Consider the following 108944-nt stretch of genomic DNA (forward strand, 5'->3'; position numbering starts at 1 on the left):
ATCGGCATCTGCTTCCCGGCGGACGAGCCGGTCGGCGCGGGTGACCGGTTCATCTCGGCCGAGATGGCCGAGCTGAAGGCCACCGTCATCGCCGTGGTCACCAAGGTCGACCTGGTCGACCCGGCGACGCTGGCGCAGCGGCTGCTGGACGTCAGCAAGCTCTACGAATTCGCCGACATCGTGCCGGTCAGCTCCGTGTCCGGCCACCAGGTGGACACCCTGGTCGACGTGATCGTCAAGCACCTGCCCGAGTCCCCGCCGCTGTACCCGGACGACGTGCTGACCGAGGAGCCCGAGCAGGTGCTCATCGGCGAGCTGATCCGCGAGGCCGCGCTGGAGGGCGTCCGCGACGAGCTGCCGCACTCGATCGCCGTGCTGGTGGAGGAGATGGTGGTCGAGGGGCGGTCCACCAAGATCTACGCGAATCTGTACGTGGAGCGGGACAGCCAGAAGTCGATCGTGATCGGGACCAAGGGCGCCCGGCTCAAGGATGTCGGCACCAAGGCCCGGGCCGAGATCGAACAGTTGCTGGGCCGCAAGATCTATTTGGATTTGCACGTGCGTATCGCCAAGGAATGGCAGCGCGACCCCAAGCAACTCCGTCGATTGGGCTTTTAAAGAGGTTTGTGGGGCATCTCACGGATGCCGGTTTCGGTTTGCTTTGTGGGCTTTGTTTCGATAGCCATGGAAGCTATGCGGAATCGGTACCTGGACCTGTTGCGTGCCATCGCCATCGTCCGGGTGGTCGTCTACCACAGCACCGGCTGGGTCGCGCTGACCATCGCCTTTCCCGCCATGTCGGTGATGTTCGCGCTGGCCGGCTCGCTGATGGCGGCCTCGCTGGACAGGTCCGGGCCGATGGCCGTGGAGCGCCGGCTGCGCCGCCTGCTGCCGTCGCTGTGGGCGATGTCCGCGATCGCCGTGCCCGCGATGCTGCTCACCGGCCTCGCCTGGGACTGGAAGATCCTGTACTGGGCCTTCCCGGTGCAGGATCCGCCGGCCAACGGCTGGGGCTCGATGGCCCTGAGCGCCACCTGGTACCTGCGGGACTTCCTGTGGTTCGTGCTGCTCTCGCCGCTCGCCCTGCCGGTCTTCCGCCGCTTGCCGAGACTGGCGATCGCGACGCCGTACGCGGCACTGGTGGTCATCACCCTGTTCGGCCTCACGCCGCACGCCATCGTGCGGGACATGGCCCTCTACGGCGGCGCGTGGCTGCTCGGCTTCGCCCACCACGACGGGATGCTGCGCCGGCTCACCCGGCGCCGGCTGGCCGGCTGGGCCGCCGGGCTGGCGACGCTGGGCGCGGCCTGGGTGCTCACCCACCCCGGAGCGCGGGGGTACGACCTCAACGACATCCCGCTCGGCAACGCGCTCTGGTCGGCCGCGTTCATCCTGGTCGCGCTCGGCCTGGCCCCGGCCGTGTCGACGACCCGCCCCTCCCGCCTGGTCACCGTCCTGAACGCCCGGGCGCTGACCATCTACCTCTGGCACGTGCCGATCATCGTGGCCGTCACCCGGATCGGGGAGGCGCACGGCCTGCCGGTCCGCGGCGCGGCCGGGATCGGGTGGCGGTTCGGAGTGATCGTCGCGCTGGTGGCGGTCGCCGTCGCGCTCTTCGGCTGGGTCGAGGACTTCGCCGCCGGCCGCCGGCCCGCGCTGGTGCCCGGGGCGCGCCGACGCCGGCCGGTCGCCGCGCCGGTGTCCCCCGCCGTCGGACAGATTGCTGAGACCGTGCACACCTGACCATGACCGCCGCGCACGGTCGCCGGACGTAGTGCATCTCGGCCTTGGCGACACCTGTCCTTCGACCCGCCGAGGGCCTCGATCGGCGTGGTCGCGGCCCGGCCCGCGCTGGGCCGGGCCACGCCTGAGCCGCTCCGGTCAGCTCTCGCAGCCCCCGCGGCCGTGCGCGCGGAAGTACTTGGTGACCTCCGCCGGCACGCCCTTGCAGAAGCCGCCGCTGCCACCGACGAACGTGTGCCAGGCGCCGCCGGCGTAGCGGAAGGTCTGCACCTCGGTGTCGGCGCCAGGGTCGGCGGCGCGCCGGGTCGAGATCGCGAAGTTCCGGTAACACGTGATCTCGGTCAGTTCCTGCTCGCCCCAGCCGGGGTGTTCCTTCTTGACGGCCGCCAGCAGGGTCGCCGCGCTCACCGGGCAGTTCGCCGCCGCGCCCCCGCCCGGTGCCGGCTGGCCGGACGTCTTCCCCCCGGCGGGCGCGGACGAGGTGGCGCTGACCCCCGGCGCCGCGGTTGTGGTGGCGCTGACGGCCGGCGCCGCCGACGGCGGGGCGACCGGCGCCTTGGCCGCGGTGTCGCCGGCGCCGCTTTCGCAGGCGGCCAGGCCCGCGAGCAGGAGAGCACCCAGGGCAAGGAACGGACCAGAACGTGTGAACATCGGCAATCTCCCCCGTGCGTTTACTTGTCGCTGGGGAGCCTAAGCGCCCGGCCGATCCCTCCTGCTCCCGTGTTCGTGCCACCATCCACAGTGCATGATCGGCTAGCTCCCGGGCAGGGCGGTGATGGTCGCGTTCCCGCTGCCGGTCTGCACCTCGATGACGTTCTTGGCCGCCGGGTCGCTGACCAGGCCGATCACCTCGGCGTCGCCGGAACCGTGGTGGGTCGTCACCCGGTAGGCGCCGTCCGGCACCATCAGCTCGACGTTCCCGCTGCCGGTGCGGGCGGTCACCGAGGCAGCCCGGGTCAGCTCGGCGGTGACCTCGCCGGAGCCGGTCTGGACCCGGACCGCCTGGCCGCCGCTGAGACCGTGCGCCTCGATATTGCCCGAGCCCGTCACCAGCGTCACCGGGCCACGCAGGTCGTTCGCCTCGACCTCGCCCGAGCCGGCCTTCAGCGACACCGCGCCGGCGGCCCCGTTGATCAGGGCGTTGCCGGAACCGACGGTGACGTCGGCCGTGCCGATGTCGCTCAGCGTGAGGTTGCCCGAGCCGAGCTTGCCGCGTACCGCCACCCCGGCCGGGGCCTGGATCTCGTACGAGACCCGGCACCGCTGGCCGCAGCTGGTGTCCAGGCTCAGCACCGTGCCCGCCAGCTGGTACGAGGCCCGCGGGTCGTCGGAGCCGTCGGTGCGCACGAGGCGCTTGATCCGGGTCTCCGCGATCGCGGCCGTGGTCACGGTGACGTCACCGCTGCCGCCCGTCAGGACGATCTCGGAGACCTTCACCTTCTCGGTGTCGTCGTAGGTCAGCCGGGCGCCCATCCCGCCGCCGCAGCCGGCCAGGGCGGTCGCGGCCGCGGCGATCAGGGTGACGGCGCCGGCGCGCCGGGCGAGAGTCGGGGTCATGCCCTTGACGCTAGGGCGCGCCCGTACCGGGGCACCATCGGTCCTCCCACTGAGGCGGCCCCGAGAAGACCCTGAGATCCGGGTCAGGGTCTGTCGTACCCACCAGGCAGAATGGCCTGTGTGCCCGCCGGATACCGACGCCAGCTCTACCGCGACGACGCGGTGGTGCTGCGTGTGCAGAAGCTGGGCGAGAGCGACCGGATCATCACCCTGCTGACCCGCCGGCACGGCCGGCTGCGTGCGGTCGCCCGCGGGGTACGCCGCACCAGCAGCAAGTTCGGCGCCCGGCTGGAGCCGTTCGGCCACATCGATCTCCAGCTCGCCGGGTCGCCCGAGGGCGTCGGCAGCAGCCTGCACTCGGTCAGCCAGGTCGAGGCCCTGACGCTGTACGGGAAGAAGTTCCTCACCGACTACCCCCGCTACACCGCGGCCAGCGCCATCGCGGAGACCGCCGAGCGGCTGTCCCCGGTCGAGCGGGAGCCGTCCCTGCGGTTGTTCCAGCTCACCCTGGGCGCGCTCAAGGCGCTGGCCGCCGGGGAGCACGCGAGCAGCCTGGTCCTGGACGCGTACCTGCTGCGCGGCATGAACTTCGCCGGCTGGGCGCCCGCCCTGGGCGAGTGCGCGGTCTGCGGCACCCCGGGGCAGCACGGCGCCTTCTCGGTGCCGGCCGGCGGCGCGGTCTGCCCCGACTGCCGGCCGCCCGGCGCGGCCCACCCGGCCCCGGCCACGGTCGCCCTGATGCAGGCCCTGACCAGCGGCGACTGGCTGCTCGCGGACGCCACCGAACAACCGGTACGCCGCGAGTGCAGCGGACTGGTGGCAGCACACCTGCAGTGGCACATGGAGCGCAACCTGCGCGCCCTGCCGCTGGTCGACCGACGGGAGAGCACTTCGTGACACGTCCGCCCACCCCGCACAGCTCCGGCGCCCGGCCGCCGGCCCTGCCCGCCGCGGCGGTGCCCAAGCACGTGGCGGTGGTGATGGACGGCAACGGCCGCTGGGCCAAGGAGCGCGGCCTGTCCCGCACCAAGGGCCACGAGCAGGGGGAGTACTCGCTCTTCGACACCATCGAGGGCGCGATCGAGCTGGGCATCCCGTACCTGTCGGCGTACGCCTTCTCCACGGAGAACTGGAAGCGCTCGCCGGAGGAGGTCCGCTTCCTGATGGGCTTCAACCGCGACGTCATCCGCCGCCGCCGCGACCAGCTGGTGGAGCTCGGCGTCCGGGTGGTCTGGTCGGGCCGCCCCGGCCGGCTGTGGAAGAGCGTGATCTCCGAGCTGCAGACCGCCGAGGAGATGTCGAAGGACAACAAGACGCTCACCCTGCAGTTCTGCGTCAACTACGGCGGCCACGCCGAGATCGCGGACGCGACGGCGGCGATCGCCCGGGACGTGGCGGCGGGCAAGCTCAGGGCCGACCGGGTCAACGAGAAGACCCTGCGGAAATACCTGTACCACCCGGAGATCCCGGACGTGGACATGTTCCTGCGCCCGTCCGGCGAGGAGCGCACCTCCAACTTCCTGCTCTGGCAGTCGGCGTACGCGGAGCTGGTGTTCCTGGACACCCTGTGGCCGGATTTCGACCGCCGCCACCTCTGGTACGCCTGCGAGCTCTACGCCCGGCGCGACCGCCGCTTCGGCGGGGCGATCCCCAACCCGGTCGCCCCGAAGTGAGCCGCGGCCGCCTCAGGCCGTGATGACGGCGACGGCGGCGTCCACGTCCGACAGGTCGGGCAGCACCGCGTGGGCGCCGGCCAGCACCAGCTCGGCCATGCTCGCGGAGCCGGTCGCCACCGCCACCGCGAGGGCGTCGTTGGCCAGCGCGGCCGACACGTCGTGGGCCGTGTCGCCGATGACGACGGGGCGGAAGCGTTCGCCGTACTTCGCCTCGGCCCGTTGCCGGCAGCGCCGCACCAGCGTGGCCCGCACGCTGTCGTCGGTGCCGTAGCCGCCGATCTCCGCGTCGAAGGCGCCGGTCAGCCCGAACGCGGCGACCTTGGCCGCGGCCACCTGCGGCACGTTGCCGGTGACCAGCGTCTGCACCACGTCGGTCCGGGCGTCCAGCGCGTCCAGCACGGCCCGGACCCCGGGCAGCAGCGTGCCCTGCTCGGCGAACAGGTGTCGGGAGCCGTGCACCTGCTCGACGTAGCGGGCGAAGAACCGTTCCGGCGTGCAGTCGGTGACGCCGTGCGTGGCGAAGACCTCGGCGCAGATGTCCAGGTCGGTGCGCCCGCTGAAGTTCGGCGTGACCCGCCAGGCCACCCCGGTCAGCTCGGTGAAGGCCGCCTTCCAGGCCTGCGCGGCGACCCCGCCGCCGCGCAGCAGCGTGTGGTCGACGTCCCACATGACCAGGCGCCTCACTGTTCGGCCAGCCGCCGTTCGATGTGCGCGACCTTGCCGTGCAGGGCGTCGGTGACCCCCGGCCGGATGTCGGCCTTGAGCGAGACGGTGACCCGCGGCGCGTGGGCGGCAACGGCGTCGACGGCCTGCTTGATGACGGCCATGACCTCGTCCCACTCGCCCTCGACGGTGGTGAACATGGCGTCGGTGCGGTTGGGCAGCCCGGACGCCCGGACCACCCGTACGGCCTCGGCGACCAGGTCACCGACGGAGTCACCGGCGCCGAGCGGGGTGACGGAGAAAGCAACCAGCATGGCCCCATCCTGACAGGTGCCCCGGTCGCGGTGACCGGACTGTGCTCAGCCCCGGCGGGCGCGGGCCGCGGCGGGCGGGCGGATGCGGTCGAGCAGGCCGGTGACCCGCGGGTCGGACAGCGCGGACGGCTGATGGACCACGTGGTAGGTGACCGCCGGCAGGCCGGTGACCGGCCGGGCGACCAGGCCGGGCGGGGCCGGCACGCAGCCGTTGACGATCGCCGGCCCGACCCCGAGGACGACGAACTGCGTGATCAACGGCCAGCCCTCGGCCTCCACGGCTACCGACCAGTCCACGTCCGCGGCGCGCAGGGCCTGCTCCAGCCGTACCCGGTGGGGTCGGTGCCGGGGCGGCACGACCAGGCGCTCGCCCGCCAGGTCGGGCAGCGTCACCGTGCGGCGCCGGGCCAGCCGGTGCGCCGCCGGCACGAACAGCACCTGCGGGAACGTGGCCAGCTCGACGGCGGTCAGGTCGTCGGGCAGCACGTCGAGCACGCCGACCCCGAGGTGGGCCTGCCCGGTGCGGACCGCGGCGAGCATCTGCCGGTGGTCGCAGTTGATCAGGCGGAGCCGGGTGGTTTCCTCGGCCAGCACGGCCCGGATCGTGTCGCCGAGCAGGTAGAGATAGGCGCCCTGGCCCGCCGCCAGGACCACCGGCCGGCCGGGCACCACCCCGGCGAACTCGGCCAGGAAGTCGGCAAGGCGTTCGTCGTGCGCGCGGGCGAAGCGGGCGACCGCCTCGCCGTCCACGGTCAGCACCAGCCGCCGGCCGCTGCGGTGGTAGAGCGGCCGGCCCAGGGCCTGCGCCAGCTTGCGGATCTTCACGTGCAGGGCGGGCTGGGAGATGCGCAGCTGCGCGGCGGCCCGGGTGAAGTTGAGGTGCTCGGCGAAGACGGCGAACGAGGCCAGGGCCTCCGCCGGGACCGCCCGCTCATCCATAACGGCAGACTATAGCTGCGCCTTCATCGATAGTTCTGCTTTAGCCCCGGCGCCGTCACGCTGAGCGGCATGAACACAACGAACATGCGCCTCGGGGTCGACATCGGCCGGGTCATCATCGGCGGCAGCACGGTCCCCGGCGGCAGCGACACCCAGTTCTTCAGCGGCGACACCGCTCGGATGCTGGCGACGCCGGCCGTGCCCGGCGCGTTCGACACCCTGGCCCGCCTGGCGCCGCGCTTCGACCAGGTGTGGCTGATCTCCAAGTGCGGCGAGCGGGTGCAACGCCACACCCGGCAGTGGCTCGACCACCACGACTTCGCCGCCCGTACCGGCATCCCGCGCGACCACCTCCGCTTCTGCCTGCGCCGGCCCGACAAGGCCGGGCACTGCGCGCAGCTGGGGATCACCCACTTCATCGACGACAAACTCGACGTCCACCAGGCGCTGCGCGGGGTGGTCGCGCACCGGTACCTGTTCGGGCCGCAACGCACCCCACCACCGGCCTGGGTGCGGCACACCGGGACATGGCGGGAGGTGGAGGCCGCGATCGGGCGCGATATCGTCGCCGGATGCCCGCGCTGATCGCTCCCACCGCCCGCTTGCACGCGGCCTGGCTCGAGGCGCACGCGGAGTGGGGTCCCGGCCGCCACGAGGACGGTTTCGGGCTGAGCCCGGCCGACGACGTGGCGCGCCGGCGCGGGCTGGCCACCTGGGCGATGAGCCGCATGCTCGACGAGGCGCGGGCGCTGGGGATGCGGCGGGTGCTGGCGGTCTGCGCGCCCGGCAACGCCGCGTCGGCGCGGACCATCGAGCGGTGCGGCGGGGTCCTGGAGGGCGTGGGGGAGACCGGGCACGGCGGCGCCGCGCGGTACTGGATCGACCTCTGACCGAGCGCTTGACGACGTCGGCTGCACTGGCGGCAGGAGCGACGTCAGGAGACGCGATGGACCACGCGCCGGACAGAGCGAACGACATCGAGATCCTCAAGCTGGTGCATTCCCACTTCGATCAGGACCTGCGCCAGTTCTGGGTACGGTCCAACATGTACCTGATCCTGACGGGCGTGCTGGTGTCCGCGTACGCGGCTACCGCGCCCAAGGGTGACTACTCGCTGGTCGTCGGTGTCTTCGGCCTGGTGGTCAGCGTCTTCTGGTTCGCGGTGGCCCGGGCGAGCTACCTGTGGATCTGCGCGTGGCGCGCCGAGCTGTGCCGCCTCGACGAGGAGATCGACCGGTTCCGGGCGATCGCGCGGACGGAACGCCTCCCGCTGCGGCCGCTCGCCTCGGCCACCGGGGTGACCCGATGGTTTCCGCTGGTGGTCGCCGCCGGCTGGACGACCCTGCTGCTGGCCACCGTCACGCACTGACCGGCGTTCCCCGGCGACCCGCTGAGCCTCAGTGGGCGGCGCAGCAGGGCGTCGGATTCCGGGTCTCGAACGGCACCAGCCGCCCACCCGCCGCCGGTGTCGTCGTCAGCGTGAGCACCCCGGCCCGCCACTGCGGCCGGACGAAGCCGCCCGTGTCGATCAGCGTCGCCGGGTCCGCCGCGCCGCCGCCCAGCACCTCGACCCGTTCGATCGCGCTCAGCGCCAGCACCTCGGCCACGGTCAGCGTGCCGACCAGCAGCTCGGCCCCCGGGTACAGCACCGCGCGACCCGACCGCCCGTGCTCGGCGACCGCCGCCGGGCTCGGCGCGCCCAGCTCGGCCGGCGCCTCCCCGGCGAAGACCAGGCTCAGCGCCACGTGCGGCCGGGGCGAGCGGACCAGGTGGGTGCAGGCCAGCACCGGCGCCGGGGACAGCGAGGCCAGCCAGTGTTCCGCCGCGGCCGGGTCCGGATGGTCCCGGGAGACCCCGATGACCACGGCCGCGGCGGAGTGGCCGGTCACCTCGGCAGGACCCAGATCGGGTTGGTGTAGAACCACAGGTCGCCCCACGGGTCGGCGTCGCCGATCACGTCGAGCTTCGGGCCCGCCGGGTCGGCCGCCGCGCCCATCAGGCCGGGCTGGGAGCGCTTGCCGTCGGTGCCACGCAGGCGCAGGTAGAACGGCTGGTCCAGGCGGCCCAGCGGGTAGGTCACGGACAGTCGCCGGGCGCCGGGCGAGACCTCGTAGGACTGCACGACCCGGGTGTCCGGCGCGGTGAAGGTGTCACCGGAGGCGACCGGGCCGGTCACCGAGCCGACGATCACGTCGACCCGGGCCAGCACCGGGATGAACTGCGCCCAGTTCGGCCGGTCCTGCAGGTCGATCTCGACGGTCAGCTCGGTCGCGGTGCCCCGCCTGACGTGCAGGACGCCGCCCAGCGGCGTACCCGTGGCGGCCCGGCGGTCGCCGGCCACCCGGACCCGCGCGTCCAGGCCCTTGATCAGGCGGCCGTGGTCGACCCAGACCCGGCCGGCCCGCAGGCCGTCCATGACCGCCCGGTACGAGAACGACGTCGCGCCGACATTGGTCCGCCCGTAGTAGCCCGGCCAGAAGTCACCGGCCGTGGTGTTGACCTTGCCGGTGTACACCGGGTCCGGGTAGCGGCCGTCGGCCTCGAAGGCGCCGCCCGGCCCCCGCTCGGACTGGTCCAGGTAGTTGACGTGGCTGTCGGAGTTGACCGTGACCCACCAGGCCCGCCCCTCCGACAGCAGGCTGTCCCAGAGGCCGCCGACCGTCGCGGTCATCCAGTCGAAGCCGCCCCAGGTGCGGTAGCTCTCCAGCGGGTAGCCGGCGAACGAGGCCGCCGACGGGCTGTTGTCGTACAGCCCGCGCGCGCCGCCGCGCCCGTTCGGCGCCGGAATGCCGGCGGCCTGGTGGCCGGGGGCGCCCTCCATGCCGATCGCGACCGTCGGGTCGGCGTCGCGCCAGTTGCGGATCTCGTGCGGCGAGTCGATGCCGCGCCGGGCCGGGTGGTTGGCCAGGAACAGCGCCCCGTCGACCTTGCGCCGGCGGACCTGCTCGCCGAGGAACTTGATGCCGGCGATCGCGGTGGCCTCGTTCTGCGCCTCGGTGTTGGTGGCCGGCAGCTGCGAGCCGTCGAAGGTCTGCTCGAACTGCTGGAGCACCGCCACCTCGTGCCGGCCCGGGTGCACGAACACGGTGGCGTGCTCGGCCGCCGGGATGTTCCACTCCAGCCCCTGGAAGGTGAGCAGGTCGGGCAGCTCCCGGCGGGTGGCGAGGATGTCCGGGTTGACCTTGGCCACGCCGATCTTGGCGTGCGCGTTGCTGCCGTGGTCGGTGATCACGACCCAGTCCAGGCCGAACGCGCGCCCGTGGCCGGCCTGGTCGATCACCCGGTACTGGCCGTCGGAGCTGTGCTGGGTGTGGATGTGGTGGTCGCCGGCCAGCCAGCGGAACCCGCCCCGGGCGGTGCCGCCGCCGGCCGGGCCGTGCGAGTGCGGCAGCCCGGCGGCCACGGCGGCCGACGGCGTGGCGAGCACCGAAGCGGCCGCGCCGGCGCCGAGCAGGCCGGCGCCGCGCAGGAAACCCCGGCGCGAGACGTCCGAGGGCGACAGCTCGCCGTCCGGGACGCCCAGGTCAAGAGCCGGGGGTACGTCGCCGGCGGCGCCGTTTCCGGGCGAGTGATCGTGGTGGTGGTGGCCGTGACCCATGTCCCATGGCTCCCGAAGATCGACAAGGATGACCAGGTCAATCTCGCGGGCGCAGCGCAACACCGCGTGGCGCCGGGATGACGGCCCGGCGAACAGGTGGCGGTTTCGGTGGACCGACCGGGTCCGGCCCGACATCCCCGCGTCCCAAGGCCGGCGGGGTGAGCCGCGCCGGCCGCCGTTCGGCCCGGGCGGCGTCAACCGATGATCGGCCGGAACACTCCCAGCAGCACACTCGTGGTCAGCGCGGCGGTCGACAGCAGCATCGCGCCGACCATGAGGGCCACGTCGGCCCGGCCGAGGACCTGCCGGCGGGCGTACGTGCGCGGCGTCCCCGCGTCGAAGCCCCGCGCGTCCATCGCCACCGCCAGCCGCCCGCCGCGCCGCAGCGCGCCGACCAGCAGCGCGAACGCCGTCGAGCCGAACAGCCGCAGCTTGGCCAGCGGGTTGCGCCCGGCGTCGATGCCGCGGGCCCGGCGGGCCAGGCTGAGCATCTGCCACTCCTGGCCGAGCAGCGGCACCAGCCGGAAGGCCGCCAGGGCGCCGATCGCGAACCGGGCCGGCGCGCGGACGTTCTGCACCAGGGCGTCGGCGAGGTCGGTCGGGTCCGTGGTGGCGAACACCATGATGCCCGGCAGCGCGATCGCGAAGATCCGCAGCACCATGCCGAGCGCGGTGACCAGCACGCCGGTCGTCACCGCGAACGGCCCGAGCGTCGCCACCGTCGCCCCGGTCCGCTCGGCGGCGAACAGCACGAGGGTGACCACGATCCCGGCGGCGGCCAGGGCCAGCGGCCAGGCCCGCCGGAACAGCGCGCCGTAGCTCATCCCGAACAGCGGCAGCACCGCCAGCTCGACGGCCAGGGCGAGGGTCGGGGTCAGCGGGTCCAGCGTGGCGATCAGCGGGGCGCTGAACAGCAGGGCGGCGGCGAGCTTGGCCACCGGGTTGCGCCGGGCGAGCAGCGCGGTGCCGGCCTCGAACGTCGGCAGGGTGAGCGTCATGCGGCGCGGGCCAGCCGGTGCACCGAGTCGGCCAGGGCCGCCACGAAGTCCTCGTCGTGGGTGACCGCGACGATGCCGTGGCCGTCGTCGCGCAGCCGGGCCAGCAGGTCGATCAGCTCGATCCAGGTGCGCCGGTCCTGGCCGAAGGTGGGCTCGTCGAGCACCAGCAGCCGGGGCGCGGTGGCCAGGGCCGTCGCGACGCTCAGCCGGCGGGCCTCCCCGCCGGAGAGCGTGTGCGGGTTCGCGCCGGCCAGCTTGGCCAGCCGCAGCCGGTCCAGCAGGTCGTCGACGGTCCGGCCGACCTCGGCCTCGGGGCGGCCCAGCCGGCGCGGGCCCAGCGCCAGCTCGTCGGCGACGCGGTGGGTGACGAACTGGTGCTCCGGGTCCTGGAAGACCGAGCCGATCCGGGCGGTCAGGTCGGCGGCCCGCCACCGGTGCGGCGACCCGCCGGGGGCGGCCTCGATCGTGCCGGACGTGGGTTTCAGCAGCCCGCCCAGCAGCAGGGCCAGGGTGGACTTGCCGGCGCCGTTGGGGCCGGTCACCGCCAGGGCCTCGCCCGCGCGGGCGGTCAGCGTGGCCGGGCCGAGGCGGTCCCTGAGGGTGACGGCGGTGGCGCGTACCAGGGTCTCGCCCGGACCGGTGCGGGCCTGGCGGGGGGCGACCGGGTGACCCGGCACCCACACCCCCTCGTCGGCCAGGCGGTCGCCGTGCGCGGCGAAGACCGCGCCGGGCGGGCCGTCGGCGCGGACCCCGCCCCCCGGCTCCAGCACGACCACCCGGTCGACCAGGGTGAGCGCCTCGGCGACCCGGTGCTCCACGATGATCAGCGTGGTGTCGTCGCCGAGCGCCCGGGTGACCGCGCCACGGATCAGCGCGGCCCCGGCCGGGTCGAGGTTCGCGGTCGGCTCGTCGAGCAGCAGCAGGCCGGGGCGCAGCGCGAGCGTCCCGGCCAGGGCCAGGCGCTGCTGCTCGCCGCCGGACAGCGCGCCGGTGGGCCGGTCCCGGCCGTAGCCGAAGCCGACCCGGTGCAGCGCCTCGTCGACGCGGGGCCAGATCTCGCCGGCCGGTACGCCGCGGTTCTCCAGCCCGAACGCCACGTCGTCGCCGCTGCGCGACATGACCAGCTGGGTCTCGGGGTCCTGGAAGACGATGCCGACGCGCTCACGGGCCTTGCGCGGGTCGAGCCCGTCGATCTCGACCGTGCCCTCGGCCTCGCCGGAGTCCTCGGGCAGCAGGCCCGCCAGCGCCGCCAGCAGTGTGGACTTGCCGGCCCCGGAGGGACCGAGCAGCAGCACCCGCTCGCCGTGCGCGATGCGCAGGTCGACCCCGCGCACCGCCCACGCCTTGCGCCCGGCGTGCCGCCACCCGAACCCCCGCAGGGCCACCTCGCCCATGCTGGGCCTCCTTTGTCATGCCCTCATGGCCTCGCGGTCCTGGCCGCCGCCCGCCGCCGGCGCGCGACGCTCGGGGCAACCGGTCATGACTAGACGGCGGCGCGTTCGCGGCCCGAGGCGAACCGGTCCAGCACCCCGGTCTGGGCCAGCGCCCGGACCAGCAGGATGCTGCCCAGCCCGGCCACCAGCACGGAACTGACCGCGGTGATGCCGATGTAGGGCAGCCGCAGCGTCGCCCAGGACGTCCCGCCGTACCAGACGAAGGCGTCGTAGACGGACGCGGCGATCCCGGCGGCGGCCGCCGCCAGCAGCGCGACCGGCAGGTTCCACACCTTGTACGCGAACGCGGCGAAGACCAGCTCGGCCGCGGCCGCCTCAAGCGGGCCCTGCAGCACCAGGGTCCAGCCCCAGCTGGTGCCGAGCGCGACCGACACCAGGGCGGCCAGGGTGAGGGTGTAGAACGCGGCGCCCGGCTTGCGGATCACCAGGGCGCCCAGGACGGCCGGCACCAGCCAGACGCCGTACAGGATGGCCCGGCCGGGCAGCGGGATGGCGTCCGCCGGGCCGTTCCAGAGCAGGCCCCAGGCCCAGAAGATGACCCCGAACGCGACCGCGATGATCGAGGCGATGACGATGTCGATGGTGCGCCAACGGTTGTTCATGATGTGCCTCCCAGCTGGTACCGGGAGGAGACGCGGCGCCGCGGCCGGGGACGTCTCCCGGTCACGGCGCGGCTGGAGAAAGACCGAGCTCCCTGCGCTGGCATTACCCAGATCAGGTTCGAGGGTCTGCGGTGTCACCCGCACTCTCAGCGCTGTGCGCTCCCCTGTCGGTGAAGTTTGTTAGCGACCTACCTCGAGCTGCACATCGCGTAGGCGATGCACCGCGTCTGGGCCGTCGCTGACAAACTTCATTTGCAAATTCGTCGGACTGCTTGTGCTTCGATGAACGCTAACACCGTACGGCTGTACGGAACAGCGTAGGAGGCGTCACATGCAGATCCAGGCCAGAGGGTTCACCTTCGACGTCTACGAGGGCGGCCCGGCCGACGGCGCTCCGGTGCTCCTGCTGCACGGCTTCCCGCAGGATCACCGCGAGTTCGACCTGATCCTGCCCCGGCTGCACGCGGCCGGCCTGCGCACGTACGCGCTGGACCAGCGGGGCTACTCGCCCGGCGCGCGGCCCGCCGCGGTCGCCGACTACCGCCTCGGCGAGGCGACCGCCGACGCCGTCGCGGTGCTCGACGCGCTCGGGGTGGACCGGGCGCACGTCGTCGGGCACGACTGGGGGGCGCAGGTGGCCTGGCTGCTGGCCGCCCAGCACCCCGACCGGGTCAGCACGCTCACCGCCGTCTCGGTGCCGCACCCACGCGGGCTGGGTGTCGCCCTGAGCAACCAGCCGTCGCAGAAGCTGCGGTTCGCCTACATGGGGGTGTTCCGGTCGCCGGTCGCGGAGCGGCTGCTGCTCGGCGCGAACGGCACGGTGCTGCGCCAGATGATGCGCCCGATCGGCGCCCGGGCCGGCCTGTACGCCACGGCCATGCGCGAGCCGGGCCGGCTCACCGGCGCCCTGAACTGGTACCGCGCCCTCAACCGGGGCCAGCTCGGCGCGGTCGGCAAGATCACCGTGCCCACCACGTACGTGTGGAGCGACGGCGACCCGGTGGTCGGCCGGCCGGCCGCGCTGGCCACCGCGAGCTGGGTGGCGGCCGACTACCGGTTCGTCACGCTGCGCGGGATCGGGCACTGGATCCCCGAGGAGGCGCCCCGCGCGCTGGCCGACGTCACCCTGGCCCGGATCGGCGTTTGACGCTGTTCACCAGCGGGAAACCATGCGGCCACCGAGGAGGAGGTTCGATGGCCGCCGAGAAGCGACGGATGAAGCACGAATCGGAGAAGCAGCGGTGGGACCGGAACTTCGCGGACCTGCTGCAGGAGCTGCGCGTGGCACAGACGGGCGTGCAGATCCTCTTCGCGTTCCTGCTGACCCTGCCGTTCAGCAACGGCTTCCCCAAGACCACGGCCTTCCAGAAGGACACGTACATCGTGGCGCTGCTGGCCGCCGCGGCCGCCACCGCGATGATCATCTCGCCGGTGGCGTTCCACCGGGCGCTGTTCCGCCAGGGCCGCAAGCCGGAGCTGGTCCGGTACGCGCACAAGATGGCCACCGGCGGCCTGGCGTTCATGCTGATCTCGATGGTCAGCAGCGTGCTGCTGATCACTGACTACCTGGTCAGCCGCTGGGTGGCGCTGGTGCTGACCGGCATCGCCGCGGCGTTCTTCCTGACCTTCTGGGCCGCCGTCCCCTGGGCCCGCCGCAACTGGGTCGACGACGACGACGAGGACGACGACGCGGAGTTCGGGGAGCAGGCGGCCGAGCCTAGCGAGGCCGCGCGGGCCTGAGCCCGAGATCCTTCAGCTCGAGGGCGGCCAGCGCCCGCACCGCGGCGGCGTCGCCGTTGCGCCACGACTGGGCGATGTCCGGGCCCAGCTTGGTGAGCTCGTTCAGCGGCCGGCCGGCCAGGGCCCGCAACGCCAGCAGGTCCTGGCCGGCCGGCTCGTCGCGGACCTTGGCGGCCACCGCGGCCCGGCGCATCCAGCGCAGCCGGGCCGGCAGCCAGAGGAACAGCACGAGCGCCAGCGGGACGGCGACGATCAGCAGGGCCATGGTCAGCGCCAGGTTGTCCACGACCTCCTGCTGCTGGCGGCCGGCCTCGGCCAGGGAGTTGGCGGCCTCGGCGGCGCTGTTGAAGGGCGCGGTCAGGTCGTCGCCGACCAGCGGCACCCGGCCCACCTTGCCGCCGATGTCGCCCAGGTTGCCGGCGATGCCGGTGCCCGCCTCCTGCAGCTTCTGCCCGGGGACGCCGAGTTTCTCGACCATGTCGTTGATCCAGACGCCGGCCCGGATCCACGCGTAGATCCAGAACACGACCAGGAGATCGGTGAGCAGCTGGCGGACGGCGGTGGGCAGCCGGTCGGCGTACATCTTCACGCGCGACAGCGTCCCACGGAGCGGCTAGGAACGCTTGGCCGCGCACTCCGGGCAGGTGCCGAAGATCTCCATGGTGTGCGAAACGTCGACGAAGCCGTGCCGGCCGGCGACCTTCTCCGCCCAGGTCTCGACGGCCGGGCCCTCCACCTCGACGGCCCGCCCGCAGGAGCGGCACACCAGGTGATGGTGGTGGCCCTGGCTGCACCGGCGGTAGAGGTGCTCGCCGCCGGGCGGGCGCATCACGTCGATCTCGCCGGCGTCGGCCAGGCCCTGCAGCGTGCGGTAGACGGTGGTCAGGCCCACGCGCTCGCCGCGCTCGCGCAGGATGGCGTGCAGGTCCTGGGCGCTGTTGAAGCCCTCGGCGTCGGCGAGGACCGCGCTGACCGCACTGCGCTGCTTGGTGTTCCGGACGACGGTGCTGTCCTCGCTCACGAGGCTGTGCCTCCTTTCGTCATGCGCTCCCGGCCCTCGCGGTCCCGGCCGCGGGGCGTTGCGGCCAGGCGTCGCTCGGTGCAGTCGCTCATGACCCTTCCCTCGCGTGGCTGACGGCGTCGGCGACGATGTGGGCCACGTGTTCGTCCACGAGTGAGTATGCGATCTCGCGGCCCCGCCGGGCCCCGCGCACCACGCCGGCGCCGCGCAGCACCCGCAGGTGCTGCGAGACCAGCGGCTGGGGCGCGCCGAGCTTCTCCACCAGCTCGTGCACGCACCGTTCGCCCGCGCCGAGCTCCGCGACGATCGCCACCCGGATCGGCGCCGACAGCGCCCGCAGCAGCTCGCCGGCCGCCTCGTACGCCTCGTAGCCGGTCGTGGTCACCGGGTTCACGTTACTGCTCACGGTTGCGTCCGCAGCACGACCTCGGGCGGTTCGAGCTGCGCCGCGGTGCGCTGGTGGGCCGGGTGCAGCCGGCGGCGCAGCATCCGCCAGGTGCCCGCGGCCACGGTCACCGCGACGAAGGCGGCGATGGCCAGGATGACGATGGTGGCGCCCGGCGCGGTGTCCACCTCGCCGGCCACCCACACACCGGCGGCGGCCGCGGTCACGCCGATCACCATGGCCGCGGCCATGGTGGCGCGGAACCCGCGGGTGACCTGCTGGGCGGCCGCCACCGGCACCACCATCAGCGCGCTGACCAGCAGCAGGCCGACGGTGCGCATGGCGATCGTGACGGTCACGGCGGTGGTCACGGCCATCAGCAGATTGAGGGTACGGACCGGAAGGCCGGACACCCGCGCGTACTCCTCGTCGTGGCAGACGGCGAACAGCGCCTGCCGCAGGCCCAGCATCGCCACCAGCACCGCGACGCCGAGCCCGGCGATGACGATCAGGTCCGGCCGCGACGTGGTGGTCAGCGAGCCGAACAGGAACTGCATCAGGTTGGCGTTGCTGCTGTCGTCGGAGAGCCCGACCAGCATCACGCCGCCCGCGATGCCGCCGTAGAACAGCAGCGCCAGGGCCAGGTCGCCGGAGGTGCGGCCGCGCTCGCGCACCAGCTCCACCCCGATCGCGCCGACCACGGCGACGACCACCGCGGTGAGCACGGGGGACTGGTTCAGCAGCAGGCCCACGCCGACCCCGGTGAGCGCTACGTGGCCGATGCCGTCGCCGATCAGCGACAGCCGCCGCTGCACCAGGTAGATGCCCAGCGCCGGCGCGATCAGCCCGATGATCAGCGCGCCGACCAGCGCGCGCACCATGAAGTCGTAGGCGAACAGGTCCATCAGCCGGCCATTCGATCGGTGGGCGCCACGCAGATCCCGGCCCGCTCGGCCTCGGCGTGCGGGTGGACGTGGTCGTGGCCGGGCTCGGCGTGGTGCCCGGCGGGCTCGGGCACCGCGCCCTCGTAGGCGATCCGGCCGTGGTGCACCACGACCGCCTTGTCGATGAGCGGCTCGATCGGACCGAGCTCGTGGGCGACCAGCACGATCGTGCCGCCCCGCCCGGCGAAGCGGCCCAGCGCGCCGGCGAACGCGTCCTGGCTGGCGACGTCCACGCCGGCGGTGGGCTCGTCCAGGATCAGCAGGTCGGGTCGCCCGGCCAGGGCCCGGGCGATCAGGGTGCGCTGCTGCTGGCCGCCGGACAGGGTGCCGACCGGGTCGGCGATCCGGTCCAGCAGGCCCACGTCGGTCAGCGCCGCGCGGACCGCCTCCCGGTCGGCCGCGCCGGCCGGGCGGAAGATGCCCCGGCGGGCCAGCCGCCCGGAGGCCACGACCTCGCCGACGGTCGCGGGCACGCCGCTGCCGGCGCCCATCCGCTGCGGGACGTAGCCGATCCGGGCCCACTGCCGGAACCGGCGCTGCGGGGTGCCGAAGAGGGTGACCTCTCCGGCCTCCAGCGGCACCAGGCCGAGGACCGCCCGGATCAGGGTGGACTTGCCGGAGCCGTTGGCGCCCAGGACGGCCACGACCTGACCCGGCTGGACGTCCAGGTCGATGTCGTGCAGGACGGCGCGGCCGCCGTACGAGACGGCGGCGTGCGAGACGGTCAGGACGCTCATGACGGACATCCCAGGGCTGCGGTCAGGGCGCTGAGGTTGGCGCGCATGACGGTGAAGTAGTCCGAGCCCGCTTCGGTGATGCCCTCGATGGGGTCGAGGACCGCCGTCCGGGCGCCGACCTCGCGGGCGATGGTCTCGGCGACCTTGGGGCTCACCAGCGTCTCGAAGAAGATGGTGGTGGTGCCGGTGGACCGGGCCTGCTCGGCCACCCGGGCCAGGCGCTGCGGCGACGGCTCGGACTCCGGCGAGATGCCGGTGATGCCGACCTCGGTGAGCCCGTAGCGGTCCGCGAGGTAGTGGAACGCGGTGTGGCTGGTGACGATCTCCCGCCGCGCGCAGGTCCTCAGGGCGGCGGCGTACTCGGCGTTCAGCTTGTCCAGCTCGCCGTGCAGCGTCGCCGCCCGCGCGGTGTACTGGGCCGCCCGGGCCGGGTCGGCCTGTCCCAGGCGCTCGGCGAGCTTGTCGGCGATCGTGGCGAACCGCACCGGGTCGAGCCAGACGTGCGGGTCCTTCGCGCCCTCGGCGTGCTCGGGCTCGCCGGGCACGTGCTCGTGCTCGTCGGCGGCCGGGCTCAGCAGCGGCACCACCGAGCCCACGTCCAGCGCCCGGTCCGCGGCCTCCTGGGCGACCGCCTCATCGACCGCCGGCTGGAAGCCCGCGAGGTGCACGACGAGCCCGGCGTCGCTGATCGCGGCGACCTGGCGGGGATTGAGCTCGACGTCGTGCGGCTCGGACCCGGGCTTGGTCAGCTCGGTGACCGTGACGGCGTCCGCCCCGATGCGCCGGGCGAGGAACTCCAGCGGGTAGAAGGCGGTCACCACGGCCAGGCGCCCGTCCGCGCCGAACCCGCCCGACTCGTCGCCGCAGCCGGCGCCGGCGGCCGCCAGCAGGACGGCGGCGGTGGCCGCGAGCAGGCGACGGCGGGGCATCATGCCACCCACTGTGCGCCGTATTGGTAATGATTGTCAAAAGCGCATGAGTCAGATCGCCTTGGCCACGACCGCGGCGAACAGCAGCGCCAGCATGATCACGCGGACCGCGCGGACCGACGGCGACTGCACCGGCCACGTCGTGAAGGTCAGCGCGACCAGCGCGGCGCCCAGCAGGAACAGCAGCGCGGCGCCGATGATGCCGGGCAGGAACAGGCCGGCCAGCAGCACCGCGAGGGCCACCACGAAGGCCGTCGTCGGGTTGACCCGGGCCAGCCGGCGCAGCAGGTTGTCGGACGGGGACGGTGTCACGTCGGCGCCTCTCCTCGGTGCGTAGGCTCAGCCCCATGCTGGTGCTCAACCGCTTCGTCGTTCCACCGGACACGCAGGACTCGTTCACCGGACGGGCGCACGCCGCCCTCGCCGCCCTCGCGGAACGGCCCGGCTATCTCTCCGGCCGGCTCACCCGCGCGCTGGACGACCCGGCCTACTGGACCCTGGTCACCGAATGGGAGTCCGTGGGAGCCTACCGGCGCGCGCTCGGCGGCTTCGACGTGAAGGTGCACGCCACCCCGCTGCTGTCGGAGTCGCTGGACGAGCCGTCCGCGTTCGAGACCCTGGCCTCGGCCGGGCCGGGCGGCGCGGTCGAGGTGACGGCCAGCGACCGGGCCGCGGAACCCTGGCGCTGAGCCGTACGCTTGATCCCATGACCCTCCTCGGGCAGCAGCCGCCACCGCCGCCGCAGGGCCCGGGTGTGTTCCCGCCCTTCCCCGCACCGCCGGTCGAGGGCCGGGGCCGGCGCGTCGGCCTGGGCCTCGGGCTCGGCGCCGGCGTCCTCGTGCTGGTCTGCGGCGGCGGGGTGGCCGCCGCGGTCGGGCTCACCACCGTGATGACCAGCGCCCTCAACGAGCAGGCCGAGGTGGTCGTGGGCGACTACCTCGACGCGCTGCGCGACCGCGAGTGGTCCCAGGCCTACGACCAGCTCTGCGACGAGGCCAAGGGCGAGGAGAGCGAGTCCCAGTTCATCAGCCGGGTCTCCACCGGCGAGCCGATCACCTCCTGGGACGTGGGCGAGGTCGAGCTGGTCCGGCTGTCCGCGCCGGTCGCGGTCACCTACGCCGACGGCGACACCGCCGACCTGCGCGCCTATCTGGGGCAGGACCGCCAGACGGGCGGGTTCGAGGTGTGCAGCGTCGAGGAGTAATCTCCTCATTTTGTCCGACTCCGACGTCCCCGCCGACAACCAGCCGGCGTAGGAGGAACATGCCCGCCGAACGTATCGACGCCGTCGTCAGCCTGGCCAAGCGCCGGGGCTTCGTCTTTCCCTCCAGCGAGATCTACGGGGGCACCCGGTCGGCGTGGGACTACGGTCCGCTCGGCGTGGCGCTGAAGGAGAACGTCCGCCAGCAGTGGTGGAAGACGATGGTCCAGCAGCGCGACGACATCGTCGGCCTGGACTCCGCCGTCATCCTGGCCCGCGACGTGTGGGCCGCCTCCGGGCACCTCGAGGCGTTCGTCGACCCGCTGACCGAGTGCCAGTCGTGCCACAAGCGGTTCCGCGCCGACCACCTGGAGGAGGCGTACGAGCACAAGCACGGCACGCCGCCCGGGTCGCTGACCGAGCTGAACTGCCCCAACTGCGGCAACAAGGGCACCTTCACCGAGCCGAAGATGTTCAACGGCCTGATGAAGACGTACCTGGGCCCGACCGAGAGCGCCGAGGGGCTGCACTACCTGCGCCCCGAGACCGCCCAGGGCATCTTCGTCAACTACAACAACGTGGCGACCGCCGCCCGCAAGAAGCCGCCGTTCGGCATCGCGCAGGTCGGCAAGTCGTTCCGCAACGAGATCACCCCGGGCAACTTCATCTTCCGGACCCGCGAGTTCGAGCAGATGGAGATGGAGTTCTTCGTCCCGCCGGGCTCCGACGAGCAGTGGCACGAGTACTGGCTGCAGCAGCGCTGGGACTGGTACCGCGACCTCGGCCTGTCCGAGGGCAACCTGCGCTTCTTCGAGCACCCGAAGGAGAAGCTGTCGCACTACTCGAAGCGGACCGTCGACATCGAGTACCGCTTCCAGTTCGGCGGCACCGACTTCGCCGAGCTCGAGGGCATCGCCAACCGCACCGACTTCGACCTGACCACCCACTCCAAGCACTCCGGGGTGGACCTGAGCTTCTTCGACCAGGAGAAGCAGGAGCGCTGGGTGCCGTACGTCATCGAGCCCGCGGCCGGCCTGACCCGCGCGGTGCTGGCCTTCCTGCTCGAGGCGTACGACGAGGACGAGGCGCCCAACACCAAGGGCGGCGTGGACAAGCGCACGGTCATGCGCTTCGACCCGCGGCTCGCCCCGATCAAGGTCGCCGTGCTGCCGCTGTCACGCAACCCGGAGCTGTCGCCCAAGGCCCGCGGCCTGGCCGACCTGCTGCGCAAGCGCTGGATGGTGGAGTTCGACGACTCGCAGGCGATCGGGCGCCGCTACCGGCGCCAGGACGAGATCGGCACGCCGTTCTGCGTCACGGTCGACTTCGACACCCTCACCGACGACGCGGTGACGGTCCGCGACCGCGACACCATGAAGCAGGAGCGGGTGGCGCTGGACCAGATCGAGCGCTACCTGATCGAGCGTCTGCCCGGCTGCTGAGCGGTCAGAACTCGAAGCCTCCTGGCCGGTCGTTGCGATCGGCCAGGAGGCCGGCCAGGATCGCCACGGCGATCTCGGCCGGGGCGCGGCTGCCGATGTTCAGCCCGACCGGGCGGTGCACCCGGGCGATGTCCTCGTCGCCGACGCCGAGCTCCTTGAGCGCCGCGACGTGCGGGCCCTCGTGCTTGGGGTTGCCCACGATGCCCACCCAGCGGGGGCGGCCGGCCAGCACCTCCTTGAGCACCGCGCCGATCTCCGGCCGGTGGTGATCGGTCAGCACGACGTCGGTGTGCTCGTCGATGCGGGCCGCCGCGAGGTCGCTGACGAAGGTGTCGCCGTGCGGCCGCGGCGGGCCGAGCAGCCGGGTCGGGTCGGGCTCGACCAGCACCGAGCGGAAACCGAGTTCGACGCCGAAGCGCAGCAGCACCTCGGCGACCGGCGAGGAGAAGACGGCGACCAGGCGCCGGGGGTTCTGCTTGGGGTCCACGTTTTGACTCTGCCAGAAGGGCGTGTGCCATGCTCGACGGCGTGACTTCCGCTCTCACCACCGCGCCGCTGACGCTGGGCAAACACGAGGTGTGGCCGCCCGTGGTCCTGGCGCCGATGGCCGGCATCACCAACGTCGCGTTCCGCAAGCTCTGCCGCGAGCAGGGCGGCGGCGTCTACGTCTGCGAAATGATCACCACGCGGGCCCTGGTCGAGCAGATCCCGAAGACGCTGAAGATGATCGCGTTCGGCCCGGACGAGGAGTTCCGCAGCCTCCAGCTCTACGGCGTGGACCCGGACGTGACCGCCCGGGCCGTGCGGATGGTCGCCGAGGAGGGCTGGGCCGACCACATCGACCTCAACTTCGGCTGCCCGGTGCCGAAGGTCACCCGCCGCGGCGGCGGCAGCGCCCTGCCCTGGCGGCGCAAGCTGTTCGGCCGCATCGTCAAGCAGGCGGTCGAGGCGGCGGCGCCGGCCGGCATCCCGCTGACCATCAAGATGCGCAAGGGCATCGACGAGGACCACCTGACCTACGTCGAGGCCGGGCTGATCGCTCAGGAGGCCGGCGTGGCGGCGGTGGCGCTGCACGCCCGTACGGCGGAGCAGCGCTACTCGGGCACCGCCGACTGGGACGCGATCGCCACCCTCAAGCAGGCGCTGGACGTGCCGGTGCTGGGCAACGGCGACATCTGGGAGGCGTCGGACGCCATCCGGATGGTCGAGCACACCGGCGTCGACGGCGTGGTCGTGGGCCGCGGCTGCCTGGGCCGGCCCTGGCTGTTCAAGGACCTGCAGGCGGCGTTCGAGGGCCGGGTCTCGCAGGAGCTGCCCACGCTGGGCGAGGTCGCGGCGATCATGTCCCGGCACGCCCACCTGCTGGTGCAGGCGCTGGGCGACGAGCGCCACGGCTGCGCGGACTTCCGCAAGCACATCGCCTGGTACCTGAAGGGCTTCCCGGTCGGCGGCGACCTGCGCCGGGCCCTGGCCATGGTCAAGTCGCTGGCCGAGCTGGACGGCCTGCTGGCGCAGCTGGAACACGACGCGCCGTTCCCGCGCGAGTCGCTGGGTCAGCCCCGCGGCCGGATCAACGCGCCGGGCAAGGTGTCGCTGCCGTACGGCTGGCTGGAGAGCCGCGACGACGACACGGTGCCCGAGGGCGCCGAGATGGAGAACAGCGGAGGATGACGTACCCGATCGTGGAGCTGCGGCAGTACACGCTGCACCCGGGCCGGCGCGACGAGCTGATCGAGCTGTTCGACCGCGAGCTGGTGGAAACCCAGGAGGACGCCGGGATGGCGGTGCTGGGCCAGTTCCGCGACCTGCGCGACCCGGACCGGTTCGTCTGGCTGCGCGGCTTCGCGGACATGCCCGCCCGGGCGGCGGCCCTGGCCCGCTTCTACGGCGGACCGGTCTGGGCGGCACATCGCGACGCGGCGAACGCCACGATGATCGACTTCGACGACGTGTTGCTGCTCCGGCCGCTGGGTGCGGGCTTCCCGGTGCCGGCGACCCGCGGTTCGGCGCTGCCCTCGTCCCGTTTCGTAGCGACCCTGCACTTCGCCGACGCGCCGTTCGAGACGTTCCCGGAGCCGGAGCTGCCGCCGCTGGCGAGCTTCACGACGGCGTACGAGAAGAACACCTTCCCGGCGCTGCCGGTCCGCGAGGGGGAGCACGCGTACGTGTGGTTCGCCCGTTTCGACGACCAGGACGCGATGGACGAGCACCTCGCGCGGGTCGACCCGGCGGCGACGGTGCTGCCGCTGGCCCCGACCGCCCGGTCCCGGCTGCGCTAGACGTACGCCGTGCCGCCGTCCGCCGCCAGGCCGGCCGCGATCTCGGCCATGACCCCGCGCCACTGCCGTTCGTCCTGCGGCGGCAGCACGTCGTCCCACACCGGCAGGCACGTGCCCCGCAGCTGCATCATCCCGGCCTGCCGGGCGATCAGCCACAGGTGCAGGTGCGCGCCGCCGTCGCCCCACTTGTCGACGTGCACCGGGGCGATCCCGCCCAGGGCCATGACGGCCCGCTCGACCCGCTGCAGCATGGGCCCGGGCTCGGCGGACCGCTCCGGCGGCAGGTCGTGCAGGTCGTAGTGGCACTCGAGGCGCTCACCACGTGCCCACGAAGGCGTCCACGGCGGCGGTGACGTCGCGGAGCACCTCCACCGACCGCACCGGGTCGTCAGCGATCTCCATGCTGTGGTCGGCGTCGCGGGCCTCGTGCACCGGCCGGCCGAGATCGCGGGCGATCCCGGGGTCCCACGAGGGGTCGGCCACGCTGCCGACCAGCAGGAACGGCGCCGTGGCGCGGCGCAGGTCGGCCGGCAGCGGCGAATCCCGCAGCACGGGGGTGAGCCAGACGGCGGGCAGGCTCCGGTCCGCCGCGACCCCGGCGGCGAAGGCGCCCATCGACTTGCCGACCAGGGCGATGTCCGGCGTGCTCTCCTGGTCGAGCAGCCGGCTGACGTGCGCCTGGACGAAGGTCCGCAGCCGGGTGGACCAGGCGTGCCAGTCCTGGCCGGCCGGCTCCGGCGGGCGCTCGGGCCAGCGGACCTCCCGGGTCGTCCAGCCGTGCTTGTGGAGCACGGCGCGGGCGAAGTGCAGCAGCGGCCGTTCCGGTGAGTAGCGGAGGCCGGGAAGCAGGAGCGCGAGCCGCGGTGACGGCGATCCTCTGTCGGGCACGCCGCGATGGTATGCCGCAGCCGCATGCCCGCCAGGGCGACGGGCCTCGGGCCGGGTGGCGGCACACCGGGTGACCGCAGCCGTCTGCTCGGGCCCGGCAAACGCCCGAATGGCTGATCTCGGGCGGGAACCGGACCTCCACAATGTGCGAGTGGAAAACCAGACATCGGTGTGGACCCGGCTGAGCGCCGTGCAGAAGGCCGGCATCGCCGTCGCGACCGTGGCGCTGAGCGCCGCCGGGGCGTTCGGGGTGGTGCGGGCGGTCGGCGGCGACTCCGGCCCGTCCGCGGCGACCCCGGCCTGGCAGCCGGTGGCCTCGGCCCCGGCCGCCGCGGGTTCGGCGCCGGCGTCCGCGGCCGTCCCGTCGTCCGGGGTGCAGAAGCGCAAGATCACCGAGACCGAGCCGATCAGGTTCACCTCGCGCACGGTCAAGGACAACTGGCTGCCCAAGGGTGTCCGGGAGCCGCGCACCGCCGGCATCGACGGGGTGCGGACCAAGACGTACGAGGTGACCTTCGTCGACGGGCGCGAGACCAAGCGCAAGCTGCTCAAGTCCGTGGTGACCCGCGAGCCGGTGCCCCAGGTGGTCGCGGTCGGCACCAACACCGGGCCGGACAGCTCCCGGTAGCCGCCGGCCGGGCGGCGGGGAGGACGCGCCGCGCCGTTCCCCGCCGCCGGCCGGTCACACGTCGAGGTCGTTCTCGATGCGCTTGAGCTGGTGCCGGGCCATCGCCAGGTTCGAGCGGTCCCGGCGCAGCGCCACGTACAGGAACAACCCCTTGCCGGACCGGCTGGTCAGCGGCCGGATCAGGTGGTACTGGCTGTCCAGCGTGATGAGGATGTCCTCGATCTTCTCCGTGATGTTGAGCATCTCCATCGCCCGCAGCTTGGCGCGGACCACGTCCGTGTTGCCCGCCGCCGCGACCGTCAGGTCGAGCTCCTTGCCGCCGCCGACCGTGCCCAGCGCCATGCCGCTGGTGTGGTCGACCAGCGCGACGCCGACCGCGCCGTCGATGTCCATGATCTCTTTGAGTGCGGTGTCCATGTCAGCCATGAGATTCCTCTTTCGTGGGGTGGGGTCAGCCGGCTTGCCGGCCGCGGAAGGTGCCCTGCAGGGTCGCCATCGGCGTGCGCCGGGCCAGCGGTATCGACGGCCCGCTGCGGGCCGGGAGCGGTTGGTGGTCCGGCGCCGGCGCCTCGAGGACGAGGATCGCCACCAGCCGCCGGACCGCCCGGCGGGCCTCGAGATGGACCATGGCCAGGTTGGCGTTCCCGGACGTGACCAGCGTCAGCAGGGCGTTCGGGCCCGCGGTGTACGAGGTGATGTATCCGCCGTCGCACTCGACCACGGACTCACGCAGCTCGCCGTGGTTGACGGCGTGCGCGAAGCGGCGGGCGAGGGCGAGGTGGGCGGCGGCCAGGGCAGCCAGGCTGTCCGGCTCGATGCCGTGCGCATCGTGCGCGACGACCATGCCGTCGGTGGTGGCCAGGACACTGCCGGAGAGCTCGGGCACCCTGGCGCGCAGCCGGCCGAGCTCGGTCAGTACTGCCGGATCCACCGTCATCCTCGGTCTCTCCTTCCTGGTTCGGGCCGTCTTCCGCAGGGCGGCGCCCGCGTCATCGCAGGGCTTTCAGCGCGGTGCGGATCCGTTTGAGCAGCACCTCGTCGGTGCCGGGGTGCATCTGCGTGGTGTCCGCGGCGATCTCCTTGGGCAGCTTCGCCCCCGGCTTGCGCCGGGCCAGCCGCGGCGGCCGGTACCCCGGCCCGGTCTCCGTGGCCGCCCCGGGCGGGTCACCCGAGGCCGGGGCCGGTCGCTGCCCGACGATGATGGGTACGGTCGGACCGTCCCCGGGCAGCCGGGCCGGCCGGGGTACGTCCACAGCGGTGCCCCGGACCCGCGGCGGCCGGACCAGGTCGGGGCCGTCGCCGGCGCGCTCGCGTACCCGCGGGGGCTCGATCAGGCCGAGCGCCGCCAGCCGGCGCAGCTCCTGGATCGTGGCGTAGCCGGCCCGGCCGAGCAGCTGGGCCAGGTCCGCCGGGGTGCGCTGGCCGTCGGCGTGCACCAGCAGCTCCCACTGCGCCGCGGTGAGCGTGATCCGTTCGACCGGCGGGCGGGGCACCGGGATCACCGGGGCCGTGTCGAGCTGCGGGTGCGGGTAGATCTCGTCCAGCAGCCGGCCCCGGCGGCGGGCCTCGCGGACCACCGCGGCGGGGTCGACCTGCACGATCCGGCCCAGCCAGTGCGCGGCGCCGGCCAGGAACTCGACCGGCGCCGAGGCGGGGCCGAGGGCGAAGTACGCCGCGTCGTAGGTCGCGCCGAGCACGCACAGCTCCAGCTCGCCCTGGGTCAGGTGCCCCTGCTCGAGCAGGATCGGCCCGACCCGGGCGTGCGAGGTGCCGGCGTCCAGGGCGGCCTGCCAGGTGCGCGCGGCCAGCCGGCCGGAGGCCGTCAGCAGTTCGCCGACGCCGGGCGCGGCCGGCGACTCGGCGTAGGTCACCTGTCCCTCGGTGAGGTAGACGGTGCCGCCGGGCTGGCCGCCCACCACCAGCGCGCCGGTCTGCCGCTCGCCCGCTGCCTGCGTGAGCAGGCGCCCGGGCGCAGCGGTCTTCGAGGCCTTCACCGTCACTCCTTCCCACCGGGTCGGTACGCGGCATCAGGTCGCCACGAGGTCCTCGGCGAGCGCCTGCATGCGGCGCCGGGCCACGGCGAGGTTGCCGCGGACCCGGTCCAGCCACACGTAGAGCACCAGCCGGCTGTCGAAATCGGTCTGGACGAGCCGCAGCAGGTGGTAGCCCCCCGCGGTCGTGATGATCAGGTCTTCGAGCAGGTCGTGCGGTATCGCCGAGACGAACAGCGACCTGCTCTGGGCGGCCTGCACGACGTCCGCCGTGCCCGCGGCCGCCGCGTCGTGGTCGGAGTTGGGTGCGGCTCCGGTCGCGGCGACCGGGAAGCCGGTGGTGTAGTCGACGATGCTGGCGCCGATCGCGCCCGGTATCGCCATGGCCTCCTGCAGGCAGTTCTCAACCCCGGGCACATCTCTCCTCAGCCGAGCGATGCTCCCGCCGTTCGCCGTACCCGGCCGTTGGCGGGACTGCCGGGCTCCTTTGCCACGGCCGGCCGGGGTGGTGCTGGTCGAGCCGGTCCCGGATCTTGCCGTCCGCGCCGTCACAATGGGCCATCCTGCGGCCACGTCGGGATCTTCGGTCGCACCCGTTGTGCGTCATCGTCTTCGATGCTCATCTCGTTGTGGATGCGCGTGGTCGGCCGCGCCGGGCGGCAGCGTCCCGGTACGCCCGCCCTCGACTCCTCGGACCGACGGCATCGACCTTTGCGGGGAGTCTGTGGTGCCATTGCGGGGCAGGGCGCACGGGCGGTGCGTCGTTCCGTCGTCATCCCGCCGCCGGGTGCGCGTAACATGATCGCCACTTTCGATGGCGTCACGTGAGGGAGAGCCGATGCCCAGTCAGTGGGAGCAGGTCGTTGTCGACGCGGAGGACCCGGCACGGCTGGCCCGCTGGTGGGCGGAGGCCCTGGGCTATCGGATCGTGCACGAGGAGCCGGACGAGGTGGAGATCCGGCGTACCCCCGACACCCTGCCCGGCCTGCTGTTCACGCCCGTGCCGGAGGCCAAGAAGGGCAAGAACCGCCTGCACCTCGACCTGCGCCCGGACGACCAGGAGGCCGAGGTCGAGCGGCTGGTGGACATGGGCGCCCGGCCGGTGGACATCGGCCAGCACGACGTGAGCTGGGTGGTGCTCGCCGACCCGGAGGGCAACGAGTTCTGCGTGCTGTCCTCGCGCAAGCCCCCGGCTAGTACCTGAACTGACCGATCAGCCCCTGGATCTCGTCCGCGGCGGCGCTGACCCGCTCGGCCGAGCGCCGGGTGGTGTTCGCGCTCTCGGCGGTCTCCCCGGTGGACGCGGTGATGCCGGTGACCGTGCCGCTGATCTCGGTGGCCGCGGTGGACACCTCGCCGACGTTGCGGGCCATCAGCTCGGTGGTCGCCGACTGCTCCTCGACCGCCACGGCGATGGTCCGCTGGCCGTCGTCGATGCGGGTGATGACCCCGGCGATGGCGTCGATGGCGGCCGCCGTCCGGCCGGTCATGTCCTGGATGGCGGCGATCCGGGCGGTGATGTCGCTGGTCGCCCGCGCGGTCTCCTGGGCCAGGTCCTTGACCTCGGAGGCGACGACGGCGAAGCCCTTGCCCATGTCGCCGGCCCGGGCCGCCTCGATCGTGGCGTTGAGCGCGAGCAGGTTGGTCTGCTCGGCGATCGCGGTGATCAGCCGCACGATGTCGCCGATCTCCCGGCTGGCGTCGCTGAGCGTGCCGACCAGGGTCGTGGTGGCGGCGGCGTTCTCGCTGGCGGTCGCCGTCGTGGTCGCGGCGTCCGTGGTCTGCCGGGCGATCTCCCGGATGGAGGCCGACAGCTCCTCGGTCGCGGCCATCATGTCGGTCACCGAATGCGACACCTGCCGCGCCGCGCTGTCGGCGCTGCGGGCCTGCCCGGAGGTCTGCTCGGCCGAGGCGTCCAGCCGCCCGGCCAGGTCGCGCAGGTCGCCGCTGGCCGCGGTCAGCGCGCCGGCGCCGGCCGCCGTGGCGGCCACGGTGGTGCGGATGGCGGCGAGGGCCTCGTTCAGCGCCCGGGCCATCTCGCCGAGTTCGTCCCGGCGCGCGACCGGCACCTCGACGGTCAGGTCGCGGCCGGCGGCGGCCCGCAGCGCGGCCACCATCTGCCGCAACGGGCCGCGCACGGCCCGGATGGTGAGCAGCGCGGCCGCGGCCGTGAGGCCCGCTCCGGCCAGCCCGGCGGCCAGGATGAGCCAGTCGCTGGTACGCCCGGAGTCGTCGCCGATACGTCCTGCATCCTGCACCGCGGCCAGCATCGCGTCGTCGATGGCGCCGAGGTCCTCCTCCAGCGCCCCGAAGCTGTCCAGGAACTCCGGCAGCTTCGCCGCGGCGGCGGCATGATCGGTCGCGGCCAGCGCCACCAGCCCCTGGGCCGCCTCCCCGTACGCCACGACCTCGGGTCGCACCCGTGCGTACTCGGTGGCGAGCGTGGGCGGCGCCGCGGCCGCGGCCGCGTCGTACTTGGTCACCAGGGTCTCCACGTGCTCGCTCACCTCCGCCACGGCGTAGGCCTCCCGCTGCGCCGCGGTGGTGGCGTAGAGCGCCGACATGACGTCGGCGCGCAGGCCGTCGTGCATCATGTCGGCGTTCCACTGGCTGCTCATGCCGTCGCTGATCGCTGCCATGTCGGCGGTGGCCTTGGCCTGGTTCGCCGATCCCCACTGCGCGACGATGCCGACCAGGGCCACCGAGGCCACGCCTATCACCGCCATGAGCACCAGCCGGGCGACGATGGTGAACCGTGACCGGGTGTGCGAATCGGACTCCACATCATTCGCATCGGCCGGTGGGACGGACGCCTTAGGGTGGGGACATGACGGACGGCGATGCCCATCGCTGGGTGCGCGAGCCCGCCAAGGACAGCGGTTACGGGCGCACCCAGTACGAGCGTGACCGGGCCCGCGTCCTGCACTCCGCCGGCTTCCGCCGGCTCGCCGCCAAGACCCAGGTGCACACCGCCGGCTCCGACGACTTCCTGCGGACCCGGCTGACCCACTCGCTCGAGGTCGCCCAGATCTCCCGCGAGATGGGCGCCCGGCTGGGCTGCGACCCGGACGTGGTGGACGTGGCCGGGCTGGCCCACGACATCGGCCACCCGCCCTTCGGGCACAACGGCGAGGCCGCGCTGCACGCGGCCGCCCAGCCCTGCGGCGGCTTCGAGGGCAACGCGCAGACCCTGCGGGTGCTGACCCGGCTGGAGGCCAAGGTCGACGGCGCCGGGCTCAACCTCACCCGCGCCTCGCTCGACGCCAGCTGCAAGTACCCCTGGCCGCGGGTCCCCGGCCGGCGCAAGTTCGGCGTGTACGACGACGACCGCCCGGTCTTCGACTGGATCCGCCGCACCGCGCCCGCCGGCGAACGCCGCTGCCTGGAGGCCCAGGTCATGGACTGGGCCGACGACGTGGCCTACTCCGTGCACGACGTCGAGGACGGCGTGCACGGCCGCTACCTGTCGCTCCGGCCGCTGCTGCACGACGCCGGCGAGCGGGCCGAACTGTGCGCCGACGTGGCCGCCACCTACTCCGACGAGACGCCGGAGGCGCTGGGCGAGGCCCTGCGGCTGCTGCTGGCCGACGAGGTGGTGACCGCCGTCGCCGACTACGACGGCGGCTACCGCTCTCAGGTCGCCCTCAAACGGATGACCAGCGTCCTGACCGGCCGCTTCGTCTCCTCGGCGGTCGGCGCGACGCACAGCCGGCACGGCTCCGACCCGGTCCGCCGCTACGCCGTCGACCTCATCGTCCCGCGCACCGTCCGTAACCAGTGCGCGCTGCTCAAGGGCATGGCGCTGCGCTACGTGATGCGCGCCCGGGCCGCCGAGCAGTGGTACGAACACCAGCGCGAGATCCTCATCGACCTGGTGGCCGTCCTCGGCGAGCGCGCACCGGCGCACCTGGACCCGATGTTCGCCGAGCTGTGGAAGGCCGCGGAGACGGACGCGGCGCGGTTGCGCGTGGTCATCGACCAGGTCGCCTCGCTGACCGACCCGGCGGCCGTCGCCTGGCACCGGACCCTGATGGCAGCGGGCCGGTGAGGCGAGGCAGTATGTAGCCGTGGCGGGCAGGGTCAAGGACGAGGACATCGCGCTGGTCCGCGACCGGACCTCGATCGCGGACATCATCAACGAGACCGTGACGCTGCGCTCGGCCGGCGGCGGCAACCTCAAGGGGCTGTGCCCGTTCCACGACGAGAAGACCCCGTCGTTCACCGTCTCGCCCGCCCGAAATGTTTACTTTTGCCACGGCTGCGGGGCGGGCGGCGACGCCATCAAGTTCCTCATGGACGCCGAGCACCTGACCTTCCTCGAGTCCGTCGAGCGGCTGGCCGGCCGGGCCGGCATCCAGCTGCGCTACGACGAGTCCGGCTTCAAGAACGACGGCCCGCGCCAGCAGCCGGGCCAGAAGCAGCGCCTGATCGCCGCGCACGCCGCCGCCGCCCAGTTCTACGCCGAGCAGTTGTCCACGCCCGGCGCCCGCAAGGCCCGCGAGTTCCTCGCCCAGCGGGGCTTCGGCCGCGACGCCGCGGAGAAGTACGGCTGCGGCTTCGCCCCCGACGGCTGGGACCTGCTGGCCAAGCACCTGCGGCAGAAGGGCTTCACGGCCGAGGAGCTGACCGTCGGCGGCCTGGCCAAGCCGGCCCGTTCCGGCTCGCTCATCGACCGGTTCCGCCGCCGCCTGCTGTGGCCGATCCGGGACCTGACCGGCGACGTGATCGGCTTCGGCGCCCGCAAGCTGTTCGACGACGACGACGGCCCGAAGTACCTGAACACCCCGGAGTCGCCGCTCTACAAGAAGTCGCACGTGCTCTACGGCATCGACCACGCCAAGCGGGAGATGGCCAAGCAGGGCCGGGCGGTGATCGTCGAGGGCTACACCGACGTGATGGCCTGTCACGAGGCCGGCGAGCCGACGGCCGTGGCGACCTGCGGCACGGCCTTCGGTATCGACCACATCGGGGTGCTGCGGCGGCTGCTGATGGACAGCGACAGCTTCACCGGCGAGATCATCTACACCTTCGACGGGGACGCGGCCGGGCAGAAGGCGGCGCTGCGGGCGTTCGAGGAGGACCAGCGTTTCGTCGGGCGTACCTTCATCGCGGTCAGCCCGGACAACATGGACCCTTGCGAGCTGCGGCTGGCCCGCGGTGACCTGGCGGTCCGGGACATGATCGCGAGCCGGGAGCCGCTGGTCGACTTCGCGCTGCGGCAGACGCTGGCCCGCTTCGATCTGGACACCGTCGAGGGCCGGGTGGAGGCCATGCGCAAGGCCGCGCCGCTGGTGGCCAAGATCAAGGACCGGGAGAAGCGTCCCGAGTACGCCCGCAAGCTCGCCGGCGATCTGGGCATGGACCTGGAGCCCGTGCAGCGCGCGGTGGCCGCCGCCTCCGCGCCGGAGCAGTCCGGGGCGCCGACCCCGCGCCGGCCGGCCGACAGCCCGCAGCGCCTGGTGGAACGCGAGGCGCTGAAGCTGGCCCTGCAGTATCCGGTGCTGGCCGGCCCGATGTTCGACGCGCTCGGCCCGGAGTGCTACGGCGACGCGGTCTTCCAGGGCATCCGCAAGGCCATCGCGGCCGCCGGCGGGACCGCGGCGGCCACCGGCGGCGCCGGCTGGATCGAGTCGGTCCGCGACGCCTGTGACGATCTGGGCGGCAAGGCCCTGGTCGGCGAGCTGGCGGTGGTGCCGCTGCACGTCGACGGCGAGGCCGATCTGCGGTACGTGCAGGTGACGCTGGCCCGGTTGCAGGTGGGGGCGGTCACCACCCGGATCAAGGAGCTGAAGTCCAAGGTGCAGCGGATCAACCCGGTCGCCCACAAGGACGAGTACCTGGCCCTGGCCGGGGAGCTCTTCTCCCTCGAACAGCACGCGCGCGCCCTGCGCGACCAAGCGGCAGGTGGATTGTGAGTCTCTTCCGTCGGCGTCCCAAGCTCCCCGCCGCGCTGCGGCCGGCCCTCGAGGCGGAGGAACGCGTCCTGGCCTGGGCCCACGTCGGTGAGCCGGGCGACCAGGTGCTGGTGGCCACCAACCGGGGCCTGTGGCTGCCCGGCGGCGAGCGGCTCGGCTGGCACGAGATCCACAAGGTGGCCTGGTCCGGCCGTGAGCTGCTGATCACGCCGGCCGAGGTGGCCCAGCAGCGCGACGGTTACACCGTGCAGGTCGACGCGCCGGTGCGGGGCTTCCTGCTGCTGGAGCCGGGGGAGCTGCCCGACCAGGTGCGCACCCGGGTGACGCGGTCGGTGGCGTACACCTCGCACCACCCGCTGCCGCCCAACGGCGGCGTCCGGGTGGTCGGCCGCCGGGTCAGCGGGGTGGACGGCCTGAGCTGGGCGGTGCGGTACGACGCGAAGACGGCGGTGGACGCCGAGCCGATCATCGAGGTCACCGATCAGCTCGTGGGTTCGGCGCGGGAGGCCACCACCCCGCCGGCCTGATTTCTGTCGGACCCCTTCACTAGGGTCGGTCGGGTGACGCTCATTCACGCCCGGGGGCTGGTCAAACGGTTCGGCGACTTCACCGCGGTCGACGGCATCGACGTCGACGTGCAGCGCGGGGAGGCGTTCGGCTTCCTGGGCCCCAACGGCGCGGGCAAGAGCTCGACCATGCGCATGATCGGCTGTGTCTCGCCGCCCACCGGCGGTGTGCTGCGCATCCTCGACCTGGATCCGCACCGCGACGGCCCGGCGATCCGCGCCCGGCTGGGCGTCTGCCCGCAGCTCGACAATCTCGACCTCGAGCTGACCGTGCGGGAAAACCTGACCACGTATGCCCGCTTCTTCGGCATCCCGCGCAAGGTGGCCCGCGCCCGCGCCGACGAGCTGCTCGACTTCGTCCAGCTCACCGAGCGCGCCGGCAGCAAGGTCGAGCCGCTGTCCGGCGGCATGAAGAGGCGGCTGACGATCGCCCGGGCGCTGGTCAACGAGCCCGAGATCGTGCTGCTCGACGAGCCCACCACCGGCCTCGACCCGCAGGCCCGCCACCTGGTGTGGGAGCGGCTGTTCCGGCTCAAGCAGCAGGGGGTGACGCTCGTGCTGACCACTCACTACATGGACGAGGCCGAGCAGCTCTGCGACCGCCTGGTGGTGATGGACGGCGGCCGGATCGTGGCCGAGGGCTCACCGCGGGCCCTGATCGAGCGGTATTCCACCCGTGAGGTGGTCGAGCTGCGGTTCAACGCCGAGTCCCAGGACGTCTTCGCGGGCAAGCTGGCCGGCGTGGGGGAGCGGCTGGAGGTGCTGCCCGACCGCATCCTGCTCTACGTGGCCGACGGCGACGACGCGGTGGCCGAGGTGCAGCGGCGGGCGTTGAGCCCGGCCAGCGTGCTGGTGCGCCGCAGCAGCCTGGAGGACGTCTTCCTGCACCTGACGGGCCGGACCCTTGTCGACTGAGACTCTCGTGCGCCCGGTCCGTGGCGGCGGGCAGCGCGGCGCCCCGCCGGTCGGCACCGAGACGATGCGCCGGCGGGGTCCCCGATGACGCGCTTCGTGCTGGAATACCACCTGGTCGCGTACCGCCGGGTCTGGCGGGGCAGTGTGCTGTCGTCGTTCGTGCTGCCGCTGCTGACCATGCTCGGCTTCGGGGTGGGGGTCGGGACGTACGTCACCGGCGGCGTCGACGGGGTGCCCTACCTGGACTGGATCGTGCCCGGCCTGATCGCGTCCACCGCCATGCAGGTCGCGATCGGCGACTCGTCCTGGCCGGTGCTGGGCGGTTTCGAGTGGCAGCGGATCTACTTCGGGCAGGCGGCCGCCCCGCTGCGGGTGGCCGACATCCTGGACGGGCATCTGGCGTTCGTGGTGTTCCGCACGCTGACCAGCTGCGCGGCGTTCCTCGTGATCGCCACCGCGTTCGGCGCGATGCACTCGTGGTGGGCGCTGGCGACGCTCCCGGTCGCCGCGCTGGTCGGCCTGGCGGTGGCCACCCCGACGTTTGCGTACGCGGCGACGATCCGCGTCGACAGCTACCTGGCGGTGCTGTTCCGGCTCGGCGTGATCCCGATGTCGCTGTTCTCCGGGGTGTTCTTCCCGGTGGAGTCGCTGCTGGGCCCGTTGCGCTGGATCGCGTACGCGCTGCCGCTGTGGCACGGCGTGGAGCTGAGCCGGGCCGCCACGCTGGGCGTCGCGCCGGCCTGGTCGCTGGTGGGGCACGTGCTCTATCTGTCCCTGTGGGCGGGCGCCGGCTGGCTGCTGGCCCACCGGCAGTTCACCCGCCGGCTCGTGGTGTGAGGGAGGACCTGACGTGGTGACCCTGATCCTGCCGCGGCTGATCTCGTTCGAGGGCGCCGGCCGCCGGTCGTCGTCCGTGGTCGAACGCAACGCGACGACGCTGCAGTCGTCGTACTGGCTGGTGCTGGCCTCGGGCTTCCTGGAGCCGGTCCTCTACCTGTTCTCGATCGGCGTCGGGGTGGGCCGGCTGATCGGTGACCTGACGCTGCCCGACGGCCGGGTGATCGGCTACGCGGCGTTCGTCGCCCCGGCCATGCTGGCGTCGTCGGCGATGAGCGGGGCGCTGTCGGAGACCACCTTCAACTTCTTCGGCAAGATGAAGTTCATGAAGCTGTACGACGGGATGCTGGCCACCCCGCTACGGCCGATCGAGATCGCCCTGGGCGAGCTGGTCTGGGCGATGATCCGGGGCGCCCTCTACGCGGCGGCGTTCCTGGTGATCATGGTGGCGATGGGGCTGACCACCGCGGGCCTGGCCGTGCTCGCGTTCGCGGCGGCGGTGCTGGTGGGCTTCGCCTTCGGCGGGGTCGGGATGGCACTGTCCACGTTCATGCGCAGCTGGCAGGAGTTCGACCTGGTGGCGTCGGTGCAGTTCGCGCTGTTCCTGTTCTCCGGCACGTTCGTCCCGGCCCAGGCCTATCCGCCGGTGCTGCGCTGGGTGGTCGAGGTGACGCCGCTGTACCGCTCGGTCGATCTGATCCGCGCGGTCACCACCGGCTCGGTCGGCTGGCGGCAGGCGCTGGACGTGGTCTACCTGCTGGTGCTGTTCGCGCTCGGCCTGGCCGTGGCGGGCCGCCGGATGGGCCAGCTGCTCTGCAAGTAGCTGAAAGGTGGCTGAGATCGGGTGATTAGACCGGTGTGACAGCGGGCACCACCCACGGTGAGGTCGTCTTTCGTGCGCGGTGTGTCTCCGGGGCACGACGGCGGAAGCCGGCCGACCGGACCACGCCGCACCGCCCGGAGGGACCCGTCATGAAGCTGCACAAGGACCACGACACGAAGGACGAGGCCGCCGAGCAGGCCGAGGACAGGGCCAGGCACGACGTCTCGACCACCAGGACGGCGTCGGACAAGGAAGCCGATCTGTCCGCGCCCAGCCCCGACGCCGGCCCCGACAACCCGGCGAAGCTGAAGGGCAAGGGCATCTTCGCGGCGCTCAAGCGCACGGTCAAGCAGTTCTCCGAGGACAACGTCACGGACTGGGCCGCCGCCCTCACGTACTACGGCGTGCTGTCCATCTTCCCGGGCGTGCTGGTTCTCGTGTCGATCCTGGGCATGCTCAGCGACAACGGTCAGAAGACGGTGCAGGACACGGTCAGCGAGATCGCGCCGAACCAGATCAAGGACCTCCTCGACCAGGTGCTCAACCAGGTCTCCGACCCGGGCACGGCCGGCTTCGCGGCGATCCTGGGTCTGGCGACGGCGTTCTGGTCGGCGTCCGGCTACATCGGCGCCTTCATGCGCGCCTCGAACGCCATCTACGACGTGCCCGAGGGCCGGCCGATCTGGAAGACCCTGCCGATCCGCCTCGGCGTCACCGCGGTGGTCGGCCTCATGCTGATCCTCTCGGCCGTCATCGTGGTCTTCACCGGCGACCTGGCGCAGGCGGTGGGCGACAGCATCGGGCTGGGCTCGGCCGCCGTGACGACCTGGAACATCGCCAAGTGGCCGGTCCTGATCATCCTGGTCAGCCTGATGTTCGCGATCCTCTACTGGGCCTCCCCGAACGCCAAGACCGGCGGCTTCCGCTGGGTCAGCCCGGGCGGCATCTTCGCCGTCGTGATCTGGCTGATCGCCTCCGGCGCGTTCGCGCTGTACCTGGCGAACTTCGCCAACTACAACAAGACGTACGGCACCCTCGGCGGCGTCATCGCCTTCCTGGTCTGGCTGTGGATCTCGAACATCGCCATCATGCTGGGCGCCGAACTCGACGCCGAACTGGAACGGGGCCGGGCCATCGCGGCCGGCCACCCGGCCGACGACGAGCCGTTCCTCCAGCTGCGCGACGACCGCAAGCTCAAGAAGGGCAGCGAAAAGGGCCTGAGCACCAACTAGCGCCCACCCAGCCCGTAGCCGACGGCCGCGACCCCGCTCTTGGGGGCCGCGGCCGTTCGCTGTTCCCGGCGCGGTTGTGTCACGGGTCGGGGATCTCGCGTGGAACGCTCCAGACCGCTCCCGTTCCAGCCCTGGCCCAGCCCGGCCTGGTCGAGCCCGGGTTGGTCCGACCAGGGGCTTGGCCACGCCGACCCCGTCACTCTGGAGCTAAGCGCTGGGCTCGCGGCATCTGGCTGTGGAGCGGTCGCTCGGCATGACGGGCTTCATGAGGCTGGGCGGCTTGCCGCGCGGGGGTCTTACCTCGTGGCGATGGGCACGGCTCTATCGGCCAGGTGAAGCCTGTCCGACGGGCGCATCCCTTCGCGGAACTGACCGCAAGATCGTCCGCAGCCCGCAGCCCGCAGCCCGCAGCCCGCAGCCCGCAGCCCGCAGCCGGCAGCCGGCAGCCGGCAGCCGGCAGCCGCAGCCGCAGCCGCAGCCGCAGCCGCAGCCCCCAGCCGGCAGCCGCAGCCCGCAGCCGCAGCTCGCACCCCTCAGCCGGCTGCACCGGCCGCCCCGGCAGCGACAAGGAGACCTTGTTGAGTGCTGACCACATAGAGGCCATATCTCACCAAGATCCGTCAGGAAGCGCCCGGGCCCACCGGGATCGGGCACCGCGGGGGTCCATGACGCCGTGCGTCATGCATCGTTCGGGCGGCGGCGTGGCAAGGACAGCCGCGCGTATTCGTGTCGGCGGCAACCGCCAGGTCGATTCCGCTGACAGGCACCGTGCTTGCTGCCGGCCAGCGCCGTGCCGTCGTTGGCGATGACGTTCGTGCTGCCCGCAATGCCGTCGGCAGCCACGGATCGGAGCTTCGCACGGGGGTGTTTTCGAGCCGCGATGCCCGCAGGCGCCCCGTGACCCAGTGCCTTGAACCAACGTCGTCGGTAATGCCGGCCGGCATGTGGCGGTAGCGCCTGCCCCGCACCTCGCGGCAAGTGCCCGCCCGCCCGCGACGGTAGTGCGCGGCCCACCCACGGCGGTAGCGCTTACCCCCACACCTCGCGGCAAGTGCCCGCCCGCAACGGTAGAGCACGGCCCACCCACGGCGGTGGCGCCTGCCCTACACCTCGCGACAGTGCCCCGCTCGCCTGCGGCGGTAGGTGCGCGGCCGGCCCGCGGCGGTAGGTGCGCGACCCGCACCTCGCGTTAGTGCGGCGGCCCGCCCGCGGCGGTAGTGCCCGGCCCGCCCCCGCGTAGTGCCCAGCCCGCCCGCGTAGTGCCCAGCCCGCCCGCGTAGTGCCCAGCCGGCCCGCGTAGTGCGCAGCCCGCCCGCGTAGTGTCTGGCCCGCCTGGGCAGCGCCCGGCTCGCCTGGGCAGCGCCCGGCTCGCCTGGGCAGTGGCCCGCCTGCGCAGCGGCCCGACCTCACCTCCCCTCGATGCCCCCACTGCCCGCTGCCAGTCCCACATCAACCCTTCCCGCACCCCGCGACCTCGCCCCAACCAGCAACACCTCTCCCACCCCACCCCACTTTTGAATCAGACGACAAAAGTTTGTGGTGATCATCGAGAAGGTATGGACTCAGGAGCCGGAAGGGCCCTAGTGTGACGGGCGTGACACCGTCCCGTTTCGGCGGTGTGAACGGCCGGAGGTTGCCCGTGCATGTCGTCGACGCCCCCCATTTGCGCCTGTTGCGCCTGCTGCGGGACGAGGGTCCGATCTCTCGCGCCGAGCTCGGTGACCGGCTCGATCTGACCCGTCCCCGCCTGCTCGCCGAGGTCGAGCGGCTCGTCGCCGCCGGCTACATCGCCGAGGCCGGCATGGCCGCCTCGCGCGGGGGACGCCGTTCCACGCTGGTGGAGTTGCAGCCGCGGTTGCGGTTCGCCGCCGTCGATCTCGGCGCCAGCTCGATCGACATCGAGGTCACCAACGGGCGGCTGGAGCCCGTCGCCGCGTACGGGGAGAGCGCCGACATCCGGTCCGGGCCGAAGGTCATTCTGCACCGGGTGAACGAGTTGCTCGCCAAGGCGCGCACCGACGGCGCCTTCGAGCGGCTCGACGCTGTCGGCATCGGGGTGCCCGGGCCGGTGAGTTTCCGGGACGGCGTGCCGGTGTCGCCGCCGATCATGCCGGGCTGGGACAGGTATCCGGTGCGTGAGTTGCTGGCGCGCGAGCACGGCTGCCCGGCAGTCGTGGACAACGACGTCAACATCATGGCCATCGGGGAGCGGCACGGCGGGGTCGCCCACTCCGTGGACGACTTCCTCTTCGTCAAGATCGGTACGGGCATCGGCTGCGGCATCCACCTCGGCGGCGGTGTCTACCGGGGAGTGGACGGCTGCGCGGGCGACATCGGCCACATCCAGGTCGACGCGCACGGGCCGATGTGTTCCTGCGGCAACGCCGGTTGCCTGGAGGCGTTGTTCAGCGGCGCCGCCCTGTCGCGGGACGCCGCCGCGGCGGCGCGCAGCGGCGAGTCGCCGGCCCTCGCCGAACGGCTGGCGGCCAACGGCGAGATCAGCGCCCGCGATGTGGCTGAGGGCGCCGCGGAGGGCGACGTCACCTGCATCCGTCTCATCCGCGACGGTGGCCGCCGGGTCGGCGCGACGCTGGCCACGCTGGTGAGCTTCGCGAACCCGTCGATGATCGTCATCGGGGGCGGGCTCGCCCAGCTCGGCCACATCCTGCTGGCCGAGATCCGCAGCGTGGTCTACCGCCGCTCGCTTCCGCTGGCCACCGGCAACCTTCCGGTGGTGCTCAGCGAGCTGGGCGCCCGGGCCGGCGTGAGCGGCGCGGCCGTCCTCGCCAGCGACACGGCCTTCGAGCAGGCGTCATGACCACCCCCGACCCGGCCCGCCCCGGCCGGTCCGCCGACAGCCCGGCCCCCGGAAGCGCCGGCGCCGCGATCCCCGAGCAGCCGGCGGGAGACCGCCCGCCGCCCACGGAACGACGCGCGAGCGAAGGGCACTCCGCGAGCGCCGACCGCCCGGCAGCGCGAGACGAGCCCGCGCCCGCGCCCGAGGGACGGCACGCGCCGGAGGGACAGCCCGCGCCCGAAGGACAGCCCGCGGCCGGCGATCGCCCGGCGACGGAAGACGGACACACGCCCGGAGAACAGCCCGCGCCCGAAGGAAAGCCCGACCGCCCCAACCTCGGCGACGTCGTGCTCCGCCTCGACGGCGTGGTCAAGACCTTCCCCGGCGTGCGCGCCCTCGACGGCGTCCAGCTGGAGGTCCGCGCCGGGGAGGTGCACTGCCTGCTCGGCCAGAACGGCGCCGGCAAGTCCACTCTCATCAAGGTGCTCGCCGGCGTGCACCGGGCCGACGAGGGCAGCATCACCTGGCTGGGCCAGCCCTTCGCCCCGGCCAGCCCGCAGGCCGCCATGCGTGCCGGTATCGCCACGATCTACCAGGAGCTCGACCTGGTCGACGATCTGTCCGTGGCCGAGAACGCCTTCCTCGGCCACGAGGAGAGCCGCGCCGGCTTCCTGCGCCGGCGCTCCACCGCGTACCGGACGAGGCAGATCCTGGCCCGGCTCGGGCACGACCACATCTCCCCGCGCCGCCTGGTCCGGTCGCTGCCCGCGGCCGGCAAGCAGATCGTCAGCATGGCCCGTGCGCTCTCGCACGACGCCCGGCTGATCGTCATGGACGAGCCCAGCGCCGTGCTCGCCCACGACGAGGTGCGGAACCTGTTCCGGATCATCCGGGAGCTCACCGCGCAGGGCATCGCGGTCATCTACATCTCGCACCGGCTGGAGGAGATCCGCGACATCGGCGACCGGGTCACCGTGCTCAAGGACGGCCGCACCACCGCCGCCAACCTGCCCGCGCGCAGCACGCCGACCCGGGAGCTGGTCAGCCGGATGACCGGGCGGACCATCGAGTACGTCTTCCCGCCGCGCGCGTCCACCGCCGCCACCGAGCCGCTGCTGCAGGTGGAGGGGCTGACCCGGGAGGGCGAGTTCGCCGACGCGTCGCTGAGCGTGCGGGCCGGCGAGATCGTCGGCATCGCCGGGCTGGTCGGCTCGGGGCGTTCGGAGCTGCTCGAGACCATCTTCGGGGCGCGCCGGGCGGACCGCGGGACCGTCACCCTCAACGGTAAGCGGATCACCTCCATCGGCGGCGCGGTGCGGGCCGGCATGGGGATGGCCCCGGAGGAGCGCAAAAGCCAGGCGTTGCTGCTGGACGAGCCGATCTACCGGAACATGACGTTGTCGAGCTTCGCCGGCTACGCGCGCGGCGGTTTCACCGACACCGGCAAGGAGCGGGCCGCCGCCGCGGAGACCGCCGCCGCGCTGGAGCTGCGCCCGCGGGGGGACGTGAACCGTCCGATCCGGACATTGTCCGGCGGCAACCAGCAGAAGGTCGTGGTCGGGCGGTGGCTGCTCGGGGGGACGAAGCTGCTGCTGCTCGACGAGCCCACCCGGGGCGTGGACGTGGGCGCCCGGGCCGAGCTCTACCAGGTCATCCACGACCTGGCCGCCCGCGGGGTGGGCGTGCTGATGGTCTCCAGCGAGGTTCCCGAGGTGCTCGGCCTGGCCGACCGGGTGCTGGTCATGCGCGAGGGGCACCTCATCCACGAGGCGCCGGCGAGCGAGATCGACGAAGCCACTGTTCTTGATCTCGTCATGGCGGGATCTCTGATGGAAGGGGAGCCGGCATGACGGATCAGACGACCAAGGCGAGCCTGCCGGCGCAGAGTCCGCCGGTCGAGGCGCCGCCCGCCCAGGCGCGGGCCCGGGGCAACTGGTTCAAGAGCGACGGCGCCGAGCCGCTGCGCCGCAATCTCGGGCTGATCGGCGTCCTCGTGGTGCTGGTGATCATCGGCGCCGCCACCCGGCCCGAGCTGTACGGCGACGCCACCTGGGTGAAGAACAACACCTTCACGATCCTGCAGCAGGCGTCCGCGATCGGCGTGGTCACCGTCGGCATGACCTTCGTGATCATCGGCGGGGGCATCGACCTGTCGGTCGGCGCGATCATCGCGGTGGCCGGCGTCTGGTCGACCACGCTGGCCACGCAGAGCTACGGCACCGCCGGCATGATCTTCACGGCCCTGGTGGTCGGGGTCGTGGTCGGGCTCATCAACGGCGTGCTGATCTCGTACGGCCGGCTGGTGCCGTTCATCGCGACCCTGGCCATGATGGTCGCGGCCCGGGGCGTGGCGGCGCAGATCTCCGGCAAGCAGACCCAGGTGTCGGCCAACACCACGATCAACTCGATCGCCAGCACCCGGTGGCTCGGCATCCCGGTGCTGGTCTACATCCTGGCCCTGGTCGTGGCCGCGGGCTGGGTGCTGCTGAACCGCACCACCTTCGGCCGCCGCACGGTGGCCGTGGGCGGCAACCCGGAGGCCGCCCGGCTCGCCGGCATCAACGTCAAGTTCCACACGCTGCTGCTGTACGCGCTGTCCGGCCTCTGCTGCGGCATCGCGGCGATCATGTTGACGTCCCAGGCGACCAGTGCGCAGGCCGCCATGGCGAACCTCTACGAACTGGACGCGATCGCCGCGGCGATCATCGGTGGCACGCTGCTCAGCGGCGGCCGCGGCACCATCATCGGCGCGCTCTTCGGCGTGCTGGTGTTCTCCACCATCACCAACCTCTTCGCGATCAACAACCTCTCCACCGAGGCCCAGAACATGGTCAAGGGCGCCATCATCGTCGCGGCCGTGCTGGTCCAGCAGTTCCGTTACAAGTCTCTCACCCAACTCCTGGGTCGTTCCTCGAGCTGACCAACCCCCCACACCCACCACGGCGACCGGTGACGGCCGCCCGGTCACCCCTGGAGAAAACATGTCGAACCTGTCCCGCCGCCGCATCCTGTTCGGGAGCGCCGCGGTCGGCGCCGGCGCTCTGCTGACCGCCTGCACCAGCAACACGCCGCAGGAGAACACGCAGGTGAACACCAACAACGAGGAGGCGAACCCGAACGCCGCCCCGGGCCAGAAGGTGGTCATCGGCTTCTCCGCCCCGGCGGCCGACCACGGCTGGATCGCCGCCATCACCAACAACGCCAAGGCCCAGGCGGGCGCGTACTCCGACGTGGAGCTGCGGGCCGTCGAGGCCGGCGCGGACGCCGCCACCCAGCGGGCGGCGCTGGCCACCCTGATCGCGCAGAAGCCGACCGTGCTGGTGATGCTGCCGCACGACGGCAAGGAGCTGAACGCCGTCGGGCTGGAGGCCATGCGGGCCGGCATCCCGGTGGTCAACCTGGACCGGGCGTTCCCGGACCGGGCCGCGTACCGGCTGCAGATCAAGGGCGACAACTTCGGCATGGGCATCGCCGCCGGCACCTACATCGGCCAGCAGCTCAAGTCCAAGGGGGTCAGCAACCCGGTGATCGGCGAGATCCCCGGCATCGACTCCCTGGAGCTGACCCAGGAGCGGTCGAAGGGCTTCGCCGAGGCGCTGGCGACCTTCGGCTTCAAGGTGGCCAACCGGCGCCCGGCGGACTTCACCGCCGACGGCGGCCAGCGGGCCGCGACCGACCTGCTGCAGGCGCTGCCCAAGATGGACGCGCTCTGGAACCACGACGACGACCAGGGCATCGGCGTGCTCGCGGCGGTCAACCAGACCAACCGCAAGGAGTTCTTCATGGTCGGCGGCGCCGGCTCCAAGGCCGCCATCGACGCGATCACGGCCGACAACAGCGTGCTCAAGGCAACGGTGACCTACAGCCCGTCGATGGCCTCGTCGGCGATCTCGCTGGCCCGGTTGATCGGCCAGAACAAGGGCATGTCCGACCTGGTGGAGCTGCAGGTGCCCAAGGAGATCACGCTCGCCTCCGAGACGATCACCAAGGAGAACGCCGCCAAGTACGCCAAGCTCGGCTTCTGAGCGGGTCCGTCCACTTTCGTCGTAAAGGAGATCTCATGGGGCAGCTGCGGGTCGGCATGGTCGGGTACGCGTTCATGGGCGCCGCGCACTCCCAGGCCTGGCGCACCGTCAACCACGCCTTCGACCTGCCGCTGTCGGCCCGGATGTCGGTCGTCTGCGGCCGCGACGAGGAGAAGGTCGCGGCCGCGGCGGCCAAGCTCGGCTGGGCGGCGCACGCCACCGACTGGCGCTCGGTCGTCGAGCGCGACGACATCGATCTGATCGACATCTGCACGCCGGGGGACACCCACCGGGAGATCGCGCTGGCCGCGCTGGCCGCCGGCAAGCATGTGCTCTGCGAGAAACCCCTGGCCAACTCGGTGGCCGAGGCCCGGGAGATGGCCGAGGCGGCGGCCCGGGCCCGGTCCCGGGGGGTACGGGCGATGTGCGCGTTCAACTATCGCCGGGTCCCCGCGGTCGCGCTGATGCGGCAGCTGGTGGCCGACGGCCGGATCGGCACGATCCGCCACGTCCGCGCCGTCTACCTGCAGGACTGGATCGTCGACCCGGAATTCCCGCTGGTCTGGCGGCTGCGCCGGGACGTGGCGGGCTCCGGCGCGCTGGGCGACATCGGCGCGCACATCGTCGACCTGACCCAGTACGTCACCGGGCAGTCGATCACCGGCGTGAGCGCGCTGACCGAGACCTTCGTCAAGGAGCGGCCGCTGCCCACCGCGGCCGCCGGCCTGTCGGCGGAGGGCAACGGCAGCACGGGCCGCGGACAGGTCACCGTGGACGACGCCGCGCTGTTCCTGGCCCGGCTGGACGGGGGAGCGGTGGCCACGTATGAGGCGACCCGGTTCGCCACCGGCCGCAAGAACGGGCTGCGGGTGGAGCTGAACGGCTCGCGGGGCTCGCTGGTGTTCGACTTCGAGCGGATGAACGAGCTGGAGTTCTACGACGCCACGCTACCCGCCGCCGAACAGGGGTTCAGCACGATCCTGGTGACCGAGCCGGACCACCCGTACATGGCGGCGTGGTGGCCGGCGGGGCACCCGATCGGGTACGAGCACACTTTCACCCACGAGGTCCGGGACCTGATCGAGGCGGTCGCCGCCGGTCAGGACCCCACGCCGTCGTTCGCCGACGCGTTGCAGGTGCAGCTGGTCCTAGACGCGGTCGAGCGTTCGGCCGCGGCGTCCGCCTGGGTGGATGTGGAGGCGGTGCTGGCCAGCGTGTGAGAAGCCTCCGCCGTACGCCGCGAGGGACGAACCGGTTGCGCCCCGGTTCGTCGGGCGTACGACGGAGCGGCTGTCCGGCATCGACCGACCGGGTTCCCGGCCGGTGCCGGACAGCCGCGGGACATCCGCACGTGTAGCCGTTCCGTGCGTGTCCAAGTGTGCATTTGATGAACAGATAACGCTCTCTGCGGTGGTGTGTCGACTTGCCGTACGGGGCGTTCCCGGGCAGCTCACGACGGGCGGTGGGATCGGCCGACGCCGATGCCACCGCCCTTTGTAGATCAAGTCTGTGCCGCTCACGGCGTCGCACGGCGGGTACGCCGCTGATCCGGCAGGCGGTCGAGTCTCGTACCGGAGGGCAGACAACCCCACGGATGGAGGCGTCATGGCACCCCGCCGGTCCGCCACGACAGCGTCGGAAACCCGCGGCATCGTGGTCCATACTGGACGCTGCACGAACCGATGCACGTGCGAATGCACCGGTGACGCCCCGCTCCAGGAGGGATTCTGATGCGTCTGCGCCACCACTCGGGCCGGGTCGTCCACCTGAGCCACGGCACCCACGAGCGGCCCGCCCGGGATCTCCCGGCCGTCGTCGAGCACCTCGACGCGTACGCCGCCGTCCGTGACCGGCTGGCCGTGGAGACCCTCGGGGTCAGCCTCTGGCTCCCGCCCACCCTCGCCGCCGCCCTCGCGATCGATGGGCGCTCCCGTACCCGGCTGCGTGCCGAGATCGCCGCCCGCGGGCTGGAGATCGTCACGCTGAGCGGAGCGCCCTGGGCCGAGGGCGGCGACGAGGACCCCGTCACCCCCGACTGGAGCGAGCCGGCCCGGCTGGAGTACACCCTCGACCTGGCCCGCATCCTGACCGACCTGATGCCCGAGGACGCCGTCCGCGGCGCGGTGACCACCATCGGCCTGGGCCCGCGGGCCGGCTGGGACGCCGCCAAGCAGAAGGCGAGCGCCCGGATCCTGTCCCGGCTCTCCGCCGGCCTGGCCGAGGTGGCCTGGCACACCGGCCGGGCCGTCCGCGTCGGCTTCCAGCCCGAGCCGGGCTTCGTGCTCGACCGCGCCGAAGCGATCGTCGAGGCGTTCGGCCGGCTCGACCGCGAGCGCCTCGGCGTCAGCCTCGACCTCGCCCACCTGGCCTGCACCTGGCAGGGGCCGGTGGCCGTGCTCGACCAGCTCGCCGCGGCCGGCATCGCGGTCATCCGGGCCCGGATCGCCGCCGCCCTGGAGGCGGTGGATCCGATCGCGTCCGCCGAGGCCCTGCGCGGGTACGTCGAGCCGGGCCACCCCCGCCCGGTCACCAACCCCGCCGGCGACCAGGCCGCCGACCTGGCCGAGGCGCTGCGCGACTTCCCGCCGGGCCCGTGGCGGGTACGCTGCCACATCCCGCTGCACACCCCGCCCGCGCCGCCGCTGACGGCCACCACGGAGGTGTGGCAGGCCGCCCTGCGGCACCTGACCGGCGGCGCCCATCCCGGCACCGAATACCTGGCCGTCGAGTCCTCCGCCGGGGGCGCCGGCGCCGAGATCGCGTACCTGATGGGTTTCCTGGGTGAGCTCGGCCTGTCGCCGCCCGCCGAAGCCTGCGCCGCGCACTGATCGCGGGGGTTCCGCGGCCGCGGCCGCGGCTCTAGAGTCGAGGCGGGCGCCGCCGTGACGGGCGGGCCGGCCGGGAGGCGCAAACCCGGTCCGGCCGCGACGTCAGCACGGCTGTGCCCTCGGCCCGCCGCCCTCGCGCGGGCCACCGGAACCCTCTTCGTGCAGCACGAATTGGGAGATGACATGGCGCGACCCATCACGCTCTTCACCGGCCAGTGGGCCGACCTGCCCTTCGACGAGGTCTGCCGGCTGGCCGCCGAGTGGGGCTACGACGGCCTGGAGATCGCCTGCTGGGGCGACCACTTCGAGGTCGACCGGGCGCTGGCCGAGGACGACTACGTCGAGCGCAAGCGTGAACAGCTGGCCAAGCACAACCTGAAGGTCTTCGCGATCTCCAACCACCTGGTCGGCCAGGCGGTCTGCGACCACCCGATCGACGAGCGGCACCAGGACATCCTGCCCGCGGCGATCTGGGGCGACGGCGAGGCCGAGGGGGTACGGCAGCGCGCCGCCGAGCGGATGAAGGACACCGCCCGGGCCGCCGCCAAGCTCGGCGTGGACACCGTGGTCGGCTTCACCGGCTCCTCGATCTGGCACACCGTGGCCATGTTCCCGCCGGTCCCGCCGGCCATGATCGAACGCGGCTACCAGGACTTCGCCGACCGCTGGAACCCGATCCTGGACGTCTTCGACGCCGAAGGGGTGCGGTTCGCCCACGAGGTCCACCCCAGCGAGATCGCGTACGACTACTGGACCACCCGGCGCACCCTGGAGGCGATCGGCAACCGGCCCGCCTTCGGGCTCAACTGGGACCCGTCGCACTTCGTCTGGCAGGACCTCGACCCGGTCAACTTCATCCTCGAGTTCGCCGAGAAGATCTACCACGTCGACTGCAAGGACGCGAAGGTCCGTACCGGCGACGGCCGCCGCGGCCGGATGTCCTCCCACCTGCCGTGGGCCGACCTGCGCCGGGGCTGGGACTTCGTCTCGACCGGGCACGGCGACGTGCCGTGGGAGGACTGCTTCCGCGCGCTGAACGCGATCGGCTACACCGGGCCGCTGTCCGTGGAGTGGGAGGACGCCGGCATGGACCGCCTGGTCGGCGCCCCGGAGGCGCTGCAGTTCGTGCGCCGGCTGGCCTTCGACGCGCCCAGCGCGGCCTTCGACGCGGCCTTCTCGTCGTCCTCCTGAACCGCCAAAGGCCCGGTCCACCGTCGGTGGGCCGGGCCTTGAGAAGCGGTACTTGTCAGTACGTGGTGCCGGTGCCGTTCGAGGAGGTCATCCCGGACCCGCTGGTGGACAGCGTGCTGGTCTCGGAGCCCGTGCCGGAGGTGGTGCTGGCGGACTTGAGCTTCTCACCGAGCTTGGACTCGTTGAGCTTGTCCTTGCCCTCGGTGTAGAGCTTGTTGGCCTGCGCCTGGGCGACTCCGGCGGCCTCCTGGACCGTCGGGTGCTCCCACACCTTCTTGGCGTTGGCGGTGATCTCTTCGTACTTCTCCCGGCCGGCACGGCTGCCCAGGACGAAGCCCGCCGCGAGACCCGTGATGAACATGAGCTTTCCGCGCATGGCGGCTCCTTCCGTTCGGTGACGCTCGTGCGTCGAACAGGTGCTTACCCATCCTGCACCGCACTCATGCCCCCGGTCCGGGTTTCATCCCCGTTACGCGCGGCCCGGCGTGCCGGGTCACCCGTTTTCACCCGGGTGCCTCGGTCATGTATTGTCATTCCGGTCGCCACGACGATCCGCGGGAGCGGGAAGTCGGGCGTCGGCACGATCCCCTGTAGCTCAATTGGCAGAGCAGCCGGCTGTTAACCGGCAGGTTACTGGTTCGAGTCCAGTCGGGGGAGCGAGAAGGCGGAGGCCCCTGTTCGCGGAGAGCGCGAACTGGGGCCTTCTCTCGTATGCCGGCTCAGGGGGCCGAGCCCCCTGAAACCCCCACGGTGCGGTGGTGGCGGTGGGTGGGCCGGTTGCGGTGAGGGAGCCGGTGGCGCTGGGTGGGCCGGTGGCGCTGGGTAGGCCGGTGGCGGTGAGTGGGCCGGTGGCGCTGGGTAGGCCGGTGGCGCTGGGTAGGCCGGTGGCGCTGGGTAGGCCGGTGGCGGTGGGGGGCCGTGGCACAATCTGGCCCATGGTGAGCGATCTTCCTATGGATGACCGGCTGCGGGAGATCGCGGAAGACACCCGCGGGTTCATGCCGCCGGACGAGGGCCTGGCGCTGTACGCGGCCGGGCTGGCCGCCGGCGAGCTCGGCGATCTGCTGGAGATCGGGACGTACTGCGGTAAGTCGACCGTCTACCTCGGCGCCGCGGCCCGGGCCCGGGGACGCCGGGTGGTCACGGTCGACCATCATCACGGGTCCGAGGAGCACCAGCCGGGCTGGGAGTACCACGAGCCCGACCTGGTCGACCCCGAGACCGGACGGATCGACACGCTGCCCACCTTCCGGCGCACGATGCACCGGGCCGGGCTGGAGGACGTGGTCGTGGCGCTCGTCGGCTCCTCCGGCGCCACCGCGGCGCTGTGGGGCCGGCCGGTCGCCCTGGTCTTCATCGACGGCGGGCACACCGACCGGGCCGCGGCCCAGGACTACGAGGGCTGGACGCCGCACCTGGCCCCCGGCGGCCTGCTCGTCATCCACGACGTCTTCCCCGACCCGCGCGACGGCGGGCAGGCGCCGTACCGGATCTACCGGCGGGCACTGGACAGCGGGGACTTCACCGAGTCGGCCGCGGACGGCCGGGGTTCGCTGCGGGTGCTGCGCCGGGTTCGCTAGTCCTCCGGGGTCGCGAAGACCCGGCTGGTCGCCGGCGCCCCCACGACGGCCGCGGCGGCGAGCACGACGGCGCCGGCCGTCCAGGTCGTCCGCTCCACCGGCCAGAAGGCGTCGTCCGGGTACACGTACCCGGTCCAGTACGAGCCGTCCTCGTACCGCAGCTTGTCCAGCCCGGCCAGCAGCTCCGCGGCGGTGGCGGTGTCGCCCGTGGCGCACAGCGCGAGCGCCAGCTCGCTGGTCTCGGCGGCGGTCACCCACGGGCGGTCGGCCACGCAGCGGGCGCCCAGGCCGGGCACCACGAACCGCTCCCAGTCGTCCGTCAGGCGTCGGCGCCGGGCGTCACCGCGCAGCGCCCCGCCGAGCACCGGGTAGTACCAGTCCATCGAGAAGCGGTGCCGCGGCGCGAACCGTTCGGGATGCCCGGTCAGCGCGCCGGCGAGCCGGTCGGCCGCCTGCCGCCAGCGCGGCCGGGCCAGCCCCAGGTGGGCGGCGACCGCCTGGGCGCCGCGCAGCCCGTGCAGGATGCTGCAGCAGCCGGTCAGCAACGCCTCGTCGGCCCGGGTGCCGGCCGGGCTGACCGCCCAGGCCACCTCGCCGCCCGGCAGCTGCAGGCCCAGCACGAAGTCGACCATGGCCTCCAGCGTGGGCCACATCCGGCGCAGGAAGACGGTGTCGCCGGTGCACAGCAGATGGTGCCAGAGCCCCACCCCGAGGTACGCGGCGAAGTTGGACTCCTTGGTGCTGTCCGTGACCACGCCGTCCTGGTAGCGGCTGTACCAGGAGCCGTCCGGGTTCTGCACCCGGCGCAGCCAGTCGTACGCCGCCCGGGCGGCCTCGTGCCGGCCGGCCGCGTCCAGGGCCATCGCCGCCTCGACGTGGTCCCACGGGTCGGTGTAACCGCCGGTGAACCACGGTATGGCGCCGTCGGGTTCCTGGGTCAGCAGGATGAACTCCACCGTACGGGTGATGGCCTCGTCGTCCAGCGGCCCGGCGCTGAGGAGGGTCTCGGTCATGCTGTGCCCGCCCGAGGCATGTTCTCCTTGTCGAGGTAGACCACGAAGCTCTTGCCGACCACCGGATTGAGCAGGCGTTCCGGGATCCGGGTCCACCACGGGCGGCGCATGATGTCGTGCACCAGCATCCGGTGGTACAGCCGCGGCAGCAGCGCGTCGTCGTTGTCCGGCCCGGCCAGGCACTTCAGCCACCAGTACGGCGAGTGCAGGGCGTGGGCGTGGTGCGTGCCCCGCGGGGTGAGCCCGGCCGCGCGCAGCCGCGACAGCAGCTGGCGGCGTCGGTAGATCCTGATGTGGCCGCCCTCGACCTCGTGGTAGGCGTCGGACAGCGCCCAGCAGATCCGCTCCGGCCACCAGCGCGGGACGGTGACCACGAGCATCCCGCCGGGCGCCAGCACCCGCTGCGCCTCGGCCATGACCGCACGGTCGTCCGGGATGTGCTCGAGCACCTCGGAGAGCACGACGACGGCGAATGAGCCGTCCGGGAACGGCAGCCGGCGCGCGTCGCCGCGCAGGGCCACCGCCGTGCCGCCCGGACCCTGCTCCCCGGCCTCGGTCATCGCCGCGAACATGTCCTTGACCTGGGCGATGTCCGTCGGGTTGAGGTCGACGGCGGTCACCTTCGCGCCGCGGCGGTACAGCTCGAAGGCGTGCCGGCCGGCGCCGCAGCCGAGGTCGAGGGCGTGGTCGCCGGGTTTCAGCGGCACCCGGTCGAAGTCGATGGTCAGCACCGGCCGGACCGTCCTTTCTGCGCGGCGATCGCCGCGCGGTAGCTGTCGGCGGTGCGTTCGGCACAGCGGGCCCAGGTGAACTGCTGCTCGACCCGTTCCCGGCCGGCCCGGCCCAATCGTTCGCGCTGCGCCGGATCGTCGAGCAGCTCGCGCAGGCTCTCCGCGATGGCCTCGGCGTCCGCCGGCGGCACCAGCCGGGCGGCGACCCCGTCGGGCCCGGCCACCTCGGGCAGGGCCCCGGCGGTGGTCGCGATCACCGGCAGCCCGCAGGCCATCGCCTCGACGACCGGCAGGGAGAACCCTTCGAACAGCGACGGGACCACCGCGATCTGCGAGCTGCGCAGGGTGTGGATGAGGTTGTCCTCGCTGAGCCGGCCGGTGAACCGGACGGTCGCCGCCCCGAACCGCTCGTGCAGGTCCTTGACCCGCCGCGGCTTGGCCTCGCCGATCACCACCAGCGTCGCCGGGCGGCCGGTACGCACCTTGGCGACCGCCTCCACCAGGTATTCCAGGCCCTTGAGGGGGACGTCGCTGCTGGCCGTGGTGACGATCTGGCCGGGGATCCGGGGGACCGCCGGGTCCGGGGCGAAGCGGTCGGGGTCGGTGCCGATGGGGACGGTGGTGATGCGCTCGGCCGGGACCCGCAGATGCTCGACGATCTCGTCGCGGGAGGCGCCCGAGACCGTCAGGACGCCCGGCAGCCGGCCGGCCACCTGCCGTTGCATGCGGGTGAAGCCGTACCAGCGGCGCAGCGACACCCGCCGGGACCGTGAGTCCGCCGCGGCCAGGTCCAGGGCGCGGTCGATCTGGATCGGATGGTGCACCGTGGTCACCAGCGGCAGGCCGTCGCGCAGCATCCCGAGCAGCCCGTAGCCGAGGGTCTGGTTGTCGTGCACCACGTCGTAGCGGCCGGGGGACGCCTTGAGCAGCCGGCGGGCCCGCAGCGAGAAGGTGAGCGGCTCGGGGAAGCCCGCGGTCATCATCGTGGCCACCTCCACGACGTCGATCCAGTCGCGGTACTCGCGCAGCGCGGGCATCCGGAACGGGTCGGGCTGGCGGTAGAGGTCCAGGCTGGGCACCCGGACCAGCGTCACGCCGGGGTCGAGCTCCGGATAGGGCGGTCCGGAGAGGACGTCGACCCGGTGCCCGAGCCGGGTCAGCTCCCGGCTCAGGTGCCGGACGTAGATTCCCTGGCCGCCGCAGGTCGGGTTGCCGCGATAGGTCAGGAGCGCGATGCGCACCGTCGAACCTCCCACTGTCGTCTCCCACCGGGCCGCCTGCGCGATCTTGCCCAACCTAGCGGATGGACCCCGACACGGCGGCCCGCGTCGATGGGTCACTCGCGCGGCGGCGGGCCGCGGTTCCGCTTTCCCCTGCTGAGAACCCGCTGCGCCGTTAGGCTGGGCCTGCTCTGTCTGTCCTCCAGTGAGGTGTGCCCGTGTCGCAGCCCGTATCGGTGGACGTCGTCATCGTCGGCGGCGGACTCGCCGGACTCGCCGCCGCCCGGCGGCTGGACCGTGCCGGGGTGAACTGGCTGCTGGTGGAGGCGGCCGACCGGATCGGCGGCCGGGTGGCCACCGACGTGGTGGACGGGTGGCGCCTCGACCGCGGCTTCCAGGTGCTGAACACGGCGTACCCGCGGGTGCCGGCGCTGGTCGACGTGGACGCGCTGGAGATGCGCTACTTCACGTCCGGCGTGCTGGTGCGCCGCGGCGGCGCGCTGCACCGCCTGGAGAACCCGCTGCGCGAACCCCGCTCGGCGGTCCGCACGCTGACCTCGGGCGTCGGCACGCTGGCCGACCGCCTCAAGTTCGCGGCGCTGGCCACCCGCTACGCCACGGTCCCGCCGGCCCGGCTGCTCGACGCCCCGGAGATGACGACCCAGGAGGCGCTGCGCCGCGCCGGCCTGTCCCACCGGATGATCGAGGAGGTGCTCCGGCCGTTCTTGTCCGGGGTCTTCGCCGACCGGTCCCTGGACACCTCCAGCCACGTGCTGGCGATGGTGCTGCGCTCGTTCGCCCGGGGCCGGATCGGTGTGCCGGCCGGCGGGATGGCGGCCCTGCCGGCGGCGGTGGCCGGCCCGCTGCCGTACCCGCAGCTGCTGATCGGCGCCCGGACCCTGTCGGTCGGCCCGGGGCTGGTGGTGACCGACGGCGGCGAGATCCACTGCCGCGCGGCGATCGTGGCGACCGACCCGGCGACGGCGGCGACGCTGCTGCCGCAGCTGCCGGCGCCGGACATGCGCGGGCTGACCACGTACTACTTCGGCGCGGACCAGGCGCCGATCGGCGAGCCGACCCTGCTGCTGGACGGCGACCGCCGCGAGATCGTCGCCAACACCGTCGTGATGTCCAACGCCGCCCCCGAGTACGCCCCCGCGGGCAGATCGCTGATCGCGGCGTCCTCGGTCGGCGTCTCGGCCCCGTCCGGCGCGTCCGAGGCGGTGATCCGGGTGGAGCTCGCCCGGATGTACGGCGTACCGACCGACGACTGGGAGCTGCTGAGCGTGGTGACCCTGCCGCACGCCCTGCCGGCGGCGAACGTGCCGCAGGCCCGCCTCCGCAAGCCGGTGGCGCTGGGCGACGGCCTGTTCGTGGCGGGCGACCACCGCGACAGCCCGTCCATCCAGGGCGCGCTGGCCAGCGGCTGGCGCACGGCCGGCGCGGTCCTGGCGTCGCTGGGGGCGACGGTACCCACGCCGGCCTGACCCGGCTGGCCTACCGCTGCTCGTCCGGGCCGGAGGGCCCGAAGACGGCGCACGCCACGACGGGAAACGCGGGGTCCTTGGGCGCCAGCCCGCCGGGCGGGATCTCCTCGGCGGCGAGGCCCAGCATGCAGCCCGCGGCGGCCAGCGAGTTGCCGTGCCCGCCGATTTCTGGGCGGCCCTCAGAATGGTGGCGCGAATGGGCGCCGGAATACGGCGACCGACCATTCCGAGCACATGCATCGCGACCACCCCGATGCTCGGCGGCGCGCCGGATCTCGAGGTTTACCCCCCGATAGGGATACGATTTTCGGGTGAACCGGCCGTCGGCGGAGCGGAAAGGGGGGCGACGGGGCGGGTGAATGCACCCCGAAATGCCGCGCCCGACCACGCGCCGTGTTAAGCGGCGCCCGCGCCGCGGCGCAATTCCCCGTCCGGCGCCGCGACCGCCAGCGCCGGCAGCCCCCGCGCGCCGGCGTCGGTCACCAGCACCGCCCCGTCGTCCGCGCCGGGATCGTCGAGCCCGCCCCGGCCACTCGTGACGACCAGCCGCGAACCGGCCAGGCACACGCTCGTCGGCTGCCGGGCCGGCACCGGCACGATCCGATCGAGCTGCCCGTCAGGCCGGTACCGCCGCACGGCGCCCCCGCCGAACAGCGCCACCCACAGGAAGCCGTCGGCATCCACGCAGAGGCCGTCCGGGGCGCCCTCGGCCGCCTCGAACCGCAGGAAGGGCCGGCGGGCGCTGAGCTCGCCGGTCGCCGGATCGACGTCGAAAAGGTCGACGTGGCCCAGCGGGGTGTCGGACAGGAACATGGACCGGCCGTCCGGCGCGAAGGCCGGCCCGTTGGCGATCGTCAGATCACGAAGCACGGTACGCACCCGCCCGTCCGGATCGAGCCGGTACAGCGCGCCACCCTTCGGCGACTGGTCACAGGCCATGCTGCCGGCCCACAGCCGCCCGGCGGGATCGGCGACGGCATCATTCATCCGCCACTGCCGGCCGGTGACCGGCTCGGCCGCGGCCAGCTGCCCGGCCCCGCCGGGAGCCACCAGCCAGAAGCCGGTCCCGGCCGCGGCCAGCCAGGTGTCCGGCGCATCCCGTACGGGCGCGACGGCGGCCACCGGCACGGGCAGCTCGGCCAGCAGCGTCAGGCTCTGCGGCCCGGAACCGGAGGGCACGGGCGTACCGAAAAGCCGCCCGGCGGGAATGTCCACCAGCACGACCCGGTCACCGACCCAGCGGCCCCCCTCGCCGAGCTCGAGCCGGTCGGAGGTCAGCGCACGGACGACAGTCATGCCGGGCACATCCCCGGCGGGCCACCGCCTGAAACGGGGCGCCGCGGGGTAGACACCGACCATGACGAAGAACAACGAAGCCGAACCGCAGGAAACCGGCCAGGGCCCGCACGACCAGGCCCAGGAGCACCCGGCGCAGGAGGCCCACGGCGGCAGCATGGCCCCGGAGCTGGTGGACGACACCGGGCACGAGAAGGGCGGGGATGAGGAAGAGTAGCCGTTACCGTGGGGGCGGCGAAGATCGGTAGCTCGGAGTTGAGCAGCCGGGATAGGATCGCCGCCGGTACGGGGCGGTAGCTCAGTGGGTTAGAGCAGGGGACTCATAATCCCTCGGTCGCGGGTTCGAGTCCCGCCCGCCCCACCATGAACTGCCCAGATGTCGGATGAGTGGCCCGGCCTGGCGCGCCAGCTGGAACGAACCGCGGACGTCACGCCTACACGCGATCTGTTTTCGGACCCCGCTTGCGCCCATCCGGCTTGCCCGCCTGTTTGCTCCTCGACGTCCCGGGCGATGAGGAGCGCGCCGGAGCTGACCCCGCCACCGCCGGCAGTGTCCCGGCATGGTCGGGTACGAATGTCTGCATGTCGCGCGGAGTGCGTCGATAGCCGCTCGTCGGCGGCCGGGGCGGGAGTGAGAGGGGCACCCGCTGCACCTCATGGTAGGGAATCGTGGAGATGAGATGGGCGATCATGTTGATGCGCGCTCGACGCTTGTCCTCGCTCTCGACGACATACCAGGGCGCCTCGGGAATGTCGGTGTGCATGAACATTTCGTCCTTGGCCCGGGAGTACTCTTCCCATCGGCTGATCGACTCGAGGTCCATGGGGGACAGCTTCCAACGCCGCATCGGGTCCTGCAGCCGCGAGCGGAATCGTTCCTCCTGCTCGCGATCACTGACCGAGAACCAGTATTTGCGGAGCAGGATCCCGTCCTCGGTCAGGAGGCGTTCAAAGATCGGGCACTGGTGCAGGAAGCGCATGTACTCTTCCTTGCTGCAGAAGCCCATCACCCGCTCGACGCCGGCCCGGTTGTACCAGCTGCGGTCGAACAACACGATCTCACCGGCAGCCGGAAAATGCTCGGTGTAGCGCTGGAAGTACCATTGTCCGCGCTGGCGCTCGGTCGGCGCGGGCAACGCGACGATCCGCGCGATCCGTGGATTGAGATACTCGGCGACCCGCTTGATGGTGCTGCCCTTTCCGGCAGCGTCCCGTCCCTCGAACACGACGACGACGCGGGCGCCCTCGACCTTCACCCATTCCTGCAGCTTGACGAGTTCACCCTGGAGGCGAAACAGCTCCGCCTCGTAGGTGCCCTTCGGTAGGCGCTCGACTCGTTCCGGCTTGGCCACCGCAGCTCACCCTTCTCCGAACGGTCCCTACCCGGGACTGTAGTTCGCCTGCGGTGGACGTCCCCCTCGATCGCCGGGACGGACTTCGCAACCCGGCTGCCCGAATTCACCTGTGGACGCAGCCCCGCTCCGGCCCTCTGATCGCTTGCCGGCCGGCAGCGACGACCGTGATCCACGGCAGCGGCAGCCCATCGAGGACCGGTGGCGGTTCAGCGCACCGTTCGGGCCAGGCTTTGCAGCGCGGCGCCGGCCGCGCCGACGGCGGCCGTCTGTGCGAGCAGTGCGCCGGCGAGGGCGGTGAGGGCGCGGGGGTTCGGCCGGTCGCCCCAGTCGTCGACGGCGCCCGGCGGGGCGGGCATCCGCAGGTCGACCGTGGCCGTTCCGGTCAGCGCCCAGCCGCCCGCCGCGTCCCCGGTGCCCCCGTCGTCGTCGGCGCCGGCGGCGGTCAGCACGATCCGGCGGAGCCGCTCGCCGACCACGCCCGGCAGACCTTCACCGAAGTCCTCGCCGCTGCCCGTCGACACGCCGAGGTCGTCCAGGACCCAGCCCACCGGGCCGCCGGGCAGGCCGGGGCCGCCGCCGTGACCCGGACGCCGGCCCGGCCGGCCACCGCCCTCGTCGTCATCGTCGTCCTCCCCGTCGCCGCCCCCACCGTCGCCGTCGCCACCGTCGCCGCCCCCGTCGCCGCCCCCACCGTCGCCGTCGCCGTCGCCGTCGCCATTGCCGTCGCCGTTGCCGTCGTCGCCACCGCCGTTGCCGTCGTCTCCGTTGCCGTCGTCGCCGGCCGGGGGTGGGACGCTGATCGGCTCGTCCAGGACGACGTCGCCGTTCGGGTCGACGATCGTGACGTGGCCGGTGATGGCGCCGTCAGGGCCCTTGGTCTCGGTGCGGATCACGATCTGGCCGCTGGCATCCACCGTGCTGGTCGTGGTGCTCTCCACGCCGTCCTGCTTGACGGTGACGGAGCGTTCGGAGCTGACCGTCTGGCCGTTCGCGTCGGTTTGTACGGTCTCGCGCGACGTCGTGTTGCCGCTCTCGGTCTTGCTCTGGGTGACCGTGCCGCCGGCTCCGTCGTCAGCGGTCGCGGTCACCGTGGTGGTGCCGGTGGTCTTGTCGACCGTGCGTTCGCCGCTGCTCACCACCTTGCCGGAGGCGTCGTCGACGGTGTTCCACACGCTGCGGCTGCCGGTCGGCGTCTCGGTGGTCACCTCGGTACGGGTCCGCGCGCCGTCGACGTGCGTGATGACGACGGTCCGCCCGCCGGAGGAGCTGACCGTGACCGGGCGGCCGAACTCGTCGACGCCACCGCCGTCGCCGTTCGCCATTCGCCCCGTACCCCGGTCCGAGCCGTCCGTCCCGGACGCCCGCCACCCGACCACCCGGCCGTCCATGGTGGTCTCCCACCGTTCGCCGCGGGCGTTGCGGCCGGTCACGCCGACTGCGGCGCCGGCCGGTGCCGTGCTGACCGTCCAGCGGCCGCCGAACTCGACCTGCCGCCACGCCTCCCCGCGGACGGTGAGCAGCACGTGCCGGCCGCCGCGGCGGATCAGCAGCAGACCGGCGAAGTCCCGGTCCAGCAGCGTCAGGTCGAGGTTGCCGAGGGCGTCCGCGCGCAGCCCGAGCCGGCCGGCGGTCACCGGTGCCCGCCGAGGCGCGTCACGGCCGTCTCCGCGACGATCTCCAGACCGGCCGCCACCAACACCCGCACGTCGGCGTTGACGCGCGCCAGGACCTGCTCGCGGTCCGGCGCCGGGTCGCCCGGCTCGATGTGCAGCCGGCCGAAGTCCACCGCGATGTGCTTGCGGTCCACCTCGTGGATCACCTTCTTGCAGGCGGCGACGTCCTCGTAGTACCGGTGCTCCATCGACAGCTGCACACCCGTCACCGACATGGTGGCCTGCTGCAGGTAGCCCATGTCCAGCAGCTGCGGCAGCGGCGTGGCGGGCGGCGGGAAGATGTCCGGGTCGCCGGCGAAGGCGAACAGCGCACGGACCTCACCGAAGTAGACGCCGTTGGCGTTGTCGCAGTGCAGCTCCAGCACCGTGCCCTGCGCCGTGTACGTGATGCCGGCCGGGCCGCCCGCGTACTGCCCCGCGAGCGCGTCCTGCGGCGGGGGCACGTAAGGGGCGAGAGGCTCGAAGTTCACCATGACGCTGCCCTGCCCCGGCGCCAGGACGGTGTCGCCGAGGAACCACCGCACCGCCACCGGCTGCTCCCCGGTGGTGATGTCCAGTACGAACCGGGTCGTGGTGCGCAGCCGGAACGCGCGGGCGAGGTACTCCCGGGCCGCGAACCAGCACACCTTGAGCCACAGCAGGTGCACCTGCTCCAGGCGGCGCTCGACGTTCGTCACCGACGACAGGATCCGCGCGGCGTGCACCCGCCGCCCGCCCGCCTGCCCGCGGACCGTGTAGTCGGACTCGTCGTCGGTGAAGCGGAGCTGGAAGTCGCGCACGCCGCCCAGCTCGTCGCCGAGGTACACCTCCGCCTCCACCCCGAGCAGGTCATCGATGTCGATCAGCTCGGTCCACGACGCGACGTCCGTGACCGCATCCTTGATCGAGCCGCTGAGCTGGTCCTTCACCGCGGCTGTGAGCGCCCGGACGACGCTGCGGCGGCCGCCGGCGTCGCGCAGCCTGGCCAGCCGCCAGGTCAGGTCCGGCGAGTCCGGCCGGCCCGGCGCCACGTTGCCGTCGGCGTCGCGGGACAGCGCGTCGTCGTAGCCGCCGGCGAGCATCGTGTTGAGCTCGCCGGCGAGCGCGCCGCCGAGCTTCGCGTCGAACGCCTTGTGCCCCGCCTCGGACGACGCCACTGTCATCCCGTCCTGATCCCACAGCAGGCAGATCACCCCGGCCAGGCCCGGGAACCAGCCGGCCAGCGGGATCAGCGCCGGCTTGAGCCGGAACGAGCGGGTGCCGAGCGCCGCCGGGATCGCGCGCTTCTCGCCGGTGTGCACGCTGCCGGCGCCGGCGATCCACGGCGACGCGGGCACGCCCCGGAACACCTGGACTCGCACCGTCGGCGGCAGTCCGGGGTCGAGTGTCTCGGCGTCGACCTTGAAACCGAGCACCCACAGGTACGGCTCGTCACCGTCGGAGCCGGCGTCCTCGGTCGCCTGGCAGTCCAGCTCGTACAGGCGGAAGGTCACGTCCAGCTCAGGTGGTCTCATGCGATCGATGGTGAGGTGCCCGCTACGGTGAGTGCAATAACGGTTGCGGTCGGAATTCGGACGCTGCGGCGCGCGCTCGGTGGAGGGCGGGTTCTCCGGCCTCGCCCGCCCCGGCTTCGGGGTCAGTGTGGCCGCTGGCACAGCTTGTGGCCGTCCGGGCAGAGGTAGTAGTTCACGCCCCGCTCCAGACGCGTCCGTGAAGCGATGCGGTAAGTGGCGGCCGGGCCGCCCGGCGCCAGCACGATGATGTACGGGGCATTCTGGTCCCAGCCGCCGTCGTACCCGGTGAAGACGTCAGTTGCCCCGGCGGCGTAGCCGGATTCGAAGATCGCCTTGTCGGTCGCCGGCAGGTTCAGGGTGGCCTGCTCGGCGCGGCCCTCGCGGAGGCCGTCGGCATGCCCGGTGTCGTACCCGCGGTCGGGAGCCGGCTTCGGCTCGGCGCCCGACAGGCGACCTGCCCAGAATGTGGCCGTTCCGACCAGTATCAGAAGCGCCGCCGCCAGCACGGTCGGCATCCGAAATCGCATGCTTCCATGATGACCGAGCTGTGCCCGCCGGTGGTGCACATCATGCGAAAGACGGCGGCAGATGCATCCACTGTGGTGGATTCCTCGGAATGGTGAAGGCACCTGGTCCTCACCGGCAAAAGGAGTACGCATGTTTCTCGTCTCGACGGTTCGCCGCGCCGCCCGCCTCACCGCTGCGGTCCTCGCCGGCGCGGCCACCACGCTGGCCTTCACGGTGCCCGCGCAGGCGCACATCCCGGTGGTCCTGACCTCGGCCAACACGGCCGCAGCGCTGGCGAGCAGCCCGTACGTCCCGGACGGCACGGTGTCGTTCGCGTTCTACGGCTGGCTGGACCGCCCGGGTGACACCCGCGCCGTGCGGATTCACCTCGACGCCGGCGAACAGCTCAACGCGCAGCTTCTCATCCCGGACCTCGCCCCGGAGAACACCCTCGATCGGTGGAGGACGCCCCGGCTGGCCATCGTGGACCCGCGCGGCCGGGTGCAGCTGCTGCGCAACGACCGGCGGGAGAGCTTCCACGAGGAGTTCACCAACACCAACTACCTGATCCTGTCCGAGACCACCCGGGCTGCCCGCAGCGGCACGTACGCGCTGATCGTTGCCGGTGCGGCCCCGAGCCGTTTCGTCGCCGTCAGCGGCAGCGAGGAACAGTTCTTCGCTGATATCCGTAACGCCCGCATCGGCACTGTCGCCGACGTGCTCAATTGGTACAACAGCCCCGTCTCGCCCGACCGGGCTGTCGCCGCGGATCATCGGTGACGGCGGGGTCCTGCCGAGGCACTACGCTCGGCGGCTATGCGCCTGCGTGCTGTCCTCATCCTCGTCCTCGTGCCTGCGCTGATGGTCGCGGCCGGGGTCGGCGTCTGGTACGTGGTGACGCAGAAGGAAGGGCGCTACGACATGGCCCCGCGCGCGTGCCCGAAGATCCGGCCCGTGGTCGGCGAACTGGGCGTGCGCTACGAGCTGCGGCCGGCCGGCAAGCCGGCGACCTGTGACCTCCGGCTGCCGGAGGATCACCCGCAGTACGTCCGCGAGCCCAAGATCACCGTGGCCTTCAGCGAACCGGTGCGCGACATCGCCGGTGCGAAGCAGTTGATGAGCGACATCCGCGCCCTGCCGGACGTGACACCGCTGCCGGGCGTCGGCGACGAGGCGTACGTCAGGGATCGTGAATTCCACGTCCGGGTCAGCAACCTGGTGGTCACCGTCACGGTCCACCCCGCCCAGATCAGCACGCCGGACCAGGTCAGAGCCTTCATCGTCGCCCTGGCCGACCGCCTTTAGGGCAGAGCGCGGGCCCCGGTCCCTCCGTTCCCGCCGGCCGGGCGGTCTACCGGGTTCGCCGGCCGGTGGCGATGAAGATGGGCAGGGCGAGCAGCAGCCGGTCGGTGGCGGCGCGGTCGCGCTGTTCGTCGATCCACGCATCGGCCTCGGACCGGGTGATCGCCCCGGCGGCGTGGGCGCCCTGGGCGAAGCCGGTCAGCATCGCCAGCATCAGGGAACCGGTGAAGACGCCGGTACGCACCTCCAGGGACGCCTCCCGGAACCCGGCGTCGAGCAGCAGGTTGCGGTAGCCGCGGGCGATGCGGGGCTGGCGTACGGCGTCGGCGCGGCTGTGCACGATGCGGCGGGTCAGCGCGGCGTCGCCGGCGTCGATGATGATGGTGTCCCAGTCCTGGCCGAGCAGCACGATCCGGCCGTCCGGGGCGAGCACGCGGGTGGCCTCGCGCATCGCGGCGGACGGGTCGGTCAGCTCGTGGAACACCTTGTCGGCGCGGTATCCGACGACTTCGCCGTCGGCCACCGGCAGCTTTTCGGCGACCCCGGCCCGGAAGTCGACCTCCGGATGCCGGGCGCGGCCGAGCGCCCGGATCGGCTCGGCCGGCTCGACCCCGATGGCGTGCACCCCGCGGCCGGCCAGCTCGGCCAGGGCGCGGCCGGTGCCGGCGCCGACGTCCACGACGGTGTCGCCGGGTTTCACGTCGAGCAGGTCGTAGGAGTGTTCACGCAGGGCGACGGCCTCGGGGAGCAGCTCGGCGGCGTCCAGCAGGCCCACCATGGCGGCCAGGTCCTCGGGCAGGACGATGTTCTCAGTCCGGTCTGTCATGCCGTGAGGGTGACCCTTCACCTCGACCTGAAGGCAAGCCCGCCCGTACCTCGACGATTCATGCGTCGCCCTGGCGGCCGAGCCCCGACAGCGTGACGGCGACCAGGCGTGGCACGGCATCCTGGGGGGCGGTGCCGGCGGCGGTGAGAGCGTGCAGGCAGTAGTCGGCCAGTACGGCGGGTGCCACGTCGTCGCGGACGTCACCGTCCCGGGCGGCCTCCGCGATCAGGTTCTGCAGGAAATCCCGCAGTCGTTGCCGGGCGCGCTCGACGTGTTCGCCGCGGTGCAGCAGCGCGGCGAGCTCGCCGCCATGGTGCCGGGCCGAGTGGTACTGGATGTGGGCGTACGTCTGCAAAGCGGCCCGTAGGCGCGCGACGGCCGTGGCGGCCGGGTCGGCGGCGGCGGTGAGCTGGTCGAGGTGTGCGGTGATCTGACGTTCGTGCCAGGCCGTCAGCACCGCCTGGGCGTCCGGGAAGTACTTGTACAGCGTGGCCCGCCCGATGCCGGCCTGCTCGGCGATCTGCGACATCGTCAGCGCGACCAGCCCGCGCTCGGCCACCAGGGTGGCCAGGGCGTCCAGGGCGGCGTCCCGAACCGCGGCGCGATGGGCGTCGATCGTCTCGGTCCAAAGTTTCGGCACGCCCGCATCCTACACACCGTTCCTACGCGTGACAGGGCGTCGTTGACGTAGACAGTATGTATCGATAAATTGAGGTGATCCGCCGTCCCGCAGCTCACCAGGAAGGAACCCGATGCCGATCCTGCAGGCTCGGATCCACACCGCACGGGCCACCCGCTACCTCGGCCAGTTCTGCAAGCACGCCGCCGCGATGGGCGCCGGCGGCCACACCTCCCGCATGCACCTGCACACCACGATGGCCCGCGGCGAGGTCCACGTGACCGCCGACTGGTCGGACACCAGCGGAACCGTCACCTTCACCCCGTGGGGCCGATGCACCCTCACCGCCGCCGACAACACCCTGACGCTCCGCATCGACGCTACCGACGACGACGGGATCACCCGGATGCGCGAGATCATCGACCGCGACCTGCAGCGATTCAGCCGCCGCGACCCCTTGACCGTGAGCTGGCACCAGCCCGGAACTCCCGGCGCGGCCCCTTTCGGCCCACCCGCGCCGTAACCCCGAAGCCCTGGCACCGCCTGCCGTCCACCCGGTCGCGGATCACCCCGCACCGGGAACAGCCATGAGGGAGCACCGGTACCACGAGAGGTCACAGCCGTTGCCACGCCCGTGACACAGCGAGGGCAGCCAGCCCCGGAAGACGACCATCCGCGTATGTCGTTGCCGCCGCGATCTCCACCGGGCCGGGCGCCGGTGTGCCGTGCGCCCACGACGGCAACGCGCCGACCCGTGCGAGGACACCACCATGACGCACGTCGTCGACCGGTGACGAGCTGATCAACTGCATGGTCTCCGGTACGGATCTCGGCTGCGCCGGAACCTTGAGCAGTTGCCGGGACAAGAGGTCGATCAGCTCGGTCGACCCGGCGTGCTGATTGCGCAGATGGTCGCGGAGAAGGTCGAGCTTGGCGTAGTAGAAGCGGGAGTCGATGAGCAGGGTCGCCGTCAGCGCCAGGATTCCGCCGTCGGCGTGCCGGGTCCGCAGAGAAGTGAAGCACCGCTTCAGGACCGACATCTTCCAGACGTCGAACGACCGTTCGGCGATCGCCACCAGCGCCGCGGTTCCGGGTGTACGGACCAGGCCCTGCAATGCGGCCAGGGCGATCTGTTCATCGGGCGACCGCAGCTGTTGGCGTCGTTCCTCTGTCGCGTCGTGTCCGGCTGCGGCGGTCCGCAAGTGGTCGAGTCGTTCTCTGCGCAGTCTCTTCTCGGGCTGGACCAGGCGCACCAGTTCCTGGCAGGCGCGAGCCCGCTCGGCCGGGGTACGCAGATCCAGGTGGTACTTGGCCCGCAGGTCGGCTGGCAGGTCCTCATGTCTGACGCCTTGACCGAGGACCGGAATGACCTTCGCGGTCCCGCTCTCGATCTCCTCGATCATGCCCGAGTTGAGCTCGTACCTGACCCATCGCGACCGGAGCGAGGACCGGGAGATCAACACCATGAAGTGCTTCGCCCGGACGATGCCGTCGCTGATGCGGTCACGGAGGACATCGCCGGGGGACATCTCCCACCGGTCGTACCAGAGGCGGACTCCTTCGCGGCGCAACTGCTCCGCGAATCCCTCCACCAGCCGTCGGTCGGCATGGTTGTAGCTGATGAACAGGTCGTAGTCCTTGGCCTCGTCGGGCTGCTTCCGGCGGGGGTCGCGTCGCGGTTCGGCCAGCTTCTCGGTCTTCTGCTCCCGCCGCGCGGCCCGGTAGAAAGCCACCAGTTCACCGGTGACCTCCCAGGGATTGCCGGCGGCCAGGCTCCGCTCGAGCCTGGTCACCTGCTCCTCGTTGCGAGGAAGGCTCCGGCCGTGCACCCAGTTCCAGAACGTCGTGGCGGAAACGCCGATCTCTGCGGTGACGTCGTCGGTGGGACGCAGCTCCCGCAGGCGCATGGCCTCCAACTTCGCCCGGAAACGCTCACGCGCTGAGGTGGAAGTCCGTTCCGCCGCGAACTCGGCGAAGTCCCAGAGCCGGACGGTGTGGTCGTCACTGACGGAAACTCCGATCGGCCACCCGTCCAGGGCCGTCATCTCGAAGGCGTTCACGGCCGCGGTGTGCCCCGGCCATGGTTGCCCCAGGCGCTCACCCTGCGGGCCCCACACGTGGACCAGGCCGTCCCCGCTCGCCCCGACCAGAACGGGAAAGTCGCCGACCGGCACCTCGAAGTCGCGGAGGTCGACCCATGCGAGGGAGTTGATCGGGCCGGTGGCCGCCGAGGCATGGCGGCGCGAGGAGACGACCGTGGTGAACCTGGGCAGGCTCAGAACCTCGAAGGTGCCATTGAGGTGCCCGCAGACGACGGCGGCCTGGTGGTCGCGGTAGGCGACCGAAAGCGCGGTCACCTGACCGAACACGTCGGCGTGACCCACCGTCGGTACAGCGGCATCCGTGCTCCAGACCAGGATGTCCGAGTTCCGGTTGCCGATCGCGATCAGCGGCTCGGGCGAGGCGGAGAAGTCCACTGCGAGTACCGCTGATGTGGCTCGCGCCCTGGAGGCGGCAATACCATCGAGGACCGGCGGCCCATGGCCGATCCGCTCGCCGGGGGACAGCGCGGCTTCGCCGACTCTCCGGATCTCGATGCCGTCGATCTCGACACTGTAGATCTTGTCCGCGCCGTCGCTGCCCCCGTAGAACTCCTGTACCGCCGTACCCTCGCCCGGACGCCAGAGCCGGACCATGCCGTCACCGGATCCGGTCACGATGACCTTCTCGCCCGCGAGTTCGGCGACGGCGACGCAGGTCAACGACGCGACCTCGATACGGGGTCCGGCGCCGGCCCCCACGACCGGGTCCCACAGCGACACTCCGCCGGCGTCGGCCGCAACCACGACATCTGTTGCCGGTCCTGAGCCGGGTGCCCGGGCGGGCAGCCAACGAAGACCCAGGACCGGCCCGGTACCGGTGGTGATCGCTCTGCCGATGCGGCGGCCGGTCCGGACATCGTGCATCAGGATCACACCCGCGTCGTCCCCGGACACGGCGGCGGGCCGCCCGTTGAGCGACCCGACGCAAAGGCTCCGCACCCGAGCTCGATGGTCCTCGATGACGCGACAACCGTCCAGGGAACCCCAGCGTTGCCACCGTTCGCGAGTCATCCGGACCAGTTCGTCATAGGTATAGGGCCGCACGACGCACCTCCCGCACCCACCCCACCACACGGGTGTCCCTGTGCGACACTCTGGCCGGAGGTGCCGACATGTTCGGTCGTAGGCGCAAGCGTGAGACACCGTCCGAGCCCCACTTCTCCATCACCCCACTGCCCTCCGAGACCGCCGCGCGGCAGGCGGCGGCGGGCGGGGACGCGGTCCAGATGAACCAGCTCGGCAACCGTCTGAAGCTTGACGGCCGGATCGACGAGGCGGCCGGGTGGTATCGCCGGGCCGCGGAGGCGGGCAACGCCGACGCCGCGGCCAATCTCGCGACCTACCTGATGTCCCAGGGGCACAACCAAGAGGCCGCGCAGTGGTTCCGGCGCGCCGGCGGGCCGTTGGGTGAGGCGTTCGCCCTCCGGCTGGAAAGCACGCCGGAAGGCCCCCCGGCGAGTTGAGCGGCATTCCGGACCCGTGGGGGTCCCCGCTTTATCAAGCGCTGGTCGCCGCCTGCGCGGAGGCCGAGAGGCGGCACGCCGAGTACGAGCAGAGGGGTCGCCTTTCCGATCTGGAGTCGGCCGTCGCGCTCTTCCGGGCCGTGCTCGACCGGGCGCACAACGTCGACGTGCGAAGCGCCGCGGTGAACGGGCTCGGCATGGCGTTGTGGTCACGGTACGAGCGGTTCGGTGATCCCGGTGACCTGGACGCCGCGATCCGGCAGTTCCGTGAGGCGCTCGCGATGTACCCGAACGAGCACACGCCGGCCCTCCCGTCGTTCCATGCCAACCTGGCCGGGGTGCTGAGGCTGCGGTGGCGCCGCACCGGCGACGAGGACGACCTGGTCGCGTCGGTCGCGGAGGTACGCGCCGCCGTGGCGACCACCACGGCCGGTGACCCGCGGCGCGCGTGGCGGCTGAACAACCTGGCCGACGGCCTGCTCGCGCTGTCGCTGCAGCACGACGACTCGTCCGCGCTCGTGGAAGCCATCGCCCTCCTTCGCGAGGCCGTGCAGACGGCCCGGCCGGGCGAGGAGCTGGCCGGCATGCGGTCCAACCTGGCCGAGGCGTTGCGACTGCGTCATCGGTCCGTCGGCGGCCGCGACCGTGCCCTGCTGGACGAGGCGGTCGAGCAGGGCCGGGCCGCCCTCGCCGCGGTGCCCCGCCGGCACCCGTTGCGGCCGCGCATGCAGGCCAACCTTGCTCTGGTGCTGCTCGATCGTTTCGCCGCGCGGCGCCGGCCGGCCGATCTGTCCGAGGCCTCCGGCCTGGCCCGGAAGGCGGTCGACGCCACCCCGCAGGGGCATCCCAACCGCACCGAACGACTCATCACGCTGAGCGGGATCCGGCGGATGGAGGCGATCCACGGACGGCCCCGACGACGGATGGTCCAGCTCGCGCGGGAGGCGGTGGCCGCCACCCCGGAGGGGCATCATCTGCGTTCCGACTCGCTGTTCAACCTGGGTTGGGTGCTGGCGTTCCAGGCCGCCTCCGGCGACGCCGCCGCCTGGGACCAGGCGCGGGAGGTGTTCCGGCGGTTGGCGGCCGACCCCGCCGTACAGGTGCGGGCCCGGGTGGCCGCCGCCTGGCAGTGGGCCGAAACCGCGCTCGGCCGCGACGATCTCGCCGAGGCGCGGACCGCCTTCGACCTGGCGGTGACGCTGCTGCCCCGGACGGCGCCGCGCCGGGTGACCCACGCGGACCGGGAACGGCAACTCGCCTCCTTCTCCGGCCTGGCCCGGGACGCTGCCGCGTGTGCCGTGCGGGCCGGTGAACCGGTCGACGCCCTGCGCCTGCTGGAGCACGGCCGGGGAGTGTTGCTGAGCCACGCCCTCGGCACCCGTACCGAGCTGACCGGTCTGCGCCCCGACCTGGCCGAGCGGTTCGCGGCATTGCGGACCGCCCTGGACCGGCCCGAGGGCATGGGGTTCAGCGCGGGCGCCGACGCGGGTCCGGAGTTGCCCGGCGAGGACCGGCACGCCCTCGCCGCCGAGTGGGACGCGCTGATCGACGAGATCCGGGCGCAGCCGGGCTTCGCCGCGTTCCTGCAGCCCCCGCGGGCGGACGACCTGATCGCCGCGACCGCCGGCCACGGCGCGGTCGTCGTGCTGAACGTCAGCCGCCTGCGCTGCGACGCCCTGCTGATCGACGGTGGCATCCGGGTGGTGCCGCTGCGGCTGACCCTCGACGAGGTGACGCAGCGGGCTCTGCGGTTCCGGGCGGCGGTCGCCGAGCGGGTGGACGAGACCCTGGAATGGCTGCGGACCGAGGTGACCGGCCCGGTGCTGGACGTCCTGGACCCACCGCCGGGCAGCCGGCTGTGGTGGGTGCCGACCGGCCCGCTCACCACGCTCCCGCTGCACGCCGCCGTCGCCGACCGGGTGGTGTCCTCCTATGCGCCGACGGTCCGTAGCCTGGTCACCGCCTGGCAGGCGGCGCCGGCCGGCCCGATGTCCAACCCGCTGGTGGTCAGCATGCCCACCACGCCCGGCCTGCCCGCGCTGCCCGCCGTGCAGTCGGAGACCGCGGCGCTGCCGCCCGGCCGGGTCCTGACCGGCGAGCACGCCGTGCGCCGGGAGGTGCTGGATGCGCTCCCGCACCACTCGTGGGCGCATTTCGCCTGCCACGCGGTGAGCGCCGCGGACGGCTCGGCCGACGGTCACCTCGTCCTGCAGGACCAGCTCACTGTCTCGGACGTCGCGCGGCTGCGCCTGGCGGACGCGACCATCGCCTACCTGTCCGCCTGCGACACCGGCGTCCCGCGCGAGAACCTCGACGACGAGGCGCTGCACGTGGCCGGCGCCTTCCAGATCGCCGGATTCCGGCACGTGATCGGCACCCTGTGGTCCGTCAAGGACAGCCTTGCGGCGGAGGTGGCGGCCGGCTTCTATGCCCGCCTCACCAGCGCCGACGACGCGGCCACCGCCCTGCACGAGACCGTGGGCGAACTCCGGGCGGCGCACGGGCCCGGGCTGTGGGCGCCGTACATCCACTTCGGTCCGTGACACCATGACCGGCGTGACTGACAGATCAGACGGCAGCGAACGCGGCGCCACCGAACTCATCCTCGGCGCCCTGGCCGGCTCCGCCCTGCTGCCCTTCCTGCAGGCCGTGGCGACCAAGGCGGGCGAGGACGCCTATCAGGCGATCCGCGGCCGCCTGTCCTGGCGCAGCCGCCGGGGAGCGCGAGCCGAGCTGAGAGAGGCGGGCGTCGTGAGCCTGGCCGCCCGTGACGCCCGGGTGGTGCTCCAACTGCCGGAACGGGTCACCCCGGTGATGGCCGCCCGGCTGGAGAACGTACGCCTGCCGGTGGACCGCACCGGCTGGGCGGTGGTGAGCTGGGATGAGGCGCAATCCCGCTGGGTGGTGGAGGACGCGGCCGAGCCGCCGCCGTCGTCCACCTCGGTGGAGCCGTGAACTGAAGCTTCAGGGGTCGAGCGCCGCGGTCCTCGGGCATCGCGGAGTTCCGGTGCGGCGTGTCATGCTGCCAGGGTGACCCTTCGTCTCGACCTGAAGGCGAGTTCCGCCGAGCCGGTGATGACCATCGGTGAGGCGGGGGCGCACTTCGGGGTGGCGGCGCACGTGTTGCGGCACTGGGAATCGGTGGGGCTGCTGGTCCCGGAGCGGACCGGCGACGGCCACCGCCGGTACCGTCGCGCGGACCTGGTCCGGATCGCCGTCATCCTCCGCGCCAAGGAGGCCGGCCTGGGCCTCGACGACATCCACGACATGATCACGTGCCGCGACGGTGCGGCCCGGCAGCGGGTGCTGCTGCGGCACCGCGACGCGTTGGCCCGCCGGATCGAACGGCAGCAGGCAGCGCTGGCCATGTTGGACTGTGCGGTCGAGTGCGACCACGAGGACATCGCCACGTGCCCGCACTTCCAGCAGGCCGTCGCCGACCGCGCCGGACTCTCCGCCTGCTGATCGGTGGTGATCTTCTCATCGTGGTCCGAATCGGCGGATCGGTCGGCCCCGAGCGCCCATCATGATCAGCCGGGACGGCCGGCCGTACCTACCCGGGCCGCAGGGCGCCTGACGGCCGCGACCACGTCGGTGATGGCGGTGACCGACAGCCCGGCCCCCACCGGGTCGTGCAGGAACGCCACGTGGTCGAGGTCGGCGACGGTGTGCCGGCTGTTGGTCGACAGGGCGGCGAGCCGGTCCTGGGCGGTGCCCCAGCCCTGCATGTGATCGACGTTGTCCTTCGCGGTGAGGACGACCAGCGGGGTGGCGCCGAGCGTGGTCAAGGCCCGCGCCTGCCGGAAGGCCCGCGGCAACAAGGCTTGTTCGGCGCGCAGTCCGGCCAGGCCGCGCGGGCTGTTCGCGAACGCGGCCGCCTGCTCGCCCGCGTCGCCGGGCAGCGCCGGTGTGGTCAGCGCCCGGATGAGGTGACCGAGGCCGAACCGGAACAGCGTGGGTGCCGGGGCCAGGGCACGCCGCATGACCTGATACTCGCCGTTGAAGGGTTTGACGAGTTCCACCTGATCCGGTCCGGCGCTGTCGAGCAGAACCATCCCGGCCACCTCGGCGGGGTACAGGTGCGTGTAGGTCAGGGCGTGCACGCCCCCGCTGGAGTGCCCGGCCAGGACGTACGGGCCGGGCTCGCCGGCCGCGGTCAGCAGGCGGTGCAGGTCGGTGGCCGCGTTCGTGGCGTCGGCGGGGTGGGGTGAGTCGTCGCTCCAGCCCTGCCCGGCCCGGTCGTACGCGCAGACGCGGGTGGTCGCGGCGACGCCGGGGAGGACGCGCGCCCACTGCGGGGACGTCTCGCCGAGGCCGTTGAGCAGCACCACGGTGGGGCTGCCGGTGCCGGCACACCGCAGGTGCAGCCGGTATCCGCCGACGTCCACGAGCCGGCCGGGCGCGGGCCCCGCGGCGGCCCGCGGCGGGCTCATCACGACCTGGGTGAGCCCGCCGAGACCGGCCAGCAGCATGACCAGCGTCACCGGGCGGACGAACAGGCGGCTCCGGCCGGGAAGCTCGCGGCGGGTCCGCCGCTCCACCCACATCGCCAGGATCACCAGTGCCGGCGCCCACCCCCAGGCCAGGCGGGTCATCGTGGGCTCGCCCGGGTTCGCGGCCAGCAGCACGGCGCCGGTGGCGGCCAGAACCGTCGCCGGGACGTACGCCCAGCGCTGCGGGCGCGTGGTCCTGCGGGCGGTGAGCCGGGCGAGCATCGCCCAGCCGGCGGCGAAGGCCAGCAGAGCCGCGCCGACGATGCGTGCCTCGGATGCGTCCGGCAGGACTCCGAACGTCAGGGCCGCCGCACCGGCCACTCCGGCGAACAGGGAGGCGGCGACGACGCGGGCGAGGGGGCCGATCGGTGGCGACGGCGCGGCCGTCGGGACCGGAGCTGTGGTGCGGGTCGGGGTGCTCATGGTGGTTTCCCTTCCTGGCCGGCCGGTGCGGCCGCCACGAGAACCACCGTCGCGGTTTCGTCACCTGCTCGCCCCGGTCACATGGCCGGGATGCCGCCGTGCGACGAGTGAGCCGGAAAGGGCGCGGTCAGCTCAGGGGGAGCTGGGCGAGTTGGCTGCGCGAGGAGATGCCGAGCTTGGTGAACACGTTGCGCAGGTGGAAAGCGACCGTACGCGGCGACACCCAGCACTGGGCGGCGACGTCCTTGTTCGACAGGCCCCGCGCGACCAGTTCGGCGACCTTGCGTTCCATCGGCGTCAGGTCCAGCTGGGTCGACGGGTCCCGTTTGCGGGCCGTCTCGCCGGACGCGCGCAGTTCCTGGGCGGCCCGCGCGGCGAACGGTTCGGCGTGCAGATCCTCGAACGTGTCCAGGGCGGCCCGGAGCTGGCCGCGGGCGTCTACGCGCCGCTGCTGGCGGCGCAGGAATTCGCCGTACGCCAACTGGACGCGGGCCCGGTCGTACGGCCGGTCCGCAGCGCCGTGGTGGATCAGCGCCTCCTGGAACAGTCCGCTGACCGCGCGCCCACCGTCCGCCGCATCGGGCTGCGCCGTCAGCGCCCGGCCGAACGCGGCGCCCGCCCGCACCCACGCGAGAGTGGTGTCGCGGGCCAGCGCCTCGAGGTCCCCGACCCAGGCCGCGGCCTGGGCGTGATCGTCCGCGCGGACCGCCGCCTCGAAGCGGTCGGTGGCGGCCATCAGTTGCAACGCCGGCCGTTGCATCTGCCGGAACTGGTGCAGGGCCCCGGCGGCATCACCGCCCACCAGCGCCGCGGCGCCCCTGGCCCAGCGGATCAGATCCGCCACGGGCTGGGCGAAGATGCCCACGGGCGGGCGGCTGCGCACCTGCTCCTGCAACGCGGCGAGGCGTACGCCGTAGTCGGGGCGCCCCTCCAGCGCGGCGAGCAGGGTCAGCCACGCCTGCGCGGCAACGGTCAGCGGGCTCTGTCCGACGCTGCGCCCCAACGCGATGGCCTCCTCGCACGAGGCCCGCAACGCGGTCCACTGGCCGCCGGCGTACTGGCCGAACGGCAGGCGCTGCAGGGCGTACAGGATGGTCATGCCGTCGCCCTTCTCCCGGGCCGTCGAGAGCATGAGCGCGTAGAACCGGCGCTGCGCGTCGTCATCGCCCAGGTGCAGCGCGGCGTTGCCGAGGTTGCCCAGCAGGTCGAGGTCGCCACGTGAATCGGGGGCGCTCAGCGCGGTGTCCAGGGCCCGGTGCAGCGCCGTCAGGGCCGCGCGGTGCTCCCCGGCGATGTCGAGCCGGGTGCTGACCAGCAGTTGCTTCAGGCAGCGGGTACGGGCCGAATCCCCGGCGGACACGTCGACGTCGATCGCGTCGGCCGGCAGCCGGGCGCCGCTGTCGATGCCGTGGCTCCGGGCGACCGCCGCCGCGACCGCCATCTCCAGGGCGCGAACCGGGTCCCGCGCGGCCACGCGCCCGGCCGCCTGGGTGAAGATGCGGTGCGCGTCGAGGGCGGATCCGACGTTCACTTCGATGCGCCCGCGCAGGCGGTCGATGTCGGCGCGCAGTATCGCGTCGTCCGCGAGGGCAGCGGCGTCGGCGCACAGCGCGCCGGCGCGCACCGCGTCTCCGGACGACCACGCGTTACGGGCAGCCGCGAACAGCCGGGCGGCGCGACCGGGCGCAGCGGCTGTCGTACCGGCGGCCCGCTCGAAGGCGTCAGCCGCAGCCCGGTACGCGCCCCGCTGCTGCGCCCGTTCCCCGACCGCGTGCAGCGCGTCCGCCACGCCCGTGTCGGGGCCGATCGTCGCGGCGGCCTGATGCCACGTCTGCCGGTCCGGGTCGTCGTCCAGGGCACGGGCGAGGGCCGCGTGCGCGTGCCGTCGCTCCAAGCTGGTCGCCGCCTGGTAGACGGCGGACCGGACCAGGGGATGCCGAACCGTCACCCTGTTGTCCGTAACGGCCAGCAGCCCGGCGCGTTCCGCCTCGTCCCACGCCGCTGCCCCCACCCCGGACGCGGCGGCCGCTCGGTGCAGCACGCCCGTGCCGCCCGTGTCGTCGGCGGCCGCCAACAGCAGCAGCGCCTGAACATCCGGACTCGCCCGCCGGATCCGGTCGAGGAACGCCCGTTCCACGCGTTCGGTCAGCACGAGCCGGGGCGGCAGCGCGGCCGTCCCGGCCAGCTGGCCGGCCGCCAGCTCCGTCGGCAGCTCCAGCAACGCCAACGGGTTGCCGCCGGTCTCGGCCACCAGGCGGTCGGCCACGTCCTCCGACGGCGGCAGCTTGGCCCGCCGCGCGAGCAGCAGCCGTGCCGCCGCCGGGTCCAGGCCGGCGAGGCGCATCACCGGCACCGAGTCGGGCCGGAACGCGCCCGTGCCCCCCTCGGCGGCTCGCGCGGCGAACACCATCGCCACCCGGTCCGCCTGCAACTGTCGCGCCGCGAACAGCAACGCGTCCGCGGACGCCGCGTCCAGCCAGTGGGCGTCGTCGACGACGCACAGCACCGGCCGGTCGTCCGCCGCCTCGGTCAGCACCGACAAGGTCGCCACACCCACCAGGAACGGCTCCACCGGAACGCCGCCGTCGTCGGAGTGCCCGAACGCCACGCCGAGGGCCCGCGCCTGCGGCGGCGGCAACCGGTCCCGGTCGAGCACGGGGCGCAGGAGACGGTGCAGCGCGGCGAACGGCAACGGCGCCTCCGTCGCCACGCCGGCCGTACGCAGCACGAGGACCGCCGGCTGCTCCGGCGCTGAGCGCAGGCCCGCCACCAGGTCGTCCAGCAGCGCGGACTTGCCCACGCCGGGGTCGCCGAGCACGACCAGCGCCCCCGCCCGGCCGGCGCGCGCCGCGACGACCAGCGCATCGAGGCGCGCACGCTCCTCATCGCGTCCATGGAGCATGTCGCGAACCTACTCCCGCCCAGGTGGCAACCCGGCCATTTGACCGGCGCGATCCCCCCGGCGTCGCAGCGACGGTAGGACGCACATCCACCGCCGCGGCCGGCCGCGCGGTGCCAACCCGGGCCGCCGGCCCCGCACCGAGGAGCAGCCATGCACACCGAACCAGCCGCCGATCCGCTCGCCGCCGATGCCCCGGACCCCGGTCCGCGGAAGTCCTGGGTCGTGCTGGCCCTCACCCTCGCCGCGCAGATCCTGGTCGTCCTCGACATCTCCGTGGTCAACACCGCCCTGCCGTCGATCGGGCGCGACCTGCGCCTGGACGGGCCGGACATGCAGTGGGTCGTCACCGCGTACCTGATGATGTCCGGCGGAGGGCTGCTGGTCGGCGGTCGCATCGCCGACCTGCTCCCGCGCAAGAAGGTGTTCCTGACCGGCCTGGCCGTGTTCACCGTCGCGTCCGTCGTCAGTGGCCTGGCCGGCGGCGCCACCGAGCTCATCGCGGCCCGCGCCGCCCAGGGCTTGTCCGCCGCGTTGCTGACCCCGGCCGCGCTGTCCATCATCATGACCACGTACTCGGGCGCGCAGCGCCGCACCGGCCTCGCGCTGTGGGGCGCGATCGGATCCCTCGGGGTCGCAGCCGGGGTTCTGCTCGGCGGCGCCCTGACCACCTGGGCCGGCTGGCCGACCATCTTCTGGATCAACGCGCCGATCGGCGCGGCCGCGCTGCTCGCCGGTCTCATGGTCATCCCCGGGGTACGGACTCCGCGGGTCTCGCTGAACCAGTTCGACCTGGCCGGGGCGGCCACCGTCATCGCCGGGCTCGTCGCGCTCGTCTACGCCCTCGGCGCCACTGAGCAGCACGGCTGGCTCTCCGCGCGCGTCCTGCTCGCCCTGACCGGAGCCGCGCTGTCGGCCACGGCGTTCCTCCTGCTGGAACGCCGCGCCGCGAACCCGCTCGTCCAGCCGCACACCTGGAAGGTGAGGTCGCTCGTGTCGGGAACCGTCGTCATGCTCGGCGTCACCGGCATCCTCGTCGCGACCGTGTTCCTCACGTCCATCTTCGTCCAGACCGTGCTGGGGTATTCCGCGATCCGCGCCGGCCTCGCGTTCCTCCCGTTCGCCCTGGCCATCACCGCCGGCACCGTGCTCGCCCGGCACGCCCTCGCCCTCGCCCACGGCACGCCGCGTGCCATCGCCGCGGTCGGCCTGCTCGTGGTCACCGGCGGCGCGGTCCTGCTCGCCCAGGCGTCCGCCGGCGCCGGATACGCCACCGACGTTCTGCCCGGCCTGGGCGCCATCGGCCTCGGTGTCGGCATGGTCTTCGTCCCGGTGTCCGTGACCGCCCTGGCGGGCATCCCGCCGCAGCACGCCGGCATGGCGTCCGGGTTCCTGATGACCGGGCACGAGATCGGCGCAGCCCTCGGCGTCGCGGTCCTGTCCGCCGTGGCGAGCAGCGCCGGCAGCCTGGCCGGCGCGGCGGGCGTCGTCAACGGCTTCCCCCGGGGATTTCTCGCCGCTGCCGGTATCGCCGCGGCGCTCGGGGTGTTCGCGTACCTGCGGATGCCGGCTGTGAAGGCGGACGGCGCCGCCATGCACATGCATCACTGAAGCCTCAGGTAGGTCCCGGGCGCCGCCACCCGTCCAGCACCCGGTCGATGTCGGCCCGGATCCGCTCCCGGGCCTCGTCCCGAGCCACCCCACCCATCAACAAGTCGTCGTACCCGGTGTCCTCGTGCCGCACCGAAGCCACCACGGCCCGGGTCACCGCATCCGGATCGAGCGCCCGCCCCGCGGCGCTGCGGCCCACCCGCCCGGTGCCGCGGGTGCCCGTGTGCCGGCTGATCGCCGCCGCTCGCGCCGGTGGGCAGCCGGGGAACAACCGGCCGATCTCCTCGGCCAGCTCCTGCTGGAACCGCTCGTCGGCGACCTCCCGGTGCTGCCGGTCGCGTTCCCGGCGGCGGGCGCGGGCCTCCTCGTCGGACAGGCACTGTCGTTCGGCCTGCTCGATCGCCGTCTCTTCGACGAGGATGCCCCGCCGTTCGTAGCGCTTGCGGCTGCGGCTGAACCGCACCACCACCGCCGCGAGCCGGCTGGCCTTCCTGGCCCGGCGGGTCAGCGTCGCGTCGCCGGCCGGCAGGAACACCAGGTGGTCCAGGTCCACGCAGGTCAGGCAGGCCGGCCCGGCGTCCTCGGCCATCAGCAGTTCCGCGTCGGTGCGCCCGCACCTCGCGCAGGTGAACGGGGCGGCCGGCTGCACCACCACGAGGTCCGGTGGTCTGCTCTGCCGGGCGGTCAGCCGGTCCCGCTGCGGTTCGGGCAGGTCCGCGGGCATCCAGTGGGTGCGGTAGGCCCGTTCCAGCTCGGGATCGCCGGCGGCGGTGAAACGCAGCGGCGGCCGGTCGCGGGTGGCGGCCACGTACTCGACCTCGCCGGGGCGCAGTTCCCGGCCGCGTACCCAGCGGTGGAAGATCTCCAGCGCGTCGGCGAGCCGGTGCGCGGACACCGCCGCGACCGCTTCCAGGTGCGGCGCCCGGCCCTGCCGCCAGTCCGTGACCCGGCCCGGCGGCACCCAGCCGATCCCGGTCAGCACGTCGAGCGGGCTCACGTGCCGTCCACGGGTCAGCGCCCGCTCGGCGGCGGCCACCACCCTGCGTTCCAGCTTCGTGGCCGGTTGCATGCCCGGCAGGCTACCCGCGCGGGACCGACGGGTTCGACGCCGCGTCCAGCCTCCGCACCGCGGTCAGGAGCAGCCGCCAGAAGGCGTCGACGTCCAGGTCGACCGCGACCTCCGCGTTCACCGCGCCGGAGGTACGGCGGTGCAGGTCCACCACGGTCGCGCCGCGGGTGTGCGTCCCGGTCAGCTCGACGGCGACCGGGGCCGGGACCGTCCGGACGATCGCCGGGTCGATGACCCGGGCCACCGCGATCGGGTCGTGCACCGGGGGATGCGCGAACCCGAACACCCGCCGGTACGTGCCCGCGAAGAACGTCATCAGGTCGGCGCAGACCGCACCCAGCCGGGAGCCCAGGGCGCGGAACTCGCCGATGATCTCCGTGGTGGCCAGCGCCCGGTGCGTGACGTTCAGCCCGATCATCGTGGTCGGCAACCCGGACCGCAGCACGAGGTCGGCCGCCTCCGGGTCGGTGACGATGTTGAACTCGCCGTACGGTGTCGTGTTGCCCCGCTCGGTCGAGCCACCCATGAAGACGATGTCCCGCACCTGCCGCCCGGCCTCGGGATGGCGGCGCAGCAGCGACGCGACGTTGGTCAGCGGTCCCGTGGCGATCAGGGTGACCGGCTCGGCCGACCCGGCGATCAGCCGCCGCATCAGCTCGACCGCGTGCCCGGCCTCGACCTCGGCGACCGGCCCGTCGAGGTCGGGCCCGTCCAGCCCGGACACGCCGTGGATGTCCTCGGCGACGGTGAGGTCGCCGGTCAGCGGCCGGTCGCAGCCGGCCGCCACCGGCACGCCGTCCACCCCGGCCAGGGCGAGGATGCGCAGCGCGTTCCTGGTCGTCTTGTCGAGCGTCTGGTTGCCGGCGACGGTGGTGACGCCGAGCAGCCGCAGCCGCGGGTCGCCCGCGGCCAGCAGCAGCGCCATCGCGTCGTCGTGCCCGGGGTCGCAGTCGATGATCACCGGGCGGGCGGCGGATTCCCTCATCCGCGGTCACCCGTCCGGGTGGCGCTGCCGCGGACATGGGGCGAGGCGGGGGTCACCGGGCCGTTCGGCGGGAACGGGTACCGGTGCACCGGGCCCAGCGTGAACCCGGCCCCGGTGATCGCGCCGAGCGTGTCCCGGCCGCTGTGGCAGCCGCCGAACAGCCGGGGCCACACCGTCGCGTCGGCGATCCGCTGGACGCGTCGCAGGGCGCCGGGCCGTTCGGCCGCGACGTGTTCCATGAAGCGCAACTCGCCGCCGGGGCGCAACACCCGGCGGATCTCCGCGAGCGCCGACGGCTGGTCGGGCACGCTGCACAGCACCAGGGTGGCCACCGCCGCGTCGAACTCGCCGGCGCCGGCGGGCAGCGCCTCGGCCCGCCCGTCGACCACCCGGACCGGCACCGGCGCGGCCCGGGCCGCGATCTCCGCGGCGGCGCGCAGCCGCGGTTCCGGCTCGACGGCCAGCACCTCGGTCACCTCGGGCGGGTAGTGGGCGAACATGAGGCCGTTGCCCGCGCCGATCTCGACGACCCGGCCGCGCAGGCCCTCCACCAGGGCGTGGCGGTGGCCGGCGGCGCCGGCGCGGTCCATCCGGACGCTCATCCGCTGGTAGACGCGGGCGAAGATCGGGTGTCCCATCGGGCGCCTCCGGGCGGTACGGACCGATTGCCTCCCGCGAGGCTATCCGTGGCGGGCCCGGTCGATGCCGTCCAGGAGCAGATCGACGGTGAACTCGAACTCGACCTGGCTGTCGCACCAGCCGAGCGCGGGATCGGCGGCGTCGTGCGCCTCGGCGGCCATCATGGCGGTCAGGTGGGGGAGCGCGCCGGCCAGTTCGGACAGTTCCGCCTCCGCGGCGTCGACGTCGGTGTGCCCGCCCGCCGCGGCCGGGCTGAAGATCTCCTGCGCGAAGCCCAGGGCCAGGCTGCCGAACGCGTGCAGCGCCCGGTGCGCGATCCGGGGCGAGAAGCCGCCGGCGAGCAGGGTGGCCACGATCGCGTCGTAGTACGCGTACACGCCGAACGGGATGGTGCGGCGGGAGCTGAGCAGCCCCGGCGCCCACGGGTGGCCCAGCATGACCTGGCGCGCCGCCAGGAACCGCTGTCGCAGACCGGCCCGCCAGTCGCCGGCCGGGGCCGTCCGGGCGACCGCGGCGTCGATCTCCCCGATCACGGTCTCGGCCAGGCCGTCGAGCAGGCCCTCCTTGCCGGGCAGGTGGTAGTAGAGCGACATCGCCTCGACGCCGAGCTCGGCCGCCAGCCGGCGCATGGTCAGGGCCTTGAGCCCCTCGGCGTCCGCCAGCGCGACCGCGGCAGCCAGGGCCCGCTCCCGGCTCAGCGGCTCCCGCGCCGTCCTCTCGCTGCTGCTCCTTGACACGGCCCGTACCTTACAACGTATGACAGCCTTACAACGTAAGATACCGAGCGTGGCCCGGCTGACCGGGATCTTCTACCTCGGCCTGGCCCTCACCGGCGGGCTCGGCTTCCTGCTCGTCCGGTCCCGGCTCTTCGTCGCCGGCGACGCGCCGGCCACGCTGGCCAACCTGGTCGCCCACGAGGGTCTGGCCCGGGCCGGGATCGCCCTCGAACTGCTCGTCGTGCTGACCCAGGCGCTGACCGCCGTCTGGTTCTACCGGCTGTTCCGCCGGACCGACGCCGTCGCGGCCGGCAGCATCGCCGCCTTCGGCCTGGTCAACGCGGTCGCGATCCTGGGCAGCGCGGCCCTGCTGGGCACCGCGCTCGACGTGGCCCGGCGGCCGATCGGCGACGCCGCCGCGACCGTGCAGCTCATGTACGTGGTCAGCGGCCACCTGTGGACGACGGGCGCGCTCTTCTTCGGGCTCTGGCTCATCCCGATGGGGTGGTGCGTGCTGAGGTCGCCCGGGATGCCCCGGCTGCTGGGCCGGGTCCTCGTCGCCGGCGGCGTCGGTTACCTGCTGAGCCCGTTCCTCGAGTACCTCGTGCCCCAGGCGGCCGCCCTCGCCGACGTGCTCACGCTGCCCGCGACCGTCGGCGAGGTCTGGATGGTCGGCTACCTGCTCGTCCGCGGGCTCCCCGCCCCGGCGCCCACCGCGGTGCTGCCGGCGCCGTCACCCGGGTGAGCGAACGGGTCGCCGAAGTCGCGCATCGCCGTGCGGGCGTACACCTGCTGCAGCGTGGTCACCCGTTCGGAGCGGCCCCGGCCCAGGAAGCTGACCGCCCAGTGCAGCACCGCCGACACCCGGTTCTTGAAGCCGACCAGGTAGAACAGGTGCACCACGAGCCAGATCAGCCAGGCCGGGAAGCCGGACAGCCGCAGCCGTCCGATGCTCGCCACGGCGGAGAACCGCGAGATCACCGCCAGGCTGCCCTTGTCGAAGTAGCGGAACGGCCGCTCCGCGGTACGGCCCGCGAGGCGGGCCCTGATCTGCCCGGCCGCGTACCGTCCGCTCTGGATCGCCACCTGGGCGACGCCCGGCAGCTGGCGCCCGTCGCGGCCCGGCAGCGCCATCAGGTCTCCCACCACGAAGATCTCCGGGTGGCCGGGGATCGTGGTGTCCGGCTCGACCAGGATGCGCCCGGCGCGGTCGGTCGACGCGCCCGTGGCCTCCGCCAGCCGGCGGGCCAGCGGCGGGGCCGACACCCCGGCGGCCCACACCTTGGTCATCGCGGGGATGCGCTCGCGGCCGCGGACGGTCTCGACGTCGATGCCCTCCGGGTCGACCCCGACCACTGTGGTGTTCAGCTCCACCTCGACGCCGAGCTGGTGCAGCTCGCGCAGCGCGCGGGTGGAGAGCTGGTCGCCGAAGGTGTTGAGCACCGCGCCGACCGCGTCGACCAGCACGATCCGGGCCCGGTGCGGGTCGATGTGCCGGTACTGCCCGGGCAGGGTGCGGTGGGCCAGCTCGGCGATCTGGCCGGCCATCTCGGTGCCGGTCGGGCCGGCGCCGACGATCACGAAGGTCATCCAGCGCTCGACGTCGGCCGGGTCGGTCTGCAGGTCGGCGATCTCGAAGGCGTGGAAGATCCGGGCGCGCAGCTCCAGCGCGTCGTCGACGCTCTTCATGCCGGGGGCGTCCGCGGCGAAGCCGTCGTTGCCGAAGTAGGACTGCGAGGAGCCGGCGGCGAAGATCAGCGAGTCGTAACCGACGGTGTACGACACGCCCGGCCCCGCCACCTCTACGGTGCGGGCCTCGACGTCCACGTCCCGGACCCAGCCGAGGCGCACGTCCACGTTGTCCTGCCGGCGGAGGATCTCGCGGATCGGCGGCGCCACCTCTCCCTCGGAGAGGATGCCGGTCGCGACCTGGTAGAGCAGCGGCTGGAAGAGGTGGTAGGTGGTGCCGTTGATCAGGGTCACGTCCACGTCCGCCCGGCGCAGCGCCTTGGCGGCGAAGAGGCCGCCGAATCCCGCTCCGACGATGACGACCCGGTGCCTGTTCACTTCTGCTGACATCTCTGATTCACCCTCCGTGCGGTACAACGCCGGGGACCGGCCGTTGCTGCCCGGATCGGGACCCGCCCCGCTGTGATGTGCGGGACCCCGGGGTGTCCGGTGCGGTCGGTCATGTCATCGGGACGAACCGGCCCGCGACGATGTGACCGCTACCGGGGGGTCAGCGGTGTGAGGTGCGGCACCGCGCGGAGGTCAGCGGGCCCGCCGCGGGGGCGAACCGGTTGAAACCGCTGTTGCGGGCGCGCCGGACGGCGGGCGCCGGGTCGGCGGCGGGTGCCGGTGCCGGTGTGGGTGTGGGTGTGGGTGTGGGTGCGGACGGCGCGACCGAGAGCGGGGTGGGCCGCGCGGCGGGGAGCGGCTGCGCGGGCTTGCCCGGAACGGCCACGGCGGCCGGCGGGGCGTCCGGCGCCGGCGGCGCCGGGGCGGCGCAGCTGCCGGTCGGCTCGTCCGGGCCGGGCGTGCGGCCCGGCCGGCGGGCCAGCAGGACGCCCGAGACAGCGCAGATCACCAGTACGCCCATCATGATCATCGCCTGCGTCATGCCGCCACGACCTTCCGCTCCACGCCCGAGCCGTTGGTTATCTAACCAATGACGTTAGCAGTGCATGCGCCTTCAACCAATCGCTGACCCGGCGGACGATGACCCGGCGGCCCCCGGCGGCCTATCCTCGACCCCATGACGCCTTCCACGCCGGAGGCCGGCTTCGGCGGCTATCTCAAGGAAGCGATCCGGGCCGCGCGGTTCCCGACCCCCACCCACTTCGCCCGGGCCGCCGGCACCGACCCGTCGGTCGTGCTGCGCTGGCTCAGCGGCGAACAGCGGCCCACCATCCGGTCCATCGAACGGATCGCGCCGGTGCTCGGCCGCACCATCAACGAGATCGTGGTGGCGGCGTACCCCGATCGGGTCGGCGGCGGGCCGCCGGCCCCGCCGGTCACCCATCCGCTCGTGCACGACCTGGGTCGCATCCTGGCCCCGGATTCGCCGGTGCCGGAGGGCGACCGGGCGGCGCTGGAGGCGGTGCTGGACCGGATGCTCGAGCCGTACCGCAAGGTGCTGCGCCGCCGCCGGTCGGCGTGAGGCCGACGATCAGCTCGCCGGGTGTCGCGCCCGCCGCCGGATGTCCGTAATCTCGGACCATGACCGAGCGGGCCCGCGCCGAGCCGAGGTCCACCGTGGGCGGACTGCACCTGCAGGTGAGCGGGCTGCTGCTCGGCTCCCTGATCGCCGCGGTGGCCGCCACCGGCGCGCTGATCATCACCCTGGCCGTCGGGCTGCCACCGGGGCATCCGCCGCCCGGCCCCAACGGCATGCCCCCGCCGCCGCCCGACCTCACCTCGCTCGCCGTCTTCCCGGTCATCACCGGCGTGTTCGTGCTGGCCTGGCTCGCGGTCGTGGTGGCGTACTCGCGCGACCAGATCCTGCGCCGCATCGAGCAGCTCAAGGCCGGGCCCGGCGCCGTGGACCGGCCGTTCGACCAGCTCATCGCCGAGCTGCGGGCGCAGCTCGCGGCCGACCGCGAGCAGGAGCTGCGCCTGCTCCAGGAGCGCATCGCGGAGCTGACCGAGGAGTACGGCGAGCAGCGCGAAACCGACGGCTACCTCAACGGCATGCGGATAGCCACCGGCGACCAGCCGCCCCCGGCCAAGGTGCATTCCATCCGCCGGACGCCGCACCAACCCTGACGCGGTCCGGTGATTCGAGTGGCTCGTCCGGTTACGCGGCCCGGCCCGCGGGGAACAGAGAGATCAGGAACATCCCCGAGCGAAGGGTCAGCGAAGATGGTGACCGTACGGCTGAGCACCACCCGGTCCGTGTCCGCCCCGCGGCGGGAGGTGCGGCGATGAGCGCGGTTGCGAATCCCGCCACCGTCGACGAGTGCCTGCGCGTCGGGGCCGGCTTCTCCCAGGGTGACCGGAACTGGATCGCCGAGCAGTTCGGCACGCTGGACGCCCGGCTCGCCGGCTTCCACGCCGACACGACCGAACTCGAGGTGTCGGTCAAGGACCGAGAGGCCCCGGGGCAGAAGGTCACCCTGGAGTGCTGGATCGCCGGCCGGCAGAAGGTCGTCACCACCTCGTCCGAGGAGGACCTGCACGCGGCCCTCAACGACGTGCGCGACGACCTGCGCCGCAAGCTCAACGACGCGAAGACCAAGCAGGAGCCGCGGCACAACCGGCACCTGCGGGAGAACCCGTTGCCCGACCCGGCCGCCCTCGACGAGGGCGACCTGCTCCAGCACTGAGCACGGCGTCCTGCCCGCCGGTCACCCGGCGGGCAGGACGCGGTACCGCAGCAGGGAAGCGAGCGGCACGCCGGAGAGGTGGATGCGTTCGAGCCCGACGGTACGGCCGCCGGGCTGCGCGAACAGCCGCACCCCGTCGCCCAGCAGCACCGGCGCGATGCAGGTGAGCACCTCGTCCAGCACCCCCGCGGCCAGGCACTGCCGGGCGACGTCGGCGCCCAGCACGTTCACGTACTTGTCGCCGGCCGCCGCCCTGGCCTGCCGGACGGCCTCGGCGAAGTCGCTCACGAAGGTGACCCCCGGCCACGGCGTGGCGGGCACCCGGTGGGTCAGCACGACCTGCGGCCCGGACCAGCCCCCGCCGAACGCCTGACCCTCGCCGGGCGTGTCCTTGTAGGGGTCGTCGCCGCGGAACGTGCGGTTGCCGACCAGCAGCGACCCGATCTCCCCGATCAGCTCGTCGACGTACGGGTTCGGCCCCAGGTACGGCGTCAGCCACGACATGTCACCCCCGGGACCGGCGATGAAGCCGTCGAGGGACATGGTCACCGAGTACAGCAGCCTGGCCACGGGGTCAGGATCGCACGGAGGCCGACGGCGACGGCGCCGGCCTGGCCGCCCCGGTGGGCGGGGCCGTGGCGAGCAGGAAGAGCACCGCGCCGAGCGCGATCAGCACCATGGCCCCCACGGTGACGAGCCGGGCCCGCCGCAGCGACTCGCGGATCTGCCACACGTGGACGAACTCCAGCAGGCGACGCTGGAGCTGCTGGGCCAGGGCGTGGTTGGCGTGCGCGTCCGCCAGGGAGAGCTCGAGGGTCGCCTTGACGTCGGCCTTCCTCTCGTGGGCGGCCAGCGACGCCAGCTGGGCCGCCGCCCGGGCATGCCGGGTGGCCGCCGCCCGCAGGTCGTCGGCGTCGGCGCCGAACGGCCCGAAGAAGGCGCGGGTGTCGCCGGCCATCCGGGCCCGGAGCTCGGCCAGCTCGGGCGTGGCCAGGGTGGCCAGGGTGGTGACCGGGGGCACGAGCGCCTCGGCGGCGAACCAGATGACCAGGCCGACCCCGCTGAGCACCAGGGCCAGGCCCAGGAACGCCAGCGCGGCGTCGGCGGCGGTGGCGATCTTCCCGACCGCGGTCAGCGGGGCGGCCCCGACCAGCAGCGAACCGACGGCGGCGGCGGCCGCCACGATCCACTTCGCGGTGGCGCGCATGTCCGGCACGGCGTCCAGGGGCGACGGGCCGGACGCCGCGGTCACGCTCGGCGTGGGGTTCGTGCCGGCCTGGACGGTCATGCCGCCGGGCCCCGGTCCGAGCCGGGGTCCGCCTCCCGGGCGGTGTCCTCGTCGCCGACGTCGCGGACCAGCGGGCCCGGGTCGTCGGCCGGCAGGCGCACGTACGGGACCCACTGCCGGCCGTCGTACATCTCGACCACGCCGGTCCGGCCGAGCCGGATGTCGCCCGGCTCGGGCTGAGCCGCCGGGCCGGTCACCGGGTCACCCCGGCGGGCCAGACCACCTGGACCGGCCGGCCGACGGCGTGGGCCCGGCGCACGACGTCGCCCGTGCCGCCGAGGCCGGCCGCGGGCCGGCCGTCCCAGACGGCGACGAGCAGGTCGCAGCGATCGATCACCCGGACGCCCGCCGCCATGAAGGCCTCCTCGGACGGTGCGGCAAAGGGCAGTTGCTCCAGGGCGCGGGCGCGCCGCAGCAACCCCCGGTACGTCGCCAGGACGCCGGGGTCGGTGAACGTCGTCTCGAAACCGGCACACGGCACGATGATGTCCAGGCTGCCGCCGGCCTCGAGCAGCAGCGCGGCGAAGAGCTGGTCGGCGCCGGCGGCGAGGCTGGCCACCCCGGCCAGCGGGCGGCCGGCCCGGCGGAGCGACTCGCGGATGCCCTGCTCGATGAAGCCGAGCGCGGCCGCGGGCATGTTCTGGTGCCCGGTGAACCCGACCGTGGTCACAACAGGTCCCTCGCGGCCAGCAACCGGTAGTGCCGGCCCAGCGGGGTGAGGCGGCACGGCTTGGACTCCATCGCCGCGAAGTACAGGTGGTCGGTGCCGACCGGCTCGACCAGCTTGGCGGCGCGGGCCCGCTGGAGCAGCCCGAAGACCCGCTGGTGCTCCTCGTGCTGCGGCTCCGCCAGCGGTTCGTAGGACGGGTCGAGCGGCAGCTCGTACTCCGGCGTGACGAACAGGTCGGGCAGCTCGTACAGGTCCTCGACCGGCACCGCCGGCCGCGACCGGCGGATGATGATCTCGCGGGTGACGTTCGCCTTCAGCTGCGGGCTCTGGTCCCAGACGCCGAAGCATTCCGAGAGGTACGCGTACAGCCCGCCGATGCTGACGTTGCCGCGCACGTCCGCCGCCCCGCCCGCCAGCGCCCCGCAGAGCATGGTGGAGAAGACCCCGCGGCCGTCCGTGCTCTCCCCGGCGAGCTGATCGCCGCGGGTCGCGGTCAGCATGGCCAGGCCGGTACGCAGCACGCTCGCGTCCGACCCGAGCTGGGGGACCACCCCCGCGGACCCGGACAGGCAGCAGTCCAAAATGATCAGAACCTCGCCGACCCCCTTCGCCGCCGCGGCATCGAGGATCTCGGTGATCGCGATGCCCGGCGATTCCCGCGTCCCGTCGGAGGTGGCCAGCACGACCGTGCCGTTCCGGTCCACGCCGTGGCAGGCGGCATAGAGCAGAGCCACCTCCGCCCCCGGCGCGAGCAGCCGCGTCACGCCCTGACGGAGCTCGTCGCGGGTGACCCCGCGCTGGACGTTGGCCAGGGTCTGGCAGTAGAAGTTGCGCGAGTTGTCCTCGTTGCGGGACAGCAGCGGCAGCAGGGCGGCCACGTCGTTGACACAACCGGCGAGCGGCCGGAACGCTTGGTACGTGTCGATTCCGACCAGCAATGCGCGGCGTGTCATCGCACCTCCCGACCGCTACCCGACCCATTAGAACGGAAAACGGCGGACCGGGCCAGGCGGATGGTCGAACGGTCATTCGGGATCGCGCGGGTGTCCGAAGGTGGACAGACACCCGGGCGCCGGTACGGCAGAATGACCGCGCCATGGATACCGACCTCGAGGCGTTCACCCGCGCGGTGGGCCGGGTCCTGCCGGCGCTCAACATCCCGCCGGACGCGCTCGAGCTCGGCCCCGGGGCGGTGCGCCGGATGCGGCGCAACCCGCCCTGGGTGCGGTCCCTGCGCGGAGTGCGCCAGCTTCTCGTCCACGTCGGCGCGGCCGGCCCGGCCGACCGCGCGGCCGCCCGGGCGCTGGCGGCGCTCACCGCCGCCGCCCGGCAGGAGTGCGAGCGACTGCTGGTCGTCTGGGACGAGCCGGACGATGAGCCGCGGGCCGCGGTGTACGCCGTCACCCCGCGGCACGAGCTGGGCGCGCTGCTGGCGACCTCGTGGACCGATCCCGTCTCCTGGGCCGAGCCGATGATCGACGCGTCCCGGCCGGTCGGCGAGGTCCTCGAGGACGCGCTGGCCCGGGTCCGGCAGGCCCTCGAGCCCGGCCGCGGCGAGGTCGATGCGCTGGAGCGGGCGTTGCGGCTGGTCGATCTCGCCCTGCGCAGCGCCGGCGGGGAGGGCCAGCATCCGCACGGGCGGCCGGCCTCGGCGCAGGAGCGGTCGCAGTGGTACGACCGTTACGAGTCCTCGGTCCGCGACGAGTGGCACCGGGTGCGCGGCAGCCTCGCGTCCGCCCGGTTCCGCGCCGTGCCGCACACCCGCGCCGGCATCCTCTCCGGCAGCCGGGTGTTCGTGTCCTACGCCCGTCCTGACGCGGCCGGCCTGGCGCGCCCGGTGGTCGAGGCGCTGCGCGCGCAGGGGGCGGACGTCTGGTTCGACCAGGAGGAGCCGCTGGACGAGGGCTGGCTCGACGTCGGGCTGGCCGCGGTGATCGAGGAGTGCGACGCATACGTCCTGTGCGCCAGCGACGAGTTCTTCGAACGCGCGGGCTACGCCACCCAGGAGGTCGCGTGGGCCGTCCGGGCCTGGCGGGCCGGGTCCCCGCTGCGGTCCCTGGTCGTGGTGGCGCGGCCGGACACGATCCTGCCCAGCATCGCCCAGCGGTGGCCGGCGGTCACGCTGCCGGCCGGCGGCGCGCCGGACCTCGGGCCCGCGCTGGCGGCGAGAATCCGCGAGCCGGCGCCGCCCGGCGCCGCCGATCCGCCCGCCGCCGGCCCGCCCCGCCTGCCCGGGCCGGCCGCCGCGGCGGACCGGGCCGCCCTGCGTGCCCGCATCCGGCACCGGGAACGGCTGTACGCCACCCCGCCCGAGGCCGTCACGCGCATCGCCGGGACGAGCGAACGCGACGCCGCCGACGCGAAGCTCGCGGCCGAGCTGCGGCGCGTCGGCGCCGGCCTGGACTGGGACGGCTCCCTCGTCGGACACGCGGACTGGCCCGCGGATCCGCTGGTGCGCGGCTACCGCTGGATGCTCGGCGTGCATCGGGCGATCGCGGGCGTCCGGTGGCCGCTGTCCGGCAGCCTGGACGACCTCGACGACATCGCCGGCGACGTGCAACTGCTCGCCACCCGGCCGCCGCCGATACTGAGCTGGCCCGACGCCCCGTGCTGGGCGGCCGAGGAGCGCCGGCTGCTGGTGCGGTTCCACGTCGGCGAGCTGCGCCTGCTCGAGGCGCTGCTGGGGCGCGGGCTGTGGGCCGGCCTGATCAAGGTGCCGGGGCCCGTGCTCGCCGACTGGCACGACGAGCTACCCGCCCGGCGCCGGGAGTGCGTCGACGCCCTGATCGCCATGCGGCTCTCCGGCGAGCTCTCCTGGCAGCTCAGCCCGCCGACCTGGGAAAAGTTGTACGGCGACTGGTACGACTGTCTCGCGCACCCGGGCCCGGTCTTCGCGGAGCTGCCGGCCGAGGTGCGCCTGGCGACAGCGCAACAGTACGAGCTGCTCTCGGCCCTGGCGGCTCAGGTGCAGTGGCACGCCGTACGCAGCGGCGGTCCCGTCGAGCAGCAGGTCGTCGGCAGTCGCCCGGTGCCGGTGACCTACTGTGCCGGCGTCTCGGCGCAGGACGCCCCGCCCCCGGCGGTGCCGGTCGACGGCCGCAGTGTTTCCCTGCAGCTGTGCCCCGGCTCCGGAGGCTGGCTTCTGCGCACCGAATGGCACGGCTTCACCTGCCCGGACGGCGTGGCCGTCGCCGCCGCCCCCGAGGCGTTGCGTCAGTCCATGAACCCCTCGAGCGCCTGACGCTGCTCGTCGGAGCACAGGTGCACGTTGAGCATGATGTTGGACCATCGGGCATCCGGGGCCCGCACGCCGCCGACCAGCCGGCCGGGCAGGAAGCTGTACTCCACCTCCAGGTCGTCCGGTTCGCCGACGTAGGCGTCGATCTCGAGCAGGCCGGCCAGCCGGACGCCGCGCTCGACCAGCCAGCTCGCCTTCCCCGCCAGCTGATCGGCGTACGAGCCGAACCGCAGCGGCAGGGCCTCCAGGTGCGTACCGGGCCAGGTGTTGCACCATACGGCGATGCCACCACCCGGCGGGATCGCGATGAAGTCGTGCCGCCGGCCGTCGCGCAGGGTGGTGACGGCCTTGTCGGCGAACCGGGCGACGAAGGCCGCGGCGTCCCGGTCGGCGAACTGCGCGAACGCCGCCCGGCCCAGCAGTTCCGACCCCGAGCCGGTCAGCGGCCGGGCGAGCCGCTGCGTCAGGAGCTGCAGGACCTGCGCGTGCACATCATCCTCATCGGTCATCCCGTTCAGGATGCGGAGTGGCCGCATGATCGTTCAACCTGATACCGCCTGCCTCGCCCGGTCGTGTCGTGATTCCCCATTCTTCGCGTCGACCTGGGTCAGAAAATCCGGGATCCTTTCGTATTCGGCAAGAAGCACCACCCGCGACGTCACATCCGGATGGCGCCGGGCCGGGCGCGCTTCGCACAGTGGGGCATGAGCCTGACCCTCGCCCCCGCCACCGCCTGGAACGACGTCCTCGCCCGGGTCGCCGCCGCCGCGCCCGAGGCGCTCACAACCGACCGGCTGCGCAACCTCTACGCCGGCCGCTGGCACGACATCGGCACGCCGGCCGAGCTGCGTACCCCCGTGGACGGCACCCTGCTCACCCACCTCGCCCGGATCGACGCGGCCACCGCCGCGGAAGCGGTGCGGGCCGCGACCGCGGCGCACCGGCAGTGGTCGGCGACGCCGCTGGCCGAGCGCAAGGCCCGCGTCGCCGCCGCCGTCGACGCCCTCACCGCGCACCGCGACCTGCTGGCCCTGACGCTGGTCTGGGAGATCGGCAAGCCGTGGCGGCTGGCCTGCGCCGACGTCGACCGGGCGCTGGACGGGGTCCGCTGGTACGCCGAGCAGATCGACCGTCAGGTCGCCGGCCGCGAGCCGCTGCCCGGGCCGGTCAGCAACATCGCCTCCTGGAACTATCCGATGAGCGTGCTCGTGCACGCCGAGCTGGTGCAGCTGCTGGCCGGCAACGCCGTCATCGCCAAGACGCCGTCGCAGGGCGGCGCCGTGTGCCTGACGCTGGCGCACGCCCTGATGGTCCGGGCCGGGCTGCCGGTGACGCTGCTCTCCGGCGGCGGCGAGGAGCTGTCCGAGGTGCTGGTCCGGGCGCCGGAGATCGGGGCGGTGGCGTTCGTCGGCGGGCGCTCCAACGGCGGCAAGGTCGCCGCCGCGCTGCTCGACTCCGACAAGCGGCACTTCATCGAGCAGGAGGGCCTCAACGCCTGGGGGATCTGGGAGTTCTCCCGGTGGGACGAGCTCGCCGCCCACCTGCGCAAGGGCTTCGAGTACGGCAAGCAGCGCTGCACGGCGTACCCGCGGTTCGTGGTGCAGCGCGACCTCGTCGACGCGTTCCTGCACGTGTACCTGCCGGTGGTCAAGTCGGTGCGGTTCGGCCACCCGCTCGCCGTCGAGGCCGCCGGCGACCCGCTGCCCGAGCTGGACTTCGGCCCGCTGATCAGCGCGGCCAAGGCCGACGAGCTGCGCCGCAAGGTCGAGGAGGCGATCCGCGGCGGCGCGGTGCCGCTGCACCGGGGGGCGGGCACGGCGGGCCGGTTCCTGGACGGGCAGGACACCAGCGCGTACGTGGCCCCCACGGCGCTGCTGGCCCCGCCGGGACGGTCGCGGCTCATGCACGCCGAGCCGTTCGGTCCCGTCGACACGATCATTGTGGTGGACACCGAGGAAGAGCTGCTGTCGGCGATGAACGCCAGCAACGGCGCCCTGGTCGCCAGCCTCGCCGTCGACGACGAGGAACTGGCGGCCAAGCTGGCCCGGGACGTGCAGGCGTTCAAGGTCGGCATCAACCGGCCGCGCTCGCGGGGTGACCGGGCGGAGTGCTTCGGCGGCCGGGGCGCCTCCTGGAAGGGCGCGTTCGTCGGCGGCGACCTGCTCGTGCACGCGGTCACGGTCGGCGAGCCCGGCGAGCGCCTGTACGGCAACTTCCCCGACTACAGCAGCTACCCGCCCGACATGTGAGCGGCGGGCTGCCCCAGACTGGTCGCCATGGCCAGAACGATGCGGATCAGCACGCGCAACGCCACCTTCCAGCAGTGGGAGGCGCTGCTGACCAACCGCAACAAGCGGCAGCGGGCCGGCGAGTTCCTGGTGCAGGGCGTGCGGCCGATCTCGCTGGCGGTGGAGCGCGGCTGGGAGATCCGCGCCCTGCTGGCCTCGGACGGTCCCGGCCTGTCCCGCTGGGGGCGAGACGTCCTCGAGACCGCCGGGGCGCCGCGGGCCGTGGTCGCCGCCGAGCTCATGCGCGAGCTGGGCGGCAAGGACGAGGACGCCCCGGAGCTGCTGGCCGTGGTGGGCATGCCCCCGGACGACCTGACCCGCCTGGCCCCCGGCGGGAACCTGCTGGTGGTCGTGTTCGACCGGCCCACCACGCCGGGCAACGTGGGCACGCTGGTGCGCTCGGCGGACGCGTTCGGGGCGTCCGGGGTGATCGTCACCGGGCACGCCGCCGACCCGTACGACCCCAAGGCGGTCCGGGCCAGCACCGGCTCGCTGTTCGCCCTGCCGGTGGTGCGGGCGCCGAGCCACCGCGAGGTTCTCGACTGGGCCGGCGGCCTGCGCGCGGACGGCGTACCGGTGCAGGTCGTCGGCACCGACGAGCGCGGCCCGGTGGAGATCGCCGAGCACGACCTGACCGGGCCGACCGTGCTGGTGGTCGGCAACGAGACGCACGGGCTGAGCGCCGCCTGGCGCGAGGCGTGCGACCAGATGGTCCGCATCCCGATCACCGGCGCGGCCAGCTCCCTGAACGCGGCCGCGGCGGCCAGCGTCGCCCTGTACGAGACCGCGCGGCAGCGCCGGGGGCGTTAGTACTGCAACGCCCTGGCCGAACCCCTGACGGTCGAGCGGCTGGGCGGCGTCGCGCACCTGGACAGGGTGATGTGGGCGTACCAGCCGCGCCAGGTACGGACCTGGTAGTCATCCAAGTGCCGTTGCAGTACTAGAAGCCGGCATCTATGCCGTCACCCGGTCGCCTTGAGCGACGCCACCGCAGCAACCCGACAGGGCTCACTAGAGTGGGCCCGTGACGGACGACGAGCTGATCGCCATCGCGCGGGCCAAGGTGGCCGAGCTTCGTCCTGCGTCGTTGCCGGACGCCGCGGTGGAGGTTCGTGGGGCCGAGGCGGAGGTTCTGCTGAGCGACCCCCAGTACGCCCGTGGCGGTGGGTTTCTCGTGGTCATCGACACCGTCACCGGCGCCGTGCTGCGGGTGGTGCCGCAGTTGTGACCGGCGCCGAGGGCCTCGACGATCCGGACGACCTGACGCGGCTGTTCGCCGTGTGGGCGGCCGGCAGCGACGGTGGGCCCGAGGTTGTCGGCAAGCTGCTCGACCTGGCGCTGAACGACGACACCGAGGTGCAGGTGACCGGGGGCATCGCCGAGCGGTGGGACACCGTGAGCGACGCGGCGGCGAGCGCCCTGGTCTCGGTGCTACGACGGCATGACGCGCTGGACGATCCGCGGATCGAGCGCGCCGTCGTTGATCTGGCGGTGGACGACGGGCGTGTCGGCTGCCTGCTGCGGTTCCTCGGCCCCGACGCCGGGAAACTGCGCCGCGAACTGGAGGCGAGCAGCGAGGAACGGCTGCGCCTGCGGGCGCTGCACGCGGTCCACCCCATCGACCGTTCCGTGGAGTGCAACCACCGGTTCCTCACCGACCCCTCGCCGCTGGTCCGGCTGGAGGCGCTGCGCGGGCACTCGTGGTTCGACCCGGAGGACGCGCAGCGGGCGCTGACCGACGTCGACCCCGGCGTGCGAGCGGCCGCGGTGCGCAAGGCGCAGTGGCAGAAAACCCCGGTCTTCATCGCTGCCGCGCGCGTCGAGACGGCGCCCCAGGTTCGGAACCTCTACGTTCAGGCGCTGGTCAAGCAGCCGTTGACCGACGACGTGGTCCGGGCGCTGCTCGGCTACCTCGCCGACGAAGGCTGGGTCGGGCGTACGGCGGCCGGGCGCCTGCGCCTGATCGACAGCCCCGGGGTCGTCGCGGCGGTCGCCTCCCGCATTCTGGTCGTCGAGGACGAGGTGCACCTGTCGGCCCTGGCCGACTTCCCCCACCTGCTCGAATACGCGCCCGAACTGCTGGAGCCGCTGCACCGCCTGCGCCGCGGCGCGACGGCCGGCGAGTTGCTCGGCGCCCTCGACCGGCTGCCGCCGTGGGAGCACCAGCCCTGGGAGGACCCGGCCGACGGCCTCGACGTGGTGCAGCAAGGGCGACTCCTCCACGCCGTGCTCGGCTGGGCGCACGGCGTCGTGGATTCGGAGGGTCTGTCCGCGTGGCTGGCGGCGCCGGACGACAACACCGCCGCCGAGTGGATCACCGAGCACGATTGGTTCGGCAGCGGACCGGCGGCCGAGCTGCTGCACGCGGCCGTCGACGGCGACCTGCGGCGCGCCCTCGCCGTCGACCTCGGCGAGGATCTGCTGCCCCTGGCCCACCTGTTCACCGCCCGGCAGATCCGCGCCGGGTTGGACCCGCTGCCGCCGCGACCGCTGAGCCGCCTGCTGACCGAGGGTCCCGACCGGCTGCGCGTGCGTTTCACCAGGGGCCGTACGGTGGTCCTCCGGCTGCACGGGTCGGCCGCGGTCGGCCCGCGTCTCGACCCGCTCGACATGGTGCTGCACGTGCCGTGCCCGCAGTGCGGCACGCCGGCGCGGGTGGGGGGCCACCCCGAATGGAAGTATCGCGACGAGGACCGGGTACGCGAGTTCGAGGACGGCTACGCGGCCACGCTGACCGGCGCCTGCCCGGCCTGCGAGACGCCGGCACGCACGGAGGTGCGGATCTCGGTCACGGAGTCCCGGTTCGACGGCCCGCGCGAGGTCAGCTGGGACACCCGCTCATGAAGGTCGCCGTCGGCATCCTGCTTCTCGCGATCGGCGCCACGCTGCTGACCGGCGGTCTCATGGAACCGGAAGACCGGATCACGGTGATCGTCCTCGCCGTGCTCGCGCTGGTAGCCGGGTACGCCGCCCTGGCCGAGCGGATCGTGCTGTTCGCGCTCGCGGTCTGGGGCGTCGGTTGGGCCTGCCTGATCGGCGGCATCACGACCGGTGAATGGGTGGCCGCGGCGGGCGGCGCGATCGCGGTGCTGGCCGGCGGGGTGGCCTTCGCGACCAACAACTGGGTCACCTGGCTCAGCGTCGCCTCGCTGGCCAACGCGCTGGCTTTGGGCGCCCTCGCGTGGTGGTCAGGCGCCACCGTCACCGCCGCGGGAGCAGCCGCCGGTGCAGCAGCGTCGGCAATCTTCGGCGTGGCCACCTTACGCGGGACTGTAAGAAAAGCGGAGTAACTCCTGGTCAAGGAGACGCACCTGATGACCGTCATGACGGATGCCGTGGATACTTCCGCGGTGGCGAAGAAGAAGACTTCGGCGAGCCTGACAAACGCGTGATCGGAGCCGCGCTGGACGGCGAGATCACCGACCATCTGGGCTACGAGAAACACGACCCGGCCGGCAAGGACGGCGGTAACTCCGGCAACGGCGCACGGGCCAAGACCGTGCTCACCGACCATCGACCGCTTGACATCCATAGGGGGCATCAAGCGAATCGACTCCTACCAGGCCACCCTCGACCTTGCCGAAACCCTCGACTGGCTCAGCGCAGTCCCGGACCGAACCTCATGATCCGTCAGTTACGCCCTGGGCCCGCGCGGCCTTCGCCACGGCGGCCGGGGTGACCGGGGTGAAGAAGTTGACGAGATTGCCGTCGGGATCGCGGAACAGCAGGGACCGGTTGCCCCACGGCATCGTGGTGGGCTCGGCGACCAGGTCCGTGACGTCGCCGGCGATGGCGCGGTAGACGCTGTCCACGTCGTCGACGAGGAACTCGATGATCGCGCCGCGGGAGCCGGCCGGGTCGGCGGTCCCCGGTCCCCACGACGCGACGGTCCGGGTGCTGCCGATCGCCAGGGTGGCGCCGGGGGTGGCCAGCTCGGCGAAGTCGCCGGTGTACCGGCGCGCCGGCACCCCGGTGACCCGCTCGTAGAAGGCGACGAGGCGCTCGACGTCGCCGGTGATGAGGCGGACCGAGACGAAGTTCATGGTGGATCTCCCTGATCGGTGGGGCGGTTCTCCCCGCACGCTAGGCCGGATACTGGACAGAAACCGCCCACTATCGCGACTAGATTGGGGCCCATGGCCCGACCCACCGCCCAGGTCCTCACACTGCTGGAGCTGCTCCAGTCGGGCGGGCTGCGCACGCTGGCCGAGCTCGCCGACCGGCTCGGCGTCGACCCGCGCACGGTGCGGCGGTACGTGGCCCACCTGATCGACCTCGGCGTGCCCGTGGAGTCCGTCCGCGGCCGCCACGGCGGCTACCGGCTCGCCGCCGGCTTCCGCCTGCCGCCGCTGATGCTGAGCGACGACGAGGCGCTCGCCGTGCTGCTCGGCCTGGTCGCCGGCCGCCGCACGGGCCTCACGACGGCGACCGGCACGGCCGGTGAGACGGCGACCGCCAAGATCCGGCGGGTGCTGCCCGACCGGCTCGCCCGCAAGCTCGACGCCGTGCTCGACTCGCTGGCCTTCACCACCACGCCTGGCGAGGCGGCCGTCCCGGAGACCGCCGTGCTGCTCACCATCGCCGACGCGGTGCGCCACCACCGGCCTGTCGCGATCCGGTATGCCGCCGCCGACGGGCGGGCCAGCGCCCGCACCGTGCACCCGTACGGGCTGGTCGCCCACGCGGGCCGGTGGTACGTCACGGGCGCCGACCCGCAGCTCGGCGAGGACCGCACCTTCCGGCTCGATCGCATCGCGGAGGCGCGCACCCTGCCGGGCTCGTTCGAGCCTCCGGCCGGGATCGACCCGGCCCGGCGCGTCCTGTCCGGACTCGCCCGGGCGCCGTACCGGCACGAGGTGACCGTGCGGATCCAGGGGACGACCGAGCACCTCCGGACCCGGCTTCCCGCCGCGGTGGCGGAGCTCTCGGCGCCCGACGACGCCGGCTGGATCCGCGCCGACCTGCGCGCGGAGCGGCTCGACTGGCTGCCGGCGGTGCTCGCCTCGCTCGACCGGCCGTTCGTCATCGAGCGGCCCGCCGAGCTCCGGAGCCTGGTGGCCGCCCTCGCCGACCGGCTGGCGGCCGGCGCCCGCCCGCCGGGCTGACGAGGTCGTACGGTCGGCAGCATGTTCCCCACTTCGCGGTCGATAGTGGATCCCGGCGCGCTGGCGGCCCTGGCGGCGCGGGAGTACGGGCTGGAAGTCACCGGCTGCGTGCTGCTGCGCTCACTCGTCAACGACGTCTATCGGCTGGACACCCCGTCGGGACCCCGGGCGCTCAAGCTCTACCGGGCCGGGTACGCGGCGGCCGGGTGGGAGCTCGCGCTGGCGGCGCACGTGGGGGCGGGGGTCGCTCAGGGCGTACCGCTGCTCGACGGCCGCCCGGCCGGCCGGCTGACCGCCGCCGAGGGCCCGCGGGCCTTCACGCTGTGGAACTGGGTGCCCGGCGGCAAACCGCCGAAGCCCCGCACCGACGAGCTGTACCACCGCTTCGGCCGGGCCACCGCCGCGTTCCACGAGGCCAGCACGGGCTTCGCGGGCCCGTCGGCGATCGACGCCGGCGACCTGGTCGACGAGGTCCTGGCCCGCGTCCCGGACGCGGCGGACCGGTCGCTGATCGCCGGGCTGGCCGCCGCGGCCGCCGGCCGGCTGGCGGGGGCGGACCTCGAGCGGGGCATCTGCCACGGCGACGTGACGCTGGACAACGTGCACCGCGCCGGCGACCGGCTGATCTTCTTCGACCTGGACCGGGCGGCGGTGGGCTACCGGGCGGCGGACCTGGCGCCGGTGTCGGCGACCCCGCACTGGCCGGCGTTTTTGGCCGGCTACCGCACGGTGCGGCCGGTGCGGGCCGCGGACGAGGCGGCGCTGCCGTGGCTGAGCGTCCTGCTGCGGATCGACTATCTGCACTTCCACCTGTACGCGAAGCCGGCCATGCGGGGAACGGAGTCGCTGGGGGAGGGCTGGATCGAGCAGAACCTGACCGAACTACGCGCGGCCGCCCAGCGCCTGTCGTAGATGTTTAGTTCGGGCTATAGTTGGTTGGTGGCATCCGAAACGTCGAGTCGCTGGGCCGTGCGGGTCACCGTGGAATGCGGGAGTGGCTGCGAGCTCTGCGTGAGGCCGATCCCGCGACCTACCGATCGGTGAACGTGGCCATCGACATGCTGGCCGAGAACGGACCCGGGTTGGGCCGGCCATTGGTCGAGCGTGGCTGGCCATGGAACGGAAGCGGAGGGAGGCGTGATGACTGATTTTCACGACTGGGACGACGTCCGGGCCGAATTGCACGACGGCGACGAGGCCGCTCTCGGCGCCGAGCGGGCGCGTACGGAGGCCTGGGTCTCCGCATTCCATCTGGCGGAGGAGCGCAAGCGCCTGGGCCTCACCCAGCGCGAGGTCGCCGACCTCATGGGCGTCACGCCCGGCCGGGTGAGCCAGATCGAGAACGGCGATCTCGACGTGAACGAGGTGGCGACGCTGAGCCGGTACGCGCGGGCGCTCGGCGCGCGGATGCGCATCATCTTCGACTACGGCAACGATCTCCGGCAGATCGCCTGACCCCGGGCGCGCCCGCGGTTTCTCAGTTGGGGGCCGCGGGGGCCGATGAGAGGAGCAAGTCCGGCGGCACCCTGCACGCCTGCGGGCGGAACGGGGGAGACCGATGGTGCGCAAGACGCGCAGCGAGGCGGAACAGCAGGTCGCGGAGCTGCTGCGGACCGCCCGGGAGTCGCTGGGGCTGAGCCTCGCCTTCATGACCCGGATGGACGGGACCACCCAGCACCTGGAGGTGGTCGAGTCGCCGCTGCCGTGGGTGTTCAAGGACGGCAACACCCAGCCCCAGGCGACCACGTTCTGCCAGGCGATCATCGACGGCAAGCTGCCCGCGGTCATGCCGAACGTCAAGGACTTCCCGGTCGCCATGAAGCTGCCGTCGGCCCGGATGCCCCGGATCCGCAGTTTCGTCTCGGTGCCGATGGTGCTCAGCGACGGCACCCTCTACGGCACCTTCTGCGCCGCCGGGTTCGCCGCCGACAAGGCGCTCAGCAAGCGGGACAAGGCGCTGATGGAGGTCCTGTCCCGGGCCGCCGCGCTGATCATCGAGCCGGGCGTGCGGGAGCAGGCCCGCAATTCCGAGATCGCCGGCCGGCTGCATCCGGTGATCGCCGCCGGCGGGCCCGCCGTCCTGCTCCAGCCGATCGTCGACCTGGCCACCCGCCGGCGCGTCGGCGCCGAGGCGCTGAGCCGGTTCCCGGCCGGGTGGCAGCTGCCGCCCGACCGGTGCTTCGCCGACGCCGACCTGATCGGCGAGCGGGAACGCCTGGAGGTGCAGGCGCTGCGCCGCGCCGCGGAACACCTCGGCCGGGTCACCGGCTACGTGGCCATGAACGTCTCCCCGGCCACCCTGTTCACCCGCTCCTGCGCCGAGTTCCTGGCCGGGATGCCGCTCGACCGGGTCGTGCTGGAGCTCACCGAGCACGAGCCGATCGAGGACTACGACCAGCTGCGGGCGGTGCTGGCGCCGCTGCGGGCCCGGGGTCTGCGCCTGGCCATCGACGACGTCGGGGCGGGCTTCTCGTCGCTGCGGCACATCGTGGCCACCGCGCCCGACGTCATCAAGCTGGACCGCAGCATCGTCACCGGCCTCAGCGACGACCCGGTGCTCGCCGTGGTGGTGCGGGCCCTGGTCGACCTGGCCGGGGCCACCGGCGCCCGGGTGGTCGCCGAGGGGGTGGAGACCGAGGCGGACGCGGCGACGCTGGCCGGGCTGGGCGCCGCGCTGGGCCAGGGGTGGCACTTCGGCCGGGCGACCACGCCGGAGGACCTGCGCGACGAGTACCCGCGGGAGCCGGCCGCCGCGGTGGCTGTCACCGCCCGCTGACCGGAGCCGATCGGGGGAGCGGAACTGTCCGGTAGTCGGCAGCTCCGGCAGCCCGCCGGTCAGTAGGCTCGGCCCGGATGGAGCTCCTGGAGCGGGCCGGCGCGCTCGCCGACCTCGACGCGCTGCTGGCCGACACGGCCGGCGGTGGGCGGATCGCCGTCGTCTCCGGGGAGGCCGGCGCCGGGAAGTCCAGTCTGGCCGGCGCGTTCACCGCCACCGTGGGCAGCCGGGCCTGGGTGCTGTGGGGCGCCTGCGATCCGCTGCTCACCCCGCGCGCGCTCGGCCCGCTGCACGACATCGCCCGCCAGGTCGGCGGGGCGCTGCGGGAGAGGCTGGGCGCGGGGGAGCGGGGGGCCGTCTTCGACGCCCTGCTCGACGCCCTGGACGGGCCCCGGCAGCGGCGCCGCCCGGTGGTGGTGATGGAGGATCTGCACTGGGCCGACGAGGCGACCCTCGACCTGGTCGCGTTCCTCGGGCGCCGGCTCGCGCTGTGCCGGGTGCTGCTCGTCCTCACGTACCGTGATGACGAGGTCGGTCCCGACCACCAGCTCCGGACCGTCCTGGCCGGACTGCCGCGGGGCCTGGTCCGCCGGCTGCCGCTGGCTCCGCTGTCGGTCGCGGCGGTCGACGAGCTCGCGCGCCGCGCGGGGCGGTCTTCCTCCTCCGTGTACGAGGTGACGGGCGGTAACCCGCTGCTGGTCTCCGAGGTGCTCGCCGCGGCGGGCTCCGGGGTGCCGCCGACGGTCCGCGACCTGGTGCTGTCCCGGCTCGCCGCGCTGTCGCCGGCCGCCCGGGAGGCCGCCGGTTTCGTGTCCGTCGTGCCGTCGCAGGCCGAGCCGGCGTTGCTGGGCTCGCGGGCCGCCGGCGTCGAGGAGTGCCTCGCCGGCGGCGTGCTCGGCGCCACCGCCGACGGCGTCGCCTTCCGGCACGAGCTGTTGCGCCGGGCGGTGGAGGAGTCGCTGTCGCCGGTGCGCCGGGCGGCCCGGCACGCCGACGTGCTGGCCCTGCTGGCCGGCCGGCCCGGGGTCGACCCGGCCCGGCTGGTGCACCACGCCCACCACGCCGGTGACGCCGCCGCCGTGCTGCGCTGGGCGCCGGTGGCCGCCCGGCGGGCCGCCGCGGTCGGCGCCAACCGGCAGGCCGCGGCCCACTACGAGCTGGCGCTGCGGCACGCCGGCGGCGCGTCCGCCGGCGAACGGGCGGAGCTGCTGGAGGCGTACGCCACCGCCGGGTATCTGGCCGGGCTGATCGGGGAGGCGCTGGCGGCCCGGCAGCAGTCGCTGGCCCTGCGCGAGCGGGCCGGCGACACGGTCCGGGTCGGCGAGAACCTGCGCTGGCTGTCCCGGCTGAACTGGTGGCGGGGGCACACCGGCCGGGCCCGGGCGGCGGGCATCCGGGCGGTCGAGGTGCTCGAGTCGATCCCGCCCGGCCCGCAGCTCGCGATGGCGTACAGCAACCTGTCGCAGCTGCACATGCTGGCCGGCGAGGACACCGCGATCGAGTGGGGCGAACGCGCCATCGCCCTGGCCCGGCACTTCGGCGACCGGGACACCGAGGTGCACGCCCTGGTCAACGTCGGTTCGGCCCGGATGGAGCAGGACCCCGAGGCGGGCGGTGTGGAACTGGAACGCGCCCATGCGATGGCCGCCGCCGCGGGGCTGGACGACCACGCCACCCGGGCGCTGGCCAACCGGGCGTGCCAGGTGGTCGAGTGGTGCGACTTCGACGTCGCCGCGGACGTGCTGGCCCGGGTGCTCGAGTTCGCCGAGGCCCGCGACCTGGACGGCTACGTGCGCCACCTGCTCGGCTACCGGGCCGCGATGCTGCTGGCCCGCGGCGACTGGGCCGGCGCCCGGGCCGACGCGGAGGCGGCGCTGGCCGGCCCGGCCCGGGAGGGGCCGTCGCGGTGCACGGCCCAGGTGGCGCTCGGCCGGTTGCGGTCGCGGCGCGGTGAGCCGGACGCGGCCGGGATCCTGCACACCGCGGAGCTGCCCGCGTACGAGGCGAACGAGGTGCAGTTCGTCGGCCCGGTCGCGGGCGGGCTCGCCGAGCACTACTGGATCGCCGGCGACCCGGCCCGGGCGGCCGCCGAGGCGCGGCGCGGGTACGACCTGGCCGTCCGCGTCCGCCACCCGTGGTTCGCCGGGCAGCTCGCGTACTGGATGTGGCGGGCCGGCGAGCCGGTCGAGGCGCCCGGGTGGATCGGGCTGCCGTACAGGTTGCTGATCGAGGGGGACTGGCCGGGCGCCGCCGCCGAGTGGGCCCGCCGGGGCTGCGCCTACGCCCGGGCCGAGGCGTTGAGCTGCGGTGACGAGCCGGCGGCAGCGGAGGCGCTGCGCATCGTGGACGGGTTGGGCGCGGCCGGTACGGCCCGGCGGCTCCGCGCGGAGCTGCGGGACCGGGGCGTGCGGGCGCCGCGCGGGCCGCGCCCGTCGACCGCCGCCCACCCGAGCGGGTTGACGGCCCGGCAGCGCGAGGTGCTGACGCTGCTGGCCGAGGGGCTGAGCAACGCCGACATCGCCGTCCGGCTGACGCTGTCGGCCAAGACCGTCGACCATCACGTGTCGGCGGTGCTGGGCAAGCTCGGCGTACCGTCGCGGGGCCAGGCCGCCGCGGCCGCCCGCCGTCTCGGGCTGCTGACGGCCCGCTGACGCCAACATGGGGAGAATTCCCCACGCCCGCCCCCGGACCGCGCCCCTAGCGTCGCCGGCATGACAACGAGCTCACTCGCCCTCGAGGGCATCAAGGCACGCCAGCAGAAGACCTGGGCCAGCGGCGACTACGGCGCGGTCGGCGCGCTCATCCACCCGATCTCGGAACGGCTGGTCCAGGCGGCCGACCTGGCCGCCGGCTCGCGGGTCCTGGACGTGGCCACCGGTACGGGCAACGCCGCGCTCGCCGCCGCCCGCTGCCGGTGCCCGGTCACCGGCGTCGACTACGTACCGGAGCTGCTGGAACGCGGCCGGGCCCGGGCCGCCGCCGAGCACCTGGACGTCGACTTCGCCGAGGGCGACGCCGAGGCCCTGCCGTTCGCCGACGGCGAATGGGACGCGGTGCTGTCCGTCGTCGGCGTCATGTTCGCGCCCGACCAGGAGCGGGCCGCCGCCGAGCTGACCCGGGTGTGCCGGCCGGGCGGCACGATCGCCCTGGCCAACTGGACGCCGGACGGCTTCATCGGCGAGCTCTTCCGCACGGTGGGGCGCCGGGTCCCGCCGCCGGCCGGGGTGCGCGCGCCCGTGGAGTGGGGCAGCGAGCCGCGGCTGCGCGAGCTGTTCGGCGACCGGGTCCGCGACCTGCGGATCGACCGTCGCGAGTTCGTGTTCCGGTTCCGCGCCCCGCACGAGCTGGCCGACTACTTCCGGGCGCACTACGGGCCCACGCTGAAGGCCTTCGAGGCGCTCGACGAGGACCACGGCAAGTTGCTGTACGCCGACCTGGTCGAGCTGGCCGCCCGCTACAACGTGGCCACCGACGGCACCGCGAAGATCCCCGCGGCGTACCTGGAGGTGCTGGCCACCCGGGCCTGACCGGCTTCTCAGGCGCCGGTCAGGCGGGAGCGGGCGGCGGCGAACTCCGCGTCCGAGAGCTCGCCCCGCTGGTGCCGGCGGGTGAGGGTGGCCAGCTCGGCCTGCGCCGCCGCGCTCGGCCGGGGCGGGCCGCCCGGCGTGGGCGGGACACCCGGCGTGGGCGGGGCGGGCGGCGCGGGCGGGGCGGGGTGGTAGCCGGGCGGCGGCCCGGCGGCCGCCCGCGGCGGGCCGAACCAGCGGTTCGCCGACGGCCGGGTGAGCAGCACCGCGGCGGTGATCAGGGCGATCATGGCCAGGGCGGCGAAGATCCCGCTGCCGATCCGGTACGCGTCCGCGTACAGCGTGGGCAGGGCCTCGACGACGGCCTCGGTGCGGGCGCCGTCCGAGCGGCTCATGGTGATCTGCACGTTGCTGCTGAACTCCGGCGAGCCGCCGCGGGTCACCCCGCTGATCCCGCACAGCAGCAGGACGCCCATGGTGGTCCAGGCGACGATCCGCGCGGCCGGGCGGCCCGCGCGCAGGCCGGCGGCGGCGCCCAGCAGGACCAGCGCTGCCACGATGGTCAGCACCCCGGTCAGGACCACGGCCGACTGGAGGAAGACCAGCAGGCCGCCGGAGTCCAGCCCGATCGGGTCGAGCAGCTCACCGGCGCCGCGCCGGGTGCGGCCCACCTGGCCGAACAGGGCCAGCGCGCTGATCACGTAGCCGAGCGCGGTCGTGGTCAGCAGGGCGGCGGCGGCGGTGACCGTCGCCGGGCGTCGTACGGCAGAGGTGCTGATCATGTGCGGAGCCCCGTTTCTCCGTGCCCGTACCGGCTGCCTCAGTGAAGCACGCGCCGCCCACTGTGCTGTTTCTCCTGATGAAGCCGCTGGTGCGTGATGCAATCGGGGGATGCGGATGACGGGGGATGCCGGGTGGGACGCGGCGTACCGGGACGGCGCCCGCCGGTGACGCGCGACAACTCCGCCGTACCGGCACTGCTGCGCCCGGTCGTGCCGCCGGCGGACCGCATGCGCACCAGCACCCGCCTGGCCGTCCTGATCCTGGTCCTGATGATCCCCGGGATCGTCGCCACCTCCGGCTATGTGCGCCAGGCGCGCAACCAGATGGCCTTCAGCACCGCCGAGCGCGAGGGTCTCGCCGTGGTCCGGCCGGCCCTGCTCGCGCTGGCGGCCACCGTGGCCGCCGAGGAACCGGACCTGGCGGCCGTCCGGGCGGCCGTGGCCGCGCACCCGGGCCTGCGGCTCGCCGACTCGGCGCGGGGCGTGCCGGGCCGGCTGGGCCCCACCCCGATCCAGCGGTTCGCGCTGGCCACCGCGCTGGCCGGGCTGATCACCGACGCCGGCAACAACTCGAACCTGATCCTCGACCCGGACCTGGACTCGTTCTACGTCATGGACGCCCAGATCGTGCAGCTGCCCCGGGCGCTGGTGGCCGCCAGCAAGATCGCCGCAGCCGACCAGACCGCCGGCAACAACGCCGTCGCGACCCAGGCGGTCCGCGCCGGCGAGCTGGCCACGGCGGCCGACAACCTGCGGTACGACGTGGCCACGGCGCAGGACAGCACGGCGATGGAAGGACTGACCGGGCGGCTGACCGCGGTGACCGCGGCCGCCGACGCCACCACCGCGGTCGCCGATCAGCTCACCGCCGACTTCGAGCGGCCCGGCCCGGCCGACATGGGCCGGCTGGCCGCCGCGCTGGCCGCCGCGGTCGGCCCGCTCGCCGGCGTCCTGGACGACCTGCTGGCCCGGCGGGTGGCTGGTTTCGCGCGGGAACGCCTCATCGTCCTGGTGATCACCATCGGCGGGTTCGTGCTGGCCGCGTGGTTCGCCGTCGGCGTGCTGTGGCGCACCCGGCACGACGTCGCCCTGGCGGTCCGCGGCGTCACCGCGATCGCCGACGGCGACCTGGCGCCGCGCCCGGTCCCGGCCGGCCGGGACGAGCTCGGCGACATCGGCCAGGCGCTGACCACCGCGCGCTCGCGCATGCTGGCCCAGGAGGACGAGCTGACCCGGGCCCAGGTGGTCCGCGAGGAACAGCTGCGGACCAGCTTCCAGCACCAGCGCCAGGCCGAGCTGCGGCTGCGCGACCGGGCCCAGCACATCATCGACGACTCCACCACGGTCATCGCCGAGGAGCTGCGCCGGGTCACCGAACAGGTCGGCGACGTGCGGAGCGCCGCCGACACCATCGACCGGGGCATCTCGGCCACCGACGCGGCGACCGAGGCGGTGGTGGCCGACGCCCGCCGGGCCGAGGACGTGATCGCGTCGCTCGAGCAGAGCCTGCGCCGGGTGGCCGAGACCGCCACCCTGGTCAAGGGCATCGCCGGGCAGACGCGGCTGCTCGCGCTCAACGCCGCCATCGAGGCCGCCCGCGCGGGCGAGCTGGGGCTGGGCTTCACCGTGGTCGCCGACGAGGTGAAGGAGCTGGCCAACAGCACGTCGGTCTCCACGGAGCAGATCGCCGGCACGATCGGCGAGCTGGAACGCGACACCGCCCAGATGGCGGCCACCATCGCCGCGATGGTCGCCGGCATCGCCAGCGTGGGCGAGGCCGCCACGGCGCTGCGCGCGGTGGCCGCCGATCAGGGCACGGTGGTGGGGCGGCTGGCCGACCAGATGGGCCGCACGATCGGCCGGGTCGAGGAGATGTCGGGGCTCTCCGCCCAGCTCGAACGCCGGGAGAGCGACCGGGTGACGATGTCCGGCCCGGTACGGCTGGACCGCGGCGGGGAGCCGCTGACCACCGACCTGATCAACATCAGCCGGGGCGGCATCCGGGTGCGGCTGGCGCCCGGCAGCCGGCTGGACATCGGCGACGCCGTCCGCATCGAGGAGCTGGGACCGGTGCGTGAGCCGGTCCCGGCCCGGGTGGTCAGCCTCGGCGTCGACGACGAGGAGGGCGAGGTCGGCCTGCAGTTCATGATCGCGGACAACGTCCTGGCCGACCGGGTGGACAGCTACGTCGCCGACCTGATCGAGGGGGCCGCCCTGCCGGCCTCATAGGAACGTCTGCACGTAGCGGCGCTGCCACGGCGTCTCGACCGCGTGCCGGTCGTAACCGGCGCGCACGTAGGCGACCGCCTCACCCGGCGGAACGCCGTCGAGCACCGCCAGGCAGGCCAGCGCGGTGCCGGTCCGGCCCCGGCCGCCGCCGCAGGCCAGCTCGACCCGTTCGGCGCCGGAGCGCTGCCACGCCTCGCGCAGCAGCTCGGCCGCCCGGGCGCGGTCGGCCGGCAACCGGAAGTCCGGCCAGCGCAGCCACCGGCTCTCCCAGGCCATCGGGGGCGGCGCCTTCCCGAGCAGGTACACCCCGAACTCCGGGTCGGCCGCGTCCGGTCGCGGCCGGCGCAGCGCCCGCCCGCGCACCAGCCGCCCGGACGGCAGGACGAGCACCCCCGGCGCCTGCGGATCCCAGCTCATGCGTACCGATTCTGCCCCCCGCGGCGGGGACGCACCGGGTAGCATCGCTGCCGTGCACCACCACCACAGCTGCGAGCGACGCCGGATGAACCCCCTCCGGTTGCGCTAGCACGTGCCTTCAGCCGGCGGGTCGACCCGCCGGCGCTGTGGCACCGGGCCCCGGTGCGACCCGTCCCGTACCAGTCGATGGGTTGCCCGATGAATCTCGAAGCTCTGCTGTCCGCCCGGCTCGCGCCCGCGTTCGCCCAGGTCGCGCAGGCGGCCGTCGATCCGGCCGTGCGGCGTTCGCGGCACGCCGACTACCAGTCCGGGGCGGCCCTGCCGCTGGCCGGCCCGCTCGGCCGATCCCCGCGCGACATCGCGGCCGGCGTGCTGGCCGCCGCGGATCTCACCGGCCTGGCCACCGCCGAGGTCTCCGGTCCGGGCTTCCTGAACCTGCGGCTGACCGACGAGGCGATCGCCGCGGGCGCCGGCGAACTGGCCGGCGACGACCGGCTCGGCGTGCCCCGCACACCGCGCCCCGAGCGGGTCGTCGTCGACTACTCGTCGCCGAACATCGCCAAGGAGCTGACCGTCGGGCATCTGCGCTCGACCGTCATCGGCGACGCGGTGGTCCGGCTGCTGGAGTGGCGGGGCCACGACGTCGTGCGCGCGAACCACCTCGGCGACTGGGGCACGGCGTTCGGCATGCTGATCGAGCACCTGGGGCCGGACGACGCCGCCTCGATCACCGACCTGACCGCTTTCTATCAGGCCGCGCGGTCCCGCTTCGACGCCGACGCGGACTTCCGGACCCGGGCGCGGCTGCGGGTGGTGGCGCTGCAGGGCGGCGACGAGCGCTCGCTGCGGCAGTGGCGGCACTTCGTGGCGGCGTCGCAGCGGCACCTGCTCGCCGCGTACGACCGGCTCGGGGTGACGCTCGGCCCGGGCGACTTCCTCGGCGAGAGCTTCTACCAGGACCAGCTGGCGTCGGTGGTGGCCGAGCTGACCGCCCAGGGCCTGCTGCGGGAGAGCGAGGGCGCGCTGTGCGCGTTCCCGCCGGGCTTCACCGGCCGGGGCGGCGATCCGCTGCCGCTGATCGTGCGCAAGAGCGACGGCGGTTTCGGGTACGCGGCCACGGACCTGGCCGCCCTGCGGTACCGCACCGGCGACCTGGGCGCCACCCGGCTGCTCTACGTCGTCGGCTCCCCGCAGCGCACCCACTTCGCGATGGTCTACGCGGTGGCGGCGGCCGCGGGCTGGCTGCCGGAGGGCGTGCGGGCCGAGCACGTCGCCTTCGGGTCGATCCTGGGCAGCGACGGCCGGATGTTCCGCACCCGCTCGGGCGAGTCGGTGAAGCTGGCGGCGGTGCTGGACGAGGCGGTCGACCGGGCCGCGGCGCTGGCGCCCTCCGCCGAGGTGGCCCGGGCGGTGGGGGTCGGCGCGGTGAAGTACGCGGACCTGTCCGGCGACCGGATGTCGGACTACGTCTTCGACTGGGACCGGATGCTCGCGCTGACCGGCAACACCGGGCCCTACCTGCAGTACGCGTACGCCCGGACGCGGGCGATCCTCCGCAAGGCGCAAACCGCCCCCGGACCGGTACTGATCACCGCGCCGGCCGAACGCGCCCTGGCGCTGGAGCTGCTCGGCTTCGCCCCGGTGGCGGCCGGACTGGACGAGTCGCTGGAGCTGCACCGACTGGCCGGCTACCTGCACGGGCTCGCGCAGACGTTCAGCGCCTTCTTCGAGGCGTGCCCGGTGCTGACGGCGCCGCCCGGCATCCGGCAGAGCCGGCTGGCGCTGTGCGACCTGACCGGGCGCACCCTGCGGCAGGGGCTGGAGCTGCTCGGCATCGACACGCCGGAGCGGCTCTAGAGCGGACGGCCCTCCTCCTTGACGACGCCGAGCAGCGGCCGGTGCGCGCCCGCCGGGTCCCACGTCGGGTCGGCCACGGCCG

Annotated in this window: 114 protein-coding genes, 2 tRNA genes, 1 pseudogene and 1 riboswitch (2 of these 118 running past the window's edge); of the genes and pseudogenes, 62 read left to right on the top strand and 55 right to left on the bottom strand. The window is 73.4% G+C overall.

The features are described from left to right. Positions 1–618 carry the 3' portion of a GTPase Era gene (gene era / locus Ani05nite_RS22110; protein ID WP_203771216.1) on the top strand. It extends 273 nt beyond the left edge of the window, so the window shows 618 of its 891 coding nt (coding positions 274–891); its start codon lies beyond the left edge, outside the window; its stop codon occupies positions 616–618. A 75-nt stretch (positions 619–693) separates the two neighbouring features. Further along, on the top strand, positions 694–1743 hold the full coding sequence (locus Ani05nite_RS22115; RefSeq protein ID WP_203770967.1) for an acyltransferase family protein: 1050 nt from the start codon (positions 694–696) through the stop codon (positions 1741–1743). A 138-nt stretch (positions 1744–1881) separates the two neighbouring features. On the opposite strand, the gene Ani05nite_RS22120 is transcribed toward Ani05nite_RS22115, so the two are convergent. Beyond that, entirely contained in the window at positions 1882–2394 is a 513-nt protein-coding gene (locus tag Ani05nite_RS22120) for a hypothetical protein (protein WP_203770968.1), read from the bottom strand. Between the two features lie 102 nt (positions 2395–2496). Beyond that, a complete protein-coding gene (locus Ani05nite_RS22125; RefSeq protein ID WP_203770970.1) occupies positions 2497–3300 on the bottom strand; it encodes a DUF4097 family beta strand repeat-containing protein in 804 nt (267 codons plus the stop codon). A gap of 111 nt (positions 3301–3411) precedes the next feature. Between Ani05nite_RS22125 and recO the strand changes: the two genes are divergently transcribed. Beyond that, positions 3412–4197 carry a DNA repair protein RecO gene (recO, locus tag Ani05nite_RS22130; RefSeq protein ID WP_203770972.1) on the top strand — a complete coding sequence of 262 codons (786 nt, stop codon included), beginning with the start codon at positions 3412–3414 and terminating at the stop codon, positions 4195–4197. Next, positions 4194–4973, top strand: coding sequence for an isoprenyl transferase (locus Ani05nite_RS22135; protein ID WP_203770974.1), 780 nt, complete (start codon positions 4194–4196; stop codon positions 4971–4973). Before recO ends, Ani05nite_RS22135 begins: the two co-directional genes overlap by 4 nt. A 12-nt stretch (positions 4974–4985) precedes the next feature. Here Ani05nite_RS22135 and Ani05nite_RS22140 read toward each other — a convergent pair whose 3' ends face one another. From Ani05nite_RS22140 to Ani05nite_RS22150, 3 genes are read right to left on the bottom strand one after another with little or no spacing between them, the layout of a single operon-like run. Further along, positions 4986–5645, bottom strand: a complete 660-nt coding sequence (locus Ani05nite_RS22140; protein WP_203770976.1) for a haloacid dehalogenase-like hydrolase — start codon at positions 5643–5645, stop codon at positions 4986–4988. Between the two features lie 11 nt (positions 5646–5656). After that, positions 5657–5953, bottom strand: a complete 297-nt coding sequence (locus Ani05nite_RS22145) for an MTH1187 family thiamine-binding protein (RefSeq protein ID WP_203770977.1) — start codon at positions 5951–5953, stop codon at positions 5657–5659. Between the two features lie 45 nt (positions 5954–5998). After that, on the bottom strand, positions 5999–6892 hold the full coding sequence (locus Ani05nite_RS22150; protein ID WP_203770980.1) for a LysR family transcriptional regulator: 894 nt from the start codon (positions 6890–6892) through the stop codon (positions 5999–6001). Between the two features lie 69 nt (positions 6893–6961). Here Ani05nite_RS22150 and Ani05nite_RS22155 point away from each other — a divergent pair, with 69 nt between their 5' ends. Genes Ani05nite_RS22155 through Ani05nite_RS22165 form a run of 3 tightly spaced genes read left to right on the top strand, consistent with a single transcriptional unit; the run spans position 6962 to position 8261 of the window. Further along, complete coding sequence (locus tag Ani05nite_RS22155; RefSeq protein WP_239130488.1) at positions 6962–7477, top strand: hypothetical protein; 516 nt, start codon at positions 6962–6964, stop codon at positions 7475–7477. Then, positions 7465–7782 (top strand): GNAT family N-acetyltransferase, encoded by a 318-nt coding sequence (locus Ani05nite_RS22160; protein ID WP_203770982.1) that lies wholly within the window; start codon positions 7465–7467, stop codon positions 7780–7782. Before Ani05nite_RS22155 ends, Ani05nite_RS22160 begins: the two co-directional genes overlap by 13 nt. Positions 7783–7838: 56 nt before the next feature. Continuing rightward, positions 7839–8261, top strand: coding sequence for a RipA family octameric membrane protein (locus tag Ani05nite_RS22165; RefSeq protein ID WP_203770984.1), 423 nt, complete (start codon positions 7839–7841; stop codon positions 8259–8261). A gap of 28 nt (positions 8262–8289) precedes the next feature. Here the strand turns inward: Ani05nite_RS22165 and Ani05nite_RS22170 are convergent, their stop codons facing one another. The 5 genes from Ani05nite_RS22170 to Ani05nite_RS22190 form a co-directional block, all read right to left on the bottom strand. Continuing rightward, complete coding sequence (locus tag Ani05nite_RS22170; protein ID WP_239130490.1) at positions 8290–8781, bottom strand: hypothetical protein; 492 nt, start codon at positions 8779–8781, stop codon at positions 8290–8292. After that, the gene (locus Ani05nite_RS22175; RefSeq protein ID WP_203770986.1) at positions 8778–10490 is read right to left on the bottom strand and encodes a CehA/McbA family metallohydrolase domain-containing protein; all 1713 of its coding nucleotides are present in this window, start codon (positions 10488–10490) and stop codon (positions 8778–8780) included. Before Ani05nite_RS22175 ends, Ani05nite_RS22170 begins: the two co-directional genes overlap by 4 nt. A 194-nt stretch (positions 10491–10684) precedes the next feature. Then, complete coding sequence (locus tag Ani05nite_RS22180; RefSeq protein WP_203770988.1) at positions 10685–11488, bottom strand: energy-coupling factor transporter transmembrane component T family protein; 804 nt, start codon at positions 11486–11488, stop codon at positions 10685–10687. Next, a complete protein-coding gene (locus Ani05nite_RS22185) occupies positions 11485–12882 on the bottom strand; it encodes an ABC transporter ATP-binding protein (RefSeq protein WP_203770990.1) in 1398 nt (465 codons plus the stop codon). The genes Ani05nite_RS22180 and Ani05nite_RS22185 overlap by 4 nt, the downstream gene beginning before the upstream one ends. A gap of 89 nt (positions 12883–12971) precedes the next feature. Further along, the gene (locus Ani05nite_RS22190) at positions 12972–13544 is read right to left on the bottom strand and encodes an ECF transporter S component (RefSeq protein WP_203770992.1); all 573 of its coding nucleotides are present in this window, start codon (positions 13542–13544) and stop codon (positions 12972–12974) included. 71 nt (positions 13545–13615) lie between these two features. Then, positions 13616–13720: riboswitch (TPP riboswitch) on the bottom strand. Positions 13721–13875: 155 nt separating this feature from the next. Between Ani05nite_RS22190 and Ani05nite_RS22195 the strand changes: the two genes are divergently transcribed. Together Ani05nite_RS22195 and Ani05nite_RS22200 are read left to right on the top strand one after the other, a co-directional pair. After that, a complete protein-coding gene (locus tag Ani05nite_RS22195; RefSeq protein ID WP_203770994.1) occupies positions 13876–14691 on the top strand; it encodes an alpha/beta fold hydrolase in 816 nt (271 codons plus the stop codon). A 68-nt stretch (positions 14692–14759) separates the two neighbouring features. Next, on the top strand, positions 14760–15284 hold the full coding sequence (locus tag Ani05nite_RS22200; protein WP_203770995.1) for a DUF6328 family protein: 525 nt from the start codon (positions 14760–14762) through the stop codon (positions 15282–15284). Here the strand turns inward: Ani05nite_RS22200 and Ani05nite_RS22205 are convergent. The 7 genes from Ani05nite_RS22205 to Ani05nite_RS22235 form a co-directional block, all read right to left on the bottom strand. Next, positions 15262–15867, bottom strand: coding sequence for a hypothetical protein (locus tag Ani05nite_RS22205; protein WP_239130506.1), 606 nt, complete (start codon positions 15865–15867; stop codon positions 15262–15264). The two genes, Ani05nite_RS22200 and Ani05nite_RS22205, sit on opposite strands and share 23 nt — an antisense overlap. 30 nt (positions 15868–15897) lie before the next feature. Next, the gene (locus Ani05nite_RS22210) at positions 15898–16305 is read right to left on the bottom strand and encodes a Fur family transcriptional regulator (RefSeq protein WP_203770999.1); all 408 of its coding nucleotides are present in this window, start codon (positions 16303–16305) and stop codon (positions 15898–15900) included. An 88-nt stretch (positions 16306–16393) separates the two neighbouring features. Further along, positions 16394–16690 carry an ArsR/SmtB family transcription factor gene (locus Ani05nite_RS22215; RefSeq protein WP_203771222.1) on the bottom strand — a complete coding sequence of 99 codons (297 nt, stop codon included), beginning with the start codon at positions 16688–16690 and terminating at the stop codon, positions 16394–16396. Between the two features lie 17 nt (positions 16691–16707). Continuing rightward, the gene (locus Ani05nite_RS22220) at positions 16708–17595 is read right to left on the bottom strand and encodes a metal ABC transporter permease (RefSeq protein ID WP_203771001.1); all 888 of its coding nucleotides are present in this window, start codon (positions 17593–17595) and stop codon (positions 16708–16710) included. Then, on the bottom strand, positions 17595–18371 hold the full coding sequence (locus tag Ani05nite_RS22225) for a metal ABC transporter ATP-binding protein (RefSeq protein ID WP_203771002.1): 777 nt from the start codon (positions 18369–18371) through the stop codon (positions 17595–17597). The genes Ani05nite_RS22220 and Ani05nite_RS22225 overlap by 1 nt, the downstream gene beginning before the upstream one ends. Further along, positions 18368–19300 (bottom strand): metal ABC transporter substrate-binding protein, encoded by a 933-nt coding sequence (locus Ani05nite_RS22230; protein WP_377880910.1) that lies wholly within the window; start codon positions 19298–19300, stop codon positions 18368–18370. The genes Ani05nite_RS22225 and Ani05nite_RS22230 overlap by 4 nt, the downstream gene beginning before the upstream one ends. A gap of 51 nt (positions 19301–19351) precedes the next feature. Beyond that, positions 19352–19612 carry a DUF6703 family protein gene (locus tag Ani05nite_RS22235; RefSeq protein ID WP_203771006.1) on the bottom strand — a complete coding sequence of 87 codons (261 nt, stop codon included), beginning with the start codon at positions 19610–19612 and terminating at the stop codon, positions 19352–19354. A 35-nt stretch (positions 19613–19647) separates the two neighbouring features. On the opposite strand from Ani05nite_RS22235, the gene Ani05nite_RS22240 reads away from it, so the two are divergent. The 3 genes from Ani05nite_RS22240 to Ani05nite_RS22250 are packed head-to-tail and all read left to right on the top strand — an operon-like array spanning position 19648 to position 21943. Next, on the top strand, positions 19648–19989 hold the full coding sequence (locus Ani05nite_RS22240) for an antibiotic biosynthesis monooxygenase family protein (RefSeq protein ID WP_203771008.1): 342 nt from the start codon (positions 19648–19650) through the stop codon (positions 19987–19989). 17 nt (positions 19990–20006) lie between these two features. Beyond that, positions 20007–20504 carry a hypothetical protein gene (locus Ani05nite_RS22245; RefSeq protein ID WP_203771009.1) on the top strand — a complete coding sequence of 166 codons (498 nt, stop codon included), beginning with the start codon at positions 20007–20009 and terminating at the stop codon, positions 20502–20504. Between the two features lie 59 nt (positions 20505–20563). After that, positions 20564–21943 carry a glycine--tRNA ligase gene (locus Ani05nite_RS22250; RefSeq protein ID WP_203771011.1) on the top strand — a complete coding sequence of 460 codons (1380 nt, stop codon included), beginning with the start codon at positions 20564–20566 and terminating at the stop codon, positions 21941–21943. A gap of 4 nt (positions 21944–21947) precedes the next feature. Here the strand turns inward: Ani05nite_RS22250 and Ani05nite_RS22255 are convergent, their stop codons facing one another. Beyond that, entirely contained in the window at positions 21948–22430 is a 483-nt protein-coding gene (locus tag Ani05nite_RS22255; RefSeq protein ID WP_203771013.1) for an XdhC family protein, read from the bottom strand. A 41-nt stretch (positions 22431–22471) separates the two neighbouring features. Here Ani05nite_RS22255 and dusB point away from each other — a divergent pair, with 41 nt between their 5' ends. Next, positions 22472–23614 carry a tRNA dihydrouridine synthase DusB gene (gene dusB / locus Ani05nite_RS22260; protein ID WP_275410603.1) on the top strand — a complete coding sequence of 381 codons (1143 nt, stop codon included), beginning with the start codon at positions 22472–22474 and terminating at the stop codon, positions 23612–23614. Continuing rightward, positions 23611–24222: an NIPSNAP family protein gene (locus tag Ani05nite_RS22265; protein ID WP_203771016.1), complete on the top strand. Its 612-nt coding sequence runs from the start codon at positions 23611–23613 to the stop codon at positions 24220–24222. The genes dusB and Ani05nite_RS22265 overlap by 4 nt, the downstream gene beginning before the upstream one ends. Here the strand turns inward: Ani05nite_RS22265 and Ani05nite_RS22270 are convergent. Continuing rightward, the gene (locus Ani05nite_RS22270; protein ID WP_203771018.1) at positions 24219–24473 is read right to left on the bottom strand and encodes a hypothetical protein; all 255 of its coding nucleotides are present in this window, start codon (positions 24471–24473) and stop codon (positions 24219–24221) included. The two genes, Ani05nite_RS22265 and Ani05nite_RS22270, sit on opposite strands and share 4 nt — an antisense overlap. Before the next feature lie 64 nt (positions 24474–24537). Continuing rightward, entirely contained in the window at positions 24538–25110 is a 573-nt protein-coding gene (locus tag Ani05nite_RS22275; protein ID WP_203771019.1) for an alpha/beta hydrolase, read from the bottom strand. A gap of 151 nt (positions 25111–25261) precedes the next feature. Here Ani05nite_RS22275 and Ani05nite_RS22280 point away from each other — a divergent pair, with 151 nt between their 5' ends. Beyond that, positions 25262–25738, top strand: coding sequence for a G5 domain-containing protein (locus Ani05nite_RS22280; RefSeq protein ID WP_203771021.1), 477 nt, complete (start codon positions 25262–25264; stop codon positions 25736–25738). Positions 25739–25792: 54 nt separating this feature from the next. Here the strand turns inward: Ani05nite_RS22280 and Ani05nite_RS22285 are convergent, their stop codons facing one another. The 4 genes from Ani05nite_RS22285 to Ani05nite_RS22300 are packed head-to-tail and all read right to left on the bottom strand — an operon-like array spanning position 25793 to position 28146. Then, positions 25793–26164: a hypothetical protein gene (locus tag Ani05nite_RS22285; protein WP_203771023.1), complete on the bottom strand. Its 372-nt coding sequence runs from the start codon at positions 26162–26164 to the stop codon at positions 25793–25795. Positions 26165–26189: 25 nt separating this feature from the next. Next, positions 26190–26675 carry a roadblock/LC7 domain-containing protein gene (locus tag Ani05nite_RS22290; protein ID WP_203771025.1) on the bottom strand — a complete coding sequence of 162 codons (486 nt, stop codon included), beginning with the start codon at positions 26673–26675 and terminating at the stop codon, positions 26190–26192. 52 nt (positions 26676–26727) lie between these two features. Continuing rightward, complete coding sequence (locus Ani05nite_RS22295; protein WP_203771027.1) at positions 26728–27732, bottom strand: DUF4388 domain-containing protein; 1005 nt, start codon at positions 27730–27732, stop codon at positions 26728–26730. 33 nt (positions 27733–27765) lie between these two features. Then, complete coding sequence (locus tag Ani05nite_RS22300) at positions 27766–28146, bottom strand: roadblock/LC7 domain-containing protein (RefSeq protein ID WP_203771029.1); 381 nt, start codon at positions 28144–28146, stop codon at positions 27766–27768. 421 nt (positions 28147–28567) lie between these two features. Here Ani05nite_RS22300 and Ani05nite_RS22305 point away from each other — a divergent pair, with 421 nt between their 5' ends. Then, a complete protein-coding gene (locus tag Ani05nite_RS22305; protein WP_203771031.1) occupies positions 28568–28933 on the top strand; it encodes a VOC family protein in 366 nt (121 codons plus the stop codon). Here the strand turns inward: Ani05nite_RS22305 and Ani05nite_RS22310 are convergent. After that, positions 28923–30512 (bottom strand): methyl-accepting chemotaxis protein, encoded by a 1590-nt coding sequence (locus Ani05nite_RS22310; RefSeq protein WP_239130491.1) that lies wholly within the window; start codon positions 30510–30512, stop codon positions 28923–28925. The two genes, Ani05nite_RS22305 and Ani05nite_RS22310, sit on opposite strands and share 11 nt — an antisense overlap. A 44-nt stretch (positions 30513–30556) precedes the next feature. Between Ani05nite_RS22310 and Ani05nite_RS22315 the strand changes: the two genes are divergently transcribed. The 14 genes from Ani05nite_RS22315 to Ani05nite_RS22380 all read left to right on the top strand — a co-directional run bounded on the left by Ani05nite_RS22315 (position 30557) and on the right by Ani05nite_RS22380 (position 48858). Continuing rightward, entirely contained in the window at positions 30557–31777 is a 1221-nt protein-coding gene (locus Ani05nite_RS22315; RefSeq protein WP_203771033.1) for a deoxyguanosinetriphosphate triphosphohydrolase, read from the top strand. A 19-nt stretch (positions 31778–31796) separates the two neighbouring features. Continuing rightward, positions 31797–33644 carry a DNA primase gene (dnaG, locus tag Ani05nite_RS22320; protein WP_203771035.1) on the top strand — a complete coding sequence of 616 codons (1848 nt, stop codon included), beginning with the start codon at positions 31797–31799 and terminating at the stop codon, positions 33642–33644. Next, complete coding sequence (locus tag Ani05nite_RS22325; protein ID WP_203771036.1) at positions 33641–34171, top strand: hypothetical protein; 531 nt, start codon at positions 33641–33643, stop codon at positions 34169–34171. The genes dnaG and Ani05nite_RS22325 overlap by 4 nt, the downstream gene beginning before the upstream one ends. A gap of 33 nt (positions 34172–34204) precedes the next feature. Further along, a complete protein-coding gene (locus Ani05nite_RS22330; RefSeq protein WP_203771038.1) occupies positions 34205–35125 on the top strand; it encodes an ABC transporter ATP-binding protein in 921 nt (306 codons plus the stop codon). Between the two features lie 84 nt (positions 35126–35209). Next, positions 35210–35962, top strand: a complete 753-nt coding sequence (locus Ani05nite_RS22335) for an ABC transporter permease (RefSeq protein ID WP_203771040.1) — start codon at positions 35210–35212, stop codon at positions 35960–35962. A 13-nt stretch (positions 35963–35975) separates the two neighbouring features. Beyond that, positions 35976–36785: an ABC transporter permease gene (locus Ani05nite_RS22340; RefSeq protein WP_203771042.1), complete on the top strand. Its 810-nt coding sequence runs from the start codon at positions 35976–35978 to the stop codon at positions 36783–36785. Between the two features lie 149 nt (positions 36786–36934). Continuing rightward, a complete protein-coding gene (locus Ani05nite_RS22345; protein WP_203771043.1) occupies positions 36935–38017 on the top strand; it encodes a YihY/virulence factor BrkB family protein in 1083 nt (360 codons plus the stop codon). Positions 38018–39656: 1639 nt separating this feature from the next. Further along, positions 39657–40835: an ROK family transcriptional regulator gene (locus Ani05nite_RS22350; RefSeq protein ID WP_203771045.1), complete on the top strand. Its 1179-nt coding sequence runs from the start codon at positions 39657–39659 to the stop codon at positions 40833–40835. Between the two features lie 326 nt (positions 40836–41161). Then, positions 41162–42664: a sugar ABC transporter ATP-binding protein gene (locus Ani05nite_RS22355; protein WP_203771047.1), complete on the top strand. Its 1503-nt coding sequence runs from the start codon at positions 41162–41164 to the stop codon at positions 42662–42664. Then, a complete protein-coding gene (locus Ani05nite_RS22360; RefSeq protein WP_203771048.1) occupies positions 42661–43734 on the top strand; it encodes an ABC transporter permease in 1074 nt (357 codons plus the stop codon). Before Ani05nite_RS22355 ends, Ani05nite_RS22360 begins: the two co-directional genes overlap by 4 nt. 61 nt (positions 43735–43795) lie before the next feature. Further along, positions 43796–44839 carry a substrate-binding domain-containing protein gene (locus Ani05nite_RS22365; protein ID WP_203771050.1) on the top strand — a complete coding sequence of 348 codons (1044 nt, stop codon included), beginning with the start codon at positions 43796–43798 and terminating at the stop codon, positions 44837–44839. Between the two features lie 35 nt (positions 44840–44874). Next, positions 44875–46059 (top strand): Gfo/Idh/MocA family protein, encoded by a 1185-nt coding sequence (locus Ani05nite_RS22370; RefSeq protein ID WP_203771052.1) that lies wholly within the window; start codon positions 44875–44877, stop codon positions 46057–46059. Positions 46060–46569: 510 nt separating this feature from the next. Next, a complete protein-coding gene (locus Ani05nite_RS22375) occupies positions 46570–47667 on the top strand; it encodes an apurinic/apyrimidinic endonuclease family protein (protein ID WP_203771054.1) in 1098 nt (365 codons plus the stop codon). A gap of 183 nt (positions 47668–47850) precedes the next feature. Then, positions 47851–48858, top strand: a complete 1008-nt coding sequence (locus tag Ani05nite_RS22380) for a sugar phosphate isomerase/epimerase family protein (protein WP_203771055.1) — start codon at positions 47851–47853, stop codon at positions 48856–48858. A gap of 55 nt (positions 48859–48913) precedes the next feature. On the opposite strand, the gene Ani05nite_RS22385 is transcribed toward Ani05nite_RS22380, so the two are convergent. Beyond that, positions 48914–49234, bottom strand: a complete 321-nt coding sequence (locus tag Ani05nite_RS22385; protein WP_203771057.1) for a hypothetical protein — start codon at positions 49232–49234, stop codon at positions 48914–48916. Between the two features lie 208 nt (positions 49235–49442). Between Ani05nite_RS22385 and Ani05nite_RS22390 the strand changes: the two genes are divergently transcribed. Continuing rightward, a tRNA-Asn gene (locus tag Ani05nite_RS22390) sits at positions 49443–49515 on the top strand. A 281-nt stretch (positions 49516–49796) separates the two neighbouring features. Then, positions 49797–50438 carry a class I SAM-dependent methyltransferase gene (locus Ani05nite_RS22395; RefSeq protein WP_239130492.1) on the top strand — a complete coding sequence of 214 codons (642 nt, stop codon included), beginning with the start codon at positions 49797–49799 and terminating at the stop codon, positions 50436–50438. Here the strand turns inward: Ani05nite_RS22395 and Ani05nite_RS22400 are convergent. Genes Ani05nite_RS22400 through Ani05nite_RS22410 form a run of 3 tightly spaced genes read right to left on the bottom strand, consistent with a single transcriptional unit; the run spans position 50435 to position 53423 of the window. Next, positions 50435–51451 carry a prenyltransferase/squalene oxidase repeat-containing protein gene (locus Ani05nite_RS22400; protein ID WP_203771061.1) on the bottom strand — a complete coding sequence of 339 codons (1017 nt, stop codon included), beginning with the start codon at positions 51449–51451 and terminating at the stop codon, positions 50435–50437. The two genes, Ani05nite_RS22395 and Ani05nite_RS22400, sit on opposite strands and share 4 nt — an antisense overlap. Next, on the bottom strand, positions 51448–52182 hold the full coding sequence (locus Ani05nite_RS22405) for a class I SAM-dependent methyltransferase (RefSeq protein ID WP_203771062.1): 735 nt from the start codon (positions 52180–52182) through the stop codon (positions 51448–51450). Before Ani05nite_RS22405 ends, Ani05nite_RS22400 begins: the two co-directional genes overlap by 4 nt. Beyond that, on the bottom strand, positions 52176–53423 hold the full coding sequence (locus tag Ani05nite_RS22410) for a glycosyltransferase family 4 protein (protein ID WP_239130493.1): 1248 nt from the start codon (positions 53421–53423) through the stop codon (positions 52176–52178). The genes Ani05nite_RS22405 and Ani05nite_RS22410 overlap by 7 nt, the downstream gene beginning before the upstream one ends. Before the next feature lie 197 nt (positions 53424–53620). Between Ani05nite_RS22410 and Ani05nite_RS22415 the strand changes: the two genes are divergently transcribed. After that, positions 53621–54889 carry an NAD(P)/FAD-dependent oxidoreductase gene (locus tag Ani05nite_RS22415; protein ID WP_203771066.1) on the top strand — a complete coding sequence of 423 codons (1269 nt, stop codon included), beginning with the start codon at positions 53621–53623 and terminating at the stop codon, positions 54887–54889. A gap of 396 nt (positions 54890–55285) precedes the next feature. Here Ani05nite_RS22415 and Ani05nite_RS22420 read toward each other — a convergent pair whose 3' ends face one another. After that, positions 55286–56185 (bottom strand): SMP-30/gluconolactonase/LRE family protein, encoded by a 900-nt coding sequence (locus Ani05nite_RS22420; RefSeq protein WP_203771068.1) that lies wholly within the window; start codon positions 56183–56185, stop codon positions 55286–55288. 61 nt (positions 56186–56246) lie between these two features. Between Ani05nite_RS22420 and Ani05nite_RS22425 the strand changes: the two genes are divergently transcribed. Then, the gene (locus tag Ani05nite_RS22425) at positions 56247–56402 is read left to right on the top strand and encodes a hypothetical protein (protein ID WP_203771070.1); all 156 of its coding nucleotides are present in this window, start codon (positions 56247–56249) and stop codon (positions 56400–56402) included. A 70-nt stretch (positions 56403–56472) separates the two neighbouring features. After that, positions 56473–56549, top strand: a tRNA-Ile gene (locus Ani05nite_RS22430). Positions 56550–56619: 70 nt separating this feature from the next. Here Ani05nite_RS22430 and ppk2 read toward each other — a convergent pair. From ppk2 to Ani05nite_RS22450, 4 genes are all read right to left on the bottom strand, one after another. After that, on the bottom strand, positions 56620–57537 hold the full coding sequence (gene ppk2, locus Ani05nite_RS22435; protein ID WP_239130494.1) for a polyphosphate kinase 2: 918 nt from the start codon (positions 57535–57537) through the stop codon (positions 56620–56622). Positions 57538–57746: 209 nt separating this feature from the next. After that, complete coding sequence (locus Ani05nite_RS22440) at positions 57747–59174, bottom strand: hypothetical protein (protein ID WP_203771072.1); 1428 nt, start codon at positions 59172–59174, stop codon at positions 57747–57749. Beyond that, positions 59171–60706 (bottom strand): hypothetical protein, encoded by a 1536-nt coding sequence (locus Ani05nite_RS22445; RefSeq protein WP_203771074.1) that lies wholly within the window; start codon positions 60704–60706, stop codon positions 59171–59173. The genes Ani05nite_RS22440 and Ani05nite_RS22445 overlap by 4 nt, the downstream gene beginning before the upstream one ends. A gap of 122 nt (positions 60707–60828) precedes the next feature. Next, positions 60829–61233: a hypothetical protein gene (locus Ani05nite_RS22450; RefSeq protein ID WP_203771076.1), complete on the bottom strand. Its 405-nt coding sequence runs from the start codon at positions 61231–61233 to the stop codon at positions 60829–60831. A gap of 130 nt (positions 61234–61363) precedes the next feature. Between Ani05nite_RS22450 and Ani05nite_RS22455 the strand changes: the two genes are divergently transcribed. Beyond that, positions 61364–61993 (top strand): hypothetical protein, encoded by a 630-nt coding sequence (locus Ani05nite_RS22455; protein ID WP_203771078.1) that lies wholly within the window; start codon positions 61364–61366, stop codon positions 61991–61993. A 36-nt stretch (positions 61994–62029) separates the two neighbouring features. Next, entirely contained in the window at positions 62030–62518 is a 489-nt protein-coding gene (locus tag Ani05nite_RS22460; protein ID WP_203771079.1) for a hypothetical protein, read from the top strand. A gap of 46 nt (positions 62519–62564) precedes the next feature. Here Ani05nite_RS22460 and Ani05nite_RS22465 read toward each other — a convergent pair whose 3' ends face one another. Next, positions 62565–63341, bottom strand: coding sequence for a methyltransferase domain-containing protein (locus Ani05nite_RS22465; protein WP_239130495.1), 777 nt, complete (start codon positions 63339–63341; stop codon positions 62565–62567). Positions 63342–63399: 58 nt separating this feature from the next. Continuing rightward, entirely contained in the window at positions 63400–63981 is a 582-nt protein-coding gene (locus Ani05nite_RS22470) for a TetR/AcrR family transcriptional regulator (protein WP_203771081.1), read from the bottom strand. A gap of 112 nt (positions 63982–64093) precedes the next feature. On the opposite strand from Ani05nite_RS22470, the gene Ani05nite_RS22475 reads away from it, so the two are divergent. After that, positions 64094–64483 (top strand): DUF2218 domain-containing protein, encoded by a 390-nt coding sequence (locus Ani05nite_RS22475; protein ID WP_203771083.1) that lies wholly within the window; start codon positions 64094–64096, stop codon positions 64481–64483. A 91-nt stretch (positions 64484–64574) separates the two neighbouring features. Here Ani05nite_RS22475 and Ani05nite_RS22480 read toward each other — a convergent pair whose 3' ends face one another. Continuing rightward, on the bottom strand, positions 64575–67106 hold the full coding sequence (locus Ani05nite_RS22480; protein ID WP_203771085.1) for a TIR domain-containing protein: 2532 nt from the start codon (positions 67104–67106) through the stop codon (positions 64575–64577). 68 nt (positions 67107–67174) lie between these two features. Here Ani05nite_RS22480 and Ani05nite_RS22485 point away from each other — a divergent pair, with 68 nt between their 5' ends. The 4 genes from Ani05nite_RS22485 to Ani05nite_RS22500 all read left to right on the top strand — a co-directional run bounded on the left by Ani05nite_RS22485 (position 67175) and on the right by Ani05nite_RS22500 (position 70990). Further along, complete coding sequence (locus Ani05nite_RS22485) at positions 67175–67525, top strand: tetratricopeptide repeat protein (protein WP_203771087.1); 351 nt, start codon at positions 67175–67177, stop codon at positions 67523–67525. Then, positions 67522–70068, top strand: a complete 2547-nt coding sequence (locus Ani05nite_RS22490; protein ID WP_203771089.1) for a CHAT domain-containing protein — start codon at positions 67522–67524, stop codon at positions 70066–70068. The genes Ani05nite_RS22485 and Ani05nite_RS22490 overlap by 4 nt, the downstream gene beginning before the upstream one ends. Before the next feature lie 13 nt (positions 70069–70081). Beyond that, the gene (locus tag Ani05nite_RS22495; RefSeq protein ID WP_203771091.1) at positions 70082–70480 is read left to right on the top strand and encodes a hypothetical protein; all 399 of its coding nucleotides are present in this window, start codon (positions 70082–70084) and stop codon (positions 70478–70480) included. 75 nt (positions 70481–70555) lie between these two features. Next, positions 70556–70990: a MerR family transcriptional regulator gene (locus Ani05nite_RS22500; RefSeq protein ID WP_203771093.1), complete on the top strand. Its 435-nt coding sequence runs from the start codon at positions 70556–70558 to the stop codon at positions 70988–70990. A gap of 65 nt (positions 70991–71055) precedes the next feature. Here the strand turns inward: Ani05nite_RS22500 and Ani05nite_RS22505 are convergent, their stop codons facing one another. Both Ani05nite_RS22505 and Ani05nite_RS22510 read right to left on the bottom strand, forming a co-directional pair. Continuing rightward, on the bottom strand, positions 71056–72441 hold the full coding sequence (locus Ani05nite_RS22505) for an alpha/beta fold hydrolase (protein WP_203771094.1): 1386 nt from the start codon (positions 72439–72441) through the stop codon (positions 71056–71058). 127 nt (positions 72442–72568) lie between these two features. Beyond that, complete coding sequence (locus Ani05nite_RS22510) at positions 72569–75343, bottom strand: helix-turn-helix transcriptional regulator (protein WP_203771096.1); 2775 nt, start codon at positions 75341–75343, stop codon at positions 72569–72571. A 150-nt stretch (positions 75344–75493) separates the two neighbouring features. Here Ani05nite_RS22510 and Ani05nite_RS22515 point away from each other — a divergent pair, with 150 nt between their 5' ends. Then, positions 75494–76951, top strand: coding sequence for an MFS transporter (locus Ani05nite_RS22515; RefSeq protein WP_203771097.1), 1458 nt, complete (start codon positions 75494–75496; stop codon positions 76949–76951). A 4-nt stretch (positions 76952–76955) separates the two neighbouring features. Here the strand turns inward: Ani05nite_RS22515 and Ani05nite_RS22520 are convergent, their stop codons facing one another. Genes Ani05nite_RS22520 through Ani05nite_RS22535 form a run of 4 tightly spaced genes read right to left on the bottom strand, consistent with a single transcriptional unit; the run spans position 76956 to position 80381 of the window. After that, positions 76956–78020 (bottom strand): DUF2293 domain-containing protein, encoded by a 1065-nt coding sequence (locus Ani05nite_RS22520; protein ID WP_203771099.1) that lies wholly within the window; start codon positions 78018–78020, stop codon positions 76956–76958. 10 nt (positions 78021–78030) lie between these two features. Next, the gene (locus Ani05nite_RS22525) at positions 78031–79005 is read right to left on the bottom strand and encodes a nucleoside hydrolase (RefSeq protein WP_239130496.1); all 975 of its coding nucleotides are present in this window, start codon (positions 79003–79005) and stop codon (positions 78031–78033) included. Beyond that, positions 79002–79643: a class I SAM-dependent methyltransferase gene (locus tag Ani05nite_RS22530; RefSeq protein ID WP_203771101.1), complete on the bottom strand. Its 642-nt coding sequence runs from the start codon at positions 79641–79643 to the stop codon at positions 79002–79004. The genes Ani05nite_RS22525 and Ani05nite_RS22530 overlap by 4 nt, the downstream gene beginning before the upstream one ends. 42 nt (positions 79644–79685) lie before the next feature. Further along, positions 79686–80381 carry a TetR/AcrR family transcriptional regulator gene (locus Ani05nite_RS22535; protein WP_239130497.1) on the bottom strand — a complete coding sequence of 232 codons (696 nt, stop codon included), beginning with the start codon at positions 80379–80381 and terminating at the stop codon, positions 79686–79688. A 49-nt stretch (positions 80382–80430) separates the two neighbouring features. Between Ani05nite_RS22535 and Ani05nite_RS22540 the strand changes: the two genes are divergently transcribed. Further along, positions 80431–81105 carry a DUF4386 domain-containing protein gene (locus tag Ani05nite_RS22540; RefSeq protein WP_239130498.1) on the top strand — a complete coding sequence of 225 codons (675 nt, stop codon included), beginning with the start codon at positions 80431–80433 and terminating at the stop codon, positions 81103–81105. Here the strand turns inward: Ani05nite_RS22540 and Ani05nite_RS22545 are convergent. Together Ani05nite_RS22545 and Ani05nite_RS22550 are read right to left on the bottom strand one after the other, a co-directional pair. After that, positions 81036–82439 (bottom strand): NAD(P)/FAD-dependent oxidoreductase, encoded by a 1404-nt coding sequence (locus Ani05nite_RS22545; RefSeq protein WP_203771105.1) that lies wholly within the window; start codon positions 82437–82439, stop codon positions 81036–81038. The genes Ani05nite_RS22540 and Ani05nite_RS22545 overlap by 70 nt on opposite strands. 160 nt (positions 82440–82599) lie before the next feature. Then, positions 82600–82980: a hypothetical protein gene (locus Ani05nite_RS22550; protein WP_203771106.1), complete on the bottom strand. Its 381-nt coding sequence runs from the start codon at positions 82978–82980 to the stop codon at positions 82600–82602. 135 nt (positions 82981–83115) lie between these two features. Here Ani05nite_RS22550 and Ani05nite_RS22555 point away from each other — a divergent pair, with 135 nt between their 5' ends. The 3 genes from Ani05nite_RS22555 (at position 83116) to Ani05nite_RS22565 (ending at position 84685) form a co-directional block, all read left to right on the top strand. After that, positions 83116–83520, top strand: a complete 405-nt coding sequence (locus tag Ani05nite_RS22555; RefSeq protein WP_203771108.1) for a helix-turn-helix domain-containing protein — start codon at positions 83116–83118, stop codon at positions 83518–83520. Positions 83521–83579: 59 nt separating this feature from the next. Beyond that, positions 83580–84125 (top strand): hypothetical protein, encoded by a 546-nt coding sequence (locus Ani05nite_RS22560; protein WP_203771110.1) that lies wholly within the window; start codon positions 83580–83582, stop codon positions 84123–84125. Between the two features lie 158 nt (positions 84126–84283). Next, positions 84284–84685 (top strand): HPF/RaiA family ribosome-associated protein, encoded by a 402-nt coding sequence (locus tag Ani05nite_RS22565; protein ID WP_203771112.1) that lies wholly within the window; start codon positions 84284–84286, stop codon positions 84683–84685. Positions 84686–84706: 21 nt separating this feature from the next. Here the strand turns inward: Ani05nite_RS22565 and Ani05nite_RS22570 are convergent, their stop codons facing one another. The 5 genes from Ani05nite_RS22570 to Ani05nite_RS22590 are packed head-to-tail and all read right to left on the bottom strand — an operon-like array spanning position 84707 to position 87596. Continuing rightward, on the bottom strand, positions 84707–85255 hold the full coding sequence (locus Ani05nite_RS22570) for a dihydrofolate reductase family protein (RefSeq protein ID WP_203771114.1): 549 nt from the start codon (positions 85253–85255) through the stop codon (positions 84707–84709). A gap of 4 nt (positions 85256–85259) precedes the next feature. Continuing rightward, positions 85260–85973, bottom strand: a complete 714-nt coding sequence (locus Ani05nite_RS22575; protein ID WP_203771116.1) for a hypothetical protein — start codon at positions 85971–85973, stop codon at positions 85260–85262. Next, positions 85970–86170: a hypothetical protein gene (locus Ani05nite_RS22580; RefSeq protein WP_203771118.1), complete on the bottom strand. Its 201-nt coding sequence runs from the start codon at positions 86168–86170 to the stop codon at positions 85970–85972. The genes Ani05nite_RS22575 and Ani05nite_RS22580 overlap by 4 nt, the downstream gene beginning before the upstream one ends. Then, a complete protein-coding gene (locus Ani05nite_RS22585) occupies positions 86167–86643 on the bottom strand; it encodes a hypothetical protein (protein WP_203771120.1) in 477 nt (158 codons plus the stop codon). Before Ani05nite_RS22585 ends, Ani05nite_RS22580 begins: the two co-directional genes overlap by 4 nt. Continuing rightward, entirely contained in the window at positions 86640–87596 is a 957-nt protein-coding gene (locus Ani05nite_RS22590; protein ID WP_203771122.1) for a caspase family protein, read from the bottom strand. Before Ani05nite_RS22590 ends, Ani05nite_RS22585 begins: the two co-directional genes overlap by 4 nt. A gap of 143 nt (positions 87597–87739) precedes the next feature. Between Ani05nite_RS22590 and Ani05nite_RS22595 the strand changes: the two genes are divergently transcribed. Continuing rightward, the gene (locus Ani05nite_RS22595; RefSeq protein ID WP_203771124.1) at positions 87740–89884 is read left to right on the top strand and encodes a toll/interleukin-1 receptor domain-containing protein; all 2145 of its coding nucleotides are present in this window, start codon (positions 87740–87742) and stop codon (positions 89882–89884) included. Here the strand turns inward: Ani05nite_RS22595 and Ani05nite_RS22600 are convergent. Beyond that, positions 89857–90390 (bottom strand): hypothetical protein, encoded by a 534-nt coding sequence (locus tag Ani05nite_RS22600; protein ID WP_203771126.1) that lies wholly within the window; start codon positions 90388–90390, stop codon positions 89857–89859. The genes Ani05nite_RS22595 and Ani05nite_RS22600 overlap by 28 nt on opposite strands. A gap of 195 nt (positions 90391–90585) precedes the next feature. Between Ani05nite_RS22600 and Ani05nite_RS22605 the strand changes: the two genes are divergently transcribed. The 6 genes and pseudogenes from Ani05nite_RS22605 to Ani05nite_RS42405 all read left to right on the top strand — a co-directional run. After that, positions 90586–92130, top strand: coding sequence for an aldehyde dehydrogenase family protein (locus Ani05nite_RS22605; protein ID WP_203771128.1), 1545 nt, complete (start codon positions 90586–90588; stop codon positions 92128–92130). A 27-nt stretch (positions 92131–92157) separates the two neighbouring features. Beyond that, a complete protein-coding gene (locus Ani05nite_RS22610) occupies positions 92158–92979 on the top strand; it encodes a TrmH family RNA methyltransferase (protein WP_203771129.1) in 822 nt (273 codons plus the stop codon). A gap of 214 nt (positions 92980–93193) precedes the next feature. Beyond that, complete coding sequence (locus tag Ani05nite_RS22615; protein WP_203771131.1) at positions 93194–93397, top strand: hypothetical protein; 204 nt, start codon at positions 93194–93196, stop codon at positions 93395–93397. Next, entirely contained in the window at positions 93394–95013 is a 1620-nt protein-coding gene (locus tag Ani05nite_RS22620; protein WP_203771133.1) for a HEAT repeat domain-containing protein, read from the top strand. Before Ani05nite_RS22615 ends, Ani05nite_RS22620 begins: the two co-directional genes overlap by 4 nt. Next, the gene (locus Ani05nite_RS22625) at positions 95010–95459 is read left to right on the top strand and encodes a hypothetical protein (RefSeq protein WP_203771135.1); all 450 of its coding nucleotides are present in this window, start codon (positions 95010–95012) and stop codon (positions 95457–95459) included. Before Ani05nite_RS22620 ends, Ani05nite_RS22625 begins: the two co-directional genes overlap by 4 nt. 24 nt (positions 95460–95483) lie before the next feature. Next, positions 95484–95698 (top strand): annotated as a pseudogene (locus Ani05nite_RS42405) (transposase); the annotation flags it as partial. A gap of 91 nt (positions 95699–95789) precedes the next feature. Here the strand turns inward: Ani05nite_RS42405 and Ani05nite_RS22630 are convergent. Next, entirely contained in the window at positions 95790–96212 is a 423-nt protein-coding gene (locus Ani05nite_RS22630) for a VOC family protein (RefSeq protein ID WP_203771137.1), read from the bottom strand. A gap of 93 nt (positions 96213–96305) precedes the next feature. Between Ani05nite_RS22630 and Ani05nite_RS22635 the strand changes: the two genes are divergently transcribed. The 6 genes from Ani05nite_RS22635 to Ani05nite_RS22660 all read left to right on the top strand — a co-directional run bounded on the left by Ani05nite_RS22635 (position 96306) and on the right by Ani05nite_RS22660 (position 103577). Continuing rightward, positions 96306–97274, top strand: coding sequence for a helix-turn-helix transcriptional regulator (locus Ani05nite_RS22635; protein ID WP_203771139.1), 969 nt, complete (start codon positions 96306–96308; stop codon positions 97272–97274). 21 nt (positions 97275–97295) lie between these two features. Continuing rightward, complete coding sequence (locus tag Ani05nite_RS22640) at positions 97296–98186, top strand: phosphotransferase enzyme family protein (RefSeq protein WP_203771141.1); 891 nt, start codon at positions 97296–97298, stop codon at positions 98184–98186. Between the two features lie 228 nt (positions 98187–98414). Then, positions 98415–98729 (top strand): transcriptional regulator, encoded by a 315-nt coding sequence (locus Ani05nite_RS22645; RefSeq protein WP_203771142.1) that lies wholly within the window; start codon positions 98415–98417, stop codon positions 98727–98729. A 103-nt stretch (positions 98730–98832) separates the two neighbouring features. After that, positions 98833–100050 (top strand): sensor domain-containing phosphodiesterase, encoded by a 1218-nt coding sequence (locus Ani05nite_RS22650; RefSeq protein WP_203771144.1) that lies wholly within the window; start codon positions 98833–98835, stop codon positions 100048–100050. Positions 100051–100127: 77 nt separating this feature from the next. Continuing rightward, a complete protein-coding gene (locus tag Ani05nite_RS22655; protein WP_203771146.1) occupies positions 100128–102701 on the top strand; it encodes an ATP-binding protein in 2574 nt (857 codons plus the stop codon). A gap of 60 nt (positions 102702–102761) precedes the next feature. Further along, complete coding sequence (locus tag Ani05nite_RS22660; protein WP_203771148.1) at positions 102762–103577, top strand: class I SAM-dependent methyltransferase; 816 nt, start codon at positions 102762–102764, stop codon at positions 103575–103577. Between the two features lie 8 nt (positions 103578–103585). On the opposite strand, the gene Ani05nite_RS22665 is transcribed toward Ani05nite_RS22660, so the two are convergent. Then, complete coding sequence (locus Ani05nite_RS22665) at positions 103586–104359, bottom strand: SHOCT domain-containing protein (RefSeq protein WP_203771150.1); 774 nt, start codon at positions 104357–104359, stop codon at positions 103586–103588. A 165-nt stretch (positions 104360–104524) separates the two neighbouring features. Here Ani05nite_RS22665 and Ani05nite_RS22670 point away from each other — a divergent pair, with 165 nt between their 5' ends. Continuing rightward, positions 104525–106588 carry a methyl-accepting chemotaxis protein gene (locus Ani05nite_RS22670; protein WP_203771152.1) on the top strand — a complete coding sequence of 688 codons (2064 nt, stop codon included), beginning with the start codon at positions 104525–104527 and terminating at the stop codon, positions 106586–106588. On the opposite strand, the gene Ani05nite_RS22675 is transcribed toward Ani05nite_RS22670, so the two are convergent. Further along, positions 106583–107005: a phosphatase domain-containing protein gene (locus Ani05nite_RS22675; RefSeq protein ID WP_203771154.1), complete on the bottom strand. Its 423-nt coding sequence runs from the start codon at positions 107003–107005 to the stop codon at positions 106583–106585. The genes Ani05nite_RS22670 and Ani05nite_RS22675 overlap by 6 nt on opposite strands. Before the next feature lie 198 nt (positions 107006–107203). Between Ani05nite_RS22675 and argS the strand changes: the two genes are divergently transcribed. Further along, a complete protein-coding gene (gene argS / locus Ani05nite_RS22680) occupies positions 107204–108862 on the top strand; it encodes an arginine--tRNA ligase (protein ID WP_203771156.1) in 1659 nt (552 codons plus the stop codon). Here the strand turns inward: argS and Ani05nite_RS22685 are convergent. Next, positions 108859–108944: the 3' portion of an RDD family protein gene (locus tag Ani05nite_RS22685; protein WP_203771158.1), read on the bottom strand. It continues 868 nt past the right edge of the window; only the last 86 of its 954 coding nucleotides appear in the window; its start codon lies beyond the right edge, outside the window; the stop codon is at positions 108859–108861. The two genes, argS and Ani05nite_RS22685, sit on opposite strands and share 4 nt — an antisense overlap.

This window comes from Actinoplanes nipponensis, assembly GCF_016862275.1.
In the GTDB taxonomy this organism is placed as follows: domain Bacteria; phylum Actinomycetota; class Actinomycetes; order Mycobacteriales; family Micromonosporaceae; genus Actinoplanes; species Actinoplanes nipponensis.

Excerpts from the sequence above, each read along its gene's own strand:
- Ani05nite_RS22530 (WP_203771101.1), bottom strand. The coding sequence starts at position 79,643 with ATGGGACACCCGATCTTCGCCCGCGTCTACCAGCGGATGAGCGTCCGG.
- Ani05nite_RS22575 (WP_203771116.1), bottom strand. The coding sequence starts at position 85,973 with ATGACCGTCCAGGCCGGCACGAACCCCACGCCGAGCGTGACCGCGGCG.
- Ani05nite_RS22450 (WP_203771076.1), bottom strand. The coding sequence starts at position 61,233 with ATGCGATTTCGGATGCCGACCGTGCTGGCGGCGGCGCTTCTGATACTG.
- Ani05nite_RS22285 (WP_203771023.1), bottom strand. The coding sequence starts at position 26,164 with ATGGCTGACATGGACACCGCACTCAAAGAGATCATGGACATCGACGGC.
- Ani05nite_RS22610 (WP_203771129.1), top strand. The coding sequence starts at position 92,158 with ATGGCCAGAACGATGCGGATCAGCACGCGCAACGCCACCTTCCAGCAG.
- Ani05nite_RS22230 (WP_377880910.1), bottom strand. The coding sequence starts at position 19,300 with ATGCCCCGCCGTCGCCTGCTCGCGGCCACCGCCGCCGTCCTGCTGGCG.
- Ani05nite_RS22425 (WP_203771070.1), top strand. The coding sequence starts at position 56,247 with ATGACGAAGAACAACGAAGCCGAACCGCAGGAAACCGGCCAGGGCCCG.
- Ani05nite_RS22420 (WP_203771068.1), bottom strand. The coding sequence starts at position 56,185 with ATGACTGTCGTCCGTGCGCTGACCTCCGACCGGCTCGAGCTCGGCGAG.
- Ani05nite_RS22225 (WP_203771002.1), bottom strand. The coding sequence starts at position 18,371 with ATGAGCGTCCTGACCGTCTCGCACGCCGCCGTCTCGTACGGCGGCCGC.
- Ani05nite_RS22455 (WP_203771078.1), top strand. The coding sequence starts at position 61,364 with ATGTTTCTCGTCTCGACGGTTCGCCGCGCCGCCCGCCTCACCGCTGCG.
- Ani05nite_RS22605 (WP_203771128.1), top strand. The coding sequence starts at position 90,586 with ATGAGCCTGACCCTCGCCCCCGCCACCGCCTGGAACGACGTCCTCGCC.
- Ani05nite_RS22600 (WP_203771126.1), bottom strand. The coding sequence starts at position 90,390 with ATGACCGATGAGGATGATGTGCACGCGCAGGTCCTGCAGCTCCTGACG.
- Ani05nite_RS22270 (WP_203771018.1), bottom strand. The coding sequence starts at position 24,473 with ATGCTGCAGCGGGTCGAGCGGGCCGTCATGGCCCTGGGCGGGATCGCC.
- Ani05nite_RS22140 (WP_203770976.1), bottom strand. The coding sequence starts at position 5,645 with ATGTGGGACGTCGACCACACGCTGCTGCGCGGCGGCGGGGTCGCCGCG.
- Ani05nite_RS22120 (WP_203770968.1), bottom strand. The coding sequence starts at position 2,394 with ATGTTCACACGTTCTGGTCCGTTCCTTGCCCTGGGTGCTCTCCTGCTC.
- Ani05nite_RS22660 (WP_203771148.1), top strand. The coding sequence starts at position 102,762 with ATGACAACGAGCTCACTCGCCCTCGAGGGCATCAAGGCACGCCAGCAG.
- Ani05nite_RS22250 (WP_203771011.1), top strand. The coding sequence starts at position 20,564 with ATGCCCGCCGAACGTATCGACGCCGTCGTCAGCCTGGCCAAGCGCCGG.
- Ani05nite_RS22290 (WP_203771025.1), bottom strand. The coding sequence starts at position 26,675 with ATGACGGTGGATCCGGCAGTACTGACCGAGCTCGGCCGGCTGCGCGCC.
- Ani05nite_RS22465 (WP_239130495.1), bottom strand. The coding sequence starts at position 63,341 with ATGACAGACCGGACTGAGAACATCGTCCTGCCCGAGGACCTGGCCGCC.
- Ani05nite_RS22525 (WP_239130496.1), bottom strand. The coding sequence starts at position 79,005 with ATGAGGGAATCCGCCGCCCGCCCGGTGATCATCGACTGCGACCCCGGG.
- Ani05nite_RS22145 (WP_203770977.1), bottom strand. The coding sequence starts at position 5,953 with ATGCTGGTTGCTTTCTCCGTCACCCCGCTCGGCGCCGGTGACTCCGTC.
- Ani05nite_RS22375 (WP_203771054.1), top strand. The coding sequence starts at position 46,570 with ATGCGTCTGCGCCACCACTCGGGCCGGGTCGTCCACCTGAGCCACGGC.
- recO (WP_203770972.1), top strand. The coding sequence starts at position 3,412 with ATGGCCTGTGTGCCCGCCGGATACCGACGCCAGCTCTACCGCGACGAC.
- Ani05nite_RS22520 (WP_203771099.1), bottom strand. The coding sequence starts at position 78,020 with ATGCAACCGGCCACGAAGCTGGAACGCAGGGTGGTGGCCGCCGCCGAG.
- Ani05nite_RS22125 (WP_203770970.1), bottom strand. The coding sequence starts at position 3,300 with ATGACCCCGACTCTCGCCCGGCGCGCCGGCGCCGTCACCCTGATCGCC.
- Ani05nite_RS22630 (WP_203771137.1), bottom strand. The coding sequence starts at position 96,212 with ATGAACTTCGTCTCGGTCCGCCTCATCACCGGCGACGTCGAGCGCCTC.
- Ani05nite_RS22345 (WP_203771043.1), top strand. The coding sequence starts at position 36,935 with ATGAAGCTGCACAAGGACCACGACACGAAGGACGAGGCCGCCGAGCAG.
- Ani05nite_RS22510 (WP_203771096.1), bottom strand. The coding sequence starts at position 75,343 with ATGCTCCATGGACGCGATGAGGAGCGTGCGCGCCTCGATGCGCTGGTC.
- Ani05nite_RS22555 (WP_203771108.1), top strand. The coding sequence starts at position 83,116 with ATGACGCCTTCCACGCCGGAGGCCGGCTTCGGCGGCTATCTCAAGGAA.
- Ani05nite_RS22650 (WP_203771144.1), top strand. The coding sequence starts at position 98,833 with ATGGTGCGCAAGACGCGCAGCGAGGCGGAACAGCAGGTCGCGGAGCTG.
- Ani05nite_RS22305 (WP_203771031.1), top strand. The coding sequence starts at position 28,568 with ATGCCCAGTCAGTGGGAGCAGGTCGTTGTCGACGCGGAGGACCCGGCA.
- Ani05nite_RS22115 (WP_203770967.1), top strand. The coding sequence starts at position 694 with ATGCGGAATCGGTACCTGGACCTGTTGCGTGCCATCGCCATCGTCCGG.
- Ani05nite_RS22590 (WP_203771122.1), bottom strand. The coding sequence starts at position 87,596 with ATGACACGCCGCGCATTGCTGGTCGGAATCGACACGTACCAAGCGTTC.
- Ani05nite_RS22545 (WP_203771105.1), bottom strand. The coding sequence starts at position 82,439 with ATGTCAGCAGAAGTGAACAGGCACCGGGTCGTCATCGTCGGAGCGGGA.
- Ani05nite_RS22550 (WP_203771106.1), bottom strand. The coding sequence starts at position 82,980 with ATGACGCAGGCGATGATCATGATGGGCGTACTGGTGATCTGCGCTGTC.
- Ani05nite_RS22240 (WP_203771008.1), top strand. The coding sequence starts at position 19,648 with ATGCTGGTGCTCAACCGCTTCGTCGTTCCACCGGACACGCAGGACTCG.
- Ani05nite_RS22675 (WP_203771154.1), bottom strand. The coding sequence starts at position 107,005 with ATGAGCTGGGATCCGCAGGCGCCGGGGGTGCTCGTCCTGCCGTCCGGG.
- Ani05nite_RS22665 (WP_203771150.1), bottom strand. The coding sequence starts at position 104,359 with ATGATCAGCACCTCTGCCGTACGACGCCCGGCGACGGTCACCGCCGCC.
- Ani05nite_RS22165 (WP_203770984.1), top strand. The coding sequence starts at position 7,839 with ATGGACCACGCGCCGGACAGAGCGAACGACATCGAGATCCTCAAGCTG.
- Ani05nite_RS22400 (WP_203771061.1), bottom strand. The coding sequence starts at position 51,451 with ATGACCGAGACCCTCCTCAGCGCCGGGCCGCTGGACGACGAGGCCATC.
- argS (WP_203771156.1), top strand. The coding sequence starts at position 107,204 with ATGAATCTCGAAGCTCTGCTGTCCGCCCGGCTCGCGCCCGCGTTCGCC.
- Ani05nite_RS22565 (WP_203771112.1), top strand. The coding sequence starts at position 84,284 with ATGAGCGCGGTTGCGAATCCCGCCACCGTCGACGAGTGCCTGCGCGTC.
- Ani05nite_RS22220 (WP_203771001.1), bottom strand. The coding sequence starts at position 17,595 with ATGGACCTGTTCGCCTACGACTTCATGGTGCGCGCGCTGGTCGGCGCG.
- Ani05nite_RS22200 (WP_203770995.1), top strand. The coding sequence starts at position 14,760 with ATGAAGCACGAATCGGAGAAGCAGCGGTGGGACCGGAACTTCGCGGAC.
- Ani05nite_RS22190 (WP_203770992.1), bottom strand. The coding sequence starts at position 13,544 with ATGAACAACCGTTGGCGCACCATCGACATCGTCATCGCCTCGATCATC.
- Ani05nite_RS22370 (WP_203771052.1), top strand. The coding sequence starts at position 44,875 with ATGGGGCAGCTGCGGGTCGGCATGGTCGGGTACGCGTTCATGGGCGCC.
- Ani05nite_RS22380 (WP_203771055.1), top strand. The coding sequence starts at position 47,851 with ATGGCGCGACCCATCACGCTCTTCACCGGCCAGTGGGCCGACCTGCCC.
- Ani05nite_RS22195 (WP_203770994.1), top strand. The coding sequence starts at position 13,876 with ATGCAGATCCAGGCCAGAGGGTTCACCTTCGACGTCTACGAGGGCGGC.
- Ani05nite_RS22645 (WP_203771142.1), top strand. The coding sequence starts at position 98,415 with ATGACTGATTTTCACGACTGGGACGACGTCCGGGCCGAATTGCACGAC.
- Ani05nite_RS22445 (WP_203771074.1), bottom strand. The coding sequence starts at position 60,706 with ATGAGACCACCTGAGCTGGACGTGACCTTCCGCCTGTACGAGCTGGAC.
- Ani05nite_RS22595 (WP_203771124.1), top strand. The coding sequence starts at position 87,740 with ATGGATACCGACCTCGAGGCGTTCACCCGCGCGGTGGGCCGGGTCCTG.
- Ani05nite_RS22560 (WP_203771110.1), top strand. The coding sequence starts at position 83,580 with ATGACCGAGCGGGCCCGCGCCGAGCCGAGGTCCACCGTGGGCGGACTG.
- Ani05nite_RS22485 (WP_203771087.1), top strand. The coding sequence starts at position 67,175 with ATGTTCGGTCGTAGGCGCAAGCGTGAGACACCGTCCGAGCCCCACTTC.
- Ani05nite_RS22335 (WP_203771040.1), top strand. The coding sequence starts at position 35,210 with ATGACGCGCTTCGTGCTGGAATACCACCTGGTCGCGTACCGCCGGGTC.
- Ani05nite_RS22635 (WP_203771139.1), top strand. The coding sequence starts at position 96,306 with ATGGCCCGACCCACCGCCCAGGTCCTCACACTGCTGGAGCTGCTCCAG.
- Ani05nite_RS22365 (WP_203771050.1), top strand. The coding sequence starts at position 43,796 with ATGTCGAACCTGTCCCGCCGCCGCATCCTGTTCGGGAGCGCCGCGGTC.
- Ani05nite_RS22475 (WP_203771083.1), top strand. The coding sequence starts at position 64,094 with ATGCCGATCCTGCAGGCTCGGATCCACACCGCACGGGCCACCCGCTAC.
- Ani05nite_RS22640 (WP_203771141.1), top strand. The coding sequence starts at position 97,296 with ATGTTCCCCACTTCGCGGTCGATAGTGGATCCCGGCGCGCTGGCGGCC.
- Ani05nite_RS22185 (WP_203770990.1), bottom strand. The coding sequence starts at position 12,882 with ATGGGCGAGGTGGCCCTGCGGGGGTTCGGGTGGCGGCACGCCGGGCGC.
- Ani05nite_RS22460 (WP_203771079.1), top strand. The coding sequence starts at position 62,030 with ATGCGCCTGCGTGCTGTCCTCATCCTCGTCCTCGTGCCTGCGCTGATG.
- Ani05nite_RS22625 (WP_203771135.1), top strand. The coding sequence starts at position 95,010 with ATGAAGGTCGCCGTCGGCATCCTGCTTCTCGCGATCGGCGCCACGCTG.
- Ani05nite_RS22150 (WP_203770980.1), bottom strand. The coding sequence starts at position 6,892 with ATGGATGAGCGGGCGGTCCCGGCGGAGGCCCTGGCCTCGTTCGCCGTC.
- Ani05nite_RS22180 (WP_203770988.1), bottom strand. The coding sequence starts at position 11,488 with ATGACGCTCACCCTGCCGACGTTCGAGGCCGGCACCGCGCTGCTCGCC.
- Ani05nite_RS22515 (WP_203771097.1), top strand. The coding sequence starts at position 75,494 with ATGCACACCGAACCAGCCGCCGATCCGCTCGCCGCCGATGCCCCGGAC.
- Ani05nite_RS22385 (WP_203771057.1), bottom strand. The coding sequence starts at position 49,234 with ATGCGCGGAAAGCTCATGTTCATCACGGGTCTCGCGGCGGGCTTCGTC.
- Ani05nite_RS22205 (WP_239130506.1), bottom strand. The coding sequence starts at position 15,867 with ATGTACGCCGACCGGCTGCCCACCGCCGTCCGCCAGCTGCTCACCGAT.
- Ani05nite_RS22175 (WP_203770986.1), bottom strand. The coding sequence starts at position 10,490 with ATGGGTCACGGCCACCACCACCACGATCACTCGCCCGGAAACGGCGCC.
- Ani05nite_RS22265 (WP_203771016.1), top strand. The coding sequence starts at position 23,611 with ATGACGTACCCGATCGTGGAGCTGCGGCAGTACACGCTGCACCCGGGC.
- Ani05nite_RS22655 (WP_203771146.1), top strand. The coding sequence starts at position 100,128 with ATGGAGCTCCTGGAGCGGGCCGGCGCGCTCGCCGACCTCGACGCGCTG.
- Ani05nite_RS22155 (WP_239130488.1), top strand. The coding sequence starts at position 6,962 with ATGAACACAACGAACATGCGCCTCGGGGTCGACATCGGCCGGGTCATC.
- Ani05nite_RS22360 (WP_203771048.1), top strand. The coding sequence starts at position 42,661 with ATGACGGATCAGACGACCAAGGCGAGCCTGCCGGCGCAGAGTCCGCCG.
- Ani05nite_RS22245 (WP_203771009.1), top strand. The coding sequence starts at position 20,007 with ATGACCCTCCTCGGGCAGCAGCCGCCACCGCCGCCGCAGGGCCCGGGT.
- Ani05nite_RS22160 (WP_203770982.1), top strand. The coding sequence starts at position 7,465 with ATGCCCGCGCTGATCGCTCCCACCGCCCGCTTGCACGCGGCCTGGCTC.
- Ani05nite_RS22315 (WP_203771033.1), top strand. The coding sequence starts at position 30,557 with ATGACGGACGGCGATGCCCATCGCTGGGTGCGCGAGCCCGCCAAGGAC.
- Ani05nite_RS22505 (WP_203771094.1), bottom strand. The coding sequence starts at position 72,441 with ATGAGCACCCCGACCCGCACCACAGCTCCGGTCCCGACGGCCGCGCCG.